Source organism: Microcystis viridis FACHB-1342 (genome assembly GCF_014698335.1).
In the GTDB taxonomy this organism is placed as follows: Bacteria; Cyanobacteriota; Cyanobacteriia; order Cyanobacteriales; family Microcystaceae; genus Microcystis; species Microcystis ichthyoblabe_A.
Genome location: NZ_JACJSV010000003.1, coordinates 1 through 115,343, shown reverse-complemented (window position 1 = coordinate 115,343; position 115,343 = coordinate 1). Strand labels below are relative to the sequence as shown.

The following is a 115,343-nucleotide window of genomic DNA, read 5'->3' as shown; positions in this document are numbered from 1 at the left end:
CAACCTATTGAAATCATTACCACCGGCCATAGTTTAGGTGGTGCATTATCTCCGGTAATGGCATTATGGCTGTACGAAAATCAAGCAACCTGGAACCCTACCGGTAAACAAATCACCGTCAATACCCAATTTTCTGCGGGAGCAACCCCAGGGGATCAAACCTTTTCTGATTACTACGGAAATACGGAGCCAGGTCTCAATCAAAGCAGCCGACTCTGGAATAGTTTGGATATTGTTCCCCATGCTTGGAATATTCAGCAATTACAGCAGATTCCTACCCTGTATCAATCTTGTAATATTCCTAAATCTTCGAGAATTGCACTATTAGTTGATAGTCAAATTCAAAAAGTAAAAAACTGTAATTATCTCGCCTTAAATCCCAGCACTTTTGCCATGAAAGGTGAATGTGGCGTTTTTTCTCAACCGCAAACAACTCCCCTGAAGCAATTTCTGCAAGAAGCCTATTTTCAGCACATTCAAGCTTATTTCAATCTTCTGGAAATTGACTGGCCGCTGACGGAAAATGTGGCTAATGCTCTCACGCTAACAGAGCAAGATTTAGATGATATTGCCACTAAGTTAAGCTAATTATTCTATCGCTAAACAGTCGGCAGTGGGAATCGGCACGACTGTAAATGGGGAGGAACAGAAAGGGCTAATATTTAAATTATTCACTTCTGACCTCTCAAGTAATTATCTTTAACTGTAACTCAATTAACGACTTTAAAAAGTCAACAATACTCATCTTCATCAAGGAGAAAATTATTATGGGTGCTGGATTTCACATACAAATTGTCAACGCTACGCCATATAACATCAATCAAGTAAAATCCCACAGTTACCAGATGGAGTGGGATCCATCTTCTCAGATTAGTCCTAATTCCTTTACTCAATTTTATGCTGAGTTTAAAGAAACAGTAGGTCATGACAGTATAGATGATGCGGGTGATGTTGAATATACCCTTGAGGGGGTAAGTAACTTTAACTTTACAATTAGTGCTAAAAAGAGTGGAGTTCACGGACTATCAACGCCTGTCCCCTCAGAAGCAGGTTATGGGGTTTTAGTTGAATGGCAAAATATTCCCAATGGTCTTTTTGTTTATCCTACTCCAGATACTACTAATACATCTGCTGTAGGATGGATTCATGATGGAGTAGTAACGATCGCCCTTGGTTATTTCCCTAGTAATACCCAAAACCCAATTAGTTCCTATCCAACCCCTGATTATGGCAGTGGCGGATTAGCAGATGATCAAAGTGTGTTACGTCCTTCCGTATTACACTGGGCTAATAATTGGATGGAATTATTTGCCCCTTGTATTCAAAATCTTTGTCTCAATGAGTTAACCCTGCCAGGCACTCACGATGCCTCAACTTATTGCGCTGGTAGTATTAGCCAAACGTGGGTACAAACTCAATACCAAAACATCAATCAGCAACTTAGTCAAGGTATTCGTGCCCTTGATCTCAGGTTAATGCTTAGTAGTGGCTCAGGGGATAATCAATTTGTTATGTGTCACGGGAGTTTTGCTCTCCCCCTGACTTTAGTAGATTTTCTCAATCAAGTAACGCAATTTTTAGCTGATAATCCCCAAGAATTTGTTATTCTTGACTTACATGATTTTGAGGGAAATTGGACAAGCCAAACCTATCAAGATTTATCTAATCTGATTATCAACACTATTGGACAAGATAAATTAATTCCGCCCTCTGGTATTTCTCAACCCTTAAAAGACCTTTGGCAAACTACTGGCCGAGTTGTAGTTGGTTCTCTCGAATTTCCTGATAGTATGTCTGATTGGTTAGCACAAAATACACCCTTTTGGAGCAGTTCTATTAAACAATATTGGTGTGGTACAAGTGTAACTCTTTGGTCAGACGTGCAGAGTTATTTACAACAACAAATTGACGATATCAACCAACCTAATAATTTTCTCTGGTCATTAATGGCTCAGTATAATTATGAAGGTGCTTATGGAGTACCAGCTAATGTGCCTAAAGAACTCTCTAGCTTTTTCGCTGGTTTAAATGGCATCAAATCTAACATTATTGCCACTGATTGGTGGAATCGCGTCAATACTAGCACCGGACAACTAGAAACCACTGTCAATAATTTTTCTGCTCTCATTAATGGAGTCCCTTTAAACATTTTAAAAGGGTATCGACGGGCAAATAACTTACCCCTATGGTAACTGCCATTAGATAGGCGATCGCCCCTAATTGAGCCTAGTTATCCTAAATCTCTGATACAGTCGGCAGTGGGAATCGGCACGACTCTAAATGGGGAGGGAAAGAAAGGGAAAATAATTAAATTATTTACTTCTGACCTCTCAAGTAATTCTCTTTAACTTCAACTCAAAAGGAGATAATCATGTCTTTTCCCTACACTCAATGTATTTCGGCAATCACTATTCCTGCTGGTGAATATAAGAACTATACTTTTGTCGTCGCTGCTTACCAAAGTGGGATCTCGGTTGGGCAATTTTCACCGAATCCAACCCCACCAAGTTATACTTTAGGGGGGGTGAGTAATCTTGATAATAATGGTGCCAGTACCACTGCTATTGAGTTTCTGCTTGATTACAGCAACACTGACTATTCACCACCTTACTATTTTGTTTACGGATCTGAAGACGAGAATATTTGGCTTAATAGCATTAATCCCGCTACTGGAGGCAGCCACTTCACAAGTAGTAATGTCACGACTCAGATCGCTTCGGAAAAACAACCCGATGCGCCAATTGCCGGACTTTTCTATTATTTCCCCGAAAGCCTTCTTTACGTGGCAGCGTCTAATGGCAACCTCTACTGGTATTCAGTCACTTGGTCTAACGGCGTGCCGAGCTTGTCTTATGTGGGTTCAAACACATCTTATAACGAAGATGGAGCGTCTGGAGCGTCCGTATCTCTGACCTTTTTCCCTGCGAACACGCTAACTAATTACGATTGTCTGTTACTCGGCGGTGTGAAAGAAGCTACGGGGGTTATCTTCAATGCTCAGAACCCATCTTCAACTCCTATCCTTTACGGTTATCACGGCGGATGTACTGCAACTGACGTTTGTAAAGGACCAAATGGCATTTACTGGGCAACCCCGGCTGGCGGTTTACACTATCAGCCCTATAGTGGGTTCAATGCCTCGTTAAGTCCTATTTGGACAGTACCCAGTGGACAGGTCATTTTATCTTTGGCCTACTCACCAAACGCCGGTAATGCAGATCCGGGAAATTATCCAGAGGGAGCAATCTTTATTGCCACGGCTCCGTCCAACCCCTCTAATTCCTCTATGGGCAGTATCTGGGTTGTTGATGTCAAGAGTAATACGGTGGGCAATGCCGCCCAACAGGATGCAACCATCTCAGGGTCCCCTTGGGCGATCATTGCTGATGCCAATCTGACTTATATGTGTGCAACTGGTTCATGTGGTGTTTTCCTAAGTACCTTGGCAGCTTATAATCCAGAATCAAATATTCCTGAGAATGGAATGTTAGTACCAAATCAGGTGACTAGCGGTGTTGGGCATACCTGGATCAGTGATCTTGTTTCCGCCGCCGCGTTGGTTTTTGGCGTGGTGACAGAGGATCCCGTTGCTGTCGGTTGGGCAGTTGCAGGTATTGATGCTGCGGCAATCGATTCCAAAACGGGTTATTAAGCGAATAGGACGCTATAGTACCAGTTGGTTGGTGTGAGAAAAAAAAACAAACTTTCCTCAACCAACCTAACAATCTCTTGAATCAACAAAACTTAATCAAATATTCAAGGAGGTCATCAATTTATGGTTTTATACCGATGCAAAGAAAGCTATACCATCACCGTCAAAGATGAGGATGGATCTTTTTTATGGAATTTTAATAACTTTCCCTGCGATTTTGTCGGAGACAGACGGGGTGAAGCCGATATGGGAGCTATTCCTTTTGAGTTTAAACCCTACAATATACCTCTAGTGGTTGCCAATGCTAGATTGTTTTCTGTCTTGGGTTTTGATGATCCCTCTTGGGTGGGAAGTCCCTTAGATATTCATCTCTGCTTTGCCGCTGATAATGGGATGCAGTCGATTACTTTAATCCCCAATAAAACGGCGGGTTTTGATGTAATTGAAGACAGCGAACGTTGTAACATCCTTCGTCATGTCTATAATAGTCGTTCCTATTTTGAAATTCTGTTAGGTAGTACACAAGAAAACGCGGATACGGATACCATTTGGCTACATACTATGAATGTCTATCAAGACTAACCATTAAAGCGGATTCGCTAACTATCAACTTGAATTGGCCTATTCATCCAGTGGAAGTCGAGATATTAAGCGATCGCCTAGCTCAAGACTAATAAAAACGCTGAAAAAATTAACAACAGGAGAAACAACGATGACTGGTACTAATTCCACTAGCCCAAATTATGTAATCGTCACCGATCAATATTGGGATGGTTTGGCTGATAATCCCCTTGGTGCCACGGAAATTCGCGTCGAAAATGGGAATATCACTGCGATCGCTACAACAGTTGATCACAGCAACGCTCAAATTATTGAACTAAAAGGACACACCGTTACCCCTGGTTTCATTGATTGTCATGTTCATATTACCTTCTGTGAAGGGGATCCTACAATTCCAGAAAATCCTTATATGGTGACAGTGCCATTAATGACCCTTTATAGCTTAAATCCCCTGAAAATACTGTTAATGAACGGTTTTACTACTGTACGGGAAGTGGGTTGTCCCGATCCAGAATTTATTACCGTCGATCTCAAAAAAGCGATCGCCAATGGCTGGATTATTGGACCAGATCTATTGGTAGCACCTCACCTGATTTCAGCCCAAGGAGGACATGGTGATTTTACCTCTTTAGTTGCTTTTCAGTTCAGACCAGAAAAATTTGAAGTAGCAGACGGAACAGCAGAAATTATCCGCATAGTACGGGAAGAAATTCGCTCAGGAGCAGATTGGATTAAATTCTGTGCCACAGGGGGTTTTAGCTCTCCTACGGATGATCCGAGTCAAACCACCTATTCCCAAGAGGAGATGAATATTCTGGTTAGTACCGCCAAAGATTTCGGTATTTCTGCTTGTCCTCACGCTTATGGAGGGGAAGGGGTTCAACGTGCTGTTAATGCGGGGGTACGTTCCATTGAACATGGTAATCTTGCCAGTTCCGAGACTTTGCAATTGATGGAAGAGAAAGGAGTTTATCTGGTACCAACTCAATACACTGTTTTAGAAAAAGCTCGCAATGCTAATAATCCTGAATATTGGCAAAATCGTTCTCCTTGGCAACACGCTAAATATCAAAAATATGCCTCTCAACTGATTGCTTGTGCTGATAATTTAGCTAAAAGTAACGTTAAGATTGCTTTTGGTACTGATGCGGGAACTTTTCCTCATATAGATAACTGGAAAGAGTTTCCAGCGATGGTTCAAAATGGGATTACTCCTTTACGCGCTTTAAAAGCAGCAACTACTGTAGCGGCTGAATTATTAATGCAGCCGAATATTGGTGCGTTAGCGGTGGGGAAATTTGCTGATATTATCGCTATGCCGGGTAATCCTTTTGAGGATATTAATGTTACTGGTAAAGTTGATTTTGTCATGAAACGGGGAGTCATCTATAAACAACCATCGGGAGGACAAGTATAATGGTTTTGTCATCAAATCTCTGGAAGACACCAGTAACACTGCTGACGGGTTTTTTAGGTGCGGGTAAAACTACTTTACTTAACTCCATTCTTAAGGGTAAAAGTGATCGCCGTTTCGGCATACTTGTCAATGATTTTGGTAGTCTTAATATTGATCAGATGTTAATTAAAAATAGAGACGATGATCTAATCACTCTTGAGGGAGGTTGTGTTTGTTGTAATTTACAAAATAATCTGGTTAATTCTCTTCCCAAAATCCTATCTCTCCGTCCAGATCAGATATTAATTGAAGCCAGTGGAATTGCTAACCCTTATACCCTGTTACAAACCCTAAAGCGTCCAGTTTTAAGTAGAATAATTCGCTTGGAAAGCATTATTACCCTAGTTGATGCTACCTATCTACCCCAAATTTGTGAACCATCTGGAAAAATTAACTATCAAGATTTGCTAATTGATCAAATTTCGGCTGCTGATATTGTGGTTCTCAATAAAATTGATTTGATTGATGAAAAAGCACAAATTAATGCTAGTCAAATTATCCAAAAAATAGCACCTTGGGTGCGTTTGTTAAAAGGGAGTTATGGGGATGTTTCCCTAGATTTATTATTAGGATTTAGGGACTCATTTCCCGTTCGTTCTGTATCTAGTCAATTAAAATCTAATCCCTCGGATAACTTTCATACTTGGAGTTATGAAAGTGTTCGCCCTTTTCAGTTATTAACCCTGGGAAAAATATTAGGGAAATTACCCGTAACTGTATTGCGAGCCAAGGGTATTTTATCTACTGTTGAACATCCCAATAGAGGAGTAATTTTGCAACAAGTGGGGCCGAGAATTACCTTAGAAATAGGCGAAGAATGGGGTAATAATCCACCCTTTACCCAATTGGTATTAATTAGCAAGGAGGCAATTAATACAAACATATTACAAGATCAATTAGATAGCTGTTTAAGAGTAGAGGATTTTGAGGTAAATTCAAAAACTCAAACTAAGGATAATTTTATTTTAAGTAACGAAATGTAACAAATATATCACAATTATCCAGGGTCAAACGTTTTACTAATGTGACAACGAGAAAGTGGCTAGAAAGTTATCAAAAAACTGGGTTTAAAACCTCCTCCTTCTAGGGGGACTTTATGTTAGAATTTTAGTAATCTAGAAAACCCGCCCTATCCTAGAGAAAGTCCTGCAACGGATTGACCCTGAGCGTAGCCGAAGGGTCAACGTCGAGTAAGGGGAAGCTGCAGAGATAGCCTTTTCATTCTATTAATCAATCTAAAAAGTCCCCAAAAAATATGATAACTTCCACTCCAGTCAAAAAAAATGACGATATTAACGCCTTAAATGCGGATATTCGGGAAGTTTTATTAGAGGTTTTGCCGATAATTTCTCCTGAATTACAACTAGAAATTGCTAACTTAGTTCAACAGATTCATCATCTGAATTATTTGATTTATAAAAAAAGTAATAGCTGGAAAATTGGTTGGTTTATTTTTAACAATGATCCAACTAAATTGATTTTGTTATTAGAGGAAATTAAATATATATTGCTCATGGCAAAAACTAATAAAGTCGGGGTTGATGCTATTCGAGGATTCAGAGTTAATCTAGAAAAGGAAATTAATAATAGTCGCTATTTTTTGTGGGGACATATTCTAAATGGATTTAGTTCTATCTATTCTACAAGATCAGTCCCATTCAAAATATTTTTAGGTTTATCTATTACAACTTTTTTATCTATTATTGCCCTCAAATTTTCTGCTCAAGAAATTTACATATTTGATGATAATTTACACCAGAAATCCTCTCAAAAGGAGGCACTTATTTCAAAACCATTACCTCAAGCAAACTCCCCAGTACCCATTCCTTCTAGTAGTTATTCAGAACAGTTAAAATCATCGAGTGATACGATAAATCCTAATCGGCATATATTTTATGGTTTAGTTTATGCGGCAACAGCAGGAGTGTTGGGAAGTGTTGCGAGTATTTTACTCAGAATTATCGACTTTACAGACAAAAAATATGACGACCCCCTCATTCCTCTTTTTATTGGTTTGTTTAGACCCTTAATTGGTCTAATTTTCGGTATTTTTATCTTTAGTTTAATTAGCTCAGATACGTTGATTAAAATTGATTTTATGATTACCCAGGATCAAAATTCTTCTAGTTTAATAACAAACAAAGCCCGTCAGGATTTATTTATCTTCTCCTGTGCTTTTTTAGTGGGATTTAGTGAAAGATTTGCCTCAGATTTACTGAAAAAAACTGAATCGGAATTAATTGAAGAAAAAGAAAAATAATGTTATTGGCTAAATTATAGGGACTTTTGCGGATTCAAGATATACAATAAGTAGTCATGCAAAATAAATTTCCTAGTGAAGACAGGCAAGAGGCAATAGGCAAGAGGCAAAAGCTTTATCGAAATGTGTAATTAATTTTGCTTAGGTACTTAACAGCAGTGGGCAAAATAATTGCGGAGATCAAGAAAGTAACCGTTCGCATCCGTTCATCGCTGTTTGAGTTGCCTTTTTTCTTCTTGAGCATCCACCAGAGAATGGGTATAGCTACCCCTTCATGGACAATGCCGACTGTGAGGATGTTGTAGTGATGACTACCAAATGACCAATTGGTGCGGTCAATACTCAATACCCAGGGTTGAGAGATATGGAGCCACTGGACTACAATGGGAGCTATTTGAGAGTAATCTCTCTCGAAGTCCCCAAACAAGCGTTGTCATCGTTTGTAATGGGACTCTACCAATACCCGACCGTCAAAACCTAGAGCTAATTCCTTGAGGTTGACGGTTTTTACTTTCAACAGAGCCAGTAAGAAGAAAGCGAGGAAAGAGAGTCTTGCTCCGTGCCATCCCTTGAGGAGGTTTGAGAGCTTGTTTCAATGCGTTATATTGGTTCCTAGGGGTTTCAAGATTAGTGCTATTTTTGATAAAACCCTACTCCCGCCTACTTTTCCAGCTTTTTGTCCTGTACTTAGGAGAATTTACATAATTTTCCTCTCTAAAGCCAGAATTGACAATCATCTTCTAATAAACTAGGACAAATTCCTTGTAAGCGTCGATAAGCAATAGCATCCGCTCCATACAAAGGGATAGGTAAACGGGGTTCTTTGAGAGAACCATAGTGAAGTAAAGTTAATTTTAACGTAGTGTCAACTAACTGTTTTAAATTTACTTGATCTCCTAATTCATGAACTTTTAAGCGCAAGGGACGAGGAACACCTATTTGTTCAGACACTTGGGACGTTATCAGGATAACTTCCCGCTTTGATAAAGCAAAAGCTAATCCTTTTGAGGGAGCATTTATCTGTTTTTGCTCAAAATTATAAAGTCTAGGAATGCCAGTTTTATAACATTCTACGAGAATAAATTTAGCATTAATCGCTCTAGCTCTTGCTAGTAAATTCTCAATCTCCTTTCCTTGAAATTTACCATCTCTGTAAATGAGAACTGTCTGATTTTTTAGTTCAGCTTGCGGTAAACAATTTTCCAGAATACGTTGAGGAATTTCTTCTCCCTCGGTTAAACTATCTTCTACCCGACAGCGAACAAATTCTCCCTGTTTTCCATATAGTCGCACACTTGCACAAACATTGAGACTCCCCGGAAGATTTTTTTTAGGCATCCTTCCCACATCTAAACCAATAAAATAATCGGCAATTTCTAGAGGTTCAGCAAGGACATAGGGTAAATTTCCTAATTTGGCTAGGATTCCGGGGACAACTTGATTGAGAATATTCTTATAGTTGCTCTTATCATTTAAAGTTTTCTCATAAATCATTTGAGTTATAACTCCACGCTCCAAAAACTTTTTTTTAATCCACGAATATAAACTTCCTTCTTCAGTATTATCAGCATTGCGATCCTCTTGAGGAAGAAATACTAAAGCAATATCTACAGGAATTTCTCCTCCAATTAATTGATCAACTGCTTCTTCCAGTCTAGCTCTTTTTTCAAATCCTACACCTTCAACAGAGAAATTTATTTGATTCTCTGCTGGCAAAATGGTCTCAAATTTATAAAGTTCTAATCGCTTTTCTAATTGTTCTCTAAAATCTCCCACTTTCAAATTAGCTGGTTTCAGAATAGCTAAACGAATTTTACGAGCAGGATCCTCATATTCTCGATGACGTTGATATACACCCCCCTTCGATAATCCTTTGAGAGTTTCTCTTTTTTCTCCCCTTTCTTCCTTACCAAATAAGATGGGAGTTTGCTCAAGAGAAATAGAAGGAGTCCAAAATAATGCGGGGTATTCTTGGCTGTTAATACTTTTTTCTTTTAACTGAAACCCAAAGTTATTTAAAGTCTTTTGTGCCTCCTGCTTATACAATTTTAATCGTTCTTGTCGTTCAGCATAGAAGATTTTTGTTTCCTTTAATAACTCTCCGTAATTGACTTGAAATAAACTCTCATCTTTATCTGTCATACAGGGTTTTAAAGCTGCCAATGGATAAATATACTCCTTGGGATTTTTGCCAAATTGTACCGCCACCACTGGCTGCCCAAGATGAGCTTCTTCTAATTTTCTTCGACTAATTGAACCCGTAGCTTTTTTTAATAAATATTCTCTTCTTTCCCCAATTGTACCCGCTATTCTAATAATTTTAGCTGTCCCATTAGTTTCTATAGTTTTAACCTTTAAACCTACTAATAATTTAGCCGCATCTTGTCTATAGGGATGATTTTCATAAAACTGTTCTAAATCTCCACTATAGACAATACTACTTTCAAGAGTTAAACAAATAGCTGGATCGGTGTCATTGATGATTTCTGCCCAAAAGTTAACTTCTCTCCTTACCTGTACTTGGTTTTCACTTATCTGACTATCTTTGGGAAAAACTATTGGATAGGAAAATTTACCAAATATTTTCAGAATTCTAACTGCTAATTGTGCTGTAACTAAAGCTGTTATCTGAAAGTCTTTTAGCCAATGAATAGAATAATAGTGATCGCCAATATCTTCTCGTAAAACCTCTTGAATATCTGATAAAGCTTCTTTCCACTGTTGTGGAGAGGGAAGAGATTTTTCATCTTTAGCTAATACCCAAAAACAATTATCTTCAAAAATAACCACCACAGCAGGAAACTTCCGACTGAATTGCCAACCAAAACGATTACCTATTTTTCTAGTAACTTGATGATTAAGCTTAAAACAATTTAAACAATTATTCTTGAGAGTTAAGGAACTAATTTCACTCAAAAATATTGGAGAGTTGGCTGTTTTAGTTTCTGTGTAATTCATGATCTAAACCTCCTTATTTGCATAATCACAAATCGATGTAAACGGACAATAACGACAGACATAGCCACTTTGAGGCGGAAAAATATGATAAAAATCTTTGGGGTGATCTTTATATTTTTGTAGTTGTTGCTGATGTTTTTTGGCCAGGGAAGCTAGTTCGATTTTAACTGCTTCTATTGCCTCAGAAGACAGGGATATTTTTTCTGAGCTTGTTTGGGTTTCTAAATTGTAAAAAGAAGCGACAATTTTTTTCTGAGGATAACGGTAACTAGCCGCCAGTAAATAAACATGAGCCTGACGACGATCAAAATTAGATTGACCAGTTTTCAAATCTAAAATATGTATAGTGTCATCGGCTTCTCTAAAAATACAATCAAAGGCAGCGGACAAATTAAACCGATATTTGCCTTGCTCGATAACAATAGGTTCTGGATAACCTTCATCGCCTCTAGATAAATTAATAATCTCTTGATTCAATAAAATTGGTTGTTGATAGTAATTGTTTAAAATTACTAAAACCCTAGCTTGAATTTCTGGCGATTCTTGATTTAATTGCAGGATTTTTGCCACTTGTTCCACCCCATGGGAACCTGATAATCTCACTGGCTCTTGATGAAACTCAAAAACTCCCCTTTGTGCCAACTTACCAATTTTTTGCGGTTGATTATCTTCTGATAATAATCTTTGGACTTCTGGTTCTTTGTTTCGCGCTTTTTCAAACCCCCGTTTTGTCTGACAATGCCAATTCTCATAGCCAATCGCTGGTTTTAGTGATCGCCAAAGACTATAGCTCATCGGAGGATACCAAGGCTTTTTGGGGGACTGGCAGGACAAGATTTTTTCCCTCGGTCAGGATAATGCTAGGATGACATTGACTAAAATAATCAACGCCAATGAACTAACTTTAGCCTATGTTGACTGAAATAGTCAACCCTTGATATAATTTTTTTGAGCGGTTGGGAGAAAAGCAGTGTCAGAAACATTTGGACAGGTTATCCGCAAAGCTCGTCGAGAGGAGGAATATAGTCAGAGAGAACTAGCTAAGTTGATTGGGGTGGACTATACCTATCTATCGAAGCTAGAAAATGATCATGCGGGTTATCCTCCTAGTCAGCAGGTTATTGAGTCCTTAGCGACTCATTTAAAATTAAATGCTCAAACTCTAGGAGAATTAGCAGGACGACTGAGTTCAGATGATCAAAAAGTCTTCAAAGAGTTAGTTCAAAAATACCAGCAAATGCCAATTTTATTGCGTCGCATGAAAGACAATCCCAATTTTGCCCAAAAAATTATTTCTGAGGCGACAAAATTAGAACCAGAGGAGTAAATATCTTGGATATTATTAAACCCTATAGTTTTATTCCCAAAACAGTGATTGAAGCTCAGGCAGACAATATTCTCAAGAAAGTAAAAGCTAATCGTCGTCGTCCCTTAAGAAATTGCGATATTGCGGAAGCAGTGGCTGATTATTTTGATTTGGCTATTGAATGGACGGACATAAAGCCAGATCAAGAGGGAGAAATCGCCGCAATGATTATTCCCACAGAAAAGAAAATTATTCTCAATGAAGATGTAAAATTCTTAAAAGATTCTCACAATTCATCCCTAGCAAAAGAAGGTTTTAAAAATTCGAGTTTAGCCCATGAAATTGGTCATTTTGTCCTTCATATTAATCAAACAGCCGTCTCTAACTTTTTGGATCGAATCAATCAGGGAGATTCCCTAGAGACAATTCAACCTTTTCTATGTCGGACAGTTGATTCTAGCCAAAGAATTGAATGGCAAGCCCAATATTTTGCCAGTTGTTTACTAATGGCGATGAGTGAGCTAGAGAAAGCCATCAAGGGCCGTGACTTGACTAAATGGGGACATCTGTATGCGATCGCCGACGAGTTGGGAGTAACTATTACTAATCTTAGAAGTCGTTTAGAAAGTCTCCATTGGATCAAAGTCGATAAAAAAGTAATTTATCCCGGCAGTAATTTTCCCAAGAAATAGCTTCAATGTTCCGAGGAAGATTTTGCCCATCTCGATCGACTTATTTACTAATAATTTCGGCGGTTTGTGAGTTAGGAATCGGTTCAAAGTTGTGGTCGTCAGCCAGATATTCCGGATAGGTGGAGAATTGGGGTAGTATTTCTAGGGTAAAAGCTTCGGCCGCTTTTGAGCGATAACGATTCGGGTTAATAATTACCGACAAAGTGCGACGTACCTCCACATCTTTAATTCTGGTAGCGTGGATCACGCCCATTTGTAGTTCTTTTTCGATCGCTGTCACCGAGACAAAAGCCGCCCCTAAACCGGATTGTACGGCATTTTTAATCGCCTCGATCGAGTTCAGTTCCATCTCCACTTTTAAGCGTTTGGTATCGATCTCGCAACGAGTTAAAACCTTATCAATGACTTTGCGAATCGTCGATTGGGAATCGAGGGTGATAAATTTTAGTCGATATAAATCCTCTTTTTGAATCATTTCTACCTTAGACAGAGGATGAAAAATAGGCAGGACTAAAGCCAGTTCATCGTCTGCGTAGGGGATAATCCGCAGGGTTTCTTGTAATTCGGCGGGAACTTCTCCCCCGATAATGGCTAAATCCACTTGACCGTTAAAAACACCCCAAGAGGTGCGACGGGTGGAATGAACTTGTAGCTGTACGGATACTTCTGGGTATTTTTGCCGAAACAGTCCGATCATGCGGGGAAGAAGATAAGTCCCCGTGGTTTGGGAAGCACCGATGATTAGGGTTCCCCCTTGCAGATTTTGTAGATCTTCGATCGCCCGACAGGTTTCTTGACAGAGAGTGATAATTTTTTCGCCGTAGTTTAAGAGTAGGTGTCCCGCTTCTGTTAATTGAGCTTTCCGACCGCCTCGGTCAAATAACGGCACATTTAGCTGTTTTTCGAGGTTTTGTACCTGAAGACTGACCGCCGGCTGGGATACATACAGGGTATCTGCCGCCCGTTTAAAGCTTCCCTCAGCAGCGATCGCTTTGAGAATTCTCAGTTGGTCTAGGGTGAAAGGAATGTCGGTCATAGAAAGCCTCAAAAACATCGACAGGAGAAGGGGATGACAACAGCGACAAATCTTAAGTCAGTGCAGATAAATACACTGAATTGACAGTACCACACCACGGGGATCAATACTTCAGCTAGTTCGATGATCGCTTATTTTAGTCCTCAGCCGTCAGTAGTCAACAGTCAACAGTCTGGAGATTGCTTTTATTTATTCTCACCACTCCCCTCTCGCCACTTCCCAATTAATAATTAGGGTCATAGTGGCAAGGTTAATTCTAATTTTTCTATCATCCGCTGCTTTGATTGTTTTCAAGCAATTATTGATTTTTTCGATAACAGCGCACGGTAATGTGATAGGGATGAAAAATCTCTAGGAAATCTTTTTGTAGGGTTTGAAAAAAGTTCTCAATAATTTTGGGATCGTCGATATGAAAGGGATATTCTTGATTAAAACCTTTGAAAAAATACCAGTTAATAATTAGTTTTCCTCCGGGTTTTAACCAGTCATAAAACTTTTTGAGTTGGGCTTTAGGTGAGGGCAAATGCTCGATGACATCCAAACAGATAATCGTGTCAAATTTTAGCTGATCGGGTATTTCTGTATAGAATGAGAGCTTATTAGCATCGAGATTTAATTGCTTGGCACGAAAGCGCACAAATTGATGATGTAGGGGATTAAGATCACAATAGATCACCTGTTCAACCTTAGAATTCATTGCGGCAGCCAGGGCATGAGTACCGATTCCGCCACCAAAATCTAAGACTTTTCCGCTACCGTAATTGTCAATTAATTTCAGGGTTTCCCCGATATATTCTTGACTGGATAAATGCCAAGCCGATAATTCAAATAAATAGTTTTCTTTGACTTTTTCCTGATAGAAATAATCTGGATCTGTCCAAGAAAAGTCTTGATGAGCTAAGGCCGCTAAGGAATCTTTTGCTGTTGCTAGTTTTGCTTGTAAAATTTCTTGGTCTAATTGTAAAAAGTCTTGTAGGTGTGACTCCAAATCAAAGCAATTGCGCTCGAATTCCGCGACCGAGGAGGATGATAGCAGGGAAGAATCTAGATTCATATATACAGTGAGGGCGGGGAGAATTAACTGAGAAACAGCTTCTCATTATCCCACAGTTTGGCCAAATTATAGCAGCAAGTTTTCGTTAAAACAGTAGTGCCAGCTTTTGGCGTATATCCGCAAAAACTGGCACCGTCTATCTACTGACTTTCATATATTTAAGGTCTTTATCTCGGCTGACCTCATTTCAAATCATATATAGTATTTTCTACTTTTCGCCATTTACCTCTATACTTAAGTATTTTTTAATATTTACTTTTGTGAGGATTGGTCAGGTTTTATGAAGTAATGCTGCGGATGGAGGGAAACGCCGAGAATTTGTGATATCCACACCTCAAAATCGTGGATTGGATAAGCTGCCCCCCCCGTCAAGGGATTTACCATTGGTTTCACCAGAATGGTAAACATTCCCAGACGATTTCCCGCTAAAACATCGGTAAACAAGCGATCGCCAACCATAGCAATTTGTTGGGGGGGGAGACTCATGGCTGCCATCGCTTGCCGGAGTTTGCGTCGAGAGGGTTTCACCGCACCGAGAAGGTAGGGAAGTTGTAAATTATCAGCGATCGCACCGATGCGATTTTCACTCAGATTATTGCTGACCAACCAAATCGGTAGATAAAGACGCAAGGAATCGACCCAACGCTGTAAATCGTCAGAAACCGTCGTTTCCTGGAGGGGAACAAGGGTATCATCCACATCGAGAATCAATCCCTTAATCTGATGCTGACTCAAAATCTCCAGAGTGAGACCGAGAATCGTATCCCCTAAAATTAAATCGGGTTGTAGAATTTTTGCTCTAGTCATTAACTTCTCAAAAATAACTGGCAGCGAGTCGATCGAACTCAGCTTGATTAAAAAACCGTTGCCTTATTCAGTATAAATGACCGACAGCCCCTGAAAATCTTGCCTGGCCTATCTCTTCACTTGGCCGCTTGAATCACCTGTAAACTACCACCAGCGTATAATTTTTGTTGACAATCACGAAAACCGATCGCCTGTAAAGATTGGATCAGGTCGCTATCGATAAACTGCCAAGCGGTATCGGTTTCAAATAATTGCAAAAATAGGGCTAAAGAAGGCCAAAAAAGCGGGTTAGTGGGTCGATGAAAATCCACGAGGGCAAAAATTCCCCCCGGTCTGAGAACTCGATACACTTCTTTAAGGATTTCCTCTAACTGCTCTGGTTCCATTTCGTGGAGAGCGGCGCTAGTATGCACAAGGGCGAATTCTCCGGCACTAAAGGGCATTTTTTCGGCTAATCCCTCCACATAATGCGCTTGCGGTACCGCTAAACTAGCTCGCTCCAGGGCCCGGGGAGAGACATCTAAACCCGTACAGCGATCGGATAGGGGGACTAAATAACGGGTGGTTTGACCCGCACCACAACAGAGATCGAGGATAGGGTCATTTTTAGCGATTTTTAAACCTTCTAGAGCCAATTGCCGAAAACGGGTCTCCCCACCCACTGCTAGGGCAGCCAGACGGGAGATACCATCGTAAAGCCATTGATATTGATAACTGAGGGGACGTAAAATAGTAGCCAAGATCAACCTCCAAAATTTGATTAAGTTCTCTGTAGCCTGTAATTTGTTTTAACGGTTCCACCGATATATTGTTAAACTTGGTAAAGAATCTGAAAATTTAAAAATTATCTGTTAACACTATGGGTCGCGTTGGCGTTTTATTATTAAATTTGGGTGGGCCGGAGCGGTTAGAGGATGTGCGTCCTTTTCTATTTAACCTTTTTTCTGACCCAGAGATCATCCGTTTACCGATCAAAGGATTACAAAAACCGTTAGCTTGGTTAATATCGACGCTAAGAGCGAGTAAATCCCAGGAAAATTACCGTCAGATTGGTGGTGGCTCCCCTTTACTCAAGATTACGGAAGCACAGGCCACGGCACTGCAACAACGTCTCGCGGAAATGGGCCGCGAGGTGAGCGTTTATATCGGGATGCGTTACTGGAATCCCTTCACCGAAGAAGCGATCGAGCGGATTAAACGGGATCATATCAAAAAATTAGTTATTCTCCCCCTTTATCCCCAATTTTCCATCAGCACCAGTGGTTCCAGTTTTCGTGTGCTGGAGGAAATGTGGCAGCAGGATCCCTATCTGCGTTTAACGGAATATACTCTCATCCCCTCTTGGTACGATCATCCCACTTATCTGAGTGCTATGGCCGATCTGATTGCGCGAGAGTTAGAACAGTGTGCTAATCCTGACCAAGTACATATCTTTTTTAGCGCCCATGGTGTCCCCCAAAGTTATGTGGAGGAAGCGGGAGATCCCTATCAAAGGGAAATTGAAGAATGTACTAGGGCGATCATGCGTACTCTAAACCGACCCAATCAGTACACTTTAGCCTATCAAAGTCGCGTCGGTCCGGTGGAATGGCTAAAACCCTATACTGAAGATGCTTTAAAAGAGTTGGGAGAGCAGGGAATTAAGAATTTATTGGTCGTGCCGATTAGCTTTGTCTCGGAACACATCGAAACCCTGCAAGAAATCGATATAGAGTACCGAGAAGTGGCGGAAGAAGCGGGAATTGAACATTTTCAGCGAGTACCGGCTCTTAACACTCACCCGATGTTTATCGAATCTCTCTCCCAGTTAGTGGTCAAATCCCTAGAGGAAAAACCCACCACTTTCGAGCAAATTACCCATCCGAAAGCGAATATGAAAATGTATCCCCAGGAACGTTGGGAATGGGGGATGACAACGGCAGCCGAGGTGTGGAATGGTCGATTAGCGATGATCGGTTTTCTGGCAATTATTATCGAATTAATTACCGGTCAAGGACCGTTACATTTTGTTGGTTTATTATAACCTCAAGCTTCGTTGCCATTGCTTTTGATGGTAACTACCAAAATAAGGTTGGGTTTAACTATATTTAACCCAACCTTTGGCGATTTTATCTTCTCTTAGGACATCATATTCGCAGAACGAACATTAACGTTAACTTCTAGCCTACCATTGCCGAGCATATCTAACCCAGTGACGCTAAACAGATTAGCTTTAATCCCCCTTTCCTGAAAATTAGCCTGTAATTCTTTGATGAGAACCTCTTCCACTTTCCCCTCATCATCTGCTAGAGCTTGGACGATTTTAGCAGCGAAAGAGCCAATTTTTGCGCTCAATATTTCTTCCACATTGGTAATCTCGATAATAACCATTGATTTTTCTTCTTAGTAGAGGACAAATAGCATAAGAACAGAATTTGTAAGAAAATAGAGCTGCTCTCATCTTAGGAATCAGTATAACCCGCACTGTTCCCCCCTAAACGTAAATAGGCTTCAATAAAGCTATCTAAATCCCCATTCATTACCCCAGTAACATCGGTGGTTTCCACATTACTACGGAGATCCTTAACCAATTGATAGGGATGAAAAACATAGTTACGGATTTGATTGCCCCAAGCGGCCTCCACCATATCGCCGCGAATTTCAGCGATCGCTTGAGCCTGTTGTTCCCGAGCAATAATTAACAATTTCGCCTTTAATAAAGCTAGGGCTTTTTCTTTATTTTGTAATTGCGATCGCTCTTGGGTACAACGTACAGCGATACCTGTGGGAAGATGAACTACACGCACGGCAGTTTCCACTTTATTAACATTTTGTCCACCTTTTCCCCCCGATCTAGTGGTGGTAATTTCTAAATCTTTATCGGGAATTTCTACCCTCACCGCATCATCGCCCAAAATTGGCATCACTTCCACCCCAGCGAAACTGGTTTGACGTTTACCATTAGCATTAAAAGGGGAAATTCTGACTAACCGATGGGTGCCTTTTTCTCCTTTTAGATAACCGTAAGCATAAGTTCCAGCAATTTCAATTGTCACCGATTTAATTCCCGCTTCATCTCCTTCTGATATTTCTGCTAAAGTGACTTTATAACCCTGTTTCTCGGCCCAGCGAGAATACATTCTCAGGAGCATTTCTGTCCAATCTTGGGCATCGGTTCCCCCGGCCCCCGCATTAATCGTTAAAACCGCTCCTTTTGCGTCGTATGGACCATTTAAAAGCTGTTGCAATTCCCAGCGATCGAGGTCATGCTGTAAATGAGTTAAATTGTCCGTTGCTTCTTCTAGTAAAGTTCGATCGGATTCTAATTCTAATAACTCGATAATTGCCTTAGTATCTTCTAATTGTTCACACCAACCCTGATAGGTTTCTAAAGAAGATTTACATTCGTTTAGTTCTTGCAGGGTTTTTTGAGCAGTATCGGGATTATCCCAAAAAGTGGGGACGGCTGCCACCTGTTCTAAGTCTTTAATTTTGGCCTTTAAAGTGGGTAAGTCAAAGATAGTCCTGGGTTTTACCCAGGCGCGATCCTACTATCTCGATACCTTTTTTTAGTTCCGATATTTCCATGTTATCAGTTAAGTAAGTGGTTATAATTAAATAGACGATAGATTTTGCCTTTGATCTCCCCCGTCCCCCTTGATAAACGGGGGCCGATCCCCCCTTAATCCCCCCTTAATAAGGGGGGCATCTAACAATTTTTAACGGCTAAAATGGTACGATCGATCCGCGCAGGGGAGCAAGACTTTGTAAAGCGTTTTCAGCCTTATCACGACTGCTAAAAGCGCCTATTTGCCAGAGGGAACGACCTTTGTAGGAAGTGGGGAAAGCGTCGGGATAGAGAGAACGAACCCTAGTGCGATCGCTATCGGTTTTAGCTTCAATTACTACTTTAAAACCTTGGCGGCCACTATTGCTCATATTACCACTACTGGGATTAGCAGCCGGTCGATTAAAAGTAATCACATCCGATAAACTTCTCTGATTGCCTAGGTTGCGCGGCGGCGGTGGTGGTACAATTGCATTAGTATTCTGGGAATTGGGAGGAGTTAGGGGGGGTAAATTAGGGGTAACTGGGGACGGTGGGGTTAAATTTGGCTCTGGTACTGGATTAGTGGCCACTGGCTGAGGATTGCTCTCTACTGCTGTTTCTGCAGCGGTAAAGGTATATTCTCGCACTTCGGGATCACCGGAAGGATTAACCGGTGTTTCTGCTTTGACGGATTCTCTGGGGGGGGAATAACTATTACCCGCGAGTAATTCCGGGGGAGGATTGAAACTGGGACTATCGGCAGTTAGATAGATATGACTGAGATTTTGACCGGCTAGACTGCGTTTAGTAAAGCGCCAGCCATCGATGAGATAAATTTGGATTAAACCGGTCCCTAAACCTTTTGTCCGTCCAATAATTACCTCTGATTGTCTGGGATTGCGGGGAGTTCCCACGAGGACTAATTCCCCGTTGCGTTGTACGATACGCAGCAGGTATTCTAAACCGTAATCTTTGCCCTGAATGCGAAGGGAATAACCGTTACTGTCGGTGGCTCGTTCACAACTGCCGGTAAAATCGAAATCGAGGAGGAGAGGCTGAACAATGGTCGGTTCTCTGCCATTTACCGCCCAACATTGGCGTTTTCTGGGAATTTGTTGCAAAATCAGCAAATCGTATTTACCGTTACCGTAGGGACGGGCAATAGCGATAAAATCCTCTTGATTAACTTCTCGTTGTTCAAAGAGAGTTGCTTGACTGGGTGTCGTCAGGAGACAACCCCCCAGAAGTGAAAACAGTAGGGTAAATTTTAGGGATGATTTTAGATTCATAAATAGGGAGCCTTGTTATGGGGATCGTACTTGCATTTATTTTATCGATTTAGACGCAAGTCAGAGAATTTTGTTTTCCTAGGGGAAATAGTTTTATAATTCAGCCGTCGGCCGTCAGCCGTCAGCCATCAGCTAGGAAAGGCAATCAGGCCAATTGAAAGGTCTTGGAGTCTGCTCAATTCTGCTGGATTTTTGCTAGGGATTTATTTTATCTCGGAGAATAAAGCTTCTAAGTCTTGACGACCGCTAACTATTCTTAAAATCTCTACTGTGTCATCAGTAACTCGATAGAAAATAATATATCCATCTAAAGGCAACCCTCTCAAGGACGGTCTAATATGACTGTAACTACGTCCTCAATTGGGAAATTGTGCTAATTGTTGACACTTTTGGGAAAATTTTATCAATAGTTTTTCCCCAGCTTCCACGTTTACCGCTAAAAAATAATCAGCAATCTTGTTTAAATCTTGACTGGCTGATGGGGCAATAATATAACGATTCATGATTAGGATTGACGCTCTTTCTGAAATTTTTTTAAAATATTGTTGATAACTGTTTCGACCTCTAATCCTTCCCCATTGTCTAATTCAGCTACAGCAATATCAATTTGATGACCGGTTTCTTCTCGCCATTCTAAATAATCTTCATTGATGTTGGACAGCAAGTGTAAAGCGGTATCTATGAGCTGCTCTACATTATCAAATCTGCCACTTTTTAACTGTTCTTCGATAAATTTTTCTTGATTTGGTTTTAGTTGAATATTCATACTAATTTTTGTTAGTTTAAGGACTAAATTATAAGCATTCCATTTTATTATACTGCAAGGAGCAGACAGAATAGACTAAGATTATCGCTGATCTAGGGGCAGAAATAAGGTAACAATCCACAGTAGGATAGAGATTGCGAAAAATTGACTCTTGAGTAGAGTGGCAACAAGATGGCGAAAGCGGCGATTATTGGATTGGGAAGATCGGGAATAGCAGCGGCAAGATGCTTAAAACGGGATGGTTGGCAGGTGACATTAAGCGATCGCTCTGATTCTCCCAGTTTACAAGCACTGCAAACCAATCTGGAAAGAGAAGGAATTATGGTCAATCTTGGTCAAAATCTCAGTCTAGAGGCTTCAGACTTGCCTAATCTTATCGTGGTTAGCCCCGGTGTGCCTTGGGATGCCCCGATTTTAATTACTGCCAGAGAAAAAGGCATCGAGACGATCGGAGAATTAGAATTAGCTTGGCGTTATCTGCAATCTTCCCCTTGGTTGGGGATTACGGGAACTAACGGTAAAACCACCACCACCGCCCTCTGTGCCGCTATTTTTCAAAAAGCGGGGTTAAATGCCCCTTCCTGCGGTAATATCGGCTATGCTGCCTGTGAATTGGCTTTAAAAGCCGATAAATACGATTGGATTATTGCGGAGATTAGTAGTTATCAGATCGAGTCCAGTCGGGATTTAGCGCCGAAAATCGGCATCTGGACAACTTTTACCCCCGATCACCTCAGTCGTCATCAAACCCTAGAAAATTATTATCAGATTAAAGCCTCTTTACTGCAAAGAAGCGATCGCCAAATCCTCAACGGTGATGATCCCTATCTGCGTCAAATCGGTGTTAGTCAATGGCAACAAGCTTACTGGACTTCTGTGAAAGGCAAAGAGGCGCTTTTGGGCGATCCTAGTCGTGGTGTTTATCTGCAAGATAACTGGATCGTGGCTTTTGGGGAGTTAATTGCCCCGGTTAATCTCCTGAAAATGGTGGGTAGTCACAATCAGCAGAATTTGCTTATGGCTGTGGCCGCCGCTAGATTGGCAGGAATCGAGAAAAAAGCCATTACCGAAGCGATCGCCACTTTCCCCGGGGTTGCCCATCGCCTAGAGTACATTTGTACTTATAAAGGACTAGACTTTATTAATGATAGTAAAGCAACTAACTACGATGCCGCCGCCGTGGGTTTACAATCAGTCCCTAGTCCAGCGATTTTAATCGCGGGAGGAGAAGCGAAAGCAGGGGATGATCGGGCTTGGATCGCTGAAATTAAGGCAAAAGTCGCCACTGTGCTGCTGATTGGTGACGCTGCCGCCGATTTTGCCCGTCGTTTACAGTCAGCAGGTTATCAAGATTATGAATGTGTAGAGACGATGGACAGGGCAGTTCAACGTGCGGCTGAATTAGGACTGGCAAAAGAGGCTAAAGTGGTGTTATTATCCCCAGCTTGCGCTAGTTTTGACCAATACCAAAGTTTTGAACATCGCGGCGATCACTTTCGGCAATTGTCCTTACAGTTGTAGGGAGATGGGGGAATGGGGAAGTGGGGAAACTCAACTAAAACCCTAAAACCCCGTTGCGGACGGCTAAGACGTAATTTTTGTTGCCAAAGATACTATTTTTTGGCTAAGTTGGGTAAGATCAGGAGGAGTTAACCAAAAAAATTAAGAGAAAAAAACGTGCTGGGATCGTCCTTCCGTCGTGATCATCTTTTTAACAAGCCCCTAATTGTCTGTCTTTTGTCCTGTGTGAGTGTCTTGCTACCAATCCCAGTTTTAGCGACACCGGTGGCAGTGTTAAAAAGTCAAGAAAATGCCAATCAATGGACAGATATAACCAATCGTTTGCAAAATGTCGGGGTTAATTACTGTATTCTCCAGAGTAATCAGTGGCAAAGCGACGCGGATTTGAATAAAATTAAGGTTCTAATCATCCCCAACGTCGAGACTATTTCCGGTTTACAAGCTGATGTCTTGAGTCGTTGGCTGAATCGCGGTGGTAAAATTATCGTCACCGGTCCGGCGGGAAATCTTTCGGAACCTGCTGTGCGGAATCAACTGCGATCGCTATTTGGGGCTTACTGGGCTTATCCTCACTCCCAAGCTTACACCCTGCGGCCGACTAATTTAGGTGAACTGAAAAACCAAAAACCTTTAGCCAGCAGTCTCCTCGGTGGTGTGGTTATCCCCACGGGAATTAATAGCCAAACCGTTGCCGTCTGGGGGGCACGCAATAATCCCCCTGCCGTTGTCCTCAATAATAACTCGATCTTTCTCGGTTGGCGCTGGGGCAGCGATGCCGTGGCTAATCTCGCCCTCGATAGCGCTTGGCTAGAAACCGCTCTGCAACGCTACGGCATTAATCGCAGTTCTTCTCCTAGCACAATTGCGCCCTATTGTCAAGGGCAATCAACAATAGTTAATAATATTAATAATACACCAATGGCGACCGCACCCCGTCGCCCTCTACCCCAGATTGCAGAAAATCCCCCCAGGGAAACGGCGAGATTAAGTCCGAGTACCGAGGCAATTCCCCCCAGAGCGAGCCTAACTTCTCAACAAATTAGCCAGATGACGGCAGAATTGCAGGGATTAATCGGGCGTTATGGGGCGACTCTCTTAGCTTTAGAAGCCAGTAATAATAACACTTTAACTACCGATAAATCCCTAGCACAAGCATTTCATAATCGGGCAAAAAATTCCCCCACCTCGGATGGGGCGAGACGATTCCGTTTAGCCCTAGAAAATGCCCAAGGAACCTTAAATAATTTTCAGAATTTAATCGCTCAGGGGGACTATACCCAAGCGCGGGAATATTGGTTACAAGCGCGGCGAAATCTTTGGGATAATTATCCCACTAATCGACAATTTGCCCAACCAGAAATACGAGCAATGTGGTTAGATCGAGGCACGATCGTACAAGCTAAAAACGAGGAGGATTTAGCTAAAGTATTCGATCGCATGGCGGCAGCGGGTATTAATGTGGTCTTTTTCGAGACAGTTAATGCTAGTTATACTATTTATCCCAGTCAAGTTGCCCCCGAACAAAACCCTTTAACTAGAGGTTGGGATCCCCTCAAAGTTGCCGTTAAATTAGCCCATGAACGCAATATGGAAATCCACGCCTGGGTGTGGGTTTTTGCGGCGGCTAATCAAGCTCATAATAAAGTATTAGAGCAACCATTAAATTATCTCGGTCCAGTTTTATCGCGTAATTCCGATTGGGGTGCAACTAATAAAAGTGGTGGTTCTTTTGATTACAGTCAAGGCACAAAAAAGGCCTTTTTTGATCCTGCTAATCCCGAAGTACAGAACTATCTTTTATCTCTTTACGAGGAAATTGTCAAGAATTACGATGTGGATGGCTTGCAGTTAGATTATATTCGTTATCCTTTCCAGAGTCAAGATTCTAATCAAACCTATGGTTATGGTAAATCCAGCCGTTGGTTATTTAAACAAATGACAGGAGTTGATCCCATTACTTTAAATCCCCGGGGTGCTTTATGGGAACAATGGACTAGCTTTAAAATCCGTCAGGTTGATACTTTTGTCTCCCAGGTTTCTACTCGTTTAAAACAGATTCGCCCCCAATTAAAAATGTCGGCGGCGGTGTTTCCCCTAGAACAAAAAGAACGGTTATATCGTATTCAGCAAAACTGGGAAGAATGGGGACAAAATCAATGGATAGATATAATATTTTTAATGACTTATGCTCTCGATACTGGGACTTTAGAAGATAAAACCCAGTCTTTATTTGATCGCCAAATTGCAGGAAATGCTCTGATTATACCCGGTATCCGTCTGTTAAAAGTACCCGATCAAGTCACCATCGATCAACTACAATTTATTCGCAATCTTCCCACTTCGGGATTCGCTCTTTTTGCCACAGAAAATCTCAATCCCAACCTGCAAACAATTCTTAATCGCATTCAGGGATCGATAATTACGAAAAAAGCTGAACCTTTACCCCACCGTCAACCCTTTAAAACGGCAGCAGCGCGGTTTAATTCTCTGCGTCAAGAGTGGAGTTTTTTAATAGTTAATAATTTATGGGCAATGGAGGAGCGAACCTTAAAAACTTGGGGGCAAGAAGTGGACGAAATGGCTAATCTATTAGAGCAATTAGCTAATAATCCCAGCCCTCGCAATTTGACTTTAACTCAAAATGCTCTAAAGCGATTTAGCTATCAATTTAAATCTGTGATGTCCAGACAAAAAGATTTATCTGCCTATCAAATACAAGTCTGGGAAAATCGCCTCGCAACCCTACAAAGTCTCCTAAGTTATGGTCAAAGGGTTGAGTTTTAAGTAGTCGTGCAGAATTAATTTCCCAGTAGAGATAGGCACTCTGGCAAGAGACAGCCATCAGTTGTTTTATCCCTACTCCCCCACTCCCTAATCTGTTTCCCAACCCCCAAAACCCGATCAAAATAAAAGACAGCCAGAAGCCTTTATTCAGCTTCTGACTGGTGGAATTTAACGACGACGGGTTCTTTGTCGTCTTCGGGCTACTGCTTTACGCTTTCTCTTTTCTTGAGGGGTTTCAAAAAATTGATGCTTTTTGATATCCGCATAAATTCCCGCTTTCGCTACCTGTCGCTTAAAACGACGTAGGGCTGATTCGATCGCCTCGTTCTGACCAACTACCACTTGGGTCATTAACCTAATTCACCTCCTGTAACTGCTCTCTGCCTAAAAAATGCCAACTTCTCATTATAGCACAATCTAGCGTAAAAAGCGATCAAGGCCGCCTTTAATTAGGGCGAAGGCATCTTAAGAGATATCCTGCAAAAGTCTTATTCAGCCACCTGATGATAGCCTAAAGCAAGTTCATAATTGTCAATGCCAGCAAATGGCTCTCTTATTCTTTGTGTGATCAGTTTAACTTATATAGGAGAGAGCGATCTTTGTGTCCTTTGTGTCTTTGTGGTTTGTTCGACTCGCTCGCCAGGATAACTGCATCTTAGAATACATTTTACCCACCAAACCGAAGAGAGCCAGCAAATTTTTGGCTCCGCAAGAAGTTGAGATTTTATAGCTCTCAAAAGGGAGTGGGAATGATCAGATCAAGTTTATTTTCGGTCTGAGGATGACGAAAAGATAATTGTTTAGCGTGTAGGTACAAACGGTCGGACTGCTTACCATTATACAAGCGATCGCCTAAAATTCCTATCCCTAATCCCGCTTGACTATGAACACGAATTTGATGGGTTCTTCCCGTGTAGGGAATAAATTCGAGGCGAGAATAATTGCCTTCTTTACCGATAACTTTAAAATAGGTTTGACTAGGTTTTCCCCTTTGCCAGTCCACAGTTTGATAGGGTCGATTTTGCGGATTTCCCCAGAGAGGTAGGTCAATTATACCCGATTCTCGCTCAATAATTTCTGATAATATAGCTTCGTAGATTTTTTCCACTTGTCGCCGTTGAAATTGTTGGGATAAACAACGATAAATATCTAAACTTTTAGCTAGTAATAATATACCAGAAGTTTCTCGGTCTAAACGATGAACGGGAATGACATTTTTTCCCTGACGACGAAACCGATTAACCACAGCATCTTGACTATCTTGATAACGTCCTGCTACCGATAATAATCCTGGGGGTTTATTAATAGCAATTATTCCCTCGTCTTCGTAGATAATTTCTAGAGATGAACGTAAACCAGAGAGTAAAAAACCCATGAGAGGTTGACATCTTTCTTGACAAGCGCCATAAAATTCTCCCTGTTTTCTATCTCGATTCGATTCTCCCCACCAAAATTCGGCCATGGCGACAGGTTTTAATCCTTTCATAGCGGCATAATTTAATAATTTTGGGGCGCAACATTCCCCTGTTCCTGTCGGTAACAAATTACTGCCCATCAATTTAGCTAAGGAGAGAGATTGTCCAGAAAAATTATTTAAACAGTAGGATTGATACAGCAATTCCTGTAACTGTTTGGAGAGGTTTCTACGCTGTTGCTTAAGTTCAATAATTCTCTGATTGGCTAAGTTTATTTTCTCAATTAAGGGTTCTAAAACTTGTTTTTGTTCCTGTTTTAATTGCTTTCTTGCTCTTTTTTCCTGACGACTGAGATTATTTAACTTTTCTAATTCTTCTGAGTTTAAATCTCCTAAATTTCTTAATCTATCTCGTTCCTGTTTATGGTTTTGATGTTGTTGCTGTAAAGCTTGGATTTTACGTTCAAAACTTGCTTGATTGAGTCGATATAAATTATGTTCGGGAATTGATTTTAAAGTGATAATTTCCTGTTTAATTGTTTCTAAAAGTTGCAAAACTTGCTTTTCTTCCAGCACAATTTTTTCTCTCCCCACTAGGGACGGAACCCAGCCGGTGGCTTCTCCCTGTCCAGAAAAAGCTTTTAAAATTTCTATTTCGCCAGCGGCATTTTCTCCTAACAAAATGCCATACATTTTGCCTTCAGGATTGGTGATAGTTGTCATCAAATCTCGGGCAATTTTTTCAGCCAAAAGAGTGCGGGGCAAGCGCAATAACTCGCCCGTTTCGGGACAAATTCCTTGATAATAATAAGTAACTTCCTTCACTCTTTAAGAACAGGAAAAGGGCTAGAGATACCCCTAAGAAAAACAGTTGGCAAAGAAATCGATAGTTTCCTGTAAAGCGACAATAAAGCTATCAATTTCTTCGCGGGTATTATAAAAATATAGACTTGCCCGCGCGCTGCCGGAAGCATCAAAAAGGCGGTGTAGAGGTTGGGTACAGTGATGACCGGAACGAATAGCGATTCCTTCGTGGTCTAATAAAGTAGCTAAATCACTAGCATGAATCCCTTCCACATTAAAGGCGGCTAAACTAGCCCGACCTTGGCCCGTTAAACTAGGTGATGGCCCGTAAATTCTTAAACCCTCAATTTCTCCTAATTTTTTGAACAAACAGGCGGTTAACTCTTCTTCGTAGGCATGAATATTATCCATACCTAAACCCATTAAATATTCTACCGCAGCACCGAGGGCAATCGCTTCGCCAATAGCGGGGGTTCCCGCTTCAAATTTGTGGGGCAGTTCGGCACAGGTAAAATGGTCTAAATAGACTTCCGCAATCATTTCGCCACCACCAAAAAAGGGCGGCATTGCCTCTAAAATCGCCTCTTTGCCGTACAAAAATCCAATACCGGTGGGGGCGCACATTTTATGACCACTAGCCACCAACCAATCACAATCTATGGCCTGCACATCAATGGCTAAATGGGGGACACTTTGACAGGCATCAATTAATACTTTCGCCCCGACTTGATGGGCAAGGCTGACTATTTCGGCAACGGGATTAATACAGCCTAATGTATTAGAAACATGAAGGACAGCAACTAATTTAGTTTTCTCAGATAACAAGGATTTATATTGTTCTAAATCAAAGCTTTCGTCGCTGGTTAATTGCACATATTTAATCACCGCCCCCGTCTTTTGGCAGACAATTTGCCAGGGGATTAAATTACTGTGGTGTTCCATCACCGAGAGAATAATTTCATCCCCTGCTTTCAGGGTATTTAATGCCCAACTGTAGGCGACTAAATTAATCGCTTCCGTGGCGTTGCGAGTATAGACAATTTCCTGACGAGAAGCGGCATTAATAAACCTAGCCACCTTATCTCTGGCCCCTTCGTAGGCTTCCGTTGCCCGGACACTTAAAGTATGCGCCCCCCGATGCACATTAGCGTTATCTTTTTCGTAATAGTTTCGCAGGGTTTCTAATACTTGAATGGGTTTTTGGGAAGTGGCGGCACTATCGAGATAGATAAGGGGTTTATCGTGTACGGTTTGATGGAGGATAGGGAAATCGGCGTGGACTTTTTGGGCGAGGGTTTTTTCTTGGATAATTGTCATTTTAGTCAGGAGTCAGAGGGGTACTTTGGGCAGGTTGACACCCACCCCGGCAGAGTTATTCCACACTGCGACAGGCGACACATTGCCCCAATCTTTGGCGGAGGGATTCTAGAGGAATTTTAGCTAAAATCTCGGCCGAGAAAGCATCAATTAACAAACTGCGGGCGGTGTCGGCGCTTAAGCCCCGGCTTTGCAGATAGAATAAATCATCTGCTTCCAGTTGGCTAATGGTTGCCCCGTGGGAACATTTGACGTTATCGGCGGTAATTTGTAATTCCGGTTTGGTGTTGACTCGTGCCTTGTTAGAAATTAACAAATTCCGATTTAACTGGGAGGCGTTGGTTAATTGGGCGGGTTTGGGAACAAACACTTTACCATTAAAGATGGCGTGAGCGCTACCATCAACGATACATTTATGCAGTTGGTTGGCGATGCCGTGGGGATGGTTGAGATAGATAGCGCTGTGGGTATCGGCGGTTTGTTGTCCGGTAATCATGGCTAATCCGTACAGATTTGTCTCGGTTTGTGCTCCTTTTTGCAGGACATCGAGGTTATGACGGCAGAGTTTAGCTCCTAGATTTATCTCGTTGAGAGTGTAACGGCTATCGCGCCCTTGTTCAATTATCGTGCGTCCGATGTGAAAACCATCTCCCGATTCCCGTTGTACTCTGGTATGGATGACCTCGGCGTTGGCTTCGAGGTAAATTTCCGTGACAGCGTTGGTGAAATAAGAGTAATTTACAGGTAAATCGGAGCAATGTTCGGCTAAAGCTCCGTAGTTCTCAATAATATTGACACTAGCTCCCGTTTCAGCCACGATGAGGCTATGGGGCTGATAAAAGCGGGGAATTTCCTCCACAACGGTGATAAATAGGAGATGTATCGGGGTTGTGACAACGGTGTTAGCGGTGACGTGAATTACTGCCCCATCGCTTAGTCCAGCTTGGTTGAGTGCGGTAAAAAATTCGGGGGTTTTTTCTTTCCCTAGATAGTTGACAAGAACATCTTTTTGTGCATTGGCGAGATTGCTGACGCTGACACCGGGGGGTAAAGCGGAGATATCGGACAATTCAGGCTGATAAATGCCGTTAACGAAGACTATACGGCTGTTTTTGGCTTCGGGCAGTAAAAAAACAGCTAGGGCATTTTTATCGATTGTAACGGTTTGGGGGGCGCGAAAATCGATCGCCCAGAGTTGACTTAAATCGGTGAATTGCCATTCTTCATCTTTTCTGCCAGGGATGGCTAATTCGTGAGCTTTACTGGCTCCCGATTCTCTTAATTCGAGAATTTTACCGTTATCGATAGTGGGAACCGTTTCTCGCGACAATTTTAACAATAATTCTCCTGATTGTTCAGGTTTCGTGATTATGGCTGTCATTGGTAGGAGGGGTTGGAGGGTTGGGGGTTGGGGTGTAGGGTGTGGGGTGCGGGGTGTGGGGTGTGGGGTGTGGGGTGTGGGGTGTAGGGTGTGGGGTGTAGGGTGTGGGGTGTAGGGTGTGGGGTGTGGGGAGAATAAGTAAAAATAATCTCCTGACTCCTGCCTCCTGACTCCTGACTCCCCAGACTACTGATAACTGATAGCTAGATTACTTAACGGCTAATACTTGTTCGTCGAGGAAATCGTAGCCAGTTCTTTCTAATTCGAGAGCTAATTCTTTACCGCCACTGGTGACAATGCGCCCATCGTACATAACATGAATAACATCGGGTTCAATGTAGTTGAGCAGACGCTGATAGTGAGTGATAAGTAAAAAAGCGTTATCGGGAGTAGCTAAGTGATTGACTCCCTGGGCAACAATTCGCAAAGCATCGATGTCTAAACCGGAGTCAATTTCATCGAGAATTCCTAAAGTGGGTTCTAATAAAGCCATTTGGAGGATTTCATTACGTTTTTTCTCACCACCGGAGAAACCTTCGTTTAAACTTCTACCAAGAAAGCTAGGATTCATCTGAACAACTTCTAGTTTTTTCTCGACTAATTCCTCAAAGTCAAAACTATCTAATTCTTCCGAGCCTAGATATTTTTGTCTGGCATTATAGGCAACGCGAAGAAAATCGAGGTTACTAACGCCGGGGATTTCTAAGGGATATTGGAAAGCGAGAAAGATACCCATAAGCGCTCGTTCATAGGGTTCTTTGTCTAAAAGGTTTTCGCCTTTATAAATTATTTCTCCCCCAGTTACTTCATAATCAGGATGTCCAGCGATTACTTTGGAAAAGGTGCTTTTTCCTGAGCCATTGCGCCCCATAATTGCGTGGGTTTCCCCTGCTTTAATTTCGAGGTTAACTCCTTTAAGAATCTGATTTCCATCAATACTAGCGGTCAGATTTTTTACCGATAAAATTACTTCACTCATGTTTTTTTGTTGGCAACTGCAAATATTTCTAGAAACTAATTATATTTCAGCGAACACTGATAACTGATAACTGATAACTGTTATCCGACGGTTCCTTCGAGCTTGAGACTGAGGAGTTTATCAGCTTCGGCGGCGAATTCCATCGGTAATTTACTGAGGACATCCTTACAGAAACCACTGACTAACATAGAGACAGCATCTTCTTCGGAAATGCCCCGTTGTGCGAAGTAGAATAATTGGTCTTCACCGATTTTAGAAGTAGAAGCTTCGTGTTCTACTTTAGCACTGTTGTTATCCACCTGAATATAGGGAAAAGTGTTAGCTTCGGCATTATCTCCAATCAGCATAGAATCACACTGGGAGTAATTTCTTGCTCCCTTGGCTTTCGGTCCCATTTTCACTAAACCGCGATAACTATTTTGGGAGTTACCCGCAGAAATTCCCTTAGAAATAATGGTACTCTTGGTGTTCCGGCCAATGTGAATCATTTTCGTACCTGTATCGGCCTGTTGTTTGTTATTAGTTAGGGCAATTGAGTAGAATTCCCCGACGGAATTATCGCCGACTAAGACACAACTGGGATACTTCCAAGTAATTGCTGAACCGGTTTCCACCTGCGTCCAAGAAATCTTAGAATTAACTCCTTTACACAGACCCCGTTTAGTGACGAAATTGTATATACCTCCCTTACCATTGGCATCGCCAGCGTACCAATTTTGTACGGTCGAATATTTAATATCCGCATTATCGAGGGCGACTAATTCCACGACGGCGGCATGAAGTTGATTACTATCGTACATCGGAGCGGTGCAACCTTCTAAATAACTTACCGATGCCCCTTCTTCAGCGACAATTAAAGTTCTTTCAAATTGTCCTGTCTCACCGTTATTAATCCGAAAATAGGTGGACAATTCCATCGGACAGACGACACCTTTGGGGATAAAAACAAAGGAACCATCGCTAAAAACTGCAGAATTAAGAGCGGCAAAATAATTATCACCCACGGGAACCACAGTACCGAGATATTTCTGCACCAAGTCGGGATGTTCCTGTAAAGCTTCCGAAATAGAACAGAAAATAACCCCTTGTTCTGCTAGTTTTTCTTTAAAAGTTGTGGCGATAGAAACGCTATCAAAGATAGCATCGACAGCGACGTTAGAAAGGCGTTTTTGTTCCGAAAGAGGAATGCCTAATTTTTCAAAGGTTTCGATTAAAGTGGGGTCAACTTCTTCAAGACTGTTGAGTTTTGCTTTTTTCTGTTTGGGTGCAGAGTAGTAGATAATATTTTGATAATCAATGGCAGGATAGGAAACGTGTGGCCAACTGGGTTCGGTCATCTTTTGCCATTGATGGTAGGCCCGGAGACGAAAATCGAGCATGAATTCCGGTTCCTTCTTTTTCGCCGAAATTAGGCGAATAATCTCCTCATTCAAACCGCGAGGGATGGTTTCCGATTCGATATCGGTGATGAAACCGTACTTGTAGGGTTGGTTAACGAGGTTTTTAACGGTGGTTGCACTCATGGGGGTTAGTGTTCTCTCTACGCGGTAGGCAGGGGAGGCAGTTAAACAACAATAAAGTTGTTTAAATTGATTATATAATAGATTAACAACAAAGCTGTTGTCAAAGTCACGGAAAATTTGAGAGGATGCTGGTAAACCTCTGTTATTCAGGTTACTCTGTAGGGGTAATTGGCCGCTCCTTGACCCTCAGCAATTGTACGCTAAAGCCTCTGTTTTTGGTATCATGACCACGACTCAACCCGCCTCGACGAAAGACGATATTCTGCAATATTTGCTCAAAAACGGTCAATCTACCGCCCAAGACTTGGCTGAAGAGTTAAGTATTAGTCCGCAAGCGACGCGCCGCCATCTTAAGGATTTGGAGGGGGAAGGACTGATCGAATATTTTGCGGTACAAAATAAGATAGGACGGCCTCAGCACATTTATCGTCTCAGTCGTCAAGGTCGTAGCCGTTTTCCCCATAATTACGATAATTTCGCCGTTTCTTTCCTCAATACTCTCGTGGAGACGGTGGGAGAGCAACAGGTGGGGGAAATTCTCAAAAAACAGTGGCAACGCAAAGCGGCAGAATATCAATTGCGCCTCGGGAAGGGGTCTTTAGGGGAAAGAATGAGAAAATTGCTGGAAATTCGCCAAGAGGAGGGTTATATGGCAGAATTAGTGGCACTGGAAGCAGAAAATAGTTATATCCTGGCCGAGCATCATTGCGCTATTGCTGAGGTGGCTGGTTCCTATCCCAGTATCTGTGGCCATGAATTAGAAATGTTTGCGCTGCTGCTTCCCGATTGTACGATCGAACGGACTCACTGGATCAATCAAGGTGAGCAACGATGTGGTTATCTAATTAAGTGCAAGGGTTGAAAGGGGAAGATTAGTTATCTCTAGACTAAGAGACTTTTTACCTCACCTAACCCGCACCGCTGCCCAATAAAAATAAACTTAACAGGGTGCCACCATTCCAGAGACTATGAACCAACATCGAGGATAATAAATTTTTCGAGCGGGTGTAAACAAAGCCAAGAACACAACCTAGGACGGTTAAAGGCAGCACTTCTGACAAATTTTGGTGAGCAAGGGCGAAAATCAAACTACTAAGAGCAATCGCACCCCAGACAGGCAGATAACGAGTCAAAGAAGCTAGTAAAAAACCGCGAAAGACAATTTCCTCGAAAAAAGGAGCGGCAAGGGAAGCAGTAAAGCCAAAACAGATTAAAGCGAAGGTATTCTGGGATTCTAGGGCTAAAGTCAGCAGCGGGTTACTGCCTCCTTGTCCTTGCCAAATTAGTTGATTGAGCAAAGAAACGATAATAACCAGGGGTAAAGCGACAAAATAGCCGGCTAATCCCCAGAGAAGCCAAGGACTAAAGAGTTTAAAACGAAACCAATCGGGAGGTAAAGGGCGAAAAGGCTTGATCGCTAGGTATAAAACCGATAAACTGCTCAATGTTAAGGCTAAATAACTAACTACAACGTATATTGCTTTAGCTTCTAGGTTAAATTGTTCGGGATTGAGACTCAAGAAACTCGATAAAATCCCGAAAATTACCGGTAAAACAATTTGTCCGACGAAAAAGAAACCGATAATTATTCCCCACCAGAGGGTTTCTCCTCCCCACTTAGTTTGCCAAGCGAGACTATCATCTAAAAAGAGCAGCGATCGCTGTTTACGGAGCAGCCACTGCACTAATAAAAATATCAACAGCACAAAACCGATTAAACCGCCGATAAGAGGCAACAAAGCCACTAAAATCAGTTTAATTAACGCATTAGCCGCCACTTCACTCTGTTCTTCCTCTAAAGCGAGTAAATCCTCTTGACGATTTTCGAGACTATATAATTTTTCCAGAATGGTATAACGAAACCATCCTTGAAAATTGCGATCGATTCTCGCTTCAGCATCGGAGGCAATTTCGGGGGGTTCACTGTACAATCCCTCTAACAGCAGCGCATTTTTTAAAACAGCAGGTTTATAGTTCTCAAATTCTGATTTTTCCTTGATGTCTTGCCAGATTTTCCGTGCCGAATCCAAGTCACCTTGACTAGCTTGAATGAGACTTAATTTTAGCTCTAAATCTTTTAAGGAATTGATTTCGCGCTCAAGAGATTTTTTTTGTTCGGGATTAACTGCTGATTTTTCTAGTTCGGTGATTGTTTTTTTGGCACTTTTCTGGGCTGATAAATACTGTTCCTCGGCAGTGGTATAAGGAGCTTCACCGATCAGGGAAGTTTGCATTAATTTAAGATTAGCAAATTCCTCGCTATTAGGGTCAGCATCGCTGCTGAGAGTCGTGACTTGTAGGTTGAGATTGGTTTGATATAGTTGAATATTCGATTGGATTTGAGGCTGATTAACGCTAGAAATTAAAGCTGTAACTACTGGAGTTAAGGCAATAATTGTTAAGACAAAAGCGATCGCTTGTTTGAGACTTTGCCAGGGGAGTTTTTTTGAGAAATTATCAAACATGAAAATAGTTAAGTGGGAGTTAGAGGTTAGCTGATGGGGTTTTAGGGTTTTAGGGTTTTAGTTGAAATTCCCCCATTCCCTATAGGTAGGTATTAAAAATTGTCAGATACCCCCCTTATCAAGGGGGGATTAAGGGGGGATCTATCTTCAATTTAATTATAACTACTTACCCTAATTATTAACTAATTACTTGAGAAAAAAGATTTTCGTATTGATCCAAAGTCTTTTCAAAGGCATAATTTTCCTCCGCGTATTGTCGTCCTTTTTCTCCTAGTATATTTGCTAAATCTGGGTTTTTGTATAGCTTTAAAATAGCCGTAGCTAATGCCTCCGGATCTTCAGGATTAACCACCAAACCACCACCACTACGCTCGATCGCCCTAGCAGCAGTTCCAGCGGCGGGAACAGAAGCAATAATAGCACGGCCACTAGCTAATAATACCTGAATTTTGGACGGCATATTAAAGGAAATCACGTTATGTTTTTGCATCACCATACCCACATCAGCGGCGGCTAACATTTCTGGTAATTTTTCCCGGGGTTGAAAGGGTAATAAAAGCACATTACTGGCCCCCTGTTGTTGGCGATACTTTTCTAGGCGATCAAGGGCCTCTTTTTTACCAACAATTACCACTTGAATCTCAGGAATATTAACTAAGTGAACTGCGGCATCGATTAAAGTTTCCAAGGGTTGAGTTAGGGCAATATTCCCAGAATATAAAACAATAAACTTGCCCTCAAGATGATTTTCTTGGCGAAAATAACTATGGTTTTTCGGCAGCGGTTTAATAAAGCTGACATCGACCCAATTAGGAATTTCAATAATTTTCTGACTCGGCACATTTTTAGTTAGAAGGTTTTTGGTAAAACCATCGGCAATAACCGAGATTTTGCTGGCAGTTTTATAGGCAAATTTTTCGAGACTACTAAAAACCTTAATCATTTTCTGATTAGTTAATAATCCCACATGAACTGCCGCGTCGGGCAGAATATCCTGTAAATTTAGAATAATCGGTACCCCATATAATTTACTCAATAAAGCGGCGGGAACGCAAACGGGTAATCCGGGGACAGTTAAGAAAATTAGATCGGGTTTTTCACCTTTGAGAGCCTGAAAGAAACTCAAAAAAACAAAGCTCAATTCAAAGAAAATTCGATTTTTTAAACTTCTTTCGGGGCGCGCCCAAACGTAGGAACGTTGAATTTTAACACCATTTCGTTCTTCTTCCAGATAGATTTTTCCTCGGTATTCGGGATCGATTTCACTATTAGGATACCAAGGAAAAGCCGTCAAAACCCTGACTTGATGACCTCTTTTAACCAATCCTTCCGCCAATTCTGTCATCAGGGGAGCGATGCCGATCGGTTCGGGGTAATAGTTATAAGAATAGAGCAAAATTCGCATAGGGATGGCAATTTGGTTAGGCGATTCAGTTTCATGATTTTATCAATAGTTACTGGTTTTTTGACAAATCAGATGCGCTTTTGTCAGGGATTATCCTAAAAAGAGGTGAGGATTAGCGGTGAGAGATGCGGAAAAAAGGGGCAATTGGCTGCTAAATTAATCCTCAAAACCCCCTTACCCCTGCCTCAATACTGACCCTTATTTTTCCCGTACCCGGTGGCCGATATCGCGACGATAATAGATGCCCTGAAAGTGTATCCTGTTCACCGATTGATAGGCAAGTTCGATCGCCTGATTAAAATTGGCTCCCATCGCCGTGACACCCAAAACCCGGCCGCCATCGGTAAAGATATCGCCGTGTTTTAAAACCGTGCCGGCGTGGAAAACGATCGCTCCCTCGGTTTCAGCTGCCTTAATTCCCGTGATTAACTGGCCTTTTTCGTAGTGGTCGGGATAACCGGCAGAGGCAGCCACCACACAAACGGCACTACCAGATCGCCATTGTAAAGAGGGGAAATCAGTTAATTTTTGTTGAGCGCAAGCCAGCAGCAGCGGTGCCAGGGCAGTTTCCAGTAGGGGTAAAACCGCTTGAGTTTCGGGATCGCCAAAACGACAGTTAAATTCGAGAACTTTTGGCTCTCCGGCGGGGGAAATCATTAAACCCGCGTAGAGGACTCCCCGATAGTCAATGCCGCGTTTTTGTAGGGTGGCGACGATGGGGGCGAGGATGTCTCGGTCCACCGCTTCGATAATGGCGGCGGTGGCTATGGGTGCGGGGGCATAAACTCCCATACCGCCGGTATTTTTGCCGGTATCGCCTTCACCGATCCGCTTGTGATCTTGGGCGGGTAGCAGGGAACGAAAACTGATCCCATCGGTGAGGGTGAGGATGGACACTTCTTCCCCTTCTAGGAATTCTTCCACCACGACTTTAGTAAAGCCACTGGTAAAAAGATCATCGATCGCTTCTAGGGCCATATCTACGGTTTCGGCGACAATTACCCCTTTTCCTGCGGCTAATCCGTCGGCTTTCACCACAATTGGCGCTCCTTGCTCTCGGATATAAGTTTTTGCTAATTCTGCATCGGTAAAGGTTTCGGAAGTGGCGGTGATAACTCCGGCTTCGTTCATTAATTCTTTGGCCCAGGATTTGCTCGATTCAATTAAGGCCCCGGTTTGTGTGGGGCCAAAAACGGCAATTTCTTGGGCGAGAAGATAATCGGTAATGCCGAGGGAGAGGGGATATTCTGGACCGACAACCACCAAATCGACGCTATTTTCCTGGGCAAAACGGCTAATTTCAGCAAAATCCTCCATTGCTAGGGGGATATTTTCACATTGAGGTAAAATTGCCGTTCCCCCATTACCTGGAATACAGAACACTTGTTCTACTTGAGGCGATTGTAGGAGTTTCCAAGCTAGAGCGTGTTCTCGACCACCACTGCCGATAACGATAATTTTCACGGATAGACGCAGCCTAAATGACGATGGTTTAATTATCCCCTAGCTCTGGGGTGTCATTGCCTAGAAGTTGAGATTACTTAACTTTTTAATCCTCGCTCCCCACCTGTTGAGCAATAACCCTAGTCCTACGGAAGTGATCAGATAACTGCTGTAAAGGAGTCAATTGTGATTAGATAGTAGATGCTCCCTTCTTAGGCTGTCCCTATTTTGGGTCATTCTACTGCATCGAGTTGGCTCTCTCGGACATGGGGTCAAAAATATTCACAATATTAGATTATGGGCGCAAGCGTTGCGTCCCTACATTGCACACGGTGCGATTGAGAGAGCCAAGAAGAATCGATTTTATCTGATCTAAGTCCCCGTTAAACCTCAATCTATCTTTCAGATTATTCGGAATTTACTCTAATTATTTTTACTGTCTATGCCCTGTCATTTATCCCTGAATCAACTAGCTCAATTATTGTCCTTACAAGATAAAGCTGACATAAGTTTTAGTCCCGATAGTTTAGTATCTGGCATTAATACCGATAGCCGCAGTATTGAGTCAGGACAAGCATTTTTAGCCTTAAAAGGTGATAATTTTAATGGTCATGATTTTATCGATATGGCTATCGAAAGAGGAGCAGCGGCCTTGATTGTTGATCAGCCAGTTTCGGTAAATTCTTCTAAAAATATTCCTGTATTCCTAGTTAAGAATACCCTAGAAACCTACCAGCAATTAGGCCACTGGTGGCGGAATCAATTTACTATACCCGTGATTGCTATTACGGGATCGGTGGGGAAAACCACCACTAAAGAATTAATCGCTTCCGTATTAGCAACCCGGGGAAAGGTACACAAAACCCTGGCTAATTATAACAATGAGATCGGAGTGCCGAAAACTCTCCTCGAACTGGATGAAACTCACGATAGTGCCGTAATCGAGATGGGAATGCGGGGACGAGGAGAAATTGCCCTGCTCGCTCAAATCGCCCAACCGACCATCGCAGTGATTACTAATGTGGGAACCGCTCACATCGGTCGTTTAGGGTCGGAATCGGCGATTGCAGAGGCTAAATGCGAGTTATTGTCCGAGTCTCCTTCTGGTAGTATAGCTGTTCTTAACCACGATCACCCTTTACTTACTGAAACAGCTAAACGGGTATGGCAGGGGGAAAAAATTACCTATGGCTTCTCTGGCGGCGATATAGTCGGGGAATTACTGGATTTAACTACTTTACGAGTCAATGGACTAGATTTTAACTTACCTTTATCCGGTCGTCATCACGCTTTAAATTTTATGGCAGCCTTGGCTGTAGCGAAAATTTTAGGCATCGATTGGACTTCTTTGCAACAGGGAATTAAAGTTAATTTACCCAGTGGTCGGGCCAAACGTTACCAATTAGAGCCAGATATCCTACTCCTCGATGAAACCTATAACGCCGGTCTAGAATCAATGTTAGCGGCCTTGGATTTACTGAAAGCTACCCCCGGTCAGCGTCATCTTGCTGTTTTAGGCACGATGAAGGAGTTAGGGTCTTTTTCGGAGCAATTACATCGCCAAGTCGGTGAGAGGGTGCAAAAACTAGGCATAGATCGCTTGTTTGTCTTGGTGGATGACCCAGAAGCTAAGTTTATTGCTGAGTCCGCTACTGGGGTCGATTGCGAATGTTTTCAAACTCACGCAGATTTAATTAATCGTTTAAAGGAAGTGATTGATTCAGGCGATCGCATTTTATGCAAAGCTTCCCATTCCGTCGGTTTAAATCGGGTGGTGGAGGAGTTAATCAGTGATATTGGGAGTTAGGGAAGAGATGTTAGAGAATAGAGCTTTTTTTAGCAAGAATAGCCGATTAAAAACTTTTTTTTCGGTGATTCTAGCCCTAGTTTTCTTTTTTTCGGCCGTGCAAGTCTCTTTTGCTCAACAATCGAGACGACTGGAGACTTATCTCCCGGATCTCAGTGGTTTAGCTTGGGTAGAAGCGGATATTTTTCTAGGGGTTCACGATGCCAAAAATAAGGGCAAAAATAGTGATCCATCTCAAGCAAGGCTGAGTCTTTTACAGCTACCTACGCAGGAAAAACCGCTATTATGGCAGGTTTTAAGGGTAGATTGGCCAAATCCAGAGGGATTGAGTAACGATCTCGAAAGTATTACTCATATTCCTCAAACTAACTTATTTTTGTTGGCTGAAAGTGGCGAGAAAAAACCTTTTCAAAGACTGTTTTTAGCAGCATACAGCCAGCAAAAAGTCAAGATAGTTGAGCAAATAAATTGGCCGATCGCGGTGGACAATGTAGAGGCGATCGCTGTTAGTCGCCAAGGCGATCGTTATCTATTTATCTACGCAGAACGGGCCGATAGTCAAGAGAGTACAAAGATTCGCTGGACGGATATCTCGTTCAATCCCTTAAAATTCGGGGAATTTCAGTCGGTAACTTTTCGGAGTCCTTTTGGTAGCGGTAAAAATATTCGCCCCATCTCCGATTTAGCCGTAGATAAGCAAGGTAATATCTACATAGCTTCTGCTTACGATCCAGATAGTGCGGGGGTGTTTAGAAGTGCTGTTTACCGTATCGGTCAAGTTACAGCCGATAATAGCCTAATTCTTGCCCCTAATCCCCAAAAAATTGCAGAAATCGACGGCTCGAAAGTGGAAGCGGTGACTACCAGAGAATCTCCTAGAGGTGAAGTAGAAGTCTTTATCGGTACGGATGACGAGAATTATGGCGGTTTTCTGCGACCTTTGCTCTTAGATAATTAGGGTTTGCTGTACTGAATTTAAACTGCCTATGAGAATTTTTAGTACAAATGCTCGAACTTTCTCTCCTTGCTCCCTTCTCTCCCATAATTACTCGCAGCTAGAAATCCGCTAGACCGCAGCATAATTTGTGCTTTTTGTCAAAAAAACTTTTTTTTTGCAATAAAACTACACAAAAAAAAGATCATCGTTATGGGTGAAATTGACTCATTTACCTGTCTTAATTAGGATCACCTTCTAGGTGTGGCAAGGGTTTCAACCGTTGCTGCCCAAAAAAGCACAGAAAAACCCATTATGAAATTCAGTAAAATCGCTGTAACCAGCATAACATCGTTGTTAAATAAAAATCTTTCTCAATTAATTTTTAAGAATTTGTAAATATTGCGGAATGTTAATTTAAATATTCTCAAGTTTGTGGAGTTAATCAATAATTTTTGCTTATCTTTGTCCAACATTGGGTTAGGAGACAGTTATCAGTTATCAGATGTGAGTTTTTAGTTTATTGTTTACTGAAAAAGCTCCCCACACCCCACACCCTACACCCCTCTCCCTTCTCCCTGCTCCCCAATCCCCATTTTCCGTCTAAACTTTTGTATAGGGATGGTCTGGGAAAGCATGGATAACTCTTAGACTAATTAATTCGGGACTCACATCACAATATAGACTATGGCTTACTATTGGTTTAAAGCATTTCACCTGATTGGGGTAGTTGTTTGGTTTGCGGGACTATTTTATTTAGTACGTTTGTTTGTCTATCATGCAGAGGCAGCAACACAAACGGAACCCGCACAAGCTATTCTGAAAGCACAATACGAGATCATGGAGAAGCGACTCTACAATATCATTACCACACCGGGGATGATTGTCACCGTGGCTATGGCGATCGGTTTAATCTCCACAGAACCAGAAATTTTAAAATCGGGATGGTTACATATTAAATTATCCTTTGTGGCTCTTTTACTGCTCTATCATTTCTACTGTGGTCGCATCATGAAAAAGCTAGAAAAAGGGGAATGTAATTGGACGGGACAGCAATTTCGGGCCTTAAATGAAGCACCAACCCTGTTATTGGTAGTTATTGTCCTTTTGGCTGTATTTAAGAATCAATTACCCCTCGATTTGACCACTTGGTTAATTGTAGCTTTAGTGGTATTAATGGCAGTGACAATCCAACTTTATGCTAAAAAACGTCGCCAAGATCAAGAAAAACTTCGGCAAAATACTCCCCAAAAAGAAGAAGTAGCGACCAGGTAAATTATCCTAATCATTCCTTAGGTTTTTAGGATAAAAGTTAAAAGTGGTTTGATAGCTGTGGGATGGTCTTTTTAGTCCATCCCAATTGTATAGGGAGCAACCTTTAGTTTTTAGGTTTTTGACTTTTTGCTATTTTTAAACTTATACCAAAACTATTTATAATACTGTGATGAACTGCCAAGCTATGGATTGTTTCTCCCACTTCCCACCATCCTATACCTTTTAAACAGGATTTAGTATTATAAACCTCTTGCGAACAGGAAACGCTATAAATAAAAACAATCTCCTGACGACCGACTACTAACCCTAACAACAATTTTTGATTTTTACAAGAGGTCCTATGAATAGTTGCTGGATAGATTGGGAAAAAATAACTAGGGATTTTCTCAGTTCCCACAAAATCAAGCAAGTTGCTGAATTGCGAGGATTCTATCGAGTCAATCCTTCTGGTATTCCTAGAATTCCTCCCAATTTAGAGTTGAGAGACTACCAAAATACAGCGATTATCAGTTGGTTTCGTAATCGGGGACGAGGAACTTTAAAAATGGCCACCGGCAGCGGTAAAACCATTACTGCTTTAGCTATTGCCATGGAACTTTACGAAGCGATAGAACTGCAGGTATTATTAGTAATTTGTCCCTATCGTCACCTAGTCAATCAATGGCAACGAGAAGCGGAAAAATTTAATCTTAAACCGATTTTAGCCTACGAAAGTGTCCACACATGGCAAAGTCAACTATCCACAGAATTATATAATGTGCAAGCGGGTAATCAAAAATTTGTCACTATTTTAACTACTAACTCAACTTTTATTAGCGAGGGGTTTCAATCACAAATCAAATTTTTTCCCGATAAAACTTTAATCGTTGGTGATGAAGCCCATAATTTAGGTTCCCCCCGATTAGAAGAATTATTACCCCGTTCTTTAGGTCTAAGATTGGCTTTATCTGCCACTCCTGAAAGATATTTTGATGAGGAAGGAACCGACGCTATTCTTGATTATTTTGGGCAAATTCTACAACCAGAATTTACCATAGCTGATGCTATTAGCAAAGGTGCTTTAGTTAATTATTTTTATCATCCAGTCTTGGTTGAATTAACCGATAATGAGGCTTTATTATACGCAAAATTGACCCAGAAAATTGGCTGGACTTTGCAGAAAAATAGTAATTTAAATGGCAATGAAAATTTAACAGCATTGCTAATGCAAAGATCGCGATTAATTGGTTCAGCGAGTAATAAATTACAGGCTTTACAACAATTGATGCAAGAGCGTTTAGATACGGATCATACTTTATTTTATTGTGGGGATGGTTATGTAGAAAATTATACGGCTAATTATCGTCGTCAGGTAGAGGCAGTTACTCATTTATTAGGCAATCAATTAGGTTATCGAGTTGCTACCTACACCGCAGAAACTTCCCTAGAAGAACGAGAAAAAATTCGCCAACAATTTGAGGAGGGTTATCTGCAAGGATTAGTGGCAATTAGATGTTTAGATGAGGGAGTAGATCTACCATCAATTCAAAACGCAGTCATTCTGGCTAGTAGTGGTAATCCTCGACAATTTATTCAGCGTCGCGGGCGAATATTGCGCCCCCATCCCGATAAAAAACAGGCCACTTTATTTGATATGATTGTTATGCCACCCACCTTAGATCGAGAAACCTGGGAAGTAGAAAGGAATTTATTACGCAAGGAATTAAAACGCTTTCTAGAGTTTGCTCAATTAGCTATTAATGCTCAAGAAGCTGAGACTAAATTAGGGGAGATTCAAGATAGATATTGTCTTTTATCTAATTAAAACTTGAAAAGTTAAATCTTGGCAGCTTTTATGCTAAAATAGAAGTTAGTCAAAAATTGATCGCCGAGAAAAATTAACCCAACCGAATAGCGATCGATAAAGTTGTATAATTTTCTTTCCTCTCCTTCTAAACTTCTATGCCTCCCCGTCAACAACCCCGTCGCATTGCTCGAGAACTTGCCCTTTTGAGTTTAAGTCAGATTAAAGGTAATCCTGAAAACCTGGAACAGCAAACTTTAAACGATTTAATTTTAGTCGCAGTTAGAACCTTAACCCTAGAAATTCAAGAAACCTTAGAAACTGCCGCTGCCGAAATTAGTCGTGGTAATGAACGGATTCTCGCTAGTGATACTAAGGCAACAAATCTAAAAAGCGCCCAAACTATGGTAAAAGAGGCAATTTCTCTTACCCACAATGCCATTAATCGTTTAGGAACCGTGATAGATTTTCCCGAAATTGTCCAGTTATCTAGTCAGTACGAAGTGCGGGAATATGCCCTAGAATTAATCGGTACAGTCTATCGTCGTCGTGCGGAAATCGAACAGGAATTAACCAGCGCTTTAGTGGATTGGCAACTGCATCGTTTACCGAGAATCGATCGAGATATCCTGCAAATTGCCGTGGCAGAAATGCTCTATCTCGATATACCTCAAAAAGTAGCAATTAATGAGGCGATCGAATTAGCCAAACGTTATTCTGATGATGAAGGTTATCGTTTTATTAATGGCGTTCTCCGACGGGTAACGAATAAGCTAAACGAAGCAGAAAAAGCCCTATCTACCCAGAGTTAAACTGGGAGAAAATTAATACTACAATCACCACATTTTATAGGGAAATTTCTGTAAATTGCTATTGTAGTATCGCTCATCTCCCGTGACTTCTTCGCCGATCCAATCGGGAATAGTAATGACTTGATCCTCTTGTTCTAACTCAATTTCAGCCATAATCAAACCTTGATTATCTCCCAAAAATTCATCAACTTCCCAAGTTAAATTATCCAGAGAAATGCGATGACGAATCTTTTCAATTAAAGGTTTTTTACAGAGGTTTTCTAACATGAGCGCCGCATCTTCTAGGGGAATTACATACTCGAATTCCTGACGACTAATGCCCTCAGTCTTGCCTTTAATGGTTAAATAACCCCGCTCTCCAACCACACGAACCCGCACGGTTGTCAATCCATCTTGGGTAGGAATATATCCCTGACGATACAACTTCCTGATCGCAAGCGATCGCCAGTCATCCCCTTTAACCAGAAATTTCCGTTCAATTTCAACAGACATAAGTTTTTGATTAAGCCGTAGTCACGGCAGCACCCTGGGTTCCTAGTTGAATTAACTCGATCTTGTAGCCATTAGGATCTTCCACGAAAGCAATCACCGTAGAACCGTGTTTCATCGGGCCTGGTTCCCGGGTGACATTGCCACCAAGAGATTGAATTTTCTCACAGGTGCTATAGATATCATCCACGCCTAGGGCAATATGACCGTAAGCATTACCGACCTCATAGCGATCGACTCCCCAATTATAGGTCAGTTCGATGACAGCATGATTAGCCTCATCGCCATAACCGACGAAAGCGAGGGTAAATTGACCATTGGGATAGTCTTTCCGGCGCAATAACTTCATTCCTAGCACATCGCAGTAAAATTGTAGAGATTCCTGCAAGTTATTGACCCGGAGCATGGTGTGTAAGAGACGCATGATTATTTAGATGACATCGATCAAAAAATTACCTATCCTTGATTGTAACCAGTCCTTGGGCCCTCTTATCTCCTTGAGGGTCAACAATTATACTAATACAAATGTACGGAATTAGCTGTAAAACCACTTACTCCCATAATAGCTGTGAACAAAATCAGCTCTCTGGCCATAGTTCAATTACTATCTATGGAATTTTTTTAGGCTATGATGTGGTTAGTGGTGAAGTTAGTTAGGTCAAGAAATTTTTGATCGGGAGTTTTCTAGGGAAATTTTGAAGGCAGTAGGTGGTAGTAAGTTTTCAGTGGTTTCTGAAAACACCTTTTGAGTTGATTGACCGATAGTTGAATAAAACCTCTGTGACTGCAATAAATACCAAATATTTAGGGGGGTACAGAACAGAGAAATTGGCACGGGTTAAAACTATGCGTTTTTATTTAGGGTACATCAATCACCTAGGCCGTTTACCAAAAAAATCCGCTCGGTTGGTTCGACAAGCTCACCAACCAGTTCGACAAGCTCACCAACTGGTTCGACAAGCAGGTTTTACAATTACAGAGGTTTTACTAGCAAGTTCGATGATGCTGATTGCCATCTCGGTGGCGGGAATTGGCGTAACTAACCTGCTCAGAAGTAACTATCGAGCTAATGCTGGTACTGAAATCCAAAATAATCTTAATCGTACTCTAGAGTTTGTTTCAGATGAAGTGAGACGGGCAAAAACTATCGCTGATTCTGAAGCCACGGCAGCGGCGATCGAGAGCGTGCCTGAAGAAGCGCGAACAGAAGAAGCGCGAGCAGTTCTTGCTTTCCAAATTCCTAACCCCAACGATCTCAGTCAGCCGCTCCCCAACCAGATCGTTTACTATACCCAAAACAGTCGGACTCAAGATAGCTTGACCGGTCTAGTCTTGTGGCGCTATGGTCCAAACTTGGACGAAGATGGCAACTATGATATTAATTCTTGGATACCTTCCCCCGTCACCGATAGGTTAGCAGCGGCTGCTAATAACCCCAATTGTCCTACGGGTTTTACCCGAATCCCCGCAGATACTGTGGACGGTTTTTATGCCTGTATTCGCGCGGGTGGTAATCAAGTGATTTTGAATGCCAACGCTGAGGTAAATCTGACTACTGGAGATACCGATAAAGATAAAGTTAAATACTCTGTCAGCACCAGAGTTTCCCCCAGAGCTACCAATTAAGTATTTTTCCTCTCAAGTTATTCAAGGCTCCGATCGTTTCTGCTAATGAGGTTAAATAGAGAAGGATGATCCCGGTCTAAAAAATCTAACTTAGGGCTTGCTGAATAAATCTAAAAACCTTGTTGGATAAGACTTTTAGACTTTTTTCCCCTCAAAAAGTGCCAGCCATTGCGGGGATCGGGGGCAAAATTCAGGTACTTTTTCCCTGAAAATTAGGCAACTGACTACCTCAAAATCGGTAAAACCCCACACCCCACACCCCACACCCTGCCCCCAGGAAAAGCTTTTTCAGCAAACCCTAACTTAAACAGCGAATTGCCTCCAATAAACCCCTCGCTTTGTTGAGGGTTTCTTCATACTCTTTCTCCGGCTCAGAATCGGCTACTAACCCCGCTCCCGCTTGCACAGAAACCAGATAATTTTGATTACCCTGGGGACGAACAATCATAGTGCGGATTGTGATGGCACTATTTAACTGTCCCTCGAAATCGTAGTAACCATAAACCCCTGAATAGGGACCACGACGACAGGGTTCTAATTCATGAATAATTTCCATAGCGCGAATTTTCGGGGCCCCACTGACAGTTCCCGCCGGAAAACAAGCTTTTAATAAATCCCAAGCACTTTTATTGGTTGCTAAATCCCCCACCACATTACTAACAATGTGCATAACGTGGGAATAACGTTCAATTATCATTAATTCATCCACTTTGACCGTACCTCGATCGCACACCCGACCTAGATCATTTCTCCCCAAATCCACTAACATAATATGCTCGGCAATTTCTTTGGGATCTTGCAATAAATCTATTGCTAAAGCTTGATCTTCACCGAAGTTTTGTCCCCGGCGACGGGTTCCAGCAATTGGTCTGACCGTAGCTCTTATTTTACCTAATTCGTCCCGTTCTGCCTTAACCATCACTTCAGGACTAGAGCCAATAATTTGCCAATCCTTAAAGTTATAAAAAGCCATGTAGGGAGAAGGATTAATCAGACGCAAGGAACGATATAAATCGAAGGGATGACCATGATAATTGGCATTTAAACGCTGGGAAATAACCACCTGAAAAATATCCCCCGCTTTGATATAATCCTTGGCTTTTAGGACATTTTGACAGAATTTTTCCTGAGTTGTATTGCTTTCATAAACTAATTCTTTTCCCTGGCCAACTGGTAATAATTCTAGGGTTTTGGCATTAGTTGGTAGGGGTAATCGTAACTTCAGAACTAACTGTGTCACTCGATCGCAAGCCGCTTGATAAGCAGCTGCTAAATCGGGATTATTACCCCGGATATCGGCATAAGCTATCGCCCAGATTTTCCGTTTAACTTGATCGAAAATAATCAGATTATCCACCTGCATCCAAATACCATCCGGTAGATCGGCATCCGTAGCGGGATAAATAGGCACTCGCGGTTCAATCCAATTAATTAATTCATAACCCCAAAAACCAAATAACCCCCCTATTCCGGCGGGTAATTGCGGCAATTTAACCGGCACAATCGGGGCTAAACATTGGGTTAAAATCTCGAAAGGATCCCCCGAAAAAATCTCTTGAGAACCATTGCGAAAAGTTTGGGTGGTGGTGTTTCCCCGCGCTTCCAATACCCAGACGGGATCGCCGCCTAAAAAGCTGTAGCGTCCCAAGGTTTCGCCCCCTTCCACCGACTCTAATAAAAAATTGTAGGCTTGATCGGCACAAACTTTATACCAGGCCGAAACGGGTGTTTCTAGGTCAGCGACCCATTCTTGATAGACAGGAATAAAGTTACCTTGGCCAGCCAGTTCACGAAAGCGATCGAAGTCGGGGAAGATCATATTTTGATGGTTCAGGAAACGGATAGCACAACACTTGTAGCCGATTGCGATCAGAGAAATCGAGAGTCGGAAGTCAAATCTTGGGGCTAAATAGCTTCTAAATCTAACTCCCCACTCTCGATTTTAGGGTTTATTTATGCTTCGTAGGGAGTTACACCAGAGAACTTAATTGTCGCTGGTTCGGGGTTTTTGCCGATATTGCGGTCTTTTTTGCCGAAAAATTCACGACCAGCGTTAACTTTTTCGGGGAAGACACCATCAGCAGGGTGGAGATACTGCACTTCACCACTGGGATAAATCCGATAGATTTTGTAATCTTCGATTTTGGGCTTAAATTTCGTCCGGAATTGGGTACCAAGAGCGAGCGCCTGTTCTTTGCGGGCCAAATAGAGGAGATTTTCGCCTTCGTTCATGATAGCGGCGCCACCGGTGGGCATTTCAAAGACTTGTTCTTTGCTGCTTGTCCAGGTGATGGCGTACTTTTCTTCCAGATCGGCTTTGGCGAGTAAACCGCCCGTGCTGCCACCGAACTTGGGAGCTTTTCCAGAAAGTTCTGTCATAGGATGTTGTTCTCTCTACACAAATAAAGAAAAGGGGTTTTAGGGAATCCTATCACTGACACCCCCCCTCTCTAGTAGTCTTGTCAAGAACTGTAACATTATTTTGTACTAGACTATAGAACTAGGATTTACCGACAAAGTTTTTCGTGGAGGCAGGGTGTGGGGTGTGGGGTGTGGGGTGTGGGGAGAATAAATAAAATAATCTCCTGTCTCCTGTCTCCTGTCTCCTAACCCCACCAACAAACTTTTTGCCGCAAACCCTAAATAGAACTAAGCTGCTGGCCGATCGCCAACTGGTCTAGGAATCGACCACCACTTTAATCGATCGCCCGTCGGGAAATTTGCCAACTTAAAAAAATTACTGGAATTAATCCCACTAGGACAATGGCCAGGGCCGGGGCTGCTGCTTCCACCAAACGTTCATCACTGGCGTATTGATAAACGCGCACCGCTAGGGTATCAAAATTAAAAGGTCTTAAGACCAAAGTAGCAGGTAATTCCTTCATCACATCGACAAAAACTAACATAGCCGCCGTCAATAATCCCCCCGACAAAAGAGGAATATGCACTTTAATTAAAGTGGCACCAGTGCCATAGCCAAGGCTGCGGGAAGCATCATCTAAACTAGGTTTAATTTTACTTAAGCTCGATTCTAACGTGGAAAAAGCTACGGCTAAAAAGCGGACAATATAGGCAAAAATTAGACAGAAAATCGTGCCGCTCAGAATTAAATTGATATTTAATCCTTGATTGAAAAAGTTATCTAATTGGCCGAGAGGAATTAAAACCCCCACGGCGATAACAATGCCGGGGATAGCATAACCAGCGGCCGCAATCCGCACAGAACCCTTAAGAGTTTTATTCGGATTAAGTCTTTCCCCGTAGGCGAGAATTAAAGCTAAAACTACCGCAATAATTGCGCTTAAACTAGCCAGAAAAAAACTGTTTAGTGACAAACTAAAAAAGTCATTATTAAAAGTTTCTTGGGCATGATTAAAGGCTAGATAAGCTAGATAAAAAGCAGGGGCAATAAACCCCAGAAATACCAGCACAAAACAGGAGATCATTGCCAAAAAACTGCGAACAAATCCTAGTTCGTACTTAGTCGGTGACTGGAAACGATTGGTCATTTCATAGTAACGAGCTTGACGACGGGAGGATTGTTCAAGGAAAACTAAAACGAGGATAAATACCATTAAAACTGTGGATAACTGTCCCGCTGCTATGCGATCGCCCATACCGAACCAAGTATTATAAATCCCCGTGGTAAAAGCATTAATACCGAAATACTGTACCGTACCAAAATCATTCAGAGTTTCCATTAAAGCTAGGGCTAATCCTGCCATAATTGCCGGTCTTGTTAGGGGTAAAGCGACGGTAAAAAAACTGCGCCAAGGGTTACATCCCAAGGAGCGACTTGCTTCCACTGTGCAGACAGATTGTTCTAAAAAACCGACCCTTGCTAACAGATAAACGTAGGGATAAAGCACCAGTATTAACATCAGAATCCCCCCCCAAAGAGAACGGATATTAGGAAACCAATAATCTTCGACACTATTCCAAGCGAAAACACTTCTTAAGAACGTCTGCACCGGACCAAAATAGTCCATCATATTGGTATAAGTATAGGCCAAGAGATAGGCAGGAGCGGCAAGGGGTAGTAATAATAACCATTGAAATTGTTGACGACCGGGAAATTGACACATCGTTATTAACCAAGCGGTGCCAACACCGATGATTAAAACACCGCTACCCACCCCACCCATTAACCAAAAAGAATTAACTAGATAATCCCAGAGAACAGTTTCGATCAGATGTTGCCAGACTTGACTGGAATTAGTTAATAAACTACTGGCTACCGATAAAATTGGCAGGGAAACAAGCAGGGCAATTAGTAAAACTGCAATTGTCCATCCCTGTCTAAAAAAAGAGCGAGATTCTTTCAGCAAAAACATTTTTAATAAGATTGTTAAAGCAATTTTTAGAGAACTAGGAGATGCTCTAAAGCAGGCCTAGGTCAATGGCTCCTAAAAGTTAGGATTTCTCTAACAGATTGCGGTAGTCAAACACGCGAATGAGCGTCCCTTTTTTCGGTAAATCGGCGGCACGAATCCGTAATTTATTGTCCCCGATTAAACGGATATTTTTATCCTTGACTAACTTGAGAAACTCATCTACAGACACCAATTCACAGGCATTTTTATCGGCGGCACTGGTGAAGTATTGCGTCGGGACAGCTATTCGCGGTTGTAAAACTTCGATCGCCTGTTTTGCCTCTTGGGGATTATAATTTTTTGGACCACCTCCCACGGGAATAAAAGCTAAATCCGGCGAACCCAGCAGAATTCTTTGTTCTAATTCAATTGGGGCCGCTGCCCCCCCTAAATGGACAATACTAATCCCCGCTTGGGTCCAACGCCAGGCCACATTCATGCCGAAACGTTGCCCTCCCATGCGATCATGGGCGATACTAATACCCTGGAATTTTAATTTACCCAGATCGTAGGCCCCCGGCTCAAACAAAATTTTCGGATTACCGGGTAAACCCTCGGCAGCCCCTTCATCCCACAGTTGACTACTAATTAAAACGATATCTGCTTCTACTTTTGGCAAAGGAAAACCCGCCGTACAACCAATGGCCCGGAAGGGATTAACTAGGACTCTTTGTCCTCCTCCGGTGAATAAAAAGCAACTATGACCCAACCATTGAACTAAGAGGGAATCATCGGGTTTTTGAGCGGGAGTGGGGTTAGTGGGTTTGGGTTTAGTTTCCGCTAAAACAGAGCTTACTGCCACGGTTAAGAAACTTGTCCCCGCCGATAAGATAAAATCTCGCCTTTTCATAAATATAGATGCAGAATTAATCAAGTTAAGGTTAATTTCAGGGGTTGGCGATTAGTAAACACTAGAGGGATCGGAGAAAGTTTCTTAAAAGTTCCTTGCCGGCAGTGGTTAAAATACTTTCGGGATGGAATTGTACCCCTTGAATCTGGGGGTAATCCCGATGACGGACTCCCATGACCGTGCCATCTTCCACCCAGGCCGTGATCTCTAAATTATCCGGCATGGTGGAGCGATCGATCACTAAACTATGGTAACGGGTGGCAGTAAAAGGATTTTCTAAGCCTTGAAATACCCCTTCACTGTTGTGATAGATTGGGGAAGTTTTGCCGTGCATCAAGACCGGGGCCCGGACCACATCCCCCCCGAATACCTGACCGATACTTTGATGACCCAGACAGACCCCCAAAATCGGCAAATGGGGGCCAAATTTGGCGATTAATTCCAGAGATATGCCCGCATCGACCGGACGACCAGGACCGGGGGAAATGACAATCCCATCCGGCCGCATTTGTTCGATCGTGGCCAGATCGATTTTATCATTACGATAGACCTCGATCGGCAAGGCGATCAGGAACTCGGAGGCTAATTCTCCCAAATACTGGACTAAATTGTAGGTAAAACTATCATAGTTATCGATGACGATTATCAAGAGTCCCTCTCCTTTCTCTAGCCTCGCTCAGTATTTTCATTCTACACCCCTGCTGTCTTGATCGAGATAGCCGGAGTGTAGGGGGTAGGCTATTTTTGTGCCGTCAGCCAGAATCTGCCCGGAATTGCTAATTACAGCCTAAACTATCCCTGGTGGCCACTCCCGTGACTGGATTAATGCCATCGGCCCGTTCACACATTAACTTGACCTGATAGTTATCAATGACCGCGTTAGTGAAATCGGCCCCAGTAATAATTGTGTCATAAAAACGGCTGCGAGTGGCGATCGCATCGGTAAAAATAGTGTTAGTTAAATCGGCAAAATCGAGGGTAACTCTATCTACCAAAGAGGCGGTTAAATCGGCCCCTTTTAAGTTAGCTTTTAAGAGGACAGCCTCGGTGAGAATGCTATAGGATAAATCGGACCCTTCTAGGTTAACTCCCCGCATAGCAGCAGCGGCGAAAACCCCTCCGCGCAAATCCTGATGGGAAAAATCCCGATCTTGCAGCTGGGCAAAACTATAGTTAATCGTTTTATCTTGGGCCAAAGCCACCGGACGGGCCGCGAAAAGTAGCCAAAGAATCGCCAGCAAAATAATTAAAACCAGACTGAAAAAATTTTTCAACATTGTTACTGTTGAGCGTCGAGAAACTGGGCCACATCATCACCCACCCGAATAGTTAGGTCTGAGTCTAAAGCACCAGTGGAGGATGATTCTACTTTACCGATTCCCAATTGATTTTTCAAGAGGTTAGCGGACTGAATATCACCTTTTTGGGCAATAATCGCCGTGGTTTCTAGCTTTTGGGAGGAGTCATCGCTAATATAAACATTTGTGTAGCCCTGTTTGGCCAGATAATCACGAGTACGACGGGCTAAACCTTTGGTATTGGTGGCATTTTGAATGGCAATCCGCAGACTATAAACGGAGGTTTCTCCCCCCCCATAGTTATCGGTAAAATTATTAGCCACAATGGTTCTAATTTCGCGACGGTTCAAAATCCAATAACTGCGACCATCGTATTCCTCGAGGTTATTAAACCGGCCGGGGAGTAGGATCATTCTTAAGTTATCCTGTTTAATTTCCCGGCCAAAATTGGCGATAGCCAGCATTTCCTCGACGCTTAAGTTCGTATCGATATATTGTTGTAAAACCTGTACTGCTTTCGGGAGACTGGGGAGAATTGTCGGACTAAAAATCTTTTTTTGAAGTGCTTTTAATAAAATTTGTTGTCTTTGTACGCGACCAATATCGCCGTATTGCGGGTTACGAAAACGGGCAAATTGTTCTGCTTGGTCGCCGTTGAGATTTTGCCAACCCTCTTGTAAATCAATTTCTAATTTTTGGGTGACATCTTTATGATACATTCGTTCGGGTACATAAACCTCTATACCCCCGACTAAATCGACTAATTCCTTAAAGGCATCGGTAGTCACCCGCACATAGCGATCAACGGTGACATCCCCTAAAGTATTATTGACCACTTCTGCCGCTAGAGTTGGTCCACCGTGAACGTTAGCATCGTTGATTTTAGTGAAACCGTGGCCGGGGATTCTGACGCGGCTATCGCGAGGGATAGACAACATTCTCACGGTTTTATCGCTAGGATCGAAGCGCACTAGGAGCATGGTATCGCTGCGACCTTTAAATACATCGTCGCTGTTTTTGGCATCTAAAACTCGATCGATGCCCATAACTAAAATATTAACAGGACGAGAAAGCTGCTGATTGATTAAGCTATTCCAAGCTTGATCCTCAAGGATGTCTGTTTGGATGGGAAAAGATGTTTTTTGGAAGATGGCCCCAATTGGTGCGGGTAAGGGACTAATTAAAGCGACGGCAGCCCCAACAGTGGCGGAAACTAGGGCGGTAAAACTGAGGGTTATTCCCCAAAATAAGCCCTTTTGCAGGGGAGATGCTTTTTTTAAACCGGACATGACTGAACTGACCACCGCGACGGTATTTTCTGAGTTTTGGCTGTATTCTTGCTTTTCAAACCGCCCGGAAACATTGGCCATAGACTAACCTCAACATCTGATTAAAAGCTTACTCTAGGAGGTGACTGTTGATCCCTAGAATCTATCTCTAGAGCAAAAGTTCCAGATATTGGCCACCCCCTCTCGCCGGCTATCGTAACATATTGTTAAGGAACTGGCTATCCTAGACCTGTTGTAAAAATCAAAAATTGTTGTTAGGGTTAGGTGTCGGTAGCCAGTAGCCAGTAGTCAGGAGAATTAAAAACGAATAATAAACGATTAAACGCTCTATTCACCGATTGTATGCCATTTAAGCCTTATTTTTGCAGTTTTTGAACCCTGAAAGGTTAATTATGCCATAGGTTTAATAATTTTTCAGGGATTCAGTTCGGTTATAGATTATCTTTATGGCCAAGAATTAAGGCTCTCTTAGGTTTGGTGGGTAAAATGTATTCTAAGATACAGTCCTGCTGGCGAGCGAGTGGAAGGAACCACTCCAGACACAGAGGACACAAAGATTGATCGCTTCTACAGTAAGTTAAACTGCTCACACAAAGAATAAGAGAGCCGAATTAAGAGAGGTGGAAACTTGAAGATGACAGAACGAACTAAGGTTATTCTCCTCGTTGTTATCCCTTTGCTTTTGGCTAGTAATGCAGTTTTTTCTGTCAATAAATTCTGAGCTATTTTTTATGCAAATCATCTCCCTTCCCCCATCATCTACCCAGGAATATCTCTGTCTAAAAGACTTAAATCTCTACAATTCTTCCAGTTGTCAAGAGTTAGCTACCCAAGCACAACGGGGAAGAAAATTAAAATTTATTTCCCTAGAAATTACCGAAAAAGGGCTACAAATTCAGCTAAGGGAAGATAATTATTTAGCTTGGTTATGCAGAGAAGATTTAGATGCAATTGCGGCGGCCACCACAGCTTATCAAAAAATTCCTCTAACTCGTTCGGACATAGAAAAACATATTCCTGAGATTATCTCTTTTACTCAGGAAGCAATGAATTGTACCAATCATTATCTCTGGGGTGGAACCCTTGCACCTAATTACGATTGCTCAGGATTAATCCAGGCTGCTTTTGCCACTTTTGGCATTTGGTTGCCGAGGGATTCCTATCAACAGGAAGCTTTTTGTCAAAAAATAAACCGAGAGGAATTACTCCCAGGAGATTTAATTTTCTTTGGTGATAAAAGAGTTAATCATGTGGCTTTATATCTAGGTAATAATCAATATATACACAGTTCAGGAAAAGAAACAGGTAACAATGGTATCGCTATAAATCTGCTCACCGATGATAGGGATAGCGTCAGTCGTCATTATTATCAAAAATTATGGAGTTTCGGTCGAGTTATGCACAATTAATCAGTTATCAGTTACCAGTTATCAGTTATCAGTTATGGGTTTACTGTTCACTGTTTACTCTCCCCCATAGATAATCATGTTAGAAAACATCTCCCTAAGCGGTCTATCAATTCGTCGTCACATAGGAGTATTGATGTTAACTATAGCAGTTATCATCATCGGTCTTTTTTTTCTAAATCGTTTACAAGTAGATTTGCTTCCTTCTATCACTTATCCTCGCATTAGTTTAAGGATGAATGTCCCTGGAGTATCCCCGGAAGTTATTCTCGAAGAAGTAACTAAACCCCTAGAAGAAGGAATGAGTGCCACCGAGGGAGTAGTGCAAGTTTATTCAGAAACTCGCGAGGGAAGGATGCGAGTAGATTTATTTTTTCAACCGGGGGGAGATTTAAATGTCGCTTTAAATGAAGCTACCGAAAGTTTTAATCGTGTCCGACAAAATTTACCCGATATTATTGAAGAACCGCGCTTAAATAAATTTGAACCTTCTCGTTTACCCGTCTATGAATTCGCTCTCGTTTCTGATACCCTACCCCTAAAAGATTTAAGATTATTTGCCGATGAAGAATTAGGGAGAGAATTAGGATTTGTGGAAGGAGTGGCAGTAGTGGACGTGATTGGGGGAGTTAGAGAAGAAATTCAAGTTAATATTGACCTGCAGCGATTACAATCTTTAGGAGTGGGATTAAATCAGGTTTTAGACACCCTAAAAAGACGCAATCAGGACATCTCTGGGGGCCGACTAGAGGGAGAAACTGGGGAACCTTTAACCCGTGCGGTGGGGAAATTTAAAAACGTAGCGGATATCCAAGATTTAGCACTGACCGATAGTAATAATCCCGAAGAAAAAATCTATCTGCGGGATGTGGCCAGAGTTATCGATGGGACAGAAGAACAAAGAATTTTTGTCACCCTAAATGGAAAAAATGCCGTCAGGGTTAGCGTCCAAAAACAACCGAATGCGAACACGATTGCTGTGGTAGAAGGGGTCAAAAAACGCATTACAGAATTAACAAAATCCGGGTTAATGACCGGGGGGATGCAAGTTGTCCCCACTACCGATGAGTCTGTATTTATCCAAAACGCGGTTAATAACGTGGTTTCTTCGGGACTAGCGGGGACAATTCTAGCAGGATTGACTGTATTCGTCTTTCTCGGTTCCCTGCGACAGACTTTTATCATTACCCTAGCGATTCCTCTTTCTACCCTCGTCGCAATCATCTGTATGAAGTTATTCGGGTTATCGATAAATGTGTTTAGTTTGGGAGGATTGGCCCTAGGGGTGGGTATCGTGGTAGATAATTCCATTGTCATGCTCGAAAATATTGCCCTCAAAGTTAATCAAAACCAAAATAAGCGAGATTTTTTAGAAATTGCCCGGAATAGCAGCCAAGAGGTAGAATCTGCTTTATTGGCCTCCACTGCGACTAATCTCGTCTCTATCCTGCCATTTTTATTACTGGGTGGTTTTATCTCTCTGCTGTTTAACGAGATTATCCTCACTATCAGTTTTGCTGTGGCTGCTTCTCTGCTGTGTGCGTTAACCGTTGTTCCCATGTTGGCCAGTCGTTTGTTAAATATGCGTGTTTCCAGTGGTATTCAGAGATTTTGGCTCTTAAGAGTCTTTAGTCAACGTCTAGAAGGTTTAACCATCCTCTACGGTCGTTTTTTAGCTAAAATCATCCACTACAGAATACCTGTTATCCTGCTGGCCTTTTTAATTTTAGGGGGAAGTAGTTTCTATCTCTGGCAATATATCCCCCAGGAAGTCTTTAGTCGTATTCAAACCGGACAGGTGAACGTTTTTGCTCAATTTCCCCCTGGTACCAATTTAAATACTAACCGTCAGGTGATGCGGGAAGTAGAAAAGATTTTATTATCACAACCAGAGACTAAGTACGTTTTTACTACCAGTGGCGGTTCTCTTTTTGGCACAACTACCAATGAAAATATTTTGCGCGGTTCTAGTACGATTAATCTCAAACAAGGCACTAATACAGAAGCGTATATCGAACGCATGAGCAAAGCACTAGAGCAATTAAACCTCGTTAACGTGCGTTTGCGTCTCACTCCCGGTCAAGTGCGCGGTATTATTCTTAATAACTCTCCCTCCGTTGGTGCTGACGTGGATGTGATGTTACAGGGACCCGATGGGAACACTTTAGAGCAAGCTGGTGAAGAAATCCTCAGTATTCTCGATGAAAAAGTCCCTAGTGCGCGTTTTCGTGCCGATGCTGACCCCAGACAACCGGAAATCCAGATTAAACCCGATTGGACCCGCTTAAATAGTTTGGGATTGAGTACCCTGGAAGTGGGACAAACGCTACGGACCGCTATTCAAGGATCAATCCCCACCCAACTGCAACGGGGAGAAAGATTAATCGATATCCGAGTGCAATTGGACCCCAACTCGCGGCAAAAAATTAGTGACATCTCACAAATACCTATTTTTGTCAATAGGCAAGAAGACTTAAAATTAGCAGATATCGCTAGGATTGAAGGGGGAAAAACCCCAGCAGTCATCCAGAGAATTAATCAGCGTCAAGTTTTTATTATTATCGGCAGTTTAGTCGAGGGTGCGAAATTAAGTGACGCACTCGCGGGGGTACAATCGCTTTTAAATTCCACTCCCTTACCCGATGGTATCAGCATTTTACCCAGTGCTGCTGCCATCTCTAATCAAGAAATTCAGGGTTCTTTGGGTTTATTAGCGGGTTTATCGGTATTTTTAGTCTTTGTAGTCATGGCCGTCCAGTATAACTCGCTCATAGACCCTTTGGTGATTATGTTAACCGTTCCTTTGGCCCTAGCGGGGGGAATTTTTGGACTATATTTGACCAAAACCCCGATTAATGCCATTGTCATCGTCGGGGTGGTGTTATTGGTGGGCATTGTGGTTAATAACGGGATTATTATGGTGGAATTAGCCAATCAATTGCGGCAAGAATTCGGTTTTACTCGACTACAAGCTATTTTAAAGGCCGCTCCCCAACGTTTACGACCGATTTTAATGACTACCGTGACCACGGTTTTAGGTTTATTTCCCCTCGCTTTAGGATTAGGAGAGGGGGGGGAATTCCTGCAACCTTTAGGAATTGTCGTTTTTTCGGGTTTGTCTTTAGCAACTCTGTTAACTCTGTTTATTATTCCCTGTTTTTACGTTTTATTCTCTAGAAAATAATCCCCCTGCACAGTGGGAAGTGGGGAAGTGGGGAAGTGAGGAAGTGGGGTGTGGGGTGTGGGCTTCGGCCGTGAGCTCAGCTTAAAATGAGGCTTTTGACCTGTTAAAATCCGATGTTCATGCTGCGAAAATCGGATTGGGACTCTCAAAAACCTTGCATTATCCTTCTTTTAGTACATAAACTGGTACAAAAAGAGAGGGCAACAAAGCCTCAAACGACCGACGACCGGCTCCTGACTCCTAACCCCACCAACAAACTTTTTGCCGCAAACCCTAGTTATTTCCCCTGACAATGAGGAGGATCGATAACATTGGTAAAAATTGCCCAAAGTACCATGAGCGGCATCGGCAATAAACAGATTAGCCACTGATGACCGGTTAGGGTCGCCGTTGCAAACAGACTGTTCATCACCCCCCATTGACTAAACAAAATTTGTAGGGCAACAGCAGCCACAATCCCCAAAATTAGGATTGGTGCATTAGTAATCGAGGTTGACTGACCACGCAGGTAGTCCACTAGGCTCATCCCTAATTGGCTGATACTGAGCAGATAGATAACCCGTGCTGCCACAAGGGATTGAATTGCCATTGTGCGGGCAACGGCAATATCTCCTGTGGTCGATTTAGCCCACTCAAACATACCAAAAATCAGAATCCAGTTAAACAATGAAACAGCCAAAATTCGGCGCAATAGTTTTTTGGTGATCAAAGGTTCATTGGGATTGCGTGGTGGTGACTGCATAATGCCGGGGGATTTTGCTTCAAAGGCCAGGGGAACAGTCATCGTGACGGAGTTGATCATGTTCAACCAGAGTACTTGTAGGGAGAGGATGGGTAAATCTCGTGCTAGTAAGGTACTGATCAGAATCGTCATCGATTCGCCACCATTGACAGGCAAGAGAAAAGATATCGCTTTGCGTAAATTTTGATAAACGGTGCGTCCTTCTTCGACAGCGGCCTTGATCGAGGCAAAGTTATCATCAGTGAGGAGCATATCAGCAGATTCCCTGGCGACTTCCGTTCCCCCTTTCCCCATGGCAATGCCGATATCGGCCTGCTTGAGAGCCGGCGCATCATTGACACCATCGCCGGTCATCGCCACGATTTCCCCTTGAGACTGGAGTACTTCCACCAGTTGCAGTTTTTGGGTAGGGGCAACCCTGGCAAATACCGATCCATCGACCACCGCTTGGGCCAGTTGATGATTATCCATTTGCGCTAATTCTTTTCCCTCAAATGCTAAGACTTGTGCTGCCGTTTTAATGCCCATCCGTTCCGCGGTCGCCCGCGCCGTGACAAGATGATCACCAGTAATCATCTTGACCCGAATCCCGGCAGTTTGACAGGCATGAACGGCAGCGATCGCCTCTGGACGAGGCGGGTCAATCATGCCCTGTAATCCTAGAAACACCAAGCCTGTTTCGATATCCTCATGGTCGATAGAATGCTGATGGGTCGCGGCTGCTTTTTTGGCGAAGGCAAGCACCCGTAAACCCTGCCCTGCCATCGTTTCTACCGCTTGCTCGATCTGTTGGGCGTTCAGCGCGGTCATCTGACCATAGCGATCGATCATCTGGGAACAACGACGCATCAGCGACTCAACCGATCCCTTGACATAGATCAGACGAGGTATCCCATCATGCAGGGTTGCCATGTATTGGTACTCAGATTCAAAGGGAATTGCATCCAATCGTGGGGTTAAAGACAATAGCCCCAATTGACTGAGACCTGCTTTGGCGGCGGCCGCAATCAGCGCCCCTTCCGTAGGATCCCCCACCACTGACCAATCTTCTCCCGTTTGTTTTAGCCCGGAGTCATTACAAAGCAAACCAGCTACCAGACAATCCCCTAGGGCCGGGGGTAATTCATCTGCAAAGGGGCTGCCAGGGTTGCCATCGGTAATCAGACTAATTTCGCCCTTGGGACTATAGCCACCACCACTAACGGCGTAATATTGCCCCTCGGTATAAATGGACTGTACAGTCATTTGATTTTCGGTCAGGGTTCCGGTTTTGTCGGAACAAATGACGGTCGCACTCCCCAATGCTTCCACTGCGGGCAGTTTACGAATAATCGCATGACGACGGGCCATGCGGTTGACCCCAATGGCCAAGGTAATCGTTACCACTGCCGGCAGCCCTTCTGGAATCGCACTCACTGCGAGGGCAACGGCAGCTTCAAACATATCGATCCAAGATTTCCCCCGTCCTAACCCGATGGTAAAGGTCAAGGTTGCTAGGGTCAAAATTGCGTAGAGTAGGGTGCGGCTAAATTGGGCAAATTTACGGGTCAGGGGTGTGCTAAGGCTGACTCGGCTTTCCATCGACTGGGAAATCTGCCCCACTTCGGTGGCGTTGGCCGTAGAGACAACGATCCCTTTGCCCTGTCCAAAGGTAACGAAACTCCCTGCGTAGGCCATGTTTGTCCTTTCTGCTAGGGGCGTATCCCCGGGTAAGGGTTCGATCGCTTTTGACCCGGGCAAGGATTCCCCGGTCAGGGCAGACTCATCCACCTGCAAATTGCGGACTTTCAGCAGCCTCAAGTCCGCCGGTACTTTATCCCCCGATGCCAATAAAACGATATCTCCCGGCACCAAATCCCGAGATGGAATCCGCAGGGTTTGTCCCTCTCGCAACACGGTCGCTTCTGTGGTTACGGCTTTGGCTAGGGAAGCGATCGCACCTTCCGCCTTAGCTTCCTGCACATAGCCAATAATGGCATTGATCAGGGTAACTCCCCAAATCACCGAGGCATTCGTCCAAGACCCTAAAAATGCCTTAATAGTACCCGCAAGCAGGAGAATATAGAGTAGTGGCTGATGAAATTGCCCCAAAAATCTCAACCAAGCTGGTTTCCCCGGCTTAAATCGCAGTTCATTCGGGCCATATTTTTCGTAGCGACTGGCCACTTCTTCTGCTGATAAGCCCGCTGACCCATCGCTGGTCAAGTATTCAATCACCTCTGGTTGAGAAAGTTGATGATACAAGGGCAACGATAATTGGACTGGCATCATGCTCGACCATATTTAGGGTTTGCGGCAACAAGTTTTTCCTGGGGACAGGGTGTGGGGAAGTGGGGAAGTGGGGAAGCTGTCTCATCACCCTATCACCCCAAAACCCTATCACCCTATTTCCTGACGACCGACGACCGACGACCTTAAGCTCTCGTCTTATTTTGGTAATAGTCGCGGGTTCCCTTGGCATCTAGGGCTTCACCGAGACGATCAATAGCGTGGGCGTAGGCGGCGGTACGCAGAGATATATCGAATTCCTGGGCGAAAGACCAGACTTTTTCCGCTTCTGTCACCATTCTTTCTTTTAAGCGCTCATTTATCTCGTTTAATCGCCAATAAAGACCGCTGCGATTTTGCACCCATTCAAAATAACTCACCGTTACCCCACCGGCGTTAACCAAAATATCGGGGAAAACGAGAATCCCTTTTGAGTCTAAAATGCGATCGGCTTCCGAGGTAGTCGGACCGTTGGCTACTTCAAAGATATATTTCGCCCGCACGCGATCGGCATTTTCGGCGGTAATTTGGTTTTCTAGGGCAGCCGGAATCAAAACATCCACATCTAGGGCTAATAATTCCTCATTACTAATCGCCTCGTGTTCTACGATATTACACACAGTACCCTCACAGTAAATAGCAGTAATTCCGCGATGTTCCTGTTTATACTCACGAATACTGGCAATATCTAGGCCTTTTTCCCGATAAATGCCGCCCTGGGAATCACTTACCGCCACCACTTGATAACCGGCTTTGGCGAGGAGATCCGCTACTACAGCCCCAGCGTTACCGAATCCTTGGACGGCTACGGTAGTATTAGCGGGTTTTTTATCTAATTTCGGCAAAAGAGAGTTAATAACATGAAAAGCCCCCGTTCCCGTCGCCGTATCGCGGCCGCGACTGCCTCCCATGGTTAAAGGTTTCCCCGTCACCACCGCCGGACTAATTTTACGCTGAATGATGCTGTACTGGTCCATCATCCAACCCATGATCATCTCGTTGGTATAGACATCGGGGGCAAGAATATCGACATCGGGACCGATAAAGTCGGCTATACCCTCGATATAGCCCCGGCTAAGGCGTTCTAACTCGGCTTTTGACAATTCTTTCGGATTTAGGGTAATGCCGCCCTTAGCCCCACCAAAGGGCAAATCCAGCAGGGCGCATTTAAAGGTCATCCAAAAGGCCAGGGACTGCACCTCATCAATGCTGACGTTGGGATGATAGCGCACACCCCCCTTGCCGGGGCCGCGGGTGTCATCGTAGCGGACGCGGTAGCCTTGGAAGATTCTTAAAGTGCCGTTGTCCATACGGACGGGTATGGAGACGCTAAGACTAGCTTTGGGATATTTTAACCGCTCGATCGCATCATCGGAAATGGAGACATACTTAAGGGCCCGTTCTAAGCGACTGCTGGCATCGGTAAAGAGTGATTTCGACATGATTTTTTTTCCCCTATCTATCCCCATTAGAACAGGTCAAAACCGTATATTTCACTACAGTTTATTTTTCTTAATTAACCATGGGCGGGAATTGCCTACCAGTGTTCTCAAACAAGGTTAGTGTTGAGTTAACTTCAGTGAGTAAGAGATTTTCTGGTACATCATCCACCAAGAGGATGCGATCGCTTAATTCCATTTAATTTTAATTGTCAACGATACAAAGATGAAATGTAACCTAATTTGCCATCGACCACCGACCACCGATGCTTGATAGCTAAAAAGCTGACGGCTGACGAATGTTACGATTGTTACAACATCTTGACATTAATTCTGATACCCTGACAATGTGTCAATCTGTGCAGTAATGGGGCAGAAACTCAAGTGGTATCGATCCATATTTCTATTGTTGAGGGCAACCCGCACTTGCGATCGCTATTAGCTTGGCATCTGCAACAGGCCGGCTATTTGGTCAATCAATCAGCAAACCTGCAAAGTGCGCGTCAAGCTTTCCTTCACCGTCAACCAACCTTAGCAATTATCGATTCCGACTTACCCGACGGGGATGGAATCGAACTCTGCCGTTGGCTTTATCAACAAAAACATTCTCTAATACTGATTCTCTCGGCCCGCAATGGCGAAAAAGATGTGGTCAATGGTTTAAAAGCCGGGGCCGACGACTACCTGAAAAAGCCCTTTGGAATGCAAGAATTTATGGCTAGGGTAGAAGTGTTAACCCGTCGTTTAGGCGGTAGGGCTGCTCCCCTACACTTGGATTATGGACAATTAAAAATAGATTTAGCCCAAAGACGGGTACAATTTCGCGGGGAGTATATCGAATTAACGCCCCAAGAATTTAGCCTACTCTACGTTTTAGCCCAAGCGGAGGGAACACCCCTATCAAGAGCCGATTTACTGCGTCGCGCTTGGCCCGAGGAAATCGATAACCCCCGGACAATTGATACTCATGTTCTCTCTCTGCGGAAAAAAATCGAAACCGATCCCAGACAACCTAATTTAATTCAAACCGTCCGCAACGTCGGCTATCGTTTCAATCTAGAAATGTTGGCCGAGATCAATTCAGCTTTAGAAGCTAATATTATTGCTTCCACCAAAGGCAATCATAACGGTCATTCCATGAGTAAAATCCCCGCTCACAATGTTAGTCGTTAATTCTGGCTTTGTCCGACTGATTAGCAGATTTTTGGCTGAAATCGTCTCCTAACCACTGAATGAAGCAAGGAGACGAAGGGCAAATTAAACCATAGTCACCATTGACCGATCCGCTTGTTGCTGAAATTCCCTCAATAAACGCCGGAATTCGTCGCCGTCAATGGTTTCCTGTTCAATCAGTATCTCCACCAAGCGATCAATCGCCATACGATTGTCAAGGATAAGTTTTGTTGCTAAATCGTGGCATTGCTTGACAAGTTCCCGCACTTGTGCATCAATTTTTGCCATCATCGCGAAAGAATGGTCGGCATGATAACCAGCGCCAGCACCACCGAGATAGGAATTACCATCCTCCTCTAGGGCAATCAATCCCAATTCCGACATTCCCAGACGCGTTACCATCTGTCGGGCCAGATAGGTAATTTTTTCAATATCATTACCGGCACCGGTGGTCACTTCATCCTCACCGAAGACACATTCCTCCGCCACCCGTCCCCCTAATAATCCCGCAATTCGGGCCAACAACTGGGAACGACTGGTTAAACCCTGTTCTTCATCGGGAGTGAACCAAGTTAACCCCTGCGCTTGACCCCGGGGAATCAGGGTGACTTTTTCCACTTGATCGTGGCCAGGACAGAGAGTACCGACAATCGCATGGCCAACTTCATGATAGGCGATCAAACGCTTGGCTTTACTATCCACTAAAGCACGCCCTTCCATACCGGCCACAATCCGATCAATCGCATCGTTGACCTCCTCCATCGTAATCGCCTCTTTGCGCCGTCTGGCAGTAAAAATCGCCGCTTCGTTGAGCATATTAGCCAAATCTGCCCCGGTAAAACCGGGGGTGCGCCGGGCGATCGCCTCCAGAGCCACATCAGCAGCCACCTTTTTATCGCGAGAATGGACCTCCAAAATGGCCAAACGTCCCTTAGAATCTGGATAATCCACCACCACCTGTCGGTCAAAACGACCCGGACGCAGCAGGGCCGAATCCAAAACATCAGGCCTGTTGGTGGCGGCAATGACGATAATGCCAGTATTGACCTCAAAACCGTCCATTTCCGTCAATAATTGGTTCAGGGTTTGTTCCCGTTCATCATTACCTCCCCCATAACCGATCCCTCGTTGACGACCAACGGCATCAATTTCATCGATAAAAACCAAACAAGGGGCATTTTCCTGGGCTTTTCGGAACAAATCTCGCACTCGCGACGCACCAACCCCGACGAACATCTCCACAAATTCCGACCCGGAGATGCTGAAAAAAGGTACTCCCGCCTCTCCTGCGATCGCTTTAGCCAATAAAGTTTTTCCCGTCCCCGGAGGACCAATTAACAGGACTCCTTTGGGGATTTTCGCACCAATAGCCGTAAATTTTTCCGGTTGTTTGAGGAATGTTACCACTTCCTCTAGATCTTCCTTGGCCTCATCCACACCGGCCACATCATTGAATTCTATGCCAGTTTTCGCCTCCATCTGAAACCGCGCCCTTGATTTACCGAAGTTCATCGCTTGACCGGAAGCATTGGCAGAACGACGGATAATAAACACCAATAATCCCAAGACGATAATAATCACTAACAGGTTAGTGAGAACATTGATCAAGGCCGAATTGTCAGTGGTGGGGAGAATACCATACTCAATTTTTTTAGCATCGAGTTTCTTGATTAATTCGGGATTTTGGTCAAATAAATTAACTTCTTTCGGGGTATCCTTATCCGTTTGACCGACGAGGGTAACTGCTGCCTGCTGCAAAGAAGGATTGATTTCCACCTTTTTTACCTTGCCTTGCTCGATTTTCTCTAACAATTCACCGTAGGTGAGGGTATTTGGTTTTTTTTGACTCCAAGCAGGATTGACATGGCCAAAGGTTTGCAGAATCATCCAAGTGCTGACAATCCCTTTCCATACTGGCCGATGACCACGATTCTTAGCTGACTTGGCTCTAACTACGGTGAGTGGAGATTTTTGATCCATAATTGACTCTATATCTAGTTACCCTGTATTCATTGTGACAGATCGACTCGATCGTGACCACTGTTCTGTTTTTCCCCGGCAAGACCCTGAGGGCAAATAGTGATGACGGTTTTTTGCTATACTGTATTCAGCTAGGTGGTCTAACAACTGCCTATCCCAATCACTAACAGTTTAGGGAAGTGGGTTTCGCCCGCTTTTTTTATTGTCTAAATCATGACCCATCCGCTCATCCCCGACCTGCTGCACCTAGCCACCCCTATCGCTGAAAACTTGGGGCTAGAAGTGGTCGATATCGTTTTCCAAACCAATAAAAGGCCTCCCGTCCTGCGCGTTGATATTCGCAATCTTGCGGGAGATACTGGTTTAGAGGACTGTGAGCAGATGAGTCGGTCTTTAGAAACCGCCCTCGACAGTCAAGAAATCTTACCCGGTGCCTACGTTTTGGAAATATCTAGCCCCGGCATTTCTCGACAACTGAGCAGTGAGCGTGAATTTCAGTCTTTTAAAGGTTTTCCCGTCATCATTACCGGCCAAGATAGCCAGGGAAAACCAAAAGAATGGCGCGGAAAACTGCAAGGTAGAGATGAGCAATCTATTTATCTTAACCAAAAGGGTCGCGCCCTGACCATCGATCGCACTACTGTAATCAGCGTCCGTTTAGATGAGCAGCGGGATCATCAGTAATCAGTAAACAGTAAACAGTAAACAGTAAACAGTAAACAGGGATAAGGATGAAGATAAATAACTATAGCGTTTCTCACACCTGTGTGGTACAGTTAAACCTTTGCTGATTAAGCTTTTCACCATCGACAATGTACTTCTTGCGAACAGGAAACGCTATAACTAACTGATTAACTTAAAACTTACATCTGATAACTGATAACTTACATCTGATAACTGATAACTGATAACTGATACAAGGCTAATAGCTAAAAAACTAATAACTCAAAAGTAAGGAGAAAAAATAATTATGGCTACCGTTAATTTGCCCGGTTTAAAAATAATGCTCGAAGAAATTAGCCAACGACATAATCTGCCCAAAAATGCCGTACAGGAAGCCTTGCGTGAAGCCCTGATCAAGGGTTACGAACGTTATCGACGCGCCCAAAGTTTAGAAAAAGCCGCTCAATTTCATGAAGATTATTTCAATAACTTTGATGTGGAATTAGACGTAGAAGAAGAAGGGTTTCGCATCCTTTCTACTAAAACTATTGTGGAAGAAGTGACCAATCCCGACCATCACATCGGTCTCAAAGAGGTGCAGGAAGTGGCCGATGAAGCCCAATTAGGGGATGAAGTAGTTCTTGATGTCACCCCCGACCAAAGAGAATTTGGTCGCATGGCGGCGATTCAAACTAAACAGGTTTTACTGCAAAAACTGCGGGATAACCAACGCAAAATGATTCAAGAGGAGTTCCAAGATCTGGAAGGAACCGTTTTACAAGCCCGAGTCGTCCGTTTTGAAAGACAGGCCGCCATTGTCATGGTACAAAGTACCTACGGTCAACCGGAAGTGGAAGCAGAACTACCCAAACGGGAACAGCTGCCCAACGATAACTATCGCGCCAACGCCACCTTTAAAGTTCTGCTCAAAAAAGTCTTGGAAGGTTCTCAACGCGGCCCGCAATTAATTGTTTCCAGAGCGGCGGCAGGCTTGGTAGTATATTTGTTCGCCAACGAAGTTCCCGAAATCGAGGAGGAAATCGTGCGTATTGTCGCCGTCGCTCGGGAAGCTAATCCCCCCTCCCGTCACGTTGGTTCGCGGACAAAAATCGCCGTCGATACCCTAGAAAGAGACGTGGATCCGGTTGGGGCCTGTATTGGGGCCAGAGGTTCGCGGATTCAAGCCGTGGTGAACGAATTGCGGGGCGAAAAAATCGACGTGATTCGCTGGTCTCCAGATCCCGCCACCTACATCGCCAATGCCCTTAGTCCCGCCCGTATTGACCAAGTTTTGTTCACTAATGCCGAAGAAAGACAAGCATTGGTACTGGTGGCCCAGGATCAATTAAGTTTAGCGATTGGCAAAGAAGGGCAGAACGTGCGTTTAGCCGCCCGTCTGACGGGCTGGAAAATCGATATTAAGGATATCGCCCTGTATAAAGGAGAACAAGAGGTAAAAACCGATGAAACCGACCCAGAAGCGCAGGATTTAGACCAAGAATGAACCCCTTCGTCAATTATCGACGCTGTATTAGCTGCCGTCTCTTCGCCCCGAAGGAATCCTTTTGGCGAATTGTCCGACTACACCCGTCTGGACAGATACAATTAGATCAAGGCATGGGAAGGGCTGCCTATATCTGTCCGCAACCTAATTGCCTACAACTGGCCCGGCAAAAAAATCGTCTCGGACGGGCCCTAAAAGCCAATATTCCCGAAACGCTCTATGAATCCTTGCAAGAGCGCCTCGGGACTGCCAAACAAGGTCGTCCAAATCAGGATTAAAATTGACGATCATAGCCACAAAATCGTTACCATGGAAAGGGGGCAGTCCTGACAGGATCAAAAAATCAGCCAACTTATAGGATCACTAACACTTTAGCCGGGGGATAATGGATGAGTAACGCGAAAGTCAGAATTTACGATTTATCAAAAGAATTGAATCTAGACAACAAAGACATTTTGGACATCTGTGACCAGTTGAACATCGAGTACAAGAGCCACAGTAGCACGATCAGCGAAGAGGATGCCCAACGCATCAAGGCAATTGCTGCGAAGGGAGTTGTTTCGAGTACCAGTAAAAATAGTACGGGTCAGCGAGAATCGGTTAGTCCTGCCGAAGAAAAAAAACAAAAGATTTTAGCCCTGCATAAACACAACCGCCCCGAAACTGGCGAAGAAGGGGAAATCTATCCCGGACCTGCCGGTTCCTCAGCTAAACCGACTTTAATCAGTCCTCCCCGTCCCCCAGTTAAACCCCTCGTTGCTGCCCCAGGGCGCGACGGTGCAGCCGAAAAAACTCCCCCCACCGCTGCACAGATGCCATCTCAGTCCGCCAGTGTTAAAGAAACCCCGACCGAAACCCCGCTAGTGCCAGAAGTATCCCCCAGCTTAATCGCCCCACCTAATCGACCCTCCCTCACCCCGAAACCACGCCCGGGCATCGCCTCGGGCCGGCCAGAACCCCGATCTAAAAATGCCGCCGGCAGTAACGACAGGCCGCGGGGAGAAAAACGCGAGCGCGGCGAGAGTGAAAACGCCCCTAGTCCTGAGCGCAGGGTTAGCTTGGCTAAACCAGAAAAACCGACCCTCAACCGCAAACCCGACGGAAAAAGCCCGAAACTGGCGGAACCAGCTAGAGAAGTGCGGGAGACGGTGGAATTGAAGCGCCCGGTTCGCCCCGGTATGCCCGCTAAAATCTCGGCTACTGGCGAGGAAGAAACCGACACCACCAAGAAATCCGGTGTTGATGGCACAGAAATCGATACAGATACCGGATTGCTCGGAGCAGACGGGCCCAAAAAACTCAAACGACCGACCATGCCCCTTCGCATGGCCAAAAAATCTAGCTGGGAAGAAGAAGAAGAAGAAGAGAAAAAAGCGGCCAAAACCGCCAAAACTGCTGGCAAAAACAAACGCCGCACCCAAGCTCTCTTTGAAGATGACGATGATCTAGAATCGGAACTATCCGGGTTAATCAATAGCCCCAGTTTTACCCTTTCCACCGCTCGTCCCCCCAAACCGCCCAGCGCTAAAGCTGCCACCCCTGGCACCCCAACAGCAGTCAAAGTTAAGCGGCCCAGTAAACCAACCGCCCACACCGGCAGCCCGAAAAGCGAGCGTCAAGAACCCCAAGAGGAAAAACGCCCGGAAAGCATCGTCATCACCGGCAGTCTTACCGTGCGCGACCTCTCGGAATTGATGAAAGTCCCCGAAACTGAGATCATCAGAACCCTATTTTTTAAAGGGATGGCGGTTAATATCACCCAAACTCTCGACGTGGACACGATCGAAATGATCGCCAGGGACTTCGAGATGACCGTGGAAACCCCCAGCACCCAGTCGGCGGCGATCAAAACCACGGAGATGATCGATGTCTCCGACTGGGAAAGTCTCCAGCGTCGTCCCCCCGTAGTCACCATTATGGGTCACGTTGACCACGGTAAAACCACCCTCCTCGACTCGATCCGCAAAACCAAAGTCGCCCAAGGAGAAGCCGGCGGCATCACCCAGCACATCGGCGCTTACCACGTCGATGTGGAACATAACGGCAAACCGGAACAGATTGTCTTTTTGGATACCCCCGGCCACGAAGCTTTTACCGCCATGCGGGCCCGTGGGGCGAGAGTCACCGATATAGCGGTGCTGGTGGTGGCCGCCGATGATGGTGTACAACCCCAAACGAAAGAGGCAATTAGTCACGCCAGGGCTGCCGAAGTCCCCATCGTGGTGGCGATTAACAAAGTCGATAAACCCTCGGCTAACCCCGACCGGATTAAACAGGAATTGACCGAACAGGGACTGGTGGCCGAAGATTGGGGCGGTGAGACGATCATGGTTCCCGTTAGCGCCCTGCGGGGGGAAAATCTCGATAATCTGCTGGAAATGATTCTCTTGGTGGCAGAAGTAGAGGAACTGGTTGCTAACCCCGATCGCTTGGCCAAGGGAACCGTGATCGAAGCTAACCTCGATCGCACCAAAGGTCCCGTGGCTACCCTGCTCGTCCAGAATGGCACTCTCCGCGTCGGTGATAGCATCGTCGCTGGTTCCGTTTTCGGCAAAATTCGGGCGATGATCGATGATCGCGGTCAAAAAGTCGAAGCGGCCACCCCCTCCTTTGCCGTGGAAATCCTCGGTCTTAGTGATGTTCCGGCCGCCGGCGATGAGTTCGATGTCTATGAAAGTGAAAAAGAGGCCCGATCAATCGCTGATCAACGGGCGATCGAACAACGCAACACCCGTTTACAACAGGCCCTCTCCTCCCGTCGCGTTAGCCTTAGCACCCTCTCTATCCAAGCTCAAGAAGGACAACTCAAGGAACTTAATCTTATCCTCAAGGCAGATGTGCAAGGTTCCGTTGAGGCTATCCTCGGTGCGCTCAAACAGTTACCCCAAAACGAAGTGCAGATTCGGGTTCTCCTCGCCTCTCCGGGGGAAATCACCGAAACCGATGTGGATCTGGCCGCCGCTAGTGGTGCGGTGGTGGTAGGCTTTAATACCACCCTTGCCAGTGGTGCGCGCGCATCCGCCGATCGGGAAGGAGTTGATATCCGCGATTACAATATCATCTACAAGCTTCTCGATGATATTCAAGGGGCGATGGAAGGTCTTCTCGACCCCGAAGAAGTGGAAGAACACCTCGGTTTTGCCGAAGTGCGGGCCGTCTTCACCGTCGGTCGTGGGGCCGTGGCCGGTTGTTATGTCCAATCCGGTAAACTGGTGCGGAATCGCTTCCTGCGCGTGCGTCGCGGCAAGGAAATTGTTTATCAGGGGGTTCTTGATTCCCTCAAACGGATGAAGGAAGATGCCCGAGAAGTGGCCACCGGTTTCGAGTGCGGTGTCGGTGTTTCTAAATTCAATGACTGGAAAGAAGGCGACATTATCGAAGCCTACGAAATGGTCATGAAACGTCGCACTTTATCCAGTTAATTACACTTGAACCGTCGGGAGTCGGGAGTCAGTTATCAGTTATCAGTTATCAGTCATAATTCCCCCACTCCCCCACTCCCCCATCTCCCCACTTCATAATTCATAATTCATAATTTATAATTTATAATTCTCATTTCCCTCTATGAAATCAGAACCTTTTTTGTGGATTCATCTGGCAGGGTTAGCGGCTTTGCCAATCTTTTTACAAATCGCTTGGATTGGTTTAGCTGTGGGTGATCCCTTGCCTTTTCTTTGGCTAGAATGGCTATTTCTGGGAGCGATCGCTATTATTCCCGTCTTTTGGATGCAGTGGACAAAACCTTTTGATATCTTTAGTCTTTTGTTGGTCGCCCTGAAACCGAGTCAACTCACCCCCGAACAGTTAAAAATTCTCTCTCTTTTTCAACGTCCTCGCCATCGTCTTCTGACTCTTTTGGGAGTCGTCCTCTTAATTCTCATCGCTTGGCCTATCTATAATTTTGCCCCTCTAGCGGCTGCCGTGGCCGCCTATCTCCCCCAATGGCGGCTTTTAGGTTTAGTCATTGCTGCGATCGCTCTCCTCTTAAGTCACCTATTTCTACAGGTTCCTCTGAGTGTTCTGGGGGTTTTAGCCACTAAAGAAAGTGACTGGACAGCGACCGAAGCTTTAGTTATTGAGCGCATTCCTGAGTTATTTACCATTTTTGGTCTAAAAGTTAATAAAATTATCTAAATTAGCCAAAATGCCGACAATTTCGCCTAAGAATGCAGGATAGATCGCCCGTTTAAGGGTTGAATATTCCTCGCATTACGGGGCAAAATTGCGGCCAATTGTTGCAGTTGTTGGGGAGAAATTTTGATCGTATTTTGCCAGACTAACCAGAGAACATCCTCGCTACAGGGAGGAGTGGACAAAGACCCCTGATATTCATAGAAACCGCTATTTTCCGGCAGTAAAAGCCCGACATTGACCCAAGTATCGGGGATAATCATTTCAGGAGAAGGTTCTTGGGGCAAATAATCCCAAATGGTTTGTAAATAGGGATTAAAAGCACCAATTTCGGCTAAGATGCCCACAACCGCTAAATTTCCCTTCCCATTTCGATGCACTAAATGAATTTCTAGAGGGAAAGACTGACCTTTAATCTGATGTTCGCTGGGGTGATGAAAATGGAACTGCAATAAATCCCAGTTTTCGCCGTGAAAACTCATGTTTCCAACTTTTTCGGTCTGAACCAAGATTGTATGACCGTTATGGCGAATTTTTAGGGGTATAGGACGATAATTAAAGGTGGGTTGGTATAGCTCTTTTTCAGTCACTATACTCAGATCGATCGGTGTTTGTTGCTTTCCCGTGGTGCAGAGGCGATAATTCGTTGATAATTCGCCCCAATGGTCAATATTTTGATAATTCCAAGTAAATTCTGGATTAATAGCCCCAAAAAGAGCATGAGAGCCTATAAATTGCAGTAATTCTCGTCTATACATGGGATTAAATTCAGCACACTTCGACACATTTCGACACATTTCGACAAGCTCAATGTAAAAGCTCAATGTAAAAGCTCAATGTAAAAGCTCAATGTAAAGGCTCAGTGACCACATTCTTTACATTGACGTTTGGGTTTTCCATTATGAATAGAACCATTCTTGATAGTATGGTGAGAACCACAATTAGGACAGGGGAATAGAGGTGAACTAGGGGGGGATTTTGTTCGGTGCTAGACTGATATTTGAGTAAGCCAGACAGGAGCCAGAAAAAGATATTTATCAGAAAAGTCATGTTCAAGCTAGAGGTTTAAAGACTGATCGGGTTCCAATTATTTTTATTAATAAATATTTTACACAATTCATACCAGATAAGCAAGAGGGCTACGGCACTACTACCGAATCATTACCCTCATTTTATCTGACTGTGATCGCTTTTACTTTTGATATTCTGATGGGAGAATGAAACAGCCCTACCCCCGACGGTGGGTTTGGGGGGTAGAACCCCCCAAAGGCTTGCATTGAATGATAAAATCGGAAGTAATGACCAACTTTAGAAGATAGTTTCCCTTTAAAAATCCCAACTCAGTAGATTTACAAAAATGAGATGCACCCAATTAGACAATTATTCTTGATCCACTGTCCTATAATGACAGAAAGAGTATTTTTGACTTGAATTTGTTCTTAACTGTACCCTAATAATCTCGCCCCTGATAATCTTCTCATCACCTTACTTTATGTCAAACCTAATCCTTTTCTGGCATCGTCGCGATTTACGTCTCTCGGATAATATTGGACTGAGTAAAGCTAGGGAGCGTAGTCCGAAAATCATCGGGGTTTTCTGCCTCGATCCTGCTATTTTAGAAGGGGATGATATCGCCCCTGCTAGAGTTGCCTATCTGCTCGGTTGTCTAGAGGAATTAGAAAAAAATTATCGCCAAAAAGGTAGTCAATTAGTGATTATTCGCGGCAACCCCAGTCAAACACTCGTCAACTTAGCCGGCAATTTATCGGCAAAAGCAGTTTTTTTTAACCTCGATATCGAACCCTACGCGCGTCAACGGGATCAACAGGTAATCGCCGCTTTACAAACAAAAGGAATTGAAGTAGAAACATTCTGGGATCAACTTCTCCACGCTCCAGGACAAGTCCTCACCCTCTCAAAAAGCCCCTACACCGTATATACTCCTTTTTGGAAAAATTGGAGCCAATTAGCCAAAGCCCGCCCCAAAACCCTAGAAAACCTGCAAGGATTAGACGAAAATGAGGGGGAGAAACTCACAGAAACTATTAATTTACCAACCCTAGAAAATTTAGGTTTTACCTGGCAAAACCCCTTACCCCTCACCCCCGGAGAAAAAGCCGCCGATAGCAGATTAGAAGAATTTTGTCAAGGGGTTATTAACAATTATCAAGAAGATCGTAACTTCCCCGCTTTCGATGGCACCTCGCGCTTGAGTGCTGCTTTAAAATTTGGGGCGATTGGCATTCGCACGATTTGGACGGCAACCCTAGAGTTATTAGAAAATTGCCGGGCCCAGGAAGCAAAAAATAGTATTATCACTTGGCAGCAAGAGTTAGCTTGGCGGGAATTTTACCAGCATTGTCTCTATTTTTTCCCAGAATTGGCGGTCGGTGCTTATAGAAAAGAATTTCGTCATTTTCCTTGGCAGGATAACGAAGAACATTTTCAAGCTTGGTGCCAGGGAAAAACCGGCTATCCGATCGTTGATGCGGCGATGCGACAATTAAATGAAACGGGATGGATGCACAATCGTTGTCGCATGATTGTGGCGAGTTTTTTAACCAAAGATTTAATTATTAACTGGCAAAAAGGCGAAAAATACTTCATGCAGAAACTTTTTGATGGCGATTTAGCCGCTAATAATGGTGGTTGGCAGTGGAGTGCCTCTAGTGGCATGGATCCGAAACCTTTAAGAATTTTTAACCCCGCTAGTCAGACACAAAAATTCGATCCGGAAGGGGAATATATTCGTCAATGGCTGCCGGAATTAGCTTCCGTAGATACGGAATATTTAGTAACTGGGAAAATCCCCCGTTTAGAAAGACATCGTTGCGGTTATCCTGAGCCAATTGTCGATCATAATCAACAACAAAAAGAATTCAAACGACTCTATAGTAATCAGAAGCCAAAACAATAACTAGGGTTTGTGGCAAAAAGTTTTTAGTGGGGACAGGGTGACAGGGTAACCATAAGGGTGCATCTCATTTTTGTAAATCTACTAATTTGGGATTTTTCAGGGGAAACTTTCTCCTAAAATTGGGGGTTACTTTCGGTTTTATTACTCAATCCAAGCTTTTGGGGGGTTCTACCCCCCAAACCCCCCGTTGGGGGCGTGGCGCCGCCCCCAAACCCCCCGCGCATTAGCTTTTCGGTGGGATGCTTACACGCGATTGTTCATATTTTTATACTAATTTAAGAGTCACTGATAATTGCTGATTGTCGGTATTTCTGCAAATGTGGGATGCACCCAACCCTAACTAAAGCGACGGTAAAACTAGCTACTTTTGACCGGCTTTAATCTGGTTCCAAACATCCTCTAAACTTAGATATAACACAGGCACAACAATTAAACTCAACAGGGAAGAAGTGACTAAACCTCCCACAATTACCATCGCCATGGGTTGTCGCAATTCCGCACCGGTACCCAATCCCAAAGCGATCGGAATCATGCCTAAAATTGTCGAACAAGTGGTCATTAAAATCGGTCTTAACCTAATCATTCCCGTTTCTAAAACCGCTTCCTCCCGACTCCAACCCTGTTGACGCAATTGGTTAGTATAATCCAGCAATAACACAGCGTTTTTATCCAGTAATCCCAAGAGGAAAATAAACCCGATCAGAGAAATCATACTAAACTCACTACCCGTTACCAATAACCCCAACATTGCCCCCACAATCGCTAAAGGTAAACATAAAGCGATGACGATAGTTTCTAGCAGTCTTCTGAATAATAGCCATAAAACTCCTAACATTAAAATTGTCGCTAGGATTAAAGTGCGACCAAAACTGCCCAAAACATCGCTACTTTGAGAAGAAGTACCCCAACGCTGTAAAGTTATCCCTTCCGGTAAAGGAATCCCTTCAATTTTAATCGCCGCATCTTCTAATCCTAAATCGGGACTAAGATTAGCACTGAGAAAAATCGCCTGTTGACCATTTAAACGCTCGATCGCCAAAAAATCCCCCCGCTCATTTAATCTAGATGATAGGGAAATATCCTTTAAACCGGCGATTTTAGCAGCCTCAACCCGCAATTTCTCGGCACTATCGCGCAATAGCTTGAAATCATCGCTTTTAATCGCAATTTGGATCGGCTTTTCCGCTTCCGTCTGCACAAAAGGAATGTCCTCGACACTGACATTCACCCCTCTAATTGGCGGTAAAATTTGCCGAATCCGTTGCTGCACGGCACTGGTGTGAGATTTACGATCGCTCTTCAGTGTAACGTGAATTTTGCCCCGATTCGGCTCACCCCGTAAACCGGCGATCATAAAAGTCGATTCCACTTCCCCATCCTGCAAAATCGGCGCTTCTAATTTGCTGCCATCGCGGATAGTGCGACGCAAAAGAAAACTTTCGGGAGAACTCGCTAACTGAGAAATCCAAGCGAAACTATCGCTAGAACTCTTAGCGGTCGGTTTATTAGGACTAATTTGCGTTATTTTCGGCAAAGGAGAAGTATAAACCAGATTAAACTCGCCGCGATCGAGTCGGGGAATAAATCCCCTAGAAATAAAAGGAATCAGGGCAATACCCGCCAAAAAGGTAATTAGGGCAATAGCAATGACCAGCAAACGATGACGTAATGACCAGTTTAAGAGCCGTCGATAGGCGTTTTCAATCGGTCGCTTTTGTTTCGTCATTTTTGCCCGTGACTGCGGTTTCAGCCAATATACTGCCAAAACGGGCGATAAAGTTCGGGCGACCAACAGGGAAAAAATCACCGCAGCCGAGACAGTTAAACCGAAGGGTTGGAAAAACTGCCCCACCGCACCCCCCATAAAAGCCACGGGTATGAACACGGCAACAATGGTTAAAGTGGAGGCGGTGACAGCTAATCCGATCTCCCTTGTCCCCTTGAGTGCCGCATTTTTCGGGGTTTCCCCCGCATCGATTAAACGGGAAATATTCTCCACATCAACAATCGCATCATCCACGACAATGCCAATCACTAAAGCGAGAGCCAGCAGCGTCAGGGTTTCCAGATTAAACCCATAGATGGCCATGATAATGAAAGTCCCCAAAAGAGATAGGGGGATAACCAGAGCAGAAATGACCGTAGCGGCGAAACTGCCTAAAAATATCAAGATCACCAGCACCGACAGCAAAACTGCCAAAAGTAAATCATCGATCGTGCCTTGTAGGGCAGCGCGAATATATTCCGCTTGGGTTTCAGCTAAAATTATCTTGACATCGGGCAGTTTTTGTGCTATGTCTTTAACCAGTTTTTCTGCTTGAGCGGCCAGATCGAGACTATTGGCGGCACCTTTTTTGATTACCTGCACTGCGATTGCTTCTTGGCCATTAAAGCGTACCAGCGTGGGTAATGGTCGGGTTAAGCTTTTATGGGGATTATCTTCCCTAACTGTACCTTGACCGAGTAAATTAACTTTAGCCGTACCTGGGAGAGCTTTTAAGGGCGGAATTAAATTATCTTGGGCGATTTGGCTTAATTCTTCTAGATTTTTCTGCTCACTCACCAGCGCATAGGTGACTGTTGCCGACTCATTTAAATCAACGGGGATAACTTCTGTGGTAGCTTGAGGGGGTAAAGGGACTTGCGAGATAGCCTGTTTAACTGCTGCGGTGGCCTTGTCTAAATTTGTGCCAATTTTAAAGAAAACGCTGATTACTGACTGTCCGGGGGCAGTAGTCGAAGAAATATCACGACGACCGGGGAGAGAGAAAAGAGGATTTTCTAGGGGTTTAGTTAATTGCTGTTCCGTGGTGATAGCAGTAGCTAAATCCGCTTGAGCGTTAATTATTACGACTGGAAAGCTGATATCGGGGAAAAGAGCGTATTTTAGGGAACTAAAAGCCAAAATTCCCGCCATAGCCACCGCTAACCAGAAAGCAATGGTTAACCTCGGGGCATTAATCGCTATTCGAGAGATATTCAGACGTTCTCGCCACGATTCTTTCATGTTTGTTGAATAAGTGGGGTATGGGGTGTGGGGTGTAGGGTGTAGGGTGTGGGGTGTGGGGAGAATAAATAAAATAATCTCCTGACTTCTGACTCCTGACTCGGAGACTCCTAACCCCATGGTAGATGTTGGATTTTTGCAGAAGTTCTATTTTCTGACAAAGATAAGCAAAAATTATTTATTGACTGCAAAAACTTGAGAATATTTAAATTAACATTTCGCAATATTTATAAATTCTTAAAAATTAATTGAGAAAGATTTTTATTTAACAACGACGTTATCATGGTTACAGCGATTTGATAGAATTTCATAATGGGCTATTCTGTGCTTTTTTGGGCAGCAATGGTTAAAACCCTTGCCACACCTAGAAGATGATTCTAATTAAGACGGGTAAATCAGTCAATTTCGCCCACAACGATGATCTTTTTTTTGTGTAGTTTTATTGCAAAAAAAAAGTTTTTTTGACAAAAAGCACAAAGTATGATACGGGACAAGGGAGCGGGGAATTATGAATTATCAATTGGGGAGAAGGGAGAGAGGAAAGGGGAATTATGAATTATCAATTGGGGAGAGTGATTGCCTTTATTTAGAAAACGGGTTTCTTCGAGAAAATATTTAGAAAACGGGTTTCTTCGAGAAACCCGTTTTCTTGTAATAAATGTTAATTTTTGTGATAGCAACCTTGAAAAATTGGGGATTGTTGGCCTAAAACTGTTAGCAGTAAACCTTTGCAGTTAATGTCATGACTTCTACGCTGTTGCCGATTTTTCCTGCTGTTTACGATAGTTTGTTCGATTTTGCTCAATCTGATGGATTTTGGGCGAATTTGGCAATCGCTGTCGGTTAAGGGGGTGAGGTCATAACAATCCGTTGCCAAAACCGACTTTTCAGAATACAATCGAGAAGAGTAGTCATTCATCGCTCAGATTAGTTAAGATGATATTACATGACTAATAATATTGACCATGACCGCTTATTTAAGGAGTTAATCTCCACCTTTTTTGTCGAATTTATTGAGTTATTTTTTCCTCAATTGATAGATTATTTAGATAGGGAATCGATTACTTTTTTAGACAAAGAAGTATTCACCGATGTCACGGAAGGAGAAAGGTATGAAAGCGATTTAGTCGCACAAGTTAAGTTTCGAGGAAAAGAATCTTTTTTTCTGATTCATCTGGAGGCGCAGGAAAGTTCCCGAAAGTGGTTTAACCGGCGAATGTTTACTTATTTTGCTCGCTTTCATGAGAAATTTGTCTTACCGATTTATCCGATTGTAATTTTTTCTTATTCAAAGCCAAAAAGAGCAGCGATTAGTCAATATGTAGTCGATTTTCCTGATTTAAAAGTCTTAGAATTTAACTATCAGGTAGTGCAGTTAAATCGATTAAATTGGCGAGATTTTCTTAATCAACCGAATCCAGTTGCTTCAGCTTTGATGGCGAAGATGAACATTGCCGAGAAAGAGCGAGCCAAGGTAAAAGCGGAATGTCTGCGCTTGTTAATTACTTTAAAGTTAAATCCTGCAAAAATGCAATTAATTTCCGGATTTATTGATACATATATCAATCTAAATCCTGCCGAAGAGATACAATTTCAACAAGAGATTAGCACATTTAGTCAACCCGTACAGGAGGGAGTTATGCAAATTACCACCAGTTGGATGCGTCAAGGTATTGAACAAGGTATCGAACAAGGTATTGAACAAGGTATTGAACGGGAAAAGACATTGATTCTTCGTCAAATTAAACGCAAGTTAGGGGAGATTAATCCTTCATTGGAAACTAAAATCATGCAGTTAAGTATTGATGATGTTGAAGTATTAGGAGAAGCTTTATTCGACTTCTCTACGGTTGAAGATTTAATCAATTGGTTAAATACTTTAACTGCCTAGGTTTGACGTTAGCGATCGCATCTTTGCAACAAATGAGAAAACGGGTTTCTTTGAGAAACCCGTTTTCTTGTAATAAATGTTAATTTTTGTGATAGCACCCTTGAAAAATTGGGGATTGTTGGGCTAAAACTGTTAGCAATAAACCTTTGCAGTTAATGTCATGACTTCTACACTGTTGCCGATTCTTCCTGTTGTTGACGATGTTTTGTTCAATTTCGCTCAATCTGATGGTTTTTGGGTGAATTTAGAAAGTGCTTTTGGCACAAGTTATGATGTGGTTAAAGCGACGCAATTACGACAACAGTGGCAAAGTCGAAATTTTGGTCAAATTCCCCCGATTGAGGTACTCAGTGATGAGGTTTTGGGGACGGCGAATGGTGCATATTCCAGCAGTAAGAATAAGATTTATCTATCAGCATCTTTTTTAAATACAGCTCCGTCAGCAGCGATAATTAATGTAATTTTAGAAGAAATTGGGCATTATGTGGATGCTCAAATCAATCAGACTGATAGTCCGGGAGATGAGGGGGCGATTTTTGCGGCATTAGTGCAGGGTGAGGTGTTATCTCCCACTGTATTAGCGGAATTGAAGACCGAAGATGATCAAGGTTGGCTAGAGGTAAATGGTCAAAACTTGGAGGTAGAGTATAACAACCCAACAGTGAGTTTATCCCTCACCTCACCCAGCACGGTTACAGAAGATGGACCACAAAACCTATTTTATGTATTTAGTCGCACTGGGGATACCACCAATTCCCTAACGGTTAACTTCACCGTCAGTGGAAATGCCACCTTTAACAGCGACTATGTGCAACGGGGAGCCGCCAGTTTTGGCACGACTTCCGGTAGTGTCACTTTTGCCGCAGGTTCTAGTGTGGTTATTCTCAGTTTAGATCCCAGTTCGGATGCCGTCAGTGATGGGAATGAAACGGTAGCACTAACCTTGGCAGCAGGGACGGGATATGCGATAGGTAGTAGTAGTGCGGTGACTGGCACCATTTTGGATAACGATGTGGCGCCGGGGACTGTGGTTAGGGGAAGTATTGCAAATGGATACTATGCGACACGGGATGAGGTTGGTAATACATATGCATTTGCGGCGCTAAAAAGCGATGGCTCTGTTGTCACCTGGGGTTACAATGACTATGGAGGGAACAGCAGTAGTGTGAGCAGCAGACTCACATCCGGTGTCACCCAGATTTTCTCCAATGGTTGGGCATTTGCGGCGCTAAAAAGCGATGGCTCTGTCGTCACCTGGGGTAAGTCGTTCCAAGGAGGGAACAGCAGTAGTGTGAGCAGCAGACTCACATCCGGCGTCACCCAGATTTTCTCCAATGGTGCTGCCTTTGCGGCGCTAAAAAGCGATGGCTCTGTTGTTACCTGGGGTTCCTCTGATGGGGGAGGGAACAGCAGTAGTGTGAGCAGTCAATTGACCAGTGGGGTGGTATCCTTTGCCGACCCATTTAATGACGATCGCCTGGTTCCTTCAACTTTCATCTACCTAGCTGTTTCTCCCACTAGTGTTACAGAAGACGGCACATCTAACCTCATCTACACCTTCAGCCGCACTGGTCCCACTGCTAACACCCTCCTTGTCAACTACACCATTGGGGGTACAGCAACTAATGGTATTGACTATAACAATATTGGCACAAGCGTTACTTTTTCTGCTGGGTCATCCACCGCTACAGTTACAGTTGACCCCACTGGCGACACCACACCAGAAGACCATGAAACCGTATCTCTGACCTTAGCTTCTGGAACAGGTTACACCATCGGCACCACCACTGCGGTAACAGGCACTATTTTTGACGATGACACGATTGTTACCCTTGCGGTTTCTCCTGCCAGTGTTACGGAAGACGGCACTACAAATCTGGTTTATACCTTTACTCGCAATGGATTCACAAGTAATGCCCTAACAGTAAACTACACCATTGGGGGGACGGCAATCAATGGCAATGATTACAGTAGCATTGGCTCAAGCGTCACCTTTGCTGCTGGGTCATCCACCGCTACCGTTACAGTTGACCCCACTGCTGACACCATAGGGGAAGCGGATGAAACTGTCACCTTAGCTTTAGCATCAGGAACAGGTTACACCGTTGGCACATCAGGTGCAGTCACAGGAACAATTACCAATGATGACCTCCCAACCATCACCCTGGCTGTTTCTTCCACCAGTGTTACAGAAGACGGCACATCGAACCTCATCTACACCTTCACCCGCACTGGTTCCACCACTAACACCCTCACGGTAAACTACACTATTGGAGGAACTGCAACCAACGGTAGTGACTACAATAATATTGGCACAAGCGTCACCTTTGCCGCTGGGTCATCCACCGCTACCGTCACAGTTGACCCCACTGGCGACACCACACCAGAAGACCATGAAACCGTATCTCTGACCTTAGCTGCTGGTACTGGATACAACATTGGCACCACCACTGCGGTAACAGGCACCATTCTTGATAATGACACGATTGTTACCCTTGCGGTTGCTCCTGCCAGTGTTACGGAAGACGGGACTACAAATCTGGTTTATACCTTTACTCGCAATGGATTCACCAGTAATGCCTTAACAGTTAACTACTTCATTGGGGGGACGGCAATCAATGGCAATGATTACAGTAGCATTGGCTCAAGCGTCACCTTTGCTGCTGGTTCATCCACCGCTACAGTTACAGTTGACCCCGCTGCTGACAACACCTTAGAAGCTGATGAAACTGTTATTTTAAGTCTGGCATCAGGAACAGGTTACACCATCGGTACGACGACCTCGGTTACGGGAACTATTGTCAACGATGATACCAGTGTCACCCTAGCGGTTTCTCCCTCCACTGTCACCGAAGACGGCACCGCCAACCTGGTTTATACTTTCACCCGCACCGGAGCCATCAGCAATGCACTCACCGTCAACTATGCTGTTGGCGGTACTGCCACCTTCAATAGCGACTACACCCAAACTGGCGCGACAGCCTACACAACGACGACAGGAACCGTCACCTTTGCGGCGGGCGCAAGCACAGCTACGATCGCCATTGACCCCACGAATGATGCTGAAGTAGAAAGCGATGAAACTGTTGCCTTAACCCTCGTTTCAGGGACAGGCTATTTGATCGCCACCACTAGCGCCGTCACAGGCACGATTCTTAACAACGACGCACCTACAAACCTCATCCTCGCTAACCTGAACATTCTTGAAGATCAACCAGTGGGTACAGTGGTCAGTGAACTGATCAGTACCGATCCCGACACTGGCAATACCTTCACCTATAGCCTAGTCGCAGGGACGGGAAGCACCGACAACAACGCCTTCACCATTACCAATAACCAACTCAAAACCAACGCAATCTTTGATTTTGAAACCAAGAAAACATACAACATCCGCCTTCGCACCACCGACCAGGGCGGTTTGAGTTTTGATAAAGCCTTCACCATTGGCGTAGTCTCATCTGCGACGCCGACCCAAATCGTCACCACTCTGCAAGACATCACCAGCAGTACAGACGGATTTTTATCCCTACGAGAGGCTATTGCCCAAGCCAATACCGCTAACATCAATGTAGCCATCTTGTTGGGAGAGGGACGCTACACACTCGCCACCGCCGATGACCTTGACATTCAGCTTCAAGGCAAAACCCTAAGGATTCAAGGACAAGGCAAGGATCTAACTATTCTTGATGGTAACAGCTTGGATCGTTTCTTTGAAATTCATAGCGGTGCCTCTCTTATTCTTTCGGGAGTAACGATCATCAATGGACGATCAACCTCTGGAGGAGCCATCTACAACAGCGGCAACCTGAGAATCCATAATAGCAAGATTGAAAATAGTCAAGCCTTGGGTATTGACGGCGTTAATGGCACAAGGGGCAGTGATGCACGAAGTGGTAATGGGACGCGCCAAGGAGGGTATGGAAGTAATGGTGGCAATGGAGGTGATGTTGCGGGTGGTGCAATCTACAACAGTGGCTCCATGACAATTACCGACAGCACCATCGGTAATAACCAAGCGAAAGGCGGTCGTGGCGGTTTTGGGGGCAGTGGCGGCAGTGGAAGTTGGGCCGCTGGTGTCGGCAACTTTGTCGGCGGTCGCGGGGGTGATGGGGGTGATGGCGGTGATGGCGGTGATGCACGGGGTGGTGGCATCTTCAATGCTGGTCAGGCATCGCTCACCAATGTAGTCGTTGGCAGCCATTCCGTCACCGATGGAACGGGCGGCTCTGCTGGTTCAGGAGGCTCAGGTGGGCGCAATGCCAGTGGCTCTTTTGCAGCCCGTGGTAATCCAGGAACAGCGGGTATAGGTGGCGTTGCTTTAGGGGAGTTTATCTACAATTCCGGTGCAATCCTCAGCAATCAAACACTGAACGGGATTTTCAATGAGGGGGGATCGGTTGAAGTCGGCAATAACTGGGCTGTTACCCTCGCTGTATCCCCTTCCTCTGTCACTGAAGATGGTGTAACCAACCTCGTTTACACCTTTTCCCGCAGAGGAGGGCTGTCAACGCCTCTAACCGTCAACTACAGCGTTGGTGGTACAGCTACACTCAACACTGACTACACCCAAACCGGAGCCGCAACTTATACCGCGACGGCTGGCACTGTTACCTTTGCGGCGGGTTCAAGTACAGCGACCGTAACGATTGACCCCACCGCCGATAGCACAATTGAAGCCAATGAAACCGTAGTTCTCACCTTGGCACTGGGTACAGGATACGACATCGGTACCACAAGCGCTGTAGCGGGGGCGATCGCGGATGACGATTCTACCGTTACCTTGGCGGTCTCTCCCGGCAATGTCCAAGAAGACGGTACACCCAATCTCATCTATACCTTCACTCGATCGGGCAATACAAGCGAGGCCTTAACAGTCAATTACACAGTTGGCGGTACGGCTACTTTTAATACGGATTACAGCCAAACCGGAGGGACGAGTTTTTCCGCCACCTCTGGGACAATGACCTTTGCTGCTGGTTCTAGTACAGCCACTCTCACAATTGATCCTACCGTAGATACCACTGTAGAGCCAGATGAAACTGTTGCCCTTACCTTGACATCTGGTTCCTATAAAATTGGAACGACGAACGCGGTATCAGGAACAATTATCAATGACGATGCCAGTGTCAGCCTGGCTGTTTCTCCTAGCAGTCTTCAAGAAGATGGCACCCAGAACCTCATTTACACCTTCACTCGTACTGGTGTAACCACTAATTCCTTAACCGTCAATTACACCATCGGAGGGACAGCTACTTTAAATACCGACTACACTCGTACAGGGACTACCAATACAGTCACCTTTGCTGCTGGTTCATCCACTGCTACCGTCACAATAGACCCCACTGCTGACACAATAGTTGAACCCGATGAAACTGTTATTTTAACCCTCGCTGCGGGGACAGGATATGCAGTAGGTACGACTACTCCAGTTACGGGGACAATTAATGATGATGAACTCCCTAGTATTACTCTTGCAGTTTCCCCCGCAAGTGTCACCGAAGACGGGACAACAAATCTGATTTATACCTTCACCCGTAGTGGATTAACCACTAATTCCTTAACCGTCAATTACACCCTCGGAGGGACAGCTACCCTTAATACCGACTACACTCGTACAGGGACTAACAATACAGTCACCTTCGCTGCTGGTTCATCCACTGCTACCGTCACAATTGACCCCACTCCTGACACAATAGTAGAAAGTAACGAAACCGTCGCTTTAACCCTCGCTGCCGGGACAGGTTATACAGTAGGGACCACCACTCCAGTGACGGGGACAATTACCAACGCTTCTGCAACTGGACAATATGCTTCTAGTGTTATTGCTTTTAGTTCTCAATATTCTTCATCTTCATGGAGTGCAGAACAAGCTTTAGGTCAACCCAATACTTTTAGCTATGGAGATATTTCAACATCATGGGCCCCATCCACACGAAATGGTGATGGAGATGCACAAGCTGATGAATTTATCACCGTTGGTTTTTCTACACCAGTTTATGCTGACGGTATAGAAATTCGCGAAACCTGGGGAAATGGATTTGTCAGAAGCATTGATTTATTAGATAATCAAGGTGTTTATCACTCTATTTGGTCTGGAGTTGATCCTAGTTTACCAGGAAATCCAGTCAATTTTAGAGTCAATTTTCAGCCAACTAATTATCTGGTTGTTGGCGCAAAAATAAACGTTGATATTGATCATGATACTAGGACTTGGGAAGAAATTGATTCAGTTCAATTATTCGGTGTCGGTGATGTTATAAGTAATATCACCCTAGCAGTTGCTCCCGCAAGCGTTACCGAAGACGGGACAACAAATCTGATTTATACCTTCACCCGTAACGGAGTAACCACTAATCCCTTAACCGTCAATTACACCCTGGGAGGGACAGCGACTCTTAATACCGACTACACTCGTACAGGGACTAACAATACAGTCACCTTTGCTGCTAATTCAACCACTGCTACCGTAACAATTGACCCCACTCCTGACACAATAGTAGAAAGTAACGAAACTGTTATTTTAACCCTCGCTGCGGGGACAGGTTATAAAGTAGGTACAACCACTCCAGTTACTGGGACAATCACCAATGATGATTTCTCCAAACTCTCCATCAATAATATCACCGTTGTCGAGGGTAAAGATAATAATGCCATCCTCACCGTCACTGTCAATAACCCCAATCCACAACCAATTAGCGTCAATTATACTACTGCACCCGTTAACGCTACCGCTAATGTAGATTACACTAGCAAAACTGGAACTCTCACCATTGCTGCTAATACTTCTACTGCTACTATTAGCATCCCCATCCTCAATGATAACCTTAATGAAGCAAACGAAACTTTTGCCATTAACCTCAGTAATCCCGTCAATGCAACTCTTACCAATAACAAGGGAATTGTCACCATCAGCGACACCTTAAACGCTAATGTCACCACTACCCTACCTGCTAATGTGGAAAATTTGACCCTAACTGGGACTACAAATATTAACGGGACAGGTAACGCTGCTAACAATATCCTGACGGGTAATAGTGGTAAAAATACCCTTACAGGAAGTGCGGGAAATGATACCCTTAATGGAGGCACAGGAATTGATACCCTCATCGGTGGTTTAGGAAATGACACCTATCAAGTTGATACTACTACCGATACCATTACAGAAAATGCCAACCAAGGTACAGATACTGTTCAATCATCGGTTACTTATACCCTGGGAAATAACTTAGAAAACCTCACGTTAACTGGTACTACAAATATTAACGGAACTGGTAACACCTTAAATAATATTATCACCGGTAATAGTGGTAACAATATCCTTAATGGTGCAACAGGAATTGATACTTTGGTAGGTGGTTTAGGGAATGATACTTATCAAGTTGATACTACTACCGATACGATTACGGAAAATGCCAACCAAGGTACAGATACTGTTCAATCATCGGTTACTTATACCCTCGGTAATAACCTAGAAAACCTCACCCTCACTGGTACTACAAATATTAACGGAACCGGTAACACATTAAATAATGTTATCACCGGTAATAGTGGTAACAATATCCTTAATGGTAGTGATGGGAATGATACCTTGATTGGTGGTACTGGTAACGATACCATAACAGGGGGTGCGGGTGGCGATAAATTCACCTTCAACAACCGCAATGAAGGGATTGATACGATTACTGATTTTCTCTCCAGTCAGGGGGATAAAATTGCTCTCTCTGCTGCGGGTTTTGGCAGTGGTTTAGCCGCAGGAGTTGCGATTACAGCCGCTCAATTTGTGTTAGGAACAACTGCATTAAATGCCAGCAATCGCTTAATTTATAATACAATCACTGGAAGACTATTCTTTGATGGGGACGGGACAGGTACACTAGCAGCTATTCAAATTGCAACTCTTAGTTCTAAACCCACTCTTACCGCCTCTGATATACTTGTATTAGTTTAATCTTAATACAGCTTGTAGGGTGCGTGTTTGCGGTTAAAAAGGTCTGTAAGCGTTTTCAACACCCTAGGAGAGGGGAAAGGGGAATTATGAATTATGAATTATGAATTGGGGAGAAGGGAGAAGGGAGCGGGAAGAAGGGAGAGAAAAAGCTAATAACTGATAACTGTTTACTGATAAATGATCACTGATAACTGCTATTCATACAAAATCTCATCAAAACAAGCTTCTCCCACACTGGATAAAGTCCTAGCGGCAGCCTTATCGGTTTTCGACTTCTGCACGAGGGCGCGGAATTGCTGTAGATTGTAACGAGCTTGGAATTTTTTAATCGTGCAGTCGCATAGATCTTTTGCCACATCAGCAGCTAACCCCTCCCTACGCGCTCTTTGTAAACATTCTTGACGATAACTGTCGAAAGTAGCGGCAGTATTAGAACTTTGGCTAAGGTAAACGGCATTATTAGCCTGTACTGGCAAGCCTAAAGCTAATAAACCGATAAAAGTTAGTAAATATCCTGGATTTCTCATCATAATCGCTTTTTAAAGCCTAAAATACCCCACTAGATTAGAGAACCGCTCCATAAATTATAGATCGATCGCTTGACCCTTGTATTCCACTCTTGGCAAACTGTCATCTGTTATGCTATGATAGACTTCTATTGATCGGCGCCATCGCCAAGTGGTAAGGCAGAGGTCTGCAAAACCTTTACCCCCAGTTCGAATCTGGGTGGCGCCTTGGCAAATATCGGCAATTTTTTTTCTGATTGCCTTGTCTAAATGAAGGTTTAGCAAGGTTTCACTTGATAGGCTGCCACTAGATAGCGAAAAATATACTCGACTATCTCTAAATAATTCTCAGTAGTTTCTAGAGACTCACCCCAAACTGTCACGCCATGGTAAGAAATCAGTAAAGCGGGAATTTCTGGGGGGAAAGTTGAGAATCTACTCTTTATTTCTGCGGCAATTTTCGGCACATCGAGATAGTTAGCAAAAACTGGCATAAATACTTGAGGATTTTCTACCCAAATACCCAAACCTTTCAACATTTCTAAGGGAGGTAACGATAACTTATCCTCGCGAGCAAAACGGGAAACTAAATTCGCTTCCACCGAGTGAACATGATAACAAGCTTGTGCTTCGGGAAAGAGACAATAAATCACCTGATGAATGCTAGTTTCTGCCGAAGGACGATTATCCAGATGAGCTAATTCCCTGACTTTTCCCGTCAGATCCACGCGCACAAAATCCTCTTCTGTGAGTTTACCTTTACTTTTGCCACTGGCAGTAATCCAAAAACTATGATCATCAACTTTAGCGGACAAATTACCTGCCGTGCCAAGCATCCAACCCAGTTGATAAAATCTTCGGGCAGCTGCCACTAGAGATAAACGAGGATCACTCATGGTTTTTAGAGATATGGTGGATAGGGAGTAACTATTATAACAAGTTGAAGCCAGCAGACGACCCACTCCTCAGCATAGCGGGTTGAGGTAGTTTATTCCGGATAATCTCGCTCAAAACTAAAGCCAAGGCAGAATAGAGTGAGGAACCGGTGAGTCAAAAAGAAAATTTAACCGTGGCAATGTGTTGGGAGTGTGTTAGGTTAAAGATAATTGCAGCTTTGATGAATCGAGGGTTGAGCCGTGAATAACAACTTTTTCCGCAGCTATTCTGTCAATGATTCTGGTTTGGGTTGTTTCTTATCTTTGATTTTAGTCGGATTGTTGTTAGGCTCGATCGGACTGGGTTGGTTAGTCAATAGTTTTTTAATTCTCGTGGCATTCCTGATATTTTCCCCTGTGATTGCTTGGGGAATTTTTCGCTGGTGGTTGCGACGCAATTTAGTTGAAGATAGCTGTCCCGTCTGTAGCTACGAATTTACGGGTTTTAATCGCACGGAATGCCAATGTCCTAACTGTGGTGAACCATTAAAAGTGGCAGGGGGTAAGTTTATTATTCTCACCCCTCCCGGTACGATCGATGTACAGGCGATCGAAGTACCTAGCCAACAGTTAGAAGATTAGGGTCAAACCATCACCATCTAGGCACGCGCACCAAACTGAAAGCGGGGGTTCTGAATTTTAACAATAACAGCAGTCCCAGCAGGTGAATTGACCAATGAACGAGAACTAAGCCCCAAATAATTGCAAAAATCAAACTACTAACGGCAAGAGCTTTAAAAATATCATTATCGGTCTTTTGATACCAGAGAAGACTAAGGAAGGAAAGCAGTAGGAGTAGAAGCGGAAAAAGTGGGGAGAACATGGGGATCACCATTGGGTGAGGGGACTGTTTTCACATCCATAGCCTATCATTTTCCCTTGACGGCTACGGGTAGCAGCGGTTACATTCTTCCCTATTTGTCATAAATCTTTAGAATCAAATTAAAAAGTTTACAAGCCAGTCTTTTAGCCTAAAGGTGGCGCGACAATCATCCTCATTGTAACGTAAAATAGCCGCCAATAAAGTCCGATCTCCTGTTTTTAACCACTGGTCATACCACCAAACGCATTGATCCCCGCTTACTCCTCGATCGCGCCATTGAAAGCCAATCCAGTTAGCCAGGGATTTTAAAGAATAACTTTCCACGGGAAAAGTTACCGAGTTAACTACATGATAGTGCAGATCAAAACAGCGAGAAACTAACTGATTAATCAAAGAAGAAGGGGTTTTATAAAGATAACCTAATCGCTTAATTGTTTCCACTTCGTACTCAGAAAAGTGAAAAATTGGTGCTTGATAATCCTGCATGACTAAGGTTAAAAATTCCTGCCAAATCCTGCCTTCATCTTCTGGCTTTTCTGCCAAAAAGGGATAAAATTGCTGGGTATTAACCCGATAATCAACGCGTAAAACCCCCAAAAGATAATCTAAATTCTGTTCTGGTTCCGCTTCGATATCAAAATAAAATTCAATCTCGGCCCTCGGTAGGGGGGACAAATAGGCAGTTTTGCCGTTGCTTTTGCGAAAGGCCCGATTTTCAATAATTGCTTGGGCCTGTAATTGTAACTGATTAGCCACCTCTAACCCCATCCCCTCCCGCGTACGAGTAGGACAGGTAAGTGCCAGGGATTCCATGGTGGAAACCCCCAAAGACTGTAAAAATTGGTAACGACTGGGAGTTACCCCCGGGACTAAAGAAAGATGTTGACTCGCTTGGGCGATACCATAACAGTGACTATACCAATGACATAAACTGCAACGCTGACGCGAGATGAAAACTTCTGGTTCTTGCCGATTAATCACCATTTCGCCGAACTTTTTGATTATTTCCTCTAGTTTAGTTAACCAGAGATTCAATTCCACCCGATAGCGATTATGACGACGTAGGACAATTTCGGCGTAATTGGGAAAAACTCCCTGCATACTGGCTAATAAATAGGCGTAAAAAGTAGCCAGCATCTTATATTCAGGCTTAGGACGGCGACCGAGTTGAATATTGAGGGGATAATAAATCCAATCGCCAAATTTCGACTCTCCTGTCTGTTTAATTAATAAATGGGGGGAACCGGTTAAAGAGACGGGATAGCCGGATTGTAAAAGGACTCCGTGATAAATACAGGGTACCCCCTGACCCATCAAAGCTTCCGTTTCCCTAGCGGCGGCTAAAATATCCGTGCTGGGAGTAGTCAAGGAACAATAATCCGGATAGGAGTCTTGCAGGACTTTTTTAACGTGACTTTGACTCTCCTGACGCAATTTAAGCAAAAAATCTCGCTCAGGGTCTTTTTCTTGGCTATTGCCGTAGAGATTTAAAAACCCACGGCGTTGACAACGTTGGTAGTCTAGAAGTAGATCATCGGTCAGTAGCATTATATACAAGGAGAAAAGTTAAGCTTTCCTGGACCAGTGAGTTGACACTCCCATCGCAATCATGCGAGGGATTCTTGGTTGATTGACTTAAGTTGTCTTGGTAGGAGTTCGGTAAGGCTCACTCGAGCCGTATTACTACCAACCAAGATAGAGCTTAAATCTCCCCAAACTGAGCGCAAGTCGAGGTGCCAGTTTCCAATATGCCCTATCGTAGCTTTTTTGAGTATATTTAATGGCGCCATCTTGTCCCTATCTTCCATATACCCACACAAACAAACATGAGTTCTGACTGATAGAGACTTTTTGACTAAGCGACCACAGTTAAGGCATTCTTGACTTGTATAGGCTAGATTAACTGCAATAGTTAATCGGCGATATTTAATACCAAAATACTCAAGCCATTTTCTTAATGGCGACCAACCTGCGTCATTAATACTCTTGGCTAGTTTTTGATTACGCACAAGGTTTTTGACTTTTAAATCGACCTGAGCTATCAAGTTGTTTGACTGAATTAAACGGAGTGCCAATTTTTTAGCAAACTCTTCTCGCTGCCTACTTACTTTAAAATGTCCCTTGGCGTACTTTTGTCTAGCTTTTTTGTAGTTATTGACTGCTTTTGTCTTCTGTTAAACTTTTTCGACTTTCTTCTATTCAGTTTATTAAGGCGTTTTTCTGATTTTCGATAATACTTAGGAGGCTCTACTGTATTCCCGTTGCTGTCAGCATCAAGATCTTTTAGTCCCACGTCTAAACCTACACATTTTTTAGTAGGCTCTAATTGTGGGGTTATATCTCTAATATCGAGTTTTAGCATTAGCTGGCAGTCGAAATGTGTCGAAGTGCTGTTCTATACTGGTTGGCCTTTCATCCCTCGGTAAAACCCTGTCCATTAGTCACATCTTTCTTAACATTTCAACCCTTTGTACCACAGCGCTTTCAAGATTCGGTTAACAATCTGTAATATTCCTTGTTGACACCCTTACTGACAAAGAAAAAACTGAAATCAAGTCAGGATAAGGGTTGGAGTGCTTACTGACAAAATTGTTAAGAAAGTTATCCATAAGGGATAGGGTAAAACCGAGGGTTCCTTCAAGCCGACATTTTAGGTAAATATTTAGTAAGCAGAAATTAATCATCCCTCTTCGGTCTTAATCTTAAGTAACAGTGAAAAGTTCTAGCGGATTGGGTTAAGATCGAGACGTAACCCGAAAAAAATTGCAACAGGAATCGGTGGAAACCCCTCCGGTGGGTTATTAACGAAAATTTTTTTACTGGCAATCCCTATGAACTATCATCCGCCCTCACAGCCCCTGCCCGCCCCCTGTATTATTGACTCTGGCGTGGTCATCGCTAAAGAAGATATGCGTCGTCTCCTCGATGATATCGGACGAGTTCGCTACATCCATAGTCTCGAAGGGGTGATTCAGAGTGAAGGAGAGGGATGGATAGTGGAAGTTTTCGCCGATTATCAGCAAAGCACCCTAGTTGCTAACTACAGTCTTTATCTGAATACCTATAGCTTCGATTATCTGCGTCTAACCCGCTCTCCCGACGGTGAAACCTATTTTGATCTGGTTCAAGACAATCGGCAATTACGGCTAATTCCCCTGAGTAATCCACTGCAAGATCCCGATATGAAAGCCCGTCTCAATGCCGATACCCTTGAAGCTATGGTTACTCAGGTTCTTTCTGCTAAGTGGGATGTGCAGTTTGAAGACGAAGACGACAACGATTGCCCCTTTTAGGCAGCGAGCAAAAATACTGATAACTGATAACTGATAACTGAAACAGTGGGATTTTCCTTTGAATTAATCGCCCAGTGTCCCCAAACTGGTGCGCGGGTTGGGGTTTGGCATACTCCCCACGGACCGGTAGAAACACCCCGTTTTATGCCTGTGGGAACTTTGGCCACGGTGAAAGGTTTGACCCCCGCTCAAATCGCCAGCACGGGAGCGCAAATGATTCTCGCTAATACCTATCACCTGCATCTGCAGCCCGGAGAAAGTATCATCGAGAAAGCGGGAGGTTTACACGACTTTATGGCATGGAATCAGCCAATATTAACAGATTCGGGTGGATTTCAGGTATTTAGCCTCAGTCAACTCCGGCAAATTAAAGAGTCGGGAGTCACCTTTCGATCGCCCCGGGACGGTAGAATAATCGAAATCACGCCGGAAAAATCGATTCAGATTCAAAATGCCCTCGGTGCTGATGTGATTATGGCCTTCGATGAATGTCCCCCCACGGGAGTCAGTCATGAGACCATGAAAGCATCTATAGAACGCACCTATCGCTGGTTAGAGCGCTGTCTGACGGCCCATCAACGACCTCAAGAACAGGCTTTATTCGCCATAGTACAAGGGGGAATCTATGAGGATTTACGGGCAGCGGCGGCGGAATCTTTAGTAAAACTCGATTTACCCGGTTATGCTATCGGTGGCGTGAGTGTGGGGGAAGAAACGAGCCTAATTCATCGCATTGTCCAGATAACTGCCCCTTTACTCCCCGAAAATAAACCCCGTTACCTGATGGGAGTGGGAACCTATCGAGAAATGGCCAAGGCGATCGCTAGTGGCATAGATCTGTTTGATTGCGTTATTCCCACCCGTTTTGGTCGCCATGGCACAGCTTTGGTGCGGGGAGAGCGTTGGAACCTCAAAAATGCCCGTTTTAAGGAGGATTTCGCCCCTTTAGACGAGACTTGTCCCTGTTACACCTGTCAACACTTTAGCCGTGCCTATCTGAATCATTTAATTAAATCGGGGGAAATGTTGGGTTATATTCTCTTATCTCTGCACAATATCGCCGAATTAATCAGATTTACCCGTGAAATTCGTCAATCTATCTTAGGGGGGACTTTTGCCCAAGATTTTGCCCCTTGGCTTGAGGATGCCGTAGATGTTACCCCAACGTGATAAAATTTCAGGAAACGTTTGAAAATTTTCTTGTCAAGGTAGATAGAGAGATGGAAACTGCACTTTTGTTCGCCAAATTGCCGGAAGCATACCAAATTTTCGACCCCCTAGTCGATGTGTTGCCCCTGATTCCCCTATTTTTCCTCTTGCTGGCCTTTGTTTGGCAAGCATCCGTCGGTTTTAAATAAATCGACTTTCAATTATCAGTTATCAGTGAGCAGTTATCAGTGATCAGATTTGAGTTTTAAGTGAAATGACATCTTTTTACTGATTACTGTTTACTGAAAAAGCTTCCCAGATTAAAACAAAGTCCCGGTTAAATCAGCACCAGTTAAGTCCACATCTTCTAAAATTGCCCCGCGCAAATCCGCATAACTGAGATCCGCACCCCGGAAACTGGCCCCGGTGAGATCGGTGATAAATCCGTCTCTTTCGGGACTAGCACGAAAATTAACCCGGCAAAGTCGGCAATCAGCGAAATTGGCTCGATATAACAGGGATCCGCTCAGATTAGCATAGTTGAGATCGGCTCCGCAAAAGTTAGTTTTGCCCAAGTCCGTGCGTTGGTCGGAAGTGGAGCGAAAATCCGTATCGATTAATAGGGCCTGCTGGAGATTAGCACTGTTGAGATTAACACCGTTTAAGACGGCTTTGGTTAAATAAGTGGCTTCTAAATTGGCTTCGATGAGATTAGCTCCGCTTAGGTCCGCATCGCGTAAACAAGCTCGATAAAAGTCCACTTGACTTAAATCTGCTCCCCAGAGAATCGCCTCACTTAAATCCGCTTCCCTCAGCAGCGATCGCGCGAGGCGTATTTTTCCTAACCGGGCCTGTCGCAGATCTGCACGGCAAAAATCGACTTCTGGGAGGGAAATATTAGTTAAGTCGCCTTCCCGCAAATTAATCCCCTGAAAATCTCTTTCTCCCTCCCGATAGCGTTGACAAAGTTTTTCTACGAGCATGGAAATTTTTCCTTATCATAATTGAGGTAAAATGTCAAGGGTTTAGCGATTTTTATTTAGGGAGATGGAAAGCCGGCAGACTCTCGAATTCTCGGGCCCGTTGACGCATTTGCTGACTAATGCGATCGCAAACCACCTGACAGAGATCATAGATCACGGGGTCGGTAATTTGATAGTAAACGCTGACTCCTTGGGGTTGCCGCGAGATAATTCCCGCTTGGGTTAAAGCTTTCAGGTGTTTGGAGAGATTGGCTTGACCTAGTCCGGTAGCTTCAGCGATTTCTTTACCATTCATCGCGCCTAATTGCAAGCAACTGAGAATCTGTAGGCGACTGACTTCCGACAGGACTTTGAAATAGTCCGCCACGGAAGCGAGGACGACGCTAGAGGTTTGGGGGGAGAAACTGTCTAACATAGGTAGGTAATAAAGTGACCAGTTAAAAAGGCTGACAATAGGTGATCGTTTAAAACTTTATAACTATTGACTACTATAGTTTAACTGGAGAGGTAACTAGAGTCTAGTCTGCAAGCTCGATCGAGATTGGGTCATTCAGAAATCTACTGCTGCAAGAGTGCCTCCTGACTCCACCAACAGACTTTTTATCGCAAACCCTAACTATCACCGAGCATGGTACTGATTAACTGCCGGACAGTAGTGCTAGGATGGTTCTCTAAATTGCTTGGTAAAGCCCATTCTGAGTCAAGATAGGACATCTTCAGTAAATCTCTCACTTGTTTTGATTTAGCTTGTCCTGTACTTTGAGCAACCCCAAAAGCTTTATAAAGTTCTGTGGCCGAAATGTGGGGATTTTGAGTAGGATCGAAGAGAAAATTGACCATTCCTAGGGCGTGAGTAATGCCGGCAGCCCAGGAATTAGCCTTACCTTTTTCTAGGGGAGAGGGACGCTTACGAGCTAAAGTTGCGGTTAATTGGCGAATAAGTTGGGCGTATTCTTCATTAAGATATTTAGCGGCAAATTTATCGGTAATAGCGGTAATTTCTTGATATTTGGCCTGCATTGCCTTGGGAACATTTTCCGATTTAGGAACAGCTGGGGGCGTTTTTTTCAATGTTGCTGCCGCTTGCTGTTTAGCACTTTGTTCAGCATTATATTTTTCTTGAAAAGCTGTTAAACCCTCCTGACTGGTGATATCAAAACCCTGCTGATGCGCTTGTAACAGGAGATTTTTCATAAAACCGGCACTGTTGGGATCGTTCATCAGTTGACCAAAGCGATCGCCTAATTGCTCTAAATATTTAATAATAGCCTTAGCCTGAGTTAATTTATATTCTCGTCCCAAAAATTGCCAAAAACTAATTAATTCAGGGATAGCATCTTCGGTTTCCGTCGGATCGAGGATAGTAATTTTGCGTGGTAAAATCTTCTCCATTAAGATCTGCACATATGCTTTAGTCATGGTAGCAAGGGTATAACCTTCATAGAGATAGCCCAACTCGACAAAGGTAGCAATCCAACCACCACCTTCTTCTTTTTCTTGATAATAGGCCTCTCCCTCGGGCGAATTGATATATTCTTCGATCGCTCCAGTAATATAATCTTCTAGTAAGGGTTCGGCTTCATCGTAGTCTAAATTATCTAATTGTCGGATATTAAAAGTCATAACTCTAGTTTTCCTGCGAGGCTTTCCTTTAATTTTAGGGGATTAGCTGACCGACAGCCAAACTGACGCTAAAATAGTCTTTGCTGTCCGGGGTTGTTGCTTGCTCCTGACGGTGGTTGTAACCGGTAACTGAACATGACTTCGATTCGTCAACTGCATCAACAACTCGTTAATAAAGAAAAAACAGCCGTCGAAATCGCCACAGAATTTCTCGCTCGTATTCAAGCGATCGAACCACAAGTAAAAAGCTTTCTCCATTTAACCCCGGATTTAGCCCTCGCACAAGCCCAAAAAGTGGACGAGAAAATCGCCAGAGGTGAATCTCTGCATCTGTTAGCAGGTATTCCCATCGCATTAAAAGATAATCTCTGCACCAAGGGTATCCCCACCACCTGCGCTTCTCGGATTTTAGAGAATTTTGTCCCCCCCTACGAGTCCACCGTTACCCAAAAATTACGGGATTTAGGGGCAGTTATCGTCGGTAAAACCAATTTAGACGAGTTTGCCATGGGTAGTTCCACCGAAAACTCCGGTTATCACGTTACTGCTAATCCTTGGGACTTATCCCGGGTGCCGGGGGGATCTTCGGGGGGTTCGGCTGCGGCTGTGGCCGCTCAAGAATGCGTGGTGTCCCTAGGATCGGATACCGGTGGCTCAATTCGTCAACCGGCTTCATTTTGTGGCGTTGTTGGGCTAAAACCGACCTATGGCTTAGTTTCTCGCTTTGGTTTGGTGGCTTACGCTTCTTCTCTTGATCAGATCGGTCCCTTTGGTCGTACCGTAGAAGATGCGGCGATTTTATTACAAGCGATCGCAGGTTACGATCCCCAAGATTCTACCAGTCTCAATCTGCCGATTCCCGACTATAGCCAATTCCTGAAAACCAGTTTAAAAGGGTTAAAAATTGGCGTAATTAAGGAAACTTTCGGGGAAGGGTTGGATCAGGTGGTTGCCGAGGCAGTTAATCAAGCTTTAGCGCAGTTAAAGGCCCTCGGTGCCACGATTAAAGAGATTTCCTGTCCCCGTTTTCGTTACGGATTGCCCACCTACTACATTATCGCCCCCTCGGAGGCATCGGCGAATTTAGCCCGTTACGATGGGGTTAAATACGGTATTCGGGAAGATGCCGATAGTTTGATTGATATGTACACCAAGACTCGCGCCAAGGGTTTTGGTGCGGAAGTCAAGCGCCGGATTATGTTGGGAACCTATACCCTCTCGGCGGGTTATTATGATGCTTATTACCTGAAAGCACAAAAGGTGAGGACTTTGATCAAAGAGGATTTCGATCGAGCTTTTCAATCGGTAGATGTGTTAGTTTCTCCCACTTCACCGACCACAGCTTTTAAAGCCGGGGAAAAAACGGCGGACCCTCTGAGTATGTATTTATCGGATTTAATGACTATTCCCGTCAATTTAGCCGGTTTACCCGGGTTAAGTCTTCCCTGCGGTTTTGATGGGCAAGGTTTGCCAATTGGTTTACAATTAGTGGGTAATGTGCTGCGCGAAGATCAATTATTTCACGTCGCCCACGCCTACGAACAGGCCACCGATTGGCACAAACGTCAACCATCTTTTACAAATTGATACAATTGCCGGTGGCTATCTTTTGCCGGTAGCCATCAAGTAAAAATCAGCAACACCGAAAATCCCTCAAGCCTTCTCTTAATTGGGGACAATTTGCCAAAAAAGCGTTTACCTCATCATCCCACTCTAACGATTGAGATGAGCTGCTACAGCCAAACTTTGGCTTTTATAAATCACTTTGGTAAGGTCGAATCCAACACGGTGTTAGCTTGCTCCAACGTTTTGCCGTAACCAGTTGGTAAAGGCATCACGTTCTAATTCACCAGAGGCTAAAGCTAAAATGACTCGTTCTTGCTCATCTACAAAAGCATTAATCTCTAGTCCATTCAACACCAGAAATGTTTCCATTGCCCCATGACCAGTGCGCTTGTTGCCATCAAGAAATGGGTGATTCATCACAATTGAAAACCCCAAAGCTGAAGCTTTATCAACAATTGTCGGATAAAGATCCTGCCCACCAAATGTCATGCGTGGTTGAGCAATAGCAGACTCTAGAGAACCTAGGTCACGAATACCCATAGCTCCTTGGGACTGTTGAATAATTTGATCATGTAAATCGAGGACTTCCACTAATGTTAGATAGCGTATCATGCTAAACGACGATAAAGTTCAGCGTTTTTCTTGAGTACATAGCTTGATGCTTGAGTAAATTCGTTTTTAGGACCCACCAACCAATCTTCTATGCTGGCACTGAGTAAGTCTTCAGGGGAAACTTGGCTGTTCTGAGCTAACTGTTGTAATCGTCGAAACTGCTCATCTGAGATATTAACAGTAATGGAAGCCATCAAAAACCTCTCAATAGTCTAAATATTTAACATTATAACCTCAGTGAGATATTCCTCTATCTCCACCAAACGGACTTAAGCAACAACTGGCAGGGAGTAGTTATTTATCCTCGGCGTTCAGTGGAAAGCGTAGAGACGGCTCGTTATGGGGAGTTAATCAACTCAGGCAGGATTTTACGTTTTTATCTCGAGGAATTAAGAGAAGGGGAATCCCTGGGAATATCGATGTTACAATTAATTATAGCACCAACCGCCAGAGCGATCGAGCAAGGAAAACAATTAATTCCACGGATTAGACAAGAATTCCCTAAGTTCAAACAACAGCAAGAACTTTTAGAATTGATAGAGACAATCTTGGTTTATAAGTTACCCCAAGTCAGTAGAAAGGAGATAGAAGCGATGTTTAGTTTAAGTGATTTAAAACAAACTAAAGTGTATCAGGAAGCTTTAGAGGAAGGTAGAGAGGAAGGTAGAGAGGAAGGTAGAGAGGAAGGTAGAGAGGAAGGCCGACAAGAAGGCGAATTAGCGGCAAAATTAGCCTCTATTCCTCGCTTATTGGCCTTAGGATTAAACTTTGAACAGATAGCACAAGCTTTAGAATTAGAGATCGAACAGGTTAGACAAGCGACTCAAGGGGAATAGGAAAAGTTAAAACTTTGATAAATTAATATAATTGCTGGTGGCTATCTTTTGCCGGTAGCCATCAAGTAAATCGAAGAATAAAGTAGGTGGGGTTGAACGATAGTGAAACCCGAAATTTAAGTAATTGGGTTGGGTTTAGTCAAATAAATTCCTGTAAAATAGCTTCGATTTGTCCTTTTAGAGGAGGAATATCATTTTCAACAATATCCCAAATAATCTCTAGATTAATACGAAAATATTCATGAATAGTTAAGTTTCTTAGATCGCTGGCATCTCGCCAAGGAACTGCGGGATATCTTGCTTTAAATTCTTGAGAAGTTGCTCTAGCTGCTTCACCAATAATTTGTAAATGATAGACAATCCAAGTTTGAATTAATTCTTGTTGTTCAAACACGGTTTTTCCCTGTCGAGCATACTTTTCTACACGCTCAATTGCTTCTAAAATATCCCGCAAGCGTTCGGTATCATCCCTCATAGTGGTATTGCTTCTTTAAGTACGCGCTCTCTGATTCTATCTTTAAGTCCCTGTTCGGTAACAATATCAACTTTGCAGCCTAACAAGTCTTCCAGTTCTCGAATTAACGGCAAGGGAAACCAGGGACTCCGACGTTCGCTACAATAATCAATTAATAAATCAATATCGCTTTTTTCGTCAGCTTCTCCCCGTGCAACAGAACCAAAGATTCGCACGTTATTTGCGCCGTGTTTAGCAGCAATAGCAAGGATTTTTTCTCGTTTGTTCTTGAGTAATTCGTCAATTTTCATGATCTACTTAGTTTGCGATAAATTTTGTCGAAAAAAGCTTCCTTGTACCGATTCTTGGGGTAGGGATTTAGTTTGTTTCTCACTCTTTATTTAGGGCTTGCTGAATATTGGTAAAAGCTTTACTAGAAAAGGGTTATGTGCTTTTTTTTCAAAAAAAGTGCAAGAAACAAAGGTTGAGGAATCGATCTGAGGGACTTAAAACCCTTGCACTTTCATTAAACCCTTCTATCCAACGTCCATCATACCCTATTTAATCTTGCTTCCGATAGTGTTGGGTTTCTTGCCTTTAACCAAACCAAAGCGACAAGACGGCGATTAAACTATACAATAAAAAAAGAAGACCATACCCTAAAACAGACATTCGTATTCTTCAAGATACCAGTCTCTCCATGCTAATCGTGGCAAATGCCCACGAGGAGCATTTAAACTAAATGTTAATACTGCTCGTTATGGGGAGTTAATCAACTCAGGCAGGATTTTACGTTTTTATCTCGAGGAATTAAGGGAAGGGGAATCCCTCCACCCTACCCCCACGAAAAACTTTTTGCCGCAAACCCTAATTAACCCTGAATTGCTTTAGCTAGTTGAACGTGAAGTTTATGACTGGCTTTAAAAGCCATGTAATGAGCGGTGGGAATGGTTCCCAGTAAACTCAAATCACCAATTAAGTCCAATAATTTATGTCTTGCTGGCTCATTATCAAAGCGTAAAGGAGGATTTAACCATTGATTTTGATCGCAGATCAAAGCATTTTCTAAACTGCCTCCTTTAATTAAACCAGCCTTTTGCAGATATTCAATTTGATCGGCAAAACCGAAAGTTCGAGCATCTGCGATCGCATTTTGAAAACTTTCTTGATTAGGACTCCAACTATACCATTGATTACCGATCGGTTTATAAGTAAAATCGATGCCGTAGGTAAAACGTAATTCAGGAGAAGGAATCGCCGCCACAAAAGCATCGCCTTCGTACAACCAAATCGGTTGAGAAATGGTTAAATCTGATGGAGAAAAAGAGTTATTTAAACCAGCATTTTTGATCGCTTCCACCCAGATTTTAGCCGAACCATCGAGGAGGGGAATTTCCGCACCATCCACCTCAATGCGAGCATCCTCTACCCCCAAAGCGGTTAAGGCCGCTAATAAATGCTCAACAGTTCTAACCTTTGCTTCTCCTCGTCCCAATTCTGTTGATAAAGTCGTTTGGTAAACCGAAGAAACTAGAGCGGGAATAATCGGTTGATTGGCTAGATCTCTGCGGACAAAATAACGTCCTTCTCCTGGATTTGCCCCACAGACGCGCACCCGTGTTATCTCCCCCGAATGCAGTCCAATTCCCGATAATTCAAATTGTTTAGAGATAGTAGAAACCATAATTATCAAGTAATAAAGCTTTTATCAGTGAACAGCAAAAATAACTAAATTCATCGATAACTGGTAACTGATAACTGATAACTGATAACTGATAACTGATTAGAATCGTTCCCCGATACCGAAATGGATACGAGAACTACCATCGACATTAAAACCGTAGTCAACCCGAATTTGGCCGACAGGAGATTGTACCCGAACACCTAAACCGTAACCGAGACCAGTACCGGGTAAATCCCGGACAATACCGGGTTGACCGGGGACATCACCTTGGGAACCAATAGTAGTGCCGAAATCGACAAATAACGCCCCCCCGATAATTGCCACAATGGGAAAACGATATTCGGCCGTCGCTTGGAAATAACTGCGACCGCTACCCACTTCTCCCTCGGCGTAACCCCGTACAGAGTTACTACCCCCAACAATAAAAGCATCGTAGGGGGGTAAGTCGCCTAATACTGTCCCTGCTTGCACATTAAAAGCTAGGGATTGCTGACCTTTAAAAATATCGGTTTCAAAGAGATTAAAGGGATTAATAAACTGAACGGGGATAAAGTAACTGTAACTACCCCGAACACGAGTTCCGAAAATACTGCCAGAACCAACCGGGACAGTTTGTTCTAAACCTAGACGCAGGAAAGAACCACTGGTGGGTTGCAGGGGATTGTCGCGAAAATCTTGAATAGCGCCAATATTGAGGGAAAATAGATCATCGGTCCCAGAGGAACTAAACGCCAGTTTTTGACTGCCAAAACCATTGAGAGGTGCAGACAGGGGGGAGATGTCACCATTGGCATTTTGCACCTGTACCTGTTGATAGTTAAAGCCTAGGGAAACCACCCATTTTGGTTTCGTAAACACATCAGGGGCCAAAGGACGGACAAAAGTAATACCGCCACCCGTCCGGACGATACGGGGACTATCATTATCGTTAAGGGTCCGAATTGAGGAATCTTCCCCATCATAAACTAGAGAAATCGACTGTCGCCGGAAAACGTTCACTGTGTAGGAAGTACGGAAATTATCCGTGGCAATCCAAGGATCGGAAAAACTCAGATCGAATAAAAATTCCCGTTCCCCTAACTGAACTTCTGCCCCTAAAGTTTGGTTATTACCGCCAAAATTGCGCTGCTGATAGCTGACAGTGCCGAATAAGCCTGCATTCGAGCTAATACCACCCCCAGCGGCCACGGAACCGGTATTACCTTCCACCACATCGACGTTAACAATCACCTCCCTTGGGTCGCTGCCGGGGGAAAAAGACAGACGCACATCCTCGAATAAACCGAGACCGAAAACACGCTGTAAATCCTGTTGGGCAGTATTACGGTTGAAAATATCCCCCGCTTTTAGGCGCATTTCCCTAGTAATGATAAATTCTCTGGTTTTAGCCTTGACTGGTTCCTGTTCGACGTTAAAATAACGTACTTGAATTTTTTCGATTAAACCTTCGGAAATGACCAGAATCACCCGACCATCGGGATTGACTTGCGGCGCACCGATCACCTGGGCTAGATCATAGCCGTTTTTGCTGTACCAGTCATTGATTTTTTTTACCCCCGCCTGTAGTTCCCGTAAATTCAGGGTTTTGCCGTATTGACTAGCGAAAATTTCCTCGACCACCCCGGCAGGTAAAATCGATTTGTCCACGGTTTCTGGGGCAATTTGAATCTGTACACCCTGAAAAACGGGGTTAGGTTGCACCTCAAAGGTAACTCGCACTCCTAGGGGCGTATCTTGGGGAACTGCCCGCACATCGGCAAAAAAGCCCGTGGCAAAAACGGCGTTAATATCTTCTTGTAATTGCGATCGAGTCGCGCTTCGTCCAGGTCGGGTGCGAATGGTATTATAAACTAGATTTTCTAATTCTCGATTAGCCCCTTGTACTACCACTTCAGCCACCAAAACCCGCGACTCCTCCGCCGGTGCCGGTGGAGCTGCGGTGGGAGTTTCTGTAGGGATTGGGTTTTCCGTCGGAGTTTCCGTCGGTGGTGCCACGGGTGGAGTAGTTTCTCCCGTCGCAGGAGGAGACTGTACTAGCTGCTCGACGCGGGGAAAAACCGTCTCTGTGGGTTCTTCTTCGGCCATGACCGTCCCGTGAAATAATCCGAAAATAGCCAGCAGCAGGGCCAGCGAGGAGTATCGCCTCGAAAAATTGAGATTTTTAAGCACTTCCACACACCCAGTAACACCATTATGGTTTTGTTTGTTTTCTCTGCCCGAGAAATTTAACGAACGTTAAAACTCTAGCAGATCGCTTACTCTCAGTAAATCCCGGCTTGACCGGTGATTCAAGAGATGCTGCCTCAGGTCTGATATTTGTCAGCCGTCAGCATTAAGTTTTTATCTTGCCATATCTTAGCTTTTTCTGGTTTGGCTCTATCCCAATTCACCATCGAGAATTATTGCCACCTCGGTTGGCGCACAATTAGTTACGTCGGGGCAGCTGTTAACGTCTCGTTTGTAATAACTGTACCAGTTGCGAGACCTGTTGGCGACTGAACATTTGCCGCAGGGTACTAGCTGCTAATTCGGGTTCTAGGGTAATCAGGATTTGTGGTAATTTGGCGGTGGCTAATAATTGCAATTCTTGACTGACGGTGATTTCTTCCCCGCGACCCCATGCTAATAAATCACTGGCTTGTTTTAATTCTTTAATGATAACTGGGGCGAGAGTACGGTAGGAATGTTTGGGGTTAGCCAGAGCCGATTGAGCATTTTTAACTAAATATTGCCATTGTTGCTGTTCTGAAGCCAATTGAGACAGAGATGAAATTAATTTTTGTAATTGCTGACGGGAAGCGCTGGTTTCTTGCTGTTTAAACAGTTGTAACATCTGTTTGAGTATATCTCTGACGCTAATGGAGATAGAAGGGGCTGCCGCAATAGCAGAGGTAGATTTTCCCTGGCCGAGAAGATAGTTAAGATGGGCCTGTAATTCGGCAAAAGTCGCTTCACCGTTTTTAACGATGGCGTTAGCTTCCTCGCTTTGCAAACCTAAGGGCTCCCGCAGCTTATCGATTAATACCTGAAGCAGATCATAACCCTTGAGGAACAAAGACTCTAATTTTTGATCGACTTCTAGAGGATTTTCTTTTAGTATTTTGAAAGCATCCTCAAGACGGTGAGCAGTTTTTTGGATACTGCTATAACCTAACATGGCCGCCCCCCCCTTGACGGAATGGACGGCACGAAACATCTCGTTCATCTGTTCATTGTTGTTGACGAGATTGCCTAAGTCTAAAATACCCTGTTCTAAAGTTTCCAGGTGTTCTTTTGCTTCTTCGATGAAATAGCCGAGAATTTTCTGAGCGTTAGCAGAGTCCAAAGTCTTATCCCCCTCATCACGATGCTGTTTAGTTCTAGATTGCCCAGTTTTTCAGTAAATATATCACTTATCAGGCAATGGCTAGGAAAACTGGCGGCTCTTCTGGTTTATGTGTGGAAACGAGATCTATACTGATAGTCTCTTCCCCAGCTCGACTGAGCGTTCGTGTTAGTGAGCTTGTCGAACTACTGATCTCACGCCGAAGTCATCGCCGAACGTTAAAATAGCCCTAAACGTCTTGCCCGATAAGCATTTCAAGATTCCATAAGCGAAAATTATCACACAAAGTCGAGAAGAGCCCTGATATTTTTTCAGTGAAATTGAATTAGCAACGATAGATATACATTTGAGCTATCGAACTATTTAGTTAGTATATACACCCAAAGCAGGCTGTGATCAGGTTATAATTTTTGGAGATGTTTAATGAGCATGGTGCGTTCCCCAAAATCTATCGGTTCGGCAGTAGGAGCCACATCAAGGAACGCACACTATAGCTATGATGATCGCTATCCTAGAAATAAGCTCTGTTCCGTCCGCAGCAACGAAGTGTTAGACATCTTTTAGCTCTTCAAACCTTGACAAGAGCCTATGAGGAACTAAGAAAATCATTTTAACACGAGAGTTTGTCGGTTTTGTTTCAATCTTCATGAATTTTGGTTGGAAATTATCTCCATTCTCATCCTTAGATTTGACGAAAGCAAAACAGGTAAATTCAATAGATTTAATAAATTCGAGGAGCTTCTTTGTTGGATAAATTTCCGACAAGACCAAAGGCTGATCTCGAATGAGAAGATTTTTGCCACCCATTAGTATATCGAAGTCTGCACCTTCAGCATCCGTTTTGATACAGGAAACACTCAGTAACGGATAATCAGACATCAATTTGTCTAAAGTATTTACCTTGACTGTCACCTTGTTCTCTTGGGGACTATGCCTAACCAGCGAATTTAGTTCAGGCATTGAGTTCAAATTAAGATCCATAGTGCCAGGCTCGGAAAAAAGTGCTTCTTCTAGAATATGACAATTTTGAAACTGGGAAAGATTTCTCTTTAAGTGTTCAACCATTCTCGGATCGGGTTCAAAGGCATAAACCTGATTGGATGAAGGAGCAGCCAGTAAACTGTAATAACCAATATTAGCCCCAACATCAATAAAGTCTTTATTAATATCTAAGAACCGATGAAGGATAATTTCAGATCCCCAATCTAACTTGCTTCCCTTGAGGAAAATTTCCGTTCCGAATCGACTATCATAGGGCAGAGTCATTTCTACATTATTAAATAGAACCATTTTCTGGTTGAGCTTGGTTATCTTATAAAATGCTCGTATTACATAGCGGTATAGGAAATTCCAGCCACCAATCTCTCGAACCAATCCAAGAAAATAACTGAACTTATGCCAATAAGTAGTTTCTTTCAACATATACTCTCACTTCAAGTTAGGCATGAAGGCATCTAAATATTAATTATACCGCTCTCTGCGGTCGAGCCTCCTCCTCTGTCCTACTATCCTACCCCATCGGTCCGACACCCCCTCAATAAAACCCAATACCGCACTGTGGGGTCTAATCACTATCGGTGACTAGGTAATTATGAACTCCCGATTTTAATGGCTCTTCCGAACTTGTCGTGTAAAATCAAAGAAAAAACAGACACTTATTGCTGACCAATAAAAATAATAATTTATCTTTAAAAGCTAACTATGCTTGCAATACAGCAATTTATTGGTTAAAATATAGACAGCCAAGATCAGCAATTTTAGACACAAGCTATACTTATGCCATCAAATCCACAATTAAAGTTAATGACCGAGCTACTTCACCTAGAAGGAGTTGTCGTTACCAATTATCAAATTATTACCGATATAGGAATTGTTTTACATTTAGAAAATATGTCAAGAGAAAGCCAGTGCATTCATTGTGGAAGTAAAACGGAAAAAGTTCATCAAAACAATGAATTAACAATCCGAGATTTACCCTTTGGAGAACAGGCATTATATCTGAGAATCAATCGTCGTCAGATGAGATGCGAGAAATGTGGGAAAAAATTCACAGAAGAACTAAATTATTTGCCGAAGAAAAGAACCTACACAGACAGATTTAGAAAAAAAATAGTGGACGAAGTCCTGAATAGTGATCTCAAAAATACGGCAGAAAGAAATGGAGTAAGCGAACAAGAAATAGAGACGATGCTCAAAGACTTAGGAGAAGAGTTAATAACCGCAAAACCTCAAGGTCTAAAAAAACTAGGAATAGATGAAATAGCCATGATAAAGGGAAAAGGAAATTACTATGCTGTGTTAGTAAATATAGACACAGGAAAAATTGTAGGTTTAGTGGAAAAAAGAACAGAAGAAGCATTAACAGAATATCTGAAACAGTGGGGAGAAGAGGTTTTGAGCCAAATAGAGGAAGTAAGTATAGACCTGTGGATAGGGTATAAAAATGTGGCATAAAAACTAATGCCTCAAGCTCAAATAGTAGGGGATAGATTCCATGTAATGAAACAAGTAAATAACGAGCTAGATGAAGCAAGAAAGGAGGTAAAAAGAGAGGCAGCTAAGATAAAAAATAAGAAAAATAAAGAAAATATCTTAGCAGGAATAGCCAAGAGCAAATATGCCTTATTAAAGAATGAAGGAGACTTAGTAGAGAAAGAAAGGAAAAAATTGGAAGAAGTATATAAAGTGTCTCCAAAACTTGGGGAAATGCACAAATTAAAAGAGGAATTTAGAGAAGTATTTGAGAAAAATACGGAGGGGAATGAGGGATTATTTGCCTTGAGTGATTGGCTCAAAAAGGCGATGGCTTACTTTCCTAAAAGCTGCCAGACAACTCGGCGGTGGATTGACGAAATAACTGCCTATTTTGATAACCAAACAACCCAGGGAACAGTGGAAGGAATTAATAATAAACTGAAGGTGATTAAAAGGAGAGGCTATGGATTTAGAAACTTTAAAAAACTTTAGTCTTAGATGTTTATTAAATTGGCATTTTGCTAGTTGATTTTACATGGTAAGTTCGGAAGAACCGGAAATCTTTAGCTGGCATAAGTAGAATTTTTCTCAAGTTACTATTTCTATTTTAGGTGGTTTAAGTGCGTTTTAGCTTACTACCGAATCATTACCGCTGGTTTTATGCTTCTAGAAATTCCACCCGTGCCTGGGTGGACTGCAATTCTTTGACTAATTCCCGATAGACCGAGAGGGGAACCGAGGGGCGACCAGTGCAACTCTGGGGTACTTGGGGGAAATACGCGGAGTAGTGGTTATGAATTGACTAATTTAGGGCTTTTAAGCGGTAAAAATGGCCTACTGGACCAGTTCCGCTACCGATAGCGAGGGAATGCTCAAGGGCGTTAGTAACGTACTCCTTGGCTTTTTTCACCGCTATTTTTAGGTCATCACCCAAAGCGAGGTTAGCCGCGATCGCTGCCGATAGGGTACAACCAGTCCCGTGAGTGTTATTGGTTTCGACGCTTCTGGTCTTAAAAGTTTGCCATTCCTCCCCATCAAAGTAGATATCAACCCCACGCAGCCGGCCTTTCATGGCTCCTCCTTTCACTAATACCGGTGTGGCTGACTTCTGGAAAATAATTTCGGCGGCCGCTCTCATCGTCTCAAAATCATTGATCTCGATGCCACTTAAAAGCCGTGCTTCGTAACGATTAGGGGTAACAATCGAAGCCAGAGGAATTAAACTATTAAAAAGACTATCTATAGCCCGATCATCAATTAATTTGGCTCCTACCCGCGAAACCATAACCGGATCCACCACTAAACTGATTAAACGCCAGCGCTCGATCGCCTCGGCCACCGCTTCGATAATCTCGCTGCTGAACAGCATTCCCGTCTTGACCGCTTGCACACCGAAATCCCTGACCACCGCATCGATTTGGGCTGTTACCATTTCTGGACTTAAGGATTCGACGCGCTCGACCCCCAGGGTATTTTGGGCAGTAACGCAGGTAAGGGCGCTGGTACCATGAACTCGGTGGAAGGCGAAGGTTTTCAAATCAGCTTGAATTCCCGCGCCGCCACCACTATCGGAACCAGCGATGGTGAGGGCAATGGCAGTCATAGGCGGTTAGCGATCAAAAGGACGACGACGTTGCAAGAAATCGGGGATATCTAATCCCGCCGGTTTTGGTGGTTCGGGAGTGGGTGCCGGACTGGGTGCGGGGGTATTGATCACCACCTTGCTACTGGTGGGACGAGAGGGGGATTCCCCAGAAAAACCAGTGGCAATGACGGTAATTCTGACTTCTCCCTGCATTTTCTCGTCAATTACTGCCCCAAAGATGATATTAGCGTTGGGATCCACCACTTCATAGATAATTTCGGCGGCGGCATTGACTTCGTGTAGGGTTAGGTCTTGACCACCGGTGATGTTAAAGACCACACCTTTCGCCCCTTCGATCGAGGATTCCAGTAACGGCGAGGAAATAGCAGCGATCGCTCCTTCCTTAGCCCGAGATTTTCCGGAACCGATGCCGATGCCCATTAAGGCCGAACCCGCATCGGCCATTACTGCCCGCACATCGGCGAAATCCACATTCACCAGACCGGGGATAGTGATAATGTCCGAGATGCCCTGCACCCCTTGCCGCAGCACATCATCAGCGACGCGAAAAGCCTCCTGTAGGGGAGTTTCGGCGGGTATTACCTGTAATAACTGGTTATTGGGGATAATAATCAGGGTATCGACCCGACTTTGTAAACCGCCCACCCCCTCATCGGCCTGATTAGTGCGACGACGACCCTCGAAGGTAAAGGGACGAGTCACAACTCCCACGGTCAAACAGCCGATTTCTTTGGCAATTTCGGCCACAATTGGAGCAGCCCCTGTTCCCGTACCGCCGCCCATGCCGGCGGTAATAAAGACTAGATCAGTTCCTTCCAATGCTTGGGCGATTTCATCCCGGGATTCTTCCGCCGCCTTCTGTCCGATCGCCGGATTGCCCCCCGCCCCTAGGCCGCGGGTTAATTTTGTCCCGATTTGTAACCTCTGGGGGGCGGAGGAGTGGGCCAGGGCCTGGGCATCGGTGTTAATTGCCCAAAATTCGATTCCGGTCACGCCACTGGCGATCATGCGGTTAACGGCGTTACAGCCCCCACCGCCGACCCCGATCACCTTGATCTTGGCGACATTGCTCGGCACGATGCGATTACTACGACTTTCTTCTCGGGGTGTCATCTGTGATTCATGGGGACGAGTAAATAATACTCCAGCATTATTCTGAGAGTAATGATTATCTTCGCTCATAGCTGAACTGGCATAATCGTTACTGTTCAGATTGGGATAGGTGGGAACGATCTCATTAATCGATGTCATTGGAATTGGAACACTCTTAGTACAAGATTCTGTTATTGATTTGATGAATTAGAGATGCACTGTTAACACTATCACTAATATTATGTCGGTTCCAGTATCTACAGTATCAGTTTCTTGTTCATAAAATCATAATTTGGTTTTTTTGCCAATACCTAAAGGGAATAATTGCGGTTATTTACTGATCAATTCCAGTTAATCCCGACCGGTTGCCGTTACTTTGGCAACCCTAGGGGCTGGCTGTGGCTTTAATTGTACAGTGGGAGCATCGGGATTGCTCAGATCAATGTAGATAATTCGCGCTAGAGGTATCTTGGATGACAATTGCCGCGATTGTACGAGAGCGGTTAATTTTTCGGGCAATCTATCTTTATAAAAACCTAAATAGACCTGTCCTAGCTCGGTTTTTAGTACAAGATTACTAGGATTGCGCCAATCGATGGCGGTAATTTTAATGGATAAGTTATCAATTAAGGGATAAATTTTTTGCCACTGTTGTTGATATTGTCGGTCGTAACCAAGCACTTCTAGGCTAGGTAATTGGCTTTTGGGCAGAGTTCGACCATAATAGTTTTGAGGAATTATCGTTCCCGAGGCATCTAAAAAACCTTGCTGTTGATGAGAACGCCAACGGGCAACAGGTTTTCTTTCTTGAATAGAAACAATCACTTTCGGGGGTAATAATTGCCGCTCGATCTTAACGTCGGCAATAGCGGGAATAGCCGCTAATTTTTCTCGTAATTGATGGGTAGGTAATTCCCAGAGAGATAGAGGATAGCTTAATTTCAGCCAAGCGCGAATCGACTCGGGGGACATTAATTCCGTGCCTGCGATTTCCACCTGTCCAGCCTTGGTAATTGTCCAATAGGGTGAAGTCATCCCCCAAGCTAATCCCGTCGCTAAACCACTAACCACCAGAAAGCGACCTAGAGCTTGCCACACCTTCGATCGCCTTTGGTGGCGCAGGTTTTGTCGTTTTTGTTCCAGGGAGAGGGATGAAAGAATTTGATCGCTCATAGGGAAAATCTCGGACAGTTTTGCTGTTATCTTATACCAAATTTCTAAATTCCTGACAGACATAGAGCTTCTAAAATCCAAGACCATCCCGTTAAATACCCGATAGTGTCAGGCTCTTCGGTTTGTGTTATGCAATGAACGGGGGTTATAAGGGATAGAACCCCCTATATAGAAAGGCATTTAGCGATTTTTGTCAATTATTTTCGATCTAGAGCGAACTAATCAATTAAATCCCTTGCCAGATAAGGATTTAGTCGATTTATGCCCCCCTATCGAACCATACCAAGTAACGAAGAGCCTAGTGTCATTGGATAAACGATTTAAAAGAGCATCGAGTTTATCTCTTAAAGCATCAAGAGATTCAAAAGTTTCCCATGCCAGAAAATTTTTCAGGTACAGCCAAACTCTCTGTTGCGGGGTTAACTTCAGGACAACAAGAAGGTTGATAAAACAAGATAATATTGTCGGGAATTTCTAAGTGTCCCGCCATATGTGCAGGAGCGTTATCTACTTGTAAAATATGTAATTCATTGGGAAAAGCTTGCGATAGTTGTAATAGATATTCTCCGAAACAATCCCCATCTAAATGGGAGAATTCATAGAAGAAGCTTCTGCCCTGTCGAGGCTCTACAGCCCCGTACAGCCAAAAGCATTGGAAGTTATATTAAAAATTACCAATCGGCTTAACTCCGAAAAGAGTTATTTTATTCCGAGCAATAGTGTGATAACCAAATCTACTTTCATCCTCGCACCAAAAACTTACTTTCTCGTAACGCTTTACTTTCTCGCTTTCCCTGTCTAGTAAAGCTTTTAGTCGTTTAGATAAGTTCGCTTTAAACTCATCTACTTCGCCAGGCAATTGTCTCGGATTTCCTGGTCTAGGTACTTTTAATTTAGCTTCTAATTCCTGTCTAACGAGACGATAAACTGTTGTATAGCTGACGGAAATTTCTGGAACGACCGAGAGCCAAAAATAAATCTCTTTATAGCTGGTGAAACCCACTGGGTCTTTTAATTCGTTTTGTAAAAGAGCGAATTCTTCTACCGAAATCTTTTTCGGTCTTCCTGGTGGGTTTCCTTCAGATAATAATCGCTCAATTCCTCCTTTTTTTGTAGAAACTTAACCAGCGATGGATTATTCTTTCCCCTCGTCCCATTAATACCACTAAATGGCGAACCGTCTCTACCTCCCCCATCTTCAAAAAATATAAGGACTGTACTTTAGCGTAGGCTAAACTACTTTTTTGTTGTTTCATTAATTTTTTTAAATCTTCTACTGACTCAACAATATCAATTTTGGGTACGACCAGCATCGCCAATTTATCCACTTAATAATCTTTTCTATAAGTATGCCATAGTTTTTGAAATTTGGTATTAGGGTTTGCGGCAAAAAGTCATTGAAAAGTACAGGTCTCTTAATCAATGATTTCACTTAGCTACAAGCATAAGCTTTAGTTGTTGATTAATTTTTAAGTCATAACTTATCCTAATCATTGACCGAGAAAAAGTGCTGTTTTTCCATTTCAGACATAAAAAAGCCCAAAAAACCTGCCTCAACAGGTTAGAAAGATTCATGACTAAAAAAGTAATAGCAATCGCTGAAAAGGAAGTATGAGGAAGTTTAGCCATCACTTTACCTAAACTAAATCTTCTTTTCCCTTGTCCAAATTTGCCCTCTATACAATTCCGAATCCTCTCATCATCAGCAGCTTGTTTCTTTTGTTCTTTACTAACATTTTTGGCTGGTCTTCCTAATGGGGAACGGCCAATTCAAGTCTGAATTGCATCACTGTCTGATCTACCTTTATAGAATACCTCATTCGGGGTACGATAGTCAAGACATTTTCGAGGACGATTGTTAATCAAGTTTACGGCTCTTTCCACCTCCTCTGGCTTAACGATTTTAAAATTCGTTCCCTTGGGGAAAAATTGTCTTAACAGTCCATTGGTATGCTCGTTTAATCCCCTCTCCCACGAATGATAAGGAGTAGCAAAATAAAAATCTGCTCCTAGTTTC

89 protein-coding genes, 1 tRNA gene and 8 pseudogenes (1 of these 98 running past the window's edge) are annotated in these 115,343 nt (G+C 43.5%); 40 read left to right on the top strand and 58 right to left on the bottom strand.

The features are described 5' to 3' along the window. The 7 genes from H6G40_RS02245 to H6G40_RS02215 form a co-directional block, all read left to right on the top strand. A protein-coding gene (locus tag H6G40_RS02245; RefSeq protein ID WP_002738386.1) for a lipase family protein crosses the window boundary here: on the top strand, window positions 1-588 show its 3' portion. Its footprint begins 453 nt before the window's first position; the window shows 588 of its 1,041 coding nt (coding positions 454-1,041); its start codon lies beyond the left edge, outside the window; it ends in the stop codon at window positions 586-588. Window positions 589-767: 179 nt separating this feature from the next. Beyond that, a complete protein-coding gene (locus H6G40_RS02240; protein WP_190537201.1) occupies window positions 768-2,192 on the top strand; it encodes a phosphatidylinositol-specific phospholipase C domain-containing protein in 1,425 nt (474 codons plus the stop codon). A 179-nt stretch (window positions 2,193-2,371) separates the two neighbouring features. Beyond that, window positions 2,372-3,652, top strand: coding sequence for a hypothetical protein (locus tag H6G40_RS02235; RefSeq protein WP_190537200.1), 1,281 nt, complete (start codon window positions 2,372-2,374; stop codon window positions 3,650-3,652). Window positions 3,653-3,775: 123 nt separating this feature from the next. Further along, window positions 3,776-4,234, top strand: a complete 459-nt coding sequence (locus tag H6G40_RS02230; RefSeq protein WP_069474269.1) for a hypothetical protein — start codon at window positions 3,776-3,778, stop codon at window positions 4,232-4,234. Window positions 4,235-4,364: 130 nt separating this feature from the next. Then, window positions 4,365-5,630, top strand: a complete 1,266-nt coding sequence (locus tag H6G40_RS02225) for a metal-dependent hydrolase family protein (RefSeq protein ID WP_069474268.1) — start codon at window positions 4,365-4,367, stop codon at window positions 5,628-5,630. Next, window positions 5,630-6,652: a CobW family GTP-binding protein gene (locus tag H6G40_RS02220; RefSeq protein ID WP_069474267.1), complete on the top strand. Its 1,023-nt coding sequence runs from the start codon at window positions 5,630-5,632 to the stop codon at window positions 6,650-6,652. The genes H6G40_RS02225 and H6G40_RS02220 overlap by 1 nt, the downstream gene beginning before the upstream one ends. A 272-nt stretch (window positions 6,653-6,924) precedes the next feature. Beyond that, complete coding sequence (locus H6G40_RS02215) at window positions 6,925-7,929, top strand: hypothetical protein (RefSeq protein WP_002738824.1); 1,005 nt, start codon at window positions 6,925-6,927, stop codon at window positions 7,927-7,929. Window positions 7,930-8,107: 178 nt separating this feature from the next. Here H6G40_RS02215 and H6G40_RS23015 read toward each other — a convergent pair. The 3 genes and pseudogenes from H6G40_RS23015 to H6G40_RS02205 form a co-directional block, all read right to left on the bottom strand. Further along, window positions 8,108-8,573 (bottom strand): annotated as a pseudogene (locus H6G40_RS23015) (IS4 family transposase); the annotation flags it as partial. A gap of 70 nt (window positions 8,574-8,643) precedes the next feature. After that, window positions 8,644-10,887 (bottom strand): Piwi domain-containing protein, encoded by a 2,244-nt coding sequence (locus H6G40_RS02210; RefSeq protein ID WP_002738866.1) that lies wholly within the window; start codon window positions 10,885-10,887, stop codon window positions 8,644-8,646. 3 nt (window positions 10,888-10,890) lie between these two features. Further along, a complete protein-coding gene (locus H6G40_RS02205) occupies window positions 10,891-11,682 on the bottom strand; it encodes a PD-(D/E)XK nuclease family protein (RefSeq protein ID WP_002756102.1) in 792 nt (263 codons plus the stop codon). A 175-nt stretch (window positions 11,683-11,857) separates the two neighbouring features. On the opposite strand from H6G40_RS02205, the gene H6G40_RS02200 reads away from it, so the two are divergent. Both H6G40_RS02200 and H6G40_RS02195 read left to right on the top strand, forming a co-directional pair. Then, complete coding sequence (locus tag H6G40_RS02200) at window positions 11,858-12,214, top strand: helix-turn-helix domain-containing protein (RefSeq protein ID WP_002738811.1); 357 nt, start codon at window positions 11,858-11,860, stop codon at window positions 12,212-12,214. Window positions 12,215-12,219: 5 nt separating this feature from the next. Beyond that, window positions 12,220-12,885: an ImmA/IrrE family metallo-endopeptidase gene (locus H6G40_RS02195; RefSeq protein WP_002738822.1), complete on the top strand. Its 666-nt coding sequence runs from the start codon at window positions 12,220-12,222 to the stop codon at window positions 12,883-12,885. A gap of 40 nt (window positions 12,886-12,925) precedes the next feature. Here H6G40_RS02195 and H6G40_RS02190 read toward each other — a convergent pair whose 3' ends face one another. From H6G40_RS02190 to H6G40_RS02175, 4 genes are all read right to left on the bottom strand, one after another. Beyond that, complete coding sequence (locus H6G40_RS02190; RefSeq protein WP_002739194.1) at window positions 12,926-13,921, bottom strand: LysR family transcriptional regulator; 996 nt, start codon at window positions 13,919-13,921, stop codon at window positions 12,926-12,928. A 298-nt stretch (window positions 13,922-14,219) separates the two neighbouring features. Continuing rightward, entirely contained in the window at window positions 14,220-14,975 is a 756-nt protein-coding gene (locus H6G40_RS02185; protein ID WP_002747785.1) for a class I SAM-dependent methyltransferase, read from the bottom strand. A 252-nt stretch (window positions 14,976-15,227) separates the two neighbouring features. Continuing rightward, complete coding sequence (locus H6G40_RS02180) at window positions 15,228-15,782, bottom strand: YqeG family HAD IIIA-type phosphatase (RefSeq protein ID WP_002747783.1); 555 nt, start codon at window positions 15,780-15,782, stop codon at window positions 15,228-15,230. Window positions 15,783-15,898: 116 nt separating this feature from the next. Then, a complete protein-coding gene (locus tag H6G40_RS02175; RefSeq protein WP_190537198.1) occupies window positions 15,899-16,522 on the bottom strand; it encodes a class I SAM-dependent methyltransferase in 624 nt (207 codons plus the stop codon). A gap of 119 nt (window positions 16,523-16,641) precedes the next feature. Here H6G40_RS02175 and hemH point away from each other — a divergent pair, with 119 nt between their 5' ends. Continuing rightward, window positions 16,642-17,805: a ferrochelatase gene (gene hemH, locus H6G40_RS02170; protein WP_002738693.1), complete on the top strand. Its 1,164-nt coding sequence runs from the start codon at window positions 16,642-16,644 to the stop codon at window positions 17,803-17,805. A gap of 95 nt (window positions 17,806-17,900) precedes the next feature. On the opposite strand, the gene H6G40_RS02165 is transcribed toward hemH, so the two are convergent. The 5 genes and pseudogenes from H6G40_RS02165 to H6G40_RS02145 form a co-directional block, all read right to left on the bottom strand. Continuing rightward, complete coding sequence (locus H6G40_RS02165; RefSeq protein ID WP_002739055.1) at window positions 17,901-18,152, bottom strand: hypothetical protein; 252 nt, start codon at window positions 18,150-18,152, stop codon at window positions 17,901-17,903. Window positions 18,153-18,223: 71 nt separating this feature from the next. After that, window positions 18,224-19,349, bottom strand: a protein-coding gene (gene prfB, locus H6G40_RS02160; protein ID WP_190537196.1) for a peptide chain release factor 2 whose coding sequence is annotated in 2 segments (ribosomal slippage) — window positions 18,224-19,276 and window positions 19,278-19,349 — 1,125 coding nt in all. Because the reading frame shifts where the segments join, the coding sequence is not laid out codon by codon here. A gap of 138 nt (window positions 19,350-19,487) precedes the next feature. Continuing rightward, complete coding sequence (locus tag H6G40_RS02155; protein WP_002738458.1) at window positions 19,488-20,600, bottom strand: DUF3747 domain-containing protein; 1,113 nt, start codon at window positions 20,598-20,600, stop codon at window positions 19,488-19,490. A 203-nt stretch (window positions 20,601-20,803) separates the two neighbouring features. After that, a pseudogene (locus H6G40_RS02150) lies at window positions 20,804-21,103 on the bottom strand (type II toxin-antitoxin system RelE/ParE family toxin). 2 nt (window positions 21,104-21,105) lie between these two features. Next, the gene (locus H6G40_RS02145) at window positions 21,106-21,366 is read right to left on the bottom strand and encodes a ribbon-helix-helix domain-containing protein (protein WP_002739380.1); all 261 of its coding nucleotides are present in this window, start codon (window positions 21,364-21,366) and stop codon (window positions 21,106-21,108) included. A 171-nt stretch (window positions 21,367-21,537) separates the two neighbouring features. Here H6G40_RS02145 and murD point away from each other — a divergent pair, with 171 nt between their 5' ends. Continuing rightward, window positions 21,538-22,887 (top strand): UDP-N-acetylmuramoyl-L-alanine--D-glutamate ligase, encoded by a 1,350-nt coding sequence (murD, locus tag H6G40_RS02140; protein WP_002739189.1) that lies wholly within the window; start codon window positions 21,538-21,540, stop codon window positions 22,885-22,887. Between the two features lie 156 nt (window positions 22,888-23,043). Further along, entirely contained in the window at window positions 23,044-25,671 is a 2,628-nt protein-coding gene (locus H6G40_RS02135) for a glycoside hydrolase family 10-like protein (RefSeq protein WP_069474262.1), read from the top strand. Window positions 25,672-25,839: 168 nt separating this feature from the next. Here the strand turns inward: H6G40_RS02135 and rpsU are convergent, their stop codons facing one another. From rpsU to sufB, 6 genes are all read right to left on the bottom strand, one after another. Then, window positions 25,840-26,022, bottom strand: a complete 183-nt coding sequence (gene rpsU, locus H6G40_RS02130) for a 30S ribosomal protein S21 (RefSeq protein ID WP_002738938.1) — start codon at window positions 26,020-26,022, stop codon at window positions 25,840-25,842. A gap of 382 nt (window positions 26,023-26,404) precedes the next feature. Then, window positions 26,405-27,910, bottom strand: coding sequence for an RluA family pseudouridine synthase (locus H6G40_RS02125; protein ID WP_069474261.1), 1,506 nt, complete (start codon window positions 27,908-27,910; stop codon window positions 26,405-26,407). 33 nt (window positions 27,911-27,943) lie between these two features. Next, window positions 27,944-29,206 (bottom strand): SufS family cysteine desulfurase, encoded by a 1,263-nt coding sequence (locus tag H6G40_RS02120; protein ID WP_069474260.1) that lies wholly within the window; start codon window positions 29,204-29,206, stop codon window positions 27,944-27,946. A gap of 55 nt (window positions 29,207-29,261) precedes the next feature. Next, entirely contained in the window at window positions 29,262-30,587 is a 1,326-nt protein-coding gene (gene sufD, locus H6G40_RS02115) for a Fe-S cluster assembly protein SufD (RefSeq protein WP_069474259.1), read from the bottom strand. Between the two features lie 208 nt (window positions 30,588-30,795). Continuing rightward, the gene (sufC, locus tag H6G40_RS02110; protein ID WP_002738703.1) at window positions 30,796-31,566 is read right to left on the bottom strand and encodes a Fe-S cluster assembly ATPase SufC; all 771 of its coding nucleotides are present in this window, start codon (window positions 31,564-31,566) and stop codon (window positions 30,796-30,798) included. A gap of 80 nt (window positions 31,567-31,646) precedes the next feature. Next, on the bottom strand, window positions 31,647-33,089 hold the full coding sequence (gene sufB / locus H6G40_RS02105; protein ID WP_002738588.1) for a Fe-S cluster assembly protein SufB: 1,443 nt from the start codon (window positions 33,087-33,089) through the stop codon (window positions 31,647-31,649). A gap of 223 nt (window positions 33,090-33,312) precedes the next feature. Here sufB and sufR point away from each other — a divergent pair, with 223 nt between their 5' ends. Further along, window positions 33,313-33,951: an iron-sulfur cluster biosynthesis transcriptional regulator SufR gene (sufR, locus tag H6G40_RS02100; protein ID WP_069474258.1), complete on the top strand. Its 639-nt coding sequence runs from the start codon at window positions 33,313-33,315 to the stop codon at window positions 33,949-33,951. Window positions 33,952-33,997: 46 nt separating this feature from the next. Here sufR and H6G40_RS02095 read toward each other — a convergent pair whose 3' ends face one another. The 3 genes from H6G40_RS02095 to purD all read right to left on the bottom strand — a co-directional run bounded on the left by H6G40_RS02095 (window position 33,998) and on the right by purD (window position 38,423). Beyond that, a complete protein-coding gene (locus H6G40_RS02095) occupies window positions 33,998-35,554 on the bottom strand; it encodes a CPBP family intramembrane glutamic endopeptidase (RefSeq protein WP_190537194.1) in 1,557 nt (518 codons plus the stop codon). Window positions 35,555-35,732: 178 nt separating this feature from the next. Continuing rightward, window positions 35,733-36,959: a glycosyltransferase family 4 protein gene (locus H6G40_RS02090; protein ID WP_190537192.1), complete on the bottom strand. Its 1,227-nt coding sequence runs from the start codon at window positions 36,957-36,959 to the stop codon at window positions 35,733-35,735. A 198-nt stretch (window positions 36,960-37,157) separates the two neighbouring features. Then, entirely contained in the window at window positions 37,158-38,423 is a 1,266-nt protein-coding gene (gene purD / locus H6G40_RS02085) for a phosphoribosylamine--glycine ligase (protein ID WP_190537190.1), read from the bottom strand. Window positions 38,424-38,844: 421 nt separating this feature from the next. On the opposite strand from purD, the gene H6G40_RS02080 reads away from it, so the two are divergent. The 5 genes from H6G40_RS02080 to nusB all read left to right on the top strand — a co-directional run bounded on the left by H6G40_RS02080 (window position 38,845) and on the right by nusB (window position 45,013). Then, entirely contained in the window at window positions 38,845-40,209 is a 1,365-nt protein-coding gene (locus H6G40_RS02080) for a UDP-N-acetylmuramoyl-tripeptide--D-alanyl-D-alanine ligase (RefSeq protein ID WP_069474759.1), read from the top strand. Window positions 40,210-40,216: 7 nt separating this feature from the next. Continuing rightward, the gene (locus H6G40_RS02075) at window positions 40,217-41,167 is read left to right on the top strand and encodes an SdiA-regulated/phytase-like domain-containing protein (protein ID WP_190537189.1); all 951 of its coding nucleotides are present in this window, start codon (window positions 40,217-40,219) and stop codon (window positions 41,165-41,167) included. Between the two features lie 663 nt (window positions 41,168-41,830). Next, a complete protein-coding gene (gene hemJ, locus H6G40_RS02070) occupies window positions 41,831-42,418 on the top strand; it encodes a protoporphyrinogen oxidase HemJ (protein ID WP_002739167.1) in 588 nt (195 codons plus the stop codon). Between the two features lie 340 nt (window positions 42,419-42,758). Continuing rightward, the gene (locus H6G40_RS02065; RefSeq protein WP_069474757.1) at window positions 42,759-44,222 is read left to right on the top strand and encodes a DNA phosphorothioation system restriction enzyme; all 1,464 of its coding nucleotides are present in this window, start codon (window positions 42,759-42,761) and stop codon (window positions 44,220-44,222) included. A 137-nt stretch (window positions 44,223-44,359) separates the two neighbouring features. Then, complete coding sequence (gene nusB, locus H6G40_RS02060; RefSeq protein ID WP_002756142.1) at window positions 44,360-45,013, top strand: transcription antitermination factor NusB; 654 nt, start codon at window positions 44,360-44,362, stop codon at window positions 45,011-45,013. Window positions 45,014-45,037: 24 nt separating this feature from the next. Here the strand turns inward: nusB and H6G40_RS02055 are convergent, their stop codons facing one another. Further along, window positions 45,038-45,505: a CYTH domain-containing protein gene (locus tag H6G40_RS02055; RefSeq protein WP_190537187.1), complete on the bottom strand. Its 468-nt coding sequence runs from the start codon at window positions 45,503-45,505 to the stop codon at window positions 45,038-45,040. Between the two features lie 10 nt (window positions 45,506-45,515). After that, on the bottom strand, window positions 45,516-45,926 hold the full coding sequence (gene gloA, locus H6G40_RS02050; protein WP_016516529.1) for a lactoylglutathione lyase: 411 nt from the start codon (window positions 45,924-45,926) through the stop codon (window positions 45,516-45,518). A 101-nt stretch (window positions 45,927-46,027) separates the two neighbouring features. On the opposite strand from gloA, the gene H6G40_RS23615 reads away from it, so the two are divergent. Beyond that, complete coding sequence (locus H6G40_RS23615; protein ID WP_002739126.1) at window positions 46,028-46,159, top strand: hypothetical protein; 132 nt, start codon at window positions 46,028-46,030, stop codon at window positions 46,157-46,159. Between the two features lie 189 nt (window positions 46,160-46,348). Then, entirely contained in the window at window positions 46,349-47,128 is a 780-nt protein-coding gene (locus tag H6G40_RS02045; protein ID WP_002739236.1) for a PulJ/GspJ family protein, read from the top strand. A 298-nt stretch (window positions 47,129-47,426) separates the two neighbouring features. Here H6G40_RS02045 and trpE read toward each other — a convergent pair whose 3' ends face one another. From trpE to H6G40_RS02010, 7 genes are all read right to left on the bottom strand, one after another. After that, window positions 47,427-48,947: an anthranilate synthase component I gene (gene trpE, locus H6G40_RS02040; protein WP_002738459.1), complete on the bottom strand. Its 1,521-nt coding sequence runs from the start codon at window positions 48,945-48,947 to the stop codon at window positions 47,427-47,429. A 134-nt stretch (window positions 48,948-49,081) separates the two neighbouring features. Beyond that, window positions 49,082-49,507, bottom strand: coding sequence for a photosystem I reaction center subunit II PsaD (gene psaD / locus H6G40_RS02035; RefSeq protein WP_002738785.1), 426 nt, complete (start codon window positions 49,505-49,507; stop codon window positions 49,082-49,084). A 317-nt stretch (window positions 49,508-49,824) separates the two neighbouring features. After that, window positions 49,825-51,462 carry an ABC transporter permease gene (locus H6G40_RS02030; RefSeq protein WP_002739216.1) on the bottom strand — a complete coding sequence of 546 codons (1,638 nt, stop codon included), beginning with the start codon at window positions 51,460-51,462 and terminating at the stop codon, window positions 49,825-49,827. 79 nt (window positions 51,463-51,541) lie between these two features. Next, on the bottom strand, window positions 51,542-52,351 hold the full coding sequence (locus H6G40_RS02025) for an MBL fold metallo-hydrolase (RefSeq protein ID WP_002739400.1): 810 nt from the start codon (window positions 52,349-52,351) through the stop codon (window positions 51,542-51,544). A 61-nt stretch (window positions 52,352-52,412) separates the two neighbouring features. Beyond that, window positions 52,413-53,000, bottom strand: a complete 588-nt coding sequence (locus H6G40_RS02020) for an anthranilate synthase component II (protein WP_069474756.1) — start codon at window positions 52,998-53,000, stop codon at window positions 52,413-52,415. A gap of 127 nt (window positions 53,001-53,127) precedes the next feature. Then, the gene (locus H6G40_RS02015) at window positions 53,128-53,628 is read right to left on the bottom strand and encodes a pentapeptide repeat-containing protein (RefSeq protein WP_002739277.1); all 501 of its coding nucleotides are present in this window, start codon (window positions 53,626-53,628) and stop codon (window positions 53,128-53,130) included. Window positions 53,629-53,630: 2 nt separating this feature from the next. Further along, window positions 53,631-55,019, bottom strand: a complete 1,389-nt coding sequence (locus tag H6G40_RS02010) for an LCP family protein (protein WP_069474755.1) — start codon at window positions 55,017-55,019, stop codon at window positions 53,631-53,633. A gap of 650 nt (window positions 55,020-55,669) precedes the next feature. Here H6G40_RS02010 and H6G40_RS02005 point away from each other — a divergent pair. Beyond that, window positions 55,670-56,347 carry a C40 family peptidase gene (locus tag H6G40_RS02005; protein WP_123231252.1) on the top strand — a complete coding sequence of 226 codons (678 nt, stop codon included), beginning with the start codon at window positions 55,670-55,672 and terminating at the stop codon, window positions 56,345-56,347. Window positions 56,348-56,423: 76 nt separating this feature from the next. Next, window positions 56,424-59,528: an efflux RND transporter permease subunit gene (locus H6G40_RS02000; RefSeq protein ID WP_190537185.1), complete on the top strand. Its 3,105-nt coding sequence runs from the start codon at window positions 56,424-56,426 to the stop codon at window positions 59,526-59,528. A 277-nt stretch (window positions 59,529-59,805) separates the two neighbouring features. On the opposite strand, the gene H6G40_RS01995 is transcribed toward H6G40_RS02000, so the two are convergent. Beyond that, window positions 59,806-62,538 (bottom strand): cation-transporting P-type ATPase, encoded by a 2,733-nt coding sequence (locus tag H6G40_RS01995; protein WP_190537210.1) that lies wholly within the window; start codon window positions 62,536-62,538, stop codon window positions 59,806-59,808. A gap of 146 nt (window positions 62,539-62,684) precedes the next feature. Further along, window positions 62,685-63,980, bottom strand: a complete 1,296-nt coding sequence (locus H6G40_RS01990) for a Glu/Leu/Phe/Val family dehydrogenase (RefSeq protein ID WP_184891226.1) — start codon at window positions 63,978-63,980, stop codon at window positions 62,685-62,687. Between the two features lie 381 nt (window positions 63,981-64,361). On the opposite strand from H6G40_RS01990, the gene H6G40_RS01985 reads away from it, so the two are divergent. Continuing rightward, complete coding sequence (locus tag H6G40_RS01985) at window positions 64,362-65,150, top strand: response regulator transcription factor (protein WP_002739319.1); 789 nt, start codon at window positions 64,362-64,364, stop codon at window positions 65,148-65,150. Window positions 65,151-65,234: 84 nt separating this feature from the next. Here H6G40_RS01985 and ftsH read toward each other — a convergent pair whose 3' ends face one another. Further along, a complete protein-coding gene (gene ftsH / locus H6G40_RS01980) occupies window positions 65,235-67,130 on the bottom strand; it encodes an ATP-dependent zinc metalloprotease FtsH (protein WP_190537183.1) in 1,896 nt (631 codons plus the stop codon). A gap of 213 nt (window positions 67,131-67,343) precedes the next feature. Here ftsH and rimP point away from each other — a divergent pair, with 213 nt between their 5' ends. The 5 genes from rimP to H6G40_RS01955 all read left to right on the top strand — a co-directional run bounded on the left by rimP (window position 67,344) and on the right by H6G40_RS01955 (window position 73,431). Continuing rightward, window positions 67,344-67,814 (top strand): ribosome maturation factor RimP, encoded by a 471-nt coding sequence (gene rimP / locus H6G40_RS01975; RefSeq protein ID WP_190537181.1) that lies wholly within the window; start codon window positions 67,344-67,346, stop codon window positions 67,812-67,814. A 286-nt stretch (window positions 67,815-68,100) separates the two neighbouring features. Further along, window positions 68,101-69,297, top strand: coding sequence for a transcription termination factor NusA (nusA, locus tag H6G40_RS01970; RefSeq protein WP_002738721.1), 1,197 nt, complete (start codon window positions 68,101-68,103; stop codon window positions 69,295-69,297). Continuing rightward, entirely contained in the window at window positions 69,294-69,575 is a 282-nt protein-coding gene (locus H6G40_RS01965; RefSeq protein ID WP_002738851.1) for a YlxR family protein, read from the top strand. The genes nusA and H6G40_RS01965 overlap by 4 nt, the downstream gene beginning before the upstream one ends. A 111-nt stretch (window positions 69,576-69,686) precedes the next feature. Continuing rightward, the gene (gene infB / locus H6G40_RS01960; RefSeq protein ID WP_002739404.1) at window positions 69,687-72,719 is read left to right on the top strand and encodes a translation initiation factor IF-2; all 3,033 of its coding nucleotides are present in this window, start codon (window positions 69,687-69,689) and stop codon (window positions 72,717-72,719) included. Between the two features lie 142 nt (window positions 72,720-72,861). After that, a complete protein-coding gene (locus H6G40_RS01955; RefSeq protein ID WP_002738450.1) occupies window positions 72,862-73,431 on the top strand; it encodes a low-complexity tail membrane protein in 570 nt (189 codons plus the stop codon). Between the two features lie 26 nt (window positions 73,432-73,457). On the opposite strand, the gene H6G40_RS01950 is transcribed toward H6G40_RS01955, so the two are convergent. Together H6G40_RS01950 and H6G40_RS01945 are read right to left on the bottom strand one after the other, a co-directional pair. Continuing rightward, entirely contained in the window at window positions 73,458-74,186 is a 729-nt protein-coding gene (locus tag H6G40_RS01950; RefSeq protein ID WP_002739303.1) for a carbonic anhydrase, read from the bottom strand. Window positions 74,187-74,293: 107 nt separating this feature from the next. Then, a pseudogene (locus H6G40_RS01945) lies at window positions 74,294-74,478 on the bottom strand (IS1/IS1595 family N-terminal zinc-binding domain-containing protein); the annotation flags it as partial. A 442-nt stretch (window positions 74,479-74,920) separates the two neighbouring features. On the opposite strand from H6G40_RS01945, the gene H6G40_RS01940 reads away from it, so the two are divergent. Then, on the top strand, window positions 74,921-76,345 hold the full coding sequence (locus H6G40_RS01940) for an FAD-binding domain-containing protein (RefSeq protein ID WP_190537179.1): 1,425 nt from the start codon (window positions 74,921-74,923) through the stop codon (window positions 76,343-76,345). Window positions 76,346-76,706: 361 nt separating this feature from the next. On the opposite strand, the gene H6G40_RS01935 is transcribed toward H6G40_RS01940, so the two are convergent. Beyond that, a complete protein-coding gene (locus H6G40_RS01935) occupies window positions 76,707-79,352 on the bottom strand; it encodes an efflux RND transporter permease subunit (RefSeq protein WP_069474763.1) in 2,646 nt (881 codons plus the stop codon). A 946-nt stretch (window positions 79,353-80,298) separates the two neighbouring features. Here H6G40_RS01935 and H6G40_RS01930 point away from each other — a divergent pair. After that, a complete protein-coding gene (locus H6G40_RS01930) occupies window positions 80,299-81,243 on the top strand; it encodes a DUF4351 domain-containing protein (RefSeq protein ID WP_069474750.1) in 945 nt (314 codons plus the stop codon). A 160-nt stretch (window positions 81,244-81,403) separates the two neighbouring features. Then, entirely contained in the window at window positions 81,404-89,191 is a 7,788-nt protein-coding gene (locus tag H6G40_RS23010; RefSeq protein WP_242028697.1) for a Calx-beta domain-containing protein, read from the top strand. Window positions 89,192-89,385: 194 nt separating this feature from the next. Here H6G40_RS23010 and H6G40_RS01915 read toward each other — a convergent pair whose 3' ends face one another. Then, on the bottom strand, window positions 89,386-89,721 hold the full coding sequence (locus H6G40_RS01915) for a hypothetical protein (RefSeq protein ID WP_042791009.1): 336 nt from the start codon (window positions 89,719-89,721) through the stop codon (window positions 89,386-89,388). Window positions 89,722-89,855: 134 nt separating this feature from the next. On the opposite strand from H6G40_RS01915, the gene H6G40_RS01910 reads away from it, so the two are divergent. Continuing rightward, window positions 89,856-89,926, top strand: a tRNA-Cys gene (locus H6G40_RS01910). A gap of 49 nt (window positions 89,927-89,975) precedes the next feature. On the opposite strand, the gene mtnB is transcribed toward H6G40_RS01910, so the two are convergent. Next, on the bottom strand, window positions 89,976-90,593 hold the full coding sequence (gene mtnB, locus H6G40_RS01905) for a methylthioribulose 1-phosphate dehydratase (protein WP_002738720.1): 618 nt from the start codon (window positions 90,591-90,593) through the stop codon (window positions 89,976-89,978). 240 nt (window positions 90,594-90,833) lie between these two features. Between mtnB and H6G40_RS01900 the strand changes: the two genes are divergently transcribed. Beyond that, a complete protein-coding gene (locus H6G40_RS01900) occupies window positions 90,834-91,214 on the top strand; it encodes a hypothetical protein (RefSeq protein ID WP_002738992.1) in 381 nt (126 codons plus the stop codon). 10 nt (window positions 91,215-91,224) lie between these two features. Here the strand turns inward: H6G40_RS01900 and H6G40_RS23005 are convergent, their stop codons facing one another. The 3 genes and pseudogenes from H6G40_RS23005 to H6G40_RS23000 form a co-directional block, all read right to left on the bottom strand. Then, the gene (locus H6G40_RS23005; protein ID WP_223210912.1) at window positions 91,225-91,422 is read right to left on the bottom strand and encodes a hypothetical protein; all 198 of its coding nucleotides are present in this window, start codon (window positions 91,420-91,422) and stop codon (window positions 91,225-91,227) included. A gap of 147 nt (window positions 91,423-91,569) precedes the next feature. Further along, window positions 91,570-93,003 carry a TM0106 family RecB-like putative nuclease gene (locus tag H6G40_RS01895; RefSeq protein WP_002739370.1) on the bottom strand — a complete coding sequence of 478 codons (1,434 nt, stop codon included), beginning with the start codon at window positions 93,001-93,003 and terminating at the stop codon, window positions 91,570-91,572. A gap of 59 nt (window positions 93,004-93,062) precedes the next feature. Further along, window positions 93,063-93,823 (bottom strand): annotated as a pseudogene (locus H6G40_RS23000) (RNA-guided endonuclease InsQ/TnpB family protein); the annotation flags it as partial. Between the two features lie 463 nt (window positions 93,824-94,286). Here H6G40_RS23000 and H6G40_RS01880 point away from each other — a divergent pair. The 3 genes from H6G40_RS01880 to H6G40_RS01870 are packed head-to-tail and all read left to right on the top strand — an operon-like array spanning window position 94,287 to window position 96,106. Then, entirely contained in the window at window positions 94,287-94,748 is a 462-nt protein-coding gene (locus H6G40_RS01880) for a hypothetical protein (RefSeq protein WP_002738355.1), read from the top strand. Between the two features lie 45 nt (window positions 94,749-94,793). Continuing rightward, entirely contained in the window at window positions 94,794-95,918 is a 1,125-nt protein-coding gene (gene tgt, locus H6G40_RS01875; protein ID WP_002747714.1) for a tRNA guanosine(34) transglycosylase Tgt, read from the top strand. Window positions 95,919-95,968: 50 nt separating this feature from the next. Next, entirely contained in the window at window positions 95,969-96,106 is a 138-nt protein-coding gene (locus H6G40_RS01870) for a photosystem II reaction center protein K (protein ID WP_002739211.1), read from the top strand. Between the two features lie 111 nt (window positions 96,107-96,217). Here H6G40_RS01870 and hetL read toward each other — a convergent pair whose 3' ends face one another. The 3 genes from hetL to H6G40_RS01855 form a co-directional block, all read right to left on the bottom strand. Next, window positions 96,218-96,880, bottom strand: coding sequence for a heterocyst differentiation pentapeptide repeat protein HetL (gene hetL, locus H6G40_RS01865; RefSeq protein ID WP_069474748.1), 663 nt, complete (start codon window positions 96,878-96,880; stop codon window positions 96,218-96,220). A 52-nt stretch (window positions 96,881-96,932) separates the two neighbouring features. Further along, on the bottom strand, window positions 96,933-97,295 hold the full coding sequence (locus H6G40_RS01860; protein ID WP_002738764.1) for an ArsR/SmtB family transcription factor: 363 nt from the start codon (window positions 97,293-97,295) through the stop codon (window positions 96,933-96,935). Between the two features lie 197 nt (window positions 97,296-97,492). Then, entirely contained in the window at window positions 97,493-98,503 is a 1,011-nt protein-coding gene (locus tag H6G40_RS01855; RefSeq protein WP_002738769.1) for a DUF6398 domain-containing protein, read from the bottom strand. 135 nt (window positions 98,504-98,638) lie between these two features. Here H6G40_RS01855 and gatA point away from each other — a divergent pair, with 135 nt between their 5' ends. Then, window positions 98,639-100,090 (top strand): Asp-tRNA(Asn)/Glu-tRNA(Gln) amidotransferase subunit GatA, encoded by a 1,452-nt coding sequence (gatA, locus tag H6G40_RS01850; RefSeq protein WP_190537177.1) that lies wholly within the window; start codon window positions 98,639-98,641, stop codon window positions 100,088-100,090. Window positions 100,091-100,294: 204 nt separating this feature from the next. Here the strand turns inward: gatA and H6G40_RS01845 are convergent, their stop codons facing one another. Together H6G40_RS01845 and H6G40_RS01840 are read right to left on the bottom strand one after the other, a co-directional pair. Next, window positions 100,295-100,660, bottom strand: a complete 366-nt coding sequence (locus H6G40_RS01845) for a type II toxin-antitoxin system death-on-curing family toxin (protein ID WP_238560464.1) — start codon at window positions 100,658-100,660, stop codon at window positions 100,295-100,297. Between the two features lie 17 nt (window positions 100,661-100,677). Further along, window positions 100,678-100,875, bottom strand: coding sequence for a hypothetical protein (locus tag H6G40_RS01840; RefSeq protein WP_002739031.1), 198 nt, complete (start codon window positions 100,873-100,875; stop codon window positions 100,678-100,680). Between the two features lie 42 nt (window positions 100,876-100,917). On the opposite strand from H6G40_RS01840, the pseudogene H6G40_RS01835 reads away from it, so the two are divergent. Then, window positions 100,918-101,517, top strand: a pseudogene (locus H6G40_RS01835) (Rpn family recombination-promoting nuclease/putative transposase); the annotation flags it as partial. A 139-nt stretch (window positions 101,518-101,656) separates the two neighbouring features. Here the strand turns inward: H6G40_RS01835 and H6G40_RS01830 are convergent. The 5 genes from H6G40_RS01830 to H6G40_RS01810 form a co-directional block, all read right to left on the bottom strand. Continuing rightward, window positions 101,657-101,992, bottom strand: coding sequence for a HepT-like ribonuclease domain-containing protein (locus tag H6G40_RS01830; protein WP_002756203.1), 336 nt, complete (start codon window positions 101,990-101,992; stop codon window positions 101,657-101,659). Continuing rightward, entirely contained in the window at window positions 101,989-102,282 is a 294-nt protein-coding gene (locus H6G40_RS01825; RefSeq protein WP_002738918.1) for a nucleotidyltransferase family protein, read from the bottom strand. Before H6G40_RS01825 ends, H6G40_RS01830 begins: the two co-directional genes overlap by 4 nt. A 560-nt stretch (window positions 102,283-102,842) precedes the next feature. Beyond that, window positions 102,843-103,655: a UDP-3-O-acyl-N-acetylglucosamine deacetylase gene (lpxC, locus tag H6G40_RS01820; RefSeq protein WP_002738636.1), complete on the bottom strand. Its 813-nt coding sequence runs from the start codon at window positions 103,653-103,655 to the stop codon at window positions 102,843-102,845. A gap of 99 nt (window positions 103,656-103,754) precedes the next feature. After that, window positions 103,755-105,740 carry a BamA/TamA family outer membrane protein gene (locus H6G40_RS01815; protein ID WP_199309330.1) on the bottom strand — a complete coding sequence of 662 codons (1,986 nt, stop codon included), beginning with the start codon at window positions 105,738-105,740 and terminating at the stop codon, window positions 103,755-103,757. Between the two features lie 361 nt (window positions 105,741-106,101). Next, the gene (locus H6G40_RS01810) at window positions 106,102-106,980 is read right to left on the bottom strand and encodes an Hpt domain-containing protein (RefSeq protein WP_002778443.1); all 879 of its coding nucleotides are present in this window, start codon (window positions 106,978-106,980) and stop codon (window positions 106,102-106,104) included. A 429-nt stretch (window positions 106,981-107,409) separates the two neighbouring features. Here H6G40_RS01810 and H6G40_RS23610 point away from each other — a divergent pair, with 429 nt between their 5' ends. Then, window positions 107,410-107,544: a hypothetical protein gene (locus H6G40_RS23610; protein ID WP_272071972.1), complete on the top strand. Its 135-nt coding sequence runs from the start codon at window positions 107,410-107,412 to the stop codon at window positions 107,542-107,544. Here the strand turns inward: H6G40_RS23610 and H6G40_RS01805 are convergent. After that, complete coding sequence (locus H6G40_RS01805) at window positions 107,530-108,402, bottom strand: FkbM family methyltransferase (RefSeq protein ID WP_069474746.1); 873 nt, start codon at window positions 108,400-108,402, stop codon at window positions 107,530-107,532. The two genes, H6G40_RS23610 and H6G40_RS01805, sit on opposite strands and share 15 nt — an antisense overlap. Before the next feature lie 354 nt (window positions 108,403-108,756). Between H6G40_RS01805 and H6G40_RS01800 the strand changes: the two are divergent. Next, window positions 108,757-109,984, top strand: a pseudogene (locus H6G40_RS01800) (ISL3 family transposase). A gap of 273 nt (window positions 109,985-110,257) precedes the next feature. On the opposite strand, the gene thiD reads toward H6G40_RS01800, so the two are convergent. The 6 genes and pseudogenes from thiD to H6G40_RS01770 all read right to left on the bottom strand — a co-directional run. Beyond that, window positions 110,258-111,058 (bottom strand): bifunctional hydroxymethylpyrimidine kinase/phosphomethylpyrimidine kinase, encoded by an 801-nt coding sequence (thiD, locus tag H6G40_RS01795; RefSeq protein ID WP_002738816.1) that lies wholly within the window; start codon window positions 111,056-111,058, stop codon window positions 110,258-110,260. A 6-nt stretch (window positions 111,059-111,064) separates the two neighbouring features. Next, complete coding sequence (gene ftsZ / locus H6G40_RS01790) at window positions 111,065-112,312, bottom strand: cell division protein FtsZ (RefSeq protein WP_002778450.1); 1,248 nt, start codon at window positions 112,310-112,312, stop codon at window positions 111,065-111,067. 192 nt (window positions 112,313-112,504) lie between these two features. Further along, window positions 112,505-113,326 carry a cell division protein FtsQ/DivIB gene (locus H6G40_RS01785; RefSeq protein WP_002738467.1) on the bottom strand — a complete coding sequence of 274 codons (822 nt, stop codon included), beginning with the start codon at window positions 113,324-113,326 and terminating at the stop codon, window positions 112,505-112,507. A 222-nt stretch (window positions 113,327-113,548) separates the two neighbouring features. Beyond that, window positions 113,549-114,639, bottom strand: a pseudogene (locus H6G40_RS01780) (IS630 family transposase). A gap of 115 nt (window positions 114,640-114,754) precedes the next feature. Continuing rightward, a pseudogene (locus tag H6G40_RS01775) lies at window positions 114,755-115,096 on the bottom strand (transposase); the annotation flags it as partial. Then, window positions 115,097-115,343: IS30 family transposase (locus H6G40_RS01770; RefSeq protein WP_190537171.1), on the bottom strand; the 247-nt coding region annotated here is incomplete at its 5' end.

What these genes read in the sequence shown, in the direction of transcription:
- nusA (WP_002738721.1), top strand. Translation starts at nt 68,101, where the DNA reads ATGGCTACCGTTAATTTGCCCGGTTTAAAAATAATGCTCGAAGAAATT.
- H6G40_RS01825 (WP_002738918.1), bottom strand. Translation starts at nt 102,282, where the DNA reads ATGAAAATTGACGAATTACTCAAGAACAAACGAGAAAAAATCCTTGCT.
- rpsU (WP_002738938.1), bottom strand. Translation starts at nt 26,022, where the DNA reads ATGACCCAAGTGGTAGTTGGTCAGAACGAGGCGATCGAATCAGCCCTA.
- H6G40_RS01815 (WP_199309330.1), bottom strand. Translation starts at nt 105,740, where the DNA reads ATGGCCGAAGAAGAACCCACAGAGACGGTTTTTCCCCGCGTCGAGCAG.
- H6G40_RS02045 (WP_002739236.1), top strand. Translation starts at nt 46,349, where the DNA reads ATGCGTTTTTATTTAGGGTACATCAATCACCTAGGCCGTTTACCAAAA.
- H6G40_RS01805 (WP_069474746.1), bottom strand. Translation starts at nt 108,402, where the DNA reads ATGTTGAAAGAAACTACTTATTGGCATAAGTTCAGTTATTTTCTTGGA.
- H6G40_RS02235 (WP_190537200.1), top strand. Translation starts at nt 2,372, where the DNA reads ATGTCTTTTCCCTACACTCAATGTATTTCGGCAATCACTATTCCTGCT.
- H6G40_RS01950 (WP_002739303.1), bottom strand. Translation starts at nt 74,186, where the DNA reads ATGTATAGACGAGAATTACTGCAATTTATAGGCTCTCATGCTCTTTTT.
- H6G40_RS01880 (WP_002738355.1), top strand. Translation starts at nt 94,287, where the DNA reads ATGAACTATCATCCGCCCTCACAGCCCCTGCCCGCCCCCTGTATTATT.
- sufC (WP_002738703.1), bottom strand. Translation starts at nt 31,566, where the DNA reads ATGAGTGAAGTAATTTTATCGGTAAAAAATCTGACCGCTAGTATTGAT.
- H6G40_RS01990 (WP_184891226.1), bottom strand. Translation starts at nt 63,980, where the DNA reads ATGTCGAAATCACTCTTTACCGATGCCAGCAGTCGCTTAGAACGGGCC.
- H6G40_RS02030 (WP_002739216.1), bottom strand. Translation starts at nt 51,462, where the DNA reads ATGTTTTTGCTGAAAGAATCTCGCTCTTTTTTTAGACAGGGATGGACA.
- H6G40_RS02225 (WP_069474268.1), top strand. Translation starts at nt 4,365, where the DNA reads ATGACTGGTACTAATTCCACTAGCCCAAATTATGTAATCGTCACCGAT.
- hemJ (WP_002739167.1), top strand. Translation starts at nt 41,831, where the DNA reads ATGGCTTACTATTGGTTTAAAGCATTTCACCTGATTGGGGTAGTTGTT.
- H6G40_RS01860 (WP_002738764.1), bottom strand. Translation starts at nt 97,295, where the DNA reads ATGTTAGACAGTTTCTCCCCCCAAACCTCTAGCGTCGTCCTCGCTTCC.
- H6G40_RS02120 (WP_069474260.1), bottom strand. Translation starts at nt 29,206, where the DNA reads ATGACAATTATCCAAGAAAAAACCCTCGCCCAAAAAGTCCACGCCGAT.
- trpE (WP_002738459.1), bottom strand. Translation starts at nt 48,947, where the DNA reads ATGATCTTCCCCGACTTCGATCGCTTTCGTGAACTGGCTGGCCAAGGT.
- H6G40_RS02215 (WP_002738824.1), top strand. Translation starts at nt 6,925, where the DNA reads ATGATAACTTCCACTCCAGTCAAAAAAAATGACGATATTAACGCCTTA.
- sufR (WP_069474258.1), top strand. Translation starts at nt 33,313, where the DNA reads ATGACCACGACTCAACCCGCCTCGACGAAAGACGATATTCTGCAATAT.
- H6G40_RS01870 (WP_002739211.1), top strand. Translation starts at nt 95,969, where the DNA reads ATGGAAACTGCACTTTTGTTCGCCAAATTGCCGGAAGCATACCAAATT.
- H6G40_RS02025 (WP_002739400.1), bottom strand. Translation starts at nt 52,351, where the DNA reads ATGAAAAGGCGAGATTTTATCTTATCGGCGGGGACAAGTTTCTTAACC.
- nusB (WP_002756142.1), top strand. Translation starts at nt 44,360, where the DNA reads ATGCCTCCCCGTCAACAACCCCGTCGCATTGCTCGAGAACTTGCCCTT.
- H6G40_RS01830 (WP_002756203.1), bottom strand. Translation starts at nt 101,992, where the DNA reads ATGAGGGATGATACCGAACGCTTGCGGGATATTTTAGAAGCAATTGAG.
- psaD (WP_002738785.1), bottom strand. Translation starts at nt 49,507, where the DNA reads ATGACAGAACTTTCTGGAAAAGCTCCCAAGTTCGGTGGCAGCACGGGC.
- gatA (WP_190537177.1), top strand. Translation starts at nt 98,639, where the DNA reads ATGACTTCGATTCGTCAACTGCATCAACAACTCGTTAATAAAGAAAAA.
- H6G40_RS02005 (WP_123231252.1), top strand. Translation starts at nt 55,670, where the DNA reads ATGCAAATCATCTCCCTTCCCCCATCATCTACCCAGGAATATCTCTGT.
- H6G40_RS01895 (WP_002739370.1), bottom strand. Translation starts at nt 93,003, where the DNA reads ATGCTACTGACCGATGATCTACTTCTAGACTACCAACGTTGTCAACGC.
- thiD (WP_002738816.1), bottom strand. Translation starts at nt 111,058, where the DNA reads ATGACTGCCATTGCCCTCACCATCGCTGGTTCCGATAGTGGTGGCGGC.
- H6G40_RS01915 (WP_042791009.1), bottom strand. Translation starts at nt 89,721, where the DNA reads ATGATGAGAAATCCAGGATATTTACTAACTTTTATCGGTTTATTAGCT.
- infB (WP_002739404.1), top strand. Translation starts at nt 69,687, where the DNA reads ATGAGTAACGCGAAAGTCAGAATTTACGATTTATCAAAAGAATTGAAT.
- H6G40_RS02080 (WP_069474759.1), top strand. Translation starts at nt 38,845, where the DNA reads ATGCCCTGTCATTTATCCCTGAATCAACTAGCTCAATTATTGTCCTTA.
- H6G40_RS02185 (WP_002747785.1), bottom strand. Translation starts at nt 14,975, where the DNA reads ATGAATCTAGATTCTTCCCTGCTATCATCCTCCTCGGTCGCGGAATTC.
- H6G40_RS02240 (WP_190537201.1), top strand. Translation starts at nt 768, where the DNA reads ATGGGTGCTGGATTTCACATACAAATTGTCAACGCTACGCCATATAAC.
- H6G40_RS01940 (WP_190537179.1), top strand. Translation starts at nt 74,921, where the DNA reads ATGTCAAACCTAATCCTTTTCTGGCATCGTCGCGATTTACGTCTCTCG.
- murD (WP_002739189.1), top strand. Translation starts at nt 21,538, where the DNA reads ATGGCGAAAGCGGCGATTATTGGATTGGGAAGATCGGGAATAGCAGCG.
- H6G40_RS02015 (WP_002739277.1), bottom strand. Translation starts at nt 53,628, where the DNA reads ATGTTGAAAAATTTTTTCAGTCTGGTTTTAATTATTTTGCTGGCGATT.
- H6G40_RS23615 (WP_002739126.1), top strand. Translation starts at nt 46,028, where the DNA reads ATGTACGGAATTAGCTGTAAAACCACTTACTCCCATAATAGCTGTGAA.
- ftsH (WP_190537183.1), bottom strand. Translation starts at nt 67,130, where the DNA reads ATGGATCAAAAATCTCCACTCACCGTAGTTAGAGCCAAGTCAGCTAAG.
- sufB (WP_002738588.1), bottom strand. Translation starts at nt 33,089, where the DNA reads ATGAGTGCAACCACCGTTAAAAACCTCGTTAACCAACCCTACAAGTAC.
- H6G40_RS23010 (WP_242028697.1), top strand. Translation starts at nt 81,404, where the DNA reads ATGACTTCTACACTGTTGCCGATTCTTCCTGTTGTTGACGATGTTTTG.
- hemH (WP_002738693.1), top strand. Translation starts at nt 16,642, where the DNA reads ATGGGTCGCGTTGGCGTTTTATTATTAAATTTGGGTGGGCCGGAGCGG.
- ftsZ (WP_002778450.1), bottom strand. Translation starts at nt 112,312, where the DNA reads ATGACATCGATTAATGAGATCGTTCCCACCTATCCCAATCTGAACAGT.
- H6G40_RS02205 (WP_002756102.1), bottom strand. Translation starts at nt 11,682, where the DNA reads ATGAGCTATAGTCTTTGGCGATCACTAAAACCAGCGATTGGCTATGAG.
- H6G40_RS01840 (WP_002739031.1), bottom strand. Translation starts at nt 100,875, where the DNA reads ATGGCTTCCATTACTGTTAATATCTCAGATGAGCAGTTTCGACGATTA.
- H6G40_RS01935 (WP_069474763.1), bottom strand. Translation starts at nt 79,352, where the DNA reads ATGAAAGAATCGTGGCGAGAACGTCTGAATATCTCTCGAATAGCGATT.
- H6G40_RS02010 (WP_069474755.1), bottom strand. Translation starts at nt 55,019, where the DNA reads ATGGCCAATGTTTCCGGGCGGTTTGAAAAGCAAGAATACAGCCAAAAC.
- H6G40_RS02210 (WP_002738866.1), bottom strand. Translation starts at nt 10,887, where the DNA reads ATGAATTACACAGAAACTAAAACAGCCAACTCTCCAATATTTTTGAGT.
- hetL (WP_069474748.1), bottom strand. Translation starts at nt 96,880, where the DNA reads ATGCTCGTAGAAAAACTTTGTCAACGCTATCGGGAGGGAGAAAGAGAT.
- H6G40_RS02075 (WP_190537189.1), top strand. Translation starts at nt 40,217, where the DNA reads ATGTTAGAGAATAGAGCTTTTTTTAGCAAGAATAGCCGATTAAAAACT.
- H6G40_RS01995 (WP_190537210.1), bottom strand. Translation starts at nt 62,538, where the DNA reads ATGCCAGTCCAATTATCGTTGCCCTTGTATCATCAACTTTCTCAACCA.
- H6G40_RS23610 (WP_272071972.1), top strand. Translation starts at nt 107,410, where the DNA reads ATGGTGCGTTCCCCAAAATCTATCGGTTCGGCAGTAGGAGCCACATCA.
- H6G40_RS02145 (WP_002739380.1), bottom strand. Translation starts at nt 21,366, where the DNA reads ATGAATATTCAACTAAAACCAAATCAAGAAAAATTTATCGAAGAACAG.
- H6G40_RS02180 (WP_002747783.1), bottom strand. Translation starts at nt 15,782, where the DNA reads ATGACTAGAGCAAAAATTCTACAACCCGATTTAATTTTAGGGGATACG.
- H6G40_RS02095 (WP_190537194.1), bottom strand. Translation starts at nt 35,554, where the DNA reads ATGTTTGATAATTTCTCAAAAAAACTCCCCTGGCAAAGTCTCAAACAA.
- H6G40_RS02090 (WP_190537192.1), bottom strand. Translation starts at nt 36,959, where the DNA reads ATGCGAATTTTGCTCTATTCTTATAACTATTACCCCGAACCGATCGGC.
- H6G40_RS02220 (WP_069474267.1), top strand. Translation starts at nt 5,630, where the DNA reads ATGGTTTTGTCATCAAATCTCTGGAAGACACCAGTAACACTGCTGACG.
- H6G40_RS01785 (WP_002738467.1), bottom strand. Translation starts at nt 113,326, where the DNA reads ATGAGCGATCAAATTCTTTCATCCCTCTCCCTGGAACAAAAACGACAA.
- gloA (WP_016516529.1), bottom strand. Translation starts at nt 45,926, where the DNA reads ATGCGTCTCTTACACACCATGCTCCGGGTCAATAACTTGCAGGAATCT.
- H6G40_RS02230 (WP_069474269.1), top strand. Translation starts at nt 3,776, where the DNA reads ATGGTTTTATACCGATGCAAAGAAAGCTATACCATCACCGTCAAAGAT.
- H6G40_RS01930 (WP_069474750.1), top strand. Translation starts at nt 80,299, where the DNA reads ATGACTAATAATATTGACCATGACCGCTTATTTAAGGAGTTAATCTCC.
- lpxC (WP_002738636.1), bottom strand. Translation starts at nt 103,655, where the DNA reads ATGGTTTCTACTATCTCTAAACAATTTGAATTATCGGGAATTGGACTG.
- rimP (WP_190537181.1), top strand. Translation starts at nt 67,344, where the DNA reads ATGACCCATCCGCTCATCCCCGACCTGCTGCACCTAGCCACCCCTATC.
- H6G40_RS02165 (WP_002739055.1), bottom strand. Translation starts at nt 18,152, where the DNA reads ATGGTTATTATCGAGATTACCAATGTGGAAGAAATATTGAGCGCAAAA.
- H6G40_RS02065 (WP_069474757.1), top strand. Translation starts at nt 42,759, where the DNA reads ATGAATAGTTGCTGGATAGATTGGGAAAAAATAACTAGGGATTTTCTC.
- H6G40_RS02000 (WP_190537185.1), top strand. Translation starts at nt 56,424, where the DNA reads ATGTTAGAAAACATCTCCCTAAGCGGTCTATCAATTCGTCGTCACATA.
- H6G40_RS02055 (WP_190537187.1), bottom strand. Translation starts at nt 45,505, where the DNA reads ATGTCTGTTGAAATTGAACGGAAATTTCTGGTTAAAGGGGATGACTGG.
- mtnB (WP_002738720.1), bottom strand. Translation starts at nt 90,593, where the DNA reads ATGAGTGATCCTCGTTTATCTCTAGTGGCAGCTGCCCGAAGATTTTAT.
- H6G40_RS02155 (WP_002738458.1), bottom strand. Translation starts at nt 20,600, where the DNA reads ATGAATCTAAAATCATCCCTAAAATTTACCCTACTGTTTTCACTTCTG.
- H6G40_RS01955 (WP_002738450.1), top strand. Translation starts at nt 72,862, where the DNA reads ATGAAATCAGAACCTTTTTTGTGGATTCATCTGGCAGGGTTAGCGGCT.
- H6G40_RS02190 (WP_002739194.1), bottom strand. Translation starts at nt 13,921, where the DNA reads ATGACCGACATTCCTTTCACCCTAGACCAACTGAGAATTCTCAAAGCG.
- H6G40_RS01965 (WP_002738851.1), top strand. Translation starts at nt 69,294, where the DNA reads ATGAACCCCTTCGTCAATTATCGACGCTGTATTAGCTGCCGTCTCTTC.
- H6G40_RS01855 (WP_002738769.1), bottom strand. Translation starts at nt 98,503, where the DNA reads ATGACTTTTAATATCCGACAATTAGATAATTTAGACTACGATGAAGCC.
- sufD (WP_069474259.1), bottom strand. Translation starts at nt 30,587, where the DNA reads ATGACAGCCATAATCACGAAACCTGAACAATCAGGAGAATTATTGTTA.